The sequence below is a fragment of the Vagococcus hydrophili genome (assembly GCF_011304195.1).
GTDB lineage: Bacteria > Bacillota > Bacilli > Lactobacillales > Vagococcaceae > Vagococcus > Vagococcus hydrophili.
In genome coordinates, this window is sequence record NZ_CP049887.1 from 1,670,019 (window position 1) to 1,785,361 (window position 115,343).

The 115,343-nt window shown below is 33.3% G+C and carries 101 protein-coding genes, 1 pseudogene and 1 other annotated feature (2 of these 103 cut by a window edge); of the genes and pseudogenes, 89 read left to right on the forward strand and 13 right to left on the reverse strand.

Translation table 11 applies throughout. The features are described 5' to 3' along the window. The 5 genes from G7082_RS08370 to G7082_RS08385 form a co-directional block, all read left to right on the forward strand. Nucleotides 1-518 carry the 3' portion of a DUF4391 domain-containing protein gene (locus G7082_RS08370; protein WP_238842630.1) on the forward strand. 106 nt of this gene lie to the left of the window's left edge, so 518 of the gene's 624 nt are visible here — the last part of the coding sequence; the start codon falls outside the window, past its left edge; the stop codon is at nucleotides 516-518. 35 nt (nucleotides 519-553) lie between these two features. Continuing rightward, entirely contained in the window at nucleotides 554-1,192 is a 639-nt protein-coding gene (locus G7082_RS15230; RefSeq protein ID WP_420825007.1) for a DNA methyltransferase, read from the forward strand. Next, nucleotides 1,189-2,382 carry a DNA methyltransferase gene (locus G7082_RS08375; protein WP_420825008.1) on the forward strand — a complete coding sequence of 398 codons (1,194 nt, stop codon included), beginning with the start codon at nucleotides 1,189-1,191 and terminating at the stop codon, nucleotides 2,380-2,382. Before G7082_RS15230 ends, G7082_RS08375 begins: the two co-directional genes overlap by 4 nt. Before the next feature lie 20 nt (nucleotides 2,383-2,402). Further along, the gene (locus tag G7082_RS08380) at nucleotides 2,403-5,393 is read left to right on the forward strand and encodes a restriction endonuclease (protein WP_166034656.1); all 2,991 of its coding nucleotides are present in this window, start codon (nucleotides 2,403-2,405) and stop codon (nucleotides 5,391-5,393) included. Between the two features lie 331 nt (nucleotides 5,394-5,724). Beyond that, a complete protein-coding gene (locus G7082_RS08385) occupies nucleotides 5,725-8,154 on the forward strand; it encodes an AAA family ATPase (RefSeq protein WP_166034657.1) in 2,430 nt (809 codons plus the stop codon). Nucleotides 8,155-8,655: 501 nt separating this feature from the next. On the opposite strand, the gene tnpC is transcribed toward G7082_RS08385, so the two are convergent. From tnpC to G7082_RS08400, 3 genes are all read right to left on the reverse strand, one after another. Next, nucleotides 8,656-10,158 (reverse strand): IS66 family transposase, encoded by a 1,503-nt coding sequence (tnpC, locus tag G7082_RS08390; RefSeq protein WP_166033530.1) that lies wholly within the window; start codon nucleotides 10,156-10,158, stop codon nucleotides 8,656-8,658. A 91-nt stretch (nucleotides 10,159-10,249) separates the two neighbouring features. Continuing rightward, nucleotides 10,250-10,606 carry an IS66 family insertion sequence element accessory protein TnpB gene (gene tnpB, locus G7082_RS08395; RefSeq protein ID WP_166033529.1) on the reverse strand — a complete coding sequence of 119 codons (357 nt, stop codon included), beginning with the start codon at nucleotides 10,604-10,606 and terminating at the stop codon, nucleotides 10,250-10,252. Further along, entirely contained in the window at nucleotides 10,596-10,787 is a 192-nt protein-coding gene (locus G7082_RS08400) for a hypothetical protein (protein WP_166033528.1), read from the reverse strand. The genes tnpB and G7082_RS08400 overlap by 11 nt, the downstream gene beginning before the upstream one ends. Nucleotides 10,788-10,896: 109 nt before the next feature. Here G7082_RS08400 and G7082_RS08405 point away from each other — a divergent pair, with 109 nt between their 5' ends. From G7082_RS08405 to G7082_RS08485, 18 genes are all read left to right on the forward strand, one after another. Further along, nucleotides 10,897-11,526, forward strand: coding sequence for a helix-turn-helix domain-containing protein (locus G7082_RS08405; RefSeq protein WP_238842631.1), 630 nt, complete (start codon nucleotides 10,897-10,899; stop codon nucleotides 11,524-11,526). Continuing rightward, nucleotides 11,523-11,768, forward strand: coding sequence for a hypothetical protein (locus G7082_RS15040; RefSeq protein ID WP_238842632.1), 246 nt, complete (start codon nucleotides 11,523-11,525; stop codon nucleotides 11,766-11,768). Before G7082_RS08405 ends, G7082_RS15040 begins: the two co-directional genes overlap by 4 nt. A gap of 116 nt (nucleotides 11,769-11,884) precedes the next feature. Then, on the forward strand, nucleotides 11,885-12,046 hold the full coding sequence (locus tag G7082_RS08410) for a hypothetical protein (RefSeq protein WP_166034658.1): 162 nt from the start codon (nucleotides 11,885-11,887) through the stop codon (nucleotides 12,044-12,046). 147 nt (nucleotides 12,047-12,193) lie between these two features. After that, on the forward strand, nucleotides 12,194-14,590 hold the full coding sequence (locus G7082_RS08415; RefSeq protein ID WP_166034659.1) for a glycoside hydrolase: 2,397 nt from the start codon (nucleotides 12,194-12,196) through the stop codon (nucleotides 14,588-14,590). Nucleotides 14,591-14,810: 220 nt separating this feature from the next. Then, nucleotides 14,811-16,079 carry a RidA family protein gene (locus G7082_RS08420; protein WP_166034660.1) on the forward strand — a complete coding sequence of 423 codons (1,269 nt, stop codon included), beginning with the start codon at nucleotides 14,811-14,813 and terminating at the stop codon, nucleotides 16,077-16,079. Between the two features lie 199 nt (nucleotides 16,080-16,278). Beyond that, on the forward strand, nucleotides 16,279-17,505 hold the full coding sequence (locus G7082_RS08425; RefSeq protein WP_166034661.1) for a PASTA domain-containing protein: 1,227 nt from the start codon (nucleotides 16,279-16,281) through the stop codon (nucleotides 17,503-17,505). Between the two features lie 27 nt (nucleotides 17,506-17,532). Beyond that, on the forward strand, nucleotides 17,533-19,728 hold the full coding sequence (locus G7082_RS08430) for a transglycosylase domain-containing protein (protein ID WP_166034662.1): 2,196 nt from the start codon (nucleotides 17,533-17,535) through the stop codon (nucleotides 19,726-19,728). Nucleotides 19,729-19,762: 34 nt separating this feature from the next. Next, nucleotides 19,763-20,530 (forward strand): hypothetical protein, encoded by a 768-nt coding sequence (locus G7082_RS08435; RefSeq protein WP_166034663.1) that lies wholly within the window; start codon nucleotides 19,763-19,765, stop codon nucleotides 20,528-20,530. 270 nt (nucleotides 20,531-20,800) lie between these two features. Beyond that, nucleotides 20,801-21,553 (forward strand): helix-turn-helix domain-containing protein, encoded by a 753-nt coding sequence (locus tag G7082_RS08440; RefSeq protein ID WP_166034664.1) that lies wholly within the window; start codon nucleotides 20,801-20,803, stop codon nucleotides 21,551-21,553. 547 nt (nucleotides 21,554-22,100) lie between these two features. Then, a complete protein-coding gene (locus tag G7082_RS08445; RefSeq protein ID WP_166034665.1) occupies nucleotides 22,101-22,805 on the forward strand; it encodes a hypothetical protein in 705 nt (234 codons plus the stop codon). Nucleotides 22,806-22,833: 28 nt separating this feature from the next. Then, nucleotides 22,834-22,992, forward strand: coding sequence for a hypothetical protein (locus G7082_RS08450; protein WP_166034666.1), 159 nt, complete (start codon nucleotides 22,834-22,836; stop codon nucleotides 22,990-22,992). After that, complete coding sequence (locus G7082_RS08455; RefSeq protein ID WP_166034667.1) at nucleotides 22,985-23,725, forward strand: hypothetical protein; 741 nt, start codon at nucleotides 22,985-22,987, stop codon at nucleotides 23,723-23,725. Before G7082_RS08450 ends, G7082_RS08455 begins: the two co-directional genes overlap by 8 nt. A gap of 52 nt (nucleotides 23,726-23,777) precedes the next feature. Beyond that, entirely contained in the window at nucleotides 23,778-24,707 is a 930-nt protein-coding gene (locus G7082_RS08460; RefSeq protein ID WP_166034668.1) for a helix-turn-helix transcriptional regulator, read from the forward strand. 92 nt (nucleotides 24,708-24,799) lie between these two features. Beyond that, the gene (locus G7082_RS08465) at nucleotides 24,800-25,732 is read left to right on the forward strand and encodes an alpha/beta fold hydrolase (RefSeq protein ID WP_166034669.1); all 933 of its coding nucleotides are present in this window, start codon (nucleotides 24,800-24,802) and stop codon (nucleotides 25,730-25,732) included. Beyond that, a complete protein-coding gene (locus G7082_RS08470) occupies nucleotides 25,729-26,286 on the forward strand; it encodes a YdeI/OmpD-associated family protein (protein ID WP_166034670.1) in 558 nt (185 codons plus the stop codon). Before G7082_RS08465 ends, G7082_RS08470 begins: the two co-directional genes overlap by 4 nt. A 213-nt stretch (nucleotides 26,287-26,499) precedes the next feature. Further along, nucleotides 26,500-28,332, forward strand: coding sequence for a glucose PTS transporter subunit IIA (locus G7082_RS08475; RefSeq protein ID WP_166034671.1), 1,833 nt, complete (start codon nucleotides 26,500-26,502; stop codon nucleotides 28,330-28,332). 18 nt (nucleotides 28,333-28,350) lie between these two features. Further along, nucleotides 28,351-29,067, forward strand: coding sequence for a glucosamine-6-phosphate deaminase (locus G7082_RS08480; protein WP_166034672.1), 717 nt, complete (start codon nucleotides 28,351-28,353; stop codon nucleotides 29,065-29,067). Nucleotides 29,068-29,088: 21 nt separating this feature from the next. After that, nucleotides 29,089-29,937 (forward strand): PRD domain-containing protein, encoded by an 849-nt coding sequence (locus G7082_RS08485; RefSeq protein ID WP_166034673.1) that lies wholly within the window; start codon nucleotides 29,089-29,091, stop codon nucleotides 29,935-29,937. A gap of 107 nt (nucleotides 29,938-30,044) precedes the next feature. Here G7082_RS08485 and G7082_RS08490 read toward each other — a convergent pair whose 3' ends face one another. Beyond that, nucleotides 30,045-31,853 (reverse strand): alpha/beta fold hydrolase, encoded by a 1,809-nt coding sequence (locus G7082_RS08490; RefSeq protein WP_166034674.1) that lies wholly within the window; start codon nucleotides 31,851-31,853, stop codon nucleotides 30,045-30,047. A 57-nt stretch (nucleotides 31,854-31,910) separates the two neighbouring features. Then, the gene (locus tag G7082_RS08495) at nucleotides 31,911-32,495 is read right to left on the reverse strand and encodes a TetR/AcrR family transcriptional regulator (protein WP_166034675.1); all 585 of its coding nucleotides are present in this window, start codon (nucleotides 32,493-32,495) and stop codon (nucleotides 31,911-31,913) included. Nucleotides 32,496-32,673: 178 nt separating this feature from the next. Between G7082_RS08495 and G7082_RS08500 the strand changes: the two genes are divergently transcribed. From G7082_RS08500 to G7082_RS08555, 12 genes are all read left to right on the forward strand, one after another. After that, a complete protein-coding gene (locus G7082_RS08500; protein ID WP_238842633.1) occupies nucleotides 32,674-33,498 on the forward strand; it encodes a DUF4767 domain-containing protein in 825 nt (274 codons plus the stop codon). A gap of 98 nt (nucleotides 33,499-33,596) precedes the next feature. Then, nucleotides 33,597-34,304: a 23S rRNA pseudouridine(2604) synthase RluF gene (gene rluF, locus G7082_RS08505; protein WP_166034676.1), complete on the forward strand. Its 708-nt coding sequence runs from the start codon at nucleotides 33,597-33,599 to the stop codon at nucleotides 34,302-34,304. Between the two features lie 162 nt (nucleotides 34,305-34,466). Continuing rightward, nucleotides 34,467-35,009 (forward strand): sigma-70 family RNA polymerase sigma factor, encoded by a 543-nt coding sequence (locus G7082_RS08510; RefSeq protein ID WP_166034677.1) that lies wholly within the window; start codon nucleotides 34,467-34,469, stop codon nucleotides 35,007-35,009. Beyond that, a complete protein-coding gene (locus G7082_RS08515) occupies nucleotides 34,993-36,387 on the forward strand; it encodes a hypothetical protein (RefSeq protein ID WP_166034678.1) in 1,395 nt (464 codons plus the stop codon). The genes G7082_RS08510 and G7082_RS08515 overlap by 17 nt, the downstream gene beginning before the upstream one ends. 128 nt (nucleotides 36,388-36,515) lie before the next feature. Then, complete coding sequence (locus G7082_RS08520) at nucleotides 36,516-38,270, forward strand: sensor histidine kinase (protein WP_166034679.1); 1,755 nt, start codon at nucleotides 36,516-36,518, stop codon at nucleotides 38,268-38,270. A 2-nt stretch (nucleotides 38,271-38,272) separates the two neighbouring features. Continuing rightward, nucleotides 38,273-38,995, forward strand: coding sequence for a LytR/AlgR family response regulator transcription factor (locus tag G7082_RS08525; protein ID WP_166034680.1), 723 nt, complete (start codon nucleotides 38,273-38,275; stop codon nucleotides 38,993-38,995). Between the two features lie 125 nt (nucleotides 38,996-39,120). Further along, nucleotides 39,121-39,549 (forward strand): antiholin-like murein hydrolase modulator LrgA, encoded by a 429-nt coding sequence (lrgA, locus tag G7082_RS08530; protein ID WP_166034681.1) that lies wholly within the window; start codon nucleotides 39,121-39,123, stop codon nucleotides 39,547-39,549. A gap of 1 nt (nucleotide 39,550) precedes the next feature. Then, entirely contained in the window at nucleotides 39,551-40,234 is a 684-nt protein-coding gene (gene lrgB, locus G7082_RS08535; RefSeq protein WP_166034682.1) for an antiholin-like protein LrgB, read from the forward strand. A 65-nt stretch (nucleotides 40,235-40,299) separates the two neighbouring features. Further along, nucleotides 40,300-40,535: a binding site (T-box leader), on the forward strand. Between the two features lie 519 nt (nucleotides 40,536-41,054). Continuing rightward, nucleotides 41,055-42,332 (forward strand): group II intron reverse transcriptase/maturase, encoded by a 1,278-nt coding sequence (gene ltrA, locus G7082_RS08540; protein WP_166033354.1) that lies wholly within the window; start codon nucleotides 41,055-41,057, stop codon nucleotides 42,330-42,332. A gap of 113 nt (nucleotides 42,333-42,445) precedes the next feature. Next, nucleotides 42,446-43,096: an amino acid ABC transporter permease gene (locus G7082_RS08545; protein ID WP_166034683.1), complete on the forward strand. Its 651-nt coding sequence runs from the start codon at nucleotides 42,446-42,448 to the stop codon at nucleotides 43,094-43,096. A gap of 11 nt (nucleotides 43,097-43,107) precedes the next feature. After that, entirely contained in the window at nucleotides 43,108-43,749 is a 642-nt protein-coding gene (locus G7082_RS08550) for an amino acid ABC transporter ATP-binding protein (RefSeq protein ID WP_166034684.1), read from the forward strand. Then, nucleotides 43,733-44,551, forward strand: coding sequence for an amino acid ABC transporter substrate-binding protein (locus G7082_RS08555; protein ID WP_202983086.1), 819 nt, complete (start codon nucleotides 43,733-43,735; stop codon nucleotides 44,549-44,551). Before G7082_RS08550 ends, G7082_RS08555 begins: the two co-directional genes overlap by 17 nt. A 31-nt stretch (nucleotides 44,552-44,582) precedes the next feature. Here G7082_RS08555 and G7082_RS08560 read toward each other — a convergent pair whose 3' ends face one another. After that, the gene (locus tag G7082_RS08560; protein WP_202983087.1) at nucleotides 44,583-45,488 is read right to left on the reverse strand and encodes a PocR ligand-binding domain-containing protein; all 906 of its coding nucleotides are present in this window, start codon (nucleotides 45,486-45,488) and stop codon (nucleotides 44,583-44,585) included. A 162-nt stretch (nucleotides 45,489-45,650) separates the two neighbouring features. Between G7082_RS08560 and G7082_RS08565 the strand changes: the two genes are divergently transcribed. Beyond that, nucleotides 45,651-46,817: an iron-containing alcohol dehydrogenase gene (locus G7082_RS08565; RefSeq protein WP_166034686.1), complete on the forward strand. Its 1,167-nt coding sequence runs from the start codon at nucleotides 45,651-45,653 to the stop codon at nucleotides 46,815-46,817. Nucleotides 46,818-47,415: 598 nt separating this feature from the next. Here G7082_RS08565 and G7082_RS08570 read toward each other — a convergent pair. Beyond that, entirely contained in the window at nucleotides 47,416-49,179 is a 1,764-nt protein-coding gene (locus G7082_RS08570) for an ABC transporter ATP-binding protein (protein WP_166034687.1), read from the reverse strand. A 1-nt stretch (nucleotide 49,180) separates the two neighbouring features. Further along, nucleotides 49,181-50,911 (reverse strand): ABC transporter ATP-binding protein, encoded by a 1,731-nt coding sequence (locus G7082_RS08575; RefSeq protein WP_166034688.1) that lies wholly within the window; start codon nucleotides 50,909-50,911, stop codon nucleotides 49,181-49,183. Nucleotides 50,912-51,035: 124 nt separating this feature from the next. On the opposite strand from G7082_RS08575, the gene G7082_RS08580 reads away from it, so the two are divergent. Together G7082_RS08580 and G7082_RS08585 are read left to right on the forward strand one after the other, a co-directional pair. Then, entirely contained in the window at nucleotides 51,036-51,794 is a 759-nt protein-coding gene (locus tag G7082_RS08580; RefSeq protein ID WP_166034689.1) for a MerR family DNA-binding transcriptional regulator, read from the forward strand. A gap of 146 nt (nucleotides 51,795-51,940) precedes the next feature. Further along, nucleotides 51,941-52,531, forward strand: a complete 591-nt coding sequence (locus G7082_RS08585; RefSeq protein ID WP_166034690.1) for a hypothetical protein — start codon at nucleotides 51,941-51,943, stop codon at nucleotides 52,529-52,531. A gap of 97 nt (nucleotides 52,532-52,628) precedes the next feature. Here the strand turns inward: G7082_RS08585 and G7082_RS08590 are convergent, their stop codons facing one another. Beyond that, complete coding sequence (locus tag G7082_RS08590; RefSeq protein ID WP_166034691.1) at nucleotides 52,629-53,366, reverse strand: C39 family peptidase; 738 nt, start codon at nucleotides 53,364-53,366, stop codon at nucleotides 52,629-52,631. A 155-nt stretch (nucleotides 53,367-53,521) separates the two neighbouring features. On the opposite strand from G7082_RS08590, the gene G7082_RS08595 reads away from it, so the two are divergent. The 10 genes from G7082_RS08595 (at nucleotide 53,522) to G7082_RS08640 (ending at nucleotide 68,084) form a co-directional block, all read left to right on the forward strand. After that, a complete protein-coding gene (locus tag G7082_RS08595) occupies nucleotides 53,522-54,304 on the forward strand; it encodes an AAC(3) family N-acetyltransferase (RefSeq protein WP_238842634.1) in 783 nt (260 codons plus the stop codon). A 320-nt stretch (nucleotides 54,305-54,624) separates the two neighbouring features. Beyond that, a complete protein-coding gene (locus G7082_RS08600) occupies nucleotides 54,625-57,105 on the forward strand; it encodes a SpaA isopeptide-forming pilin-related protein (RefSeq protein ID WP_166034692.1) in 2,481 nt (826 codons plus the stop codon). Beyond that, on the forward strand, nucleotides 57,102-58,157 hold the full coding sequence (locus tag G7082_RS08605) for a prealbumin-like fold domain-containing protein (protein WP_166036051.1): 1,056 nt from the start codon (nucleotides 57,102-57,104) through the stop codon (nucleotides 58,155-58,157). Before G7082_RS08600 ends, G7082_RS08605 begins: the two co-directional genes overlap by 4 nt. After that, entirely contained in the window at nucleotides 58,150-59,700 is a 1,551-nt protein-coding gene (locus G7082_RS08610; RefSeq protein WP_166034693.1) for a SpaH/EbpB family LPXTG-anchored major pilin, read from the forward strand. Before G7082_RS08605 ends, G7082_RS08610 begins: the two co-directional genes overlap by 8 nt. A 67-nt stretch (nucleotides 59,701-59,767) precedes the next feature. Further along, nucleotides 59,768-60,937 carry a class C sortase gene (locus G7082_RS08615; protein ID WP_166034694.1) on the forward strand — a complete coding sequence of 390 codons (1,170 nt, stop codon included), beginning with the start codon at nucleotides 59,768-59,770 and terminating at the stop codon, nucleotides 60,935-60,937. Then, the gene (locus G7082_RS08620; RefSeq protein ID WP_166034695.1) at nucleotides 60,934-62,085 is read left to right on the forward strand and encodes a class C sortase; all 1,152 of its coding nucleotides are present in this window, start codon (nucleotides 60,934-60,936) and stop codon (nucleotides 62,083-62,085) included. Before G7082_RS08615 ends, G7082_RS08620 begins: the two co-directional genes overlap by 4 nt. A 234-nt stretch (nucleotides 62,086-62,319) precedes the next feature. Then, complete coding sequence (locus G7082_RS08625) at nucleotides 62,320-63,768, forward strand: HTH domain-containing protein (protein WP_166034696.1); 1,449 nt, start codon at nucleotides 62,320-62,322, stop codon at nucleotides 63,766-63,768. A 134-nt stretch (nucleotides 63,769-63,902) separates the two neighbouring features. Beyond that, a complete protein-coding gene (locus G7082_RS08630; protein WP_166034697.1) occupies nucleotides 63,903-66,149 on the forward strand; it encodes an excinuclease ABC subunit UvrA in 2,247 nt (748 codons plus the stop codon). After that, a complete protein-coding gene (locus G7082_RS08635; protein WP_166034698.1) occupies nucleotides 66,150-67,106 on the forward strand; it encodes a serine hydrolase domain-containing protein in 957 nt (318 codons plus the stop codon). A gap of 81 nt (nucleotides 67,107-67,187) precedes the next feature. Further along, on the forward strand, nucleotides 67,188-68,084 hold the full coding sequence (locus G7082_RS08640; RefSeq protein ID WP_166034699.1) for an AraC family transcriptional regulator: 897 nt from the start codon (nucleotides 67,188-67,190) through the stop codon (nucleotides 68,082-68,084). Nucleotides 68,085-68,166: 82 nt separating this feature from the next. On the opposite strand, the gene G7082_RS08645 is transcribed toward G7082_RS08640, so the two are convergent. Beyond that, nucleotides 68,167-70,707, reverse strand: a complete 2,541-nt coding sequence (locus G7082_RS08645) for a phosphatidylglycerol lysyltransferase domain-containing protein (protein WP_166034700.1) — start codon at nucleotides 70,705-70,707, stop codon at nucleotides 68,167-68,169. 237 nt (nucleotides 70,708-70,944) lie between these two features. On the opposite strand from G7082_RS08645, the gene G7082_RS08650 reads away from it, so the two are divergent. From G7082_RS08650 to G7082_RS08660, 3 genes are all read left to right on the forward strand, one after another. Continuing rightward, complete coding sequence (locus tag G7082_RS08650) at nucleotides 70,945-71,763, forward strand: GNAT family N-acetyltransferase (protein ID WP_166034701.1); 819 nt, start codon at nucleotides 70,945-70,947, stop codon at nucleotides 71,761-71,763. 270 nt (nucleotides 71,764-72,033) lie between these two features. Continuing rightward, nucleotides 72,034-74,682, forward strand: a complete 2,649-nt coding sequence (locus G7082_RS08655; RefSeq protein ID WP_166034702.1) for a cation-translocating P-type ATPase — start codon at nucleotides 72,034-72,036, stop codon at nucleotides 74,680-74,682. A gap of 254 nt (nucleotides 74,683-74,936) precedes the next feature. Beyond that, complete coding sequence (locus G7082_RS08660) at nucleotides 74,937-76,643, forward strand: acyltransferase family protein (RefSeq protein WP_166034703.1); 1,707 nt, start codon at nucleotides 74,937-74,939, stop codon at nucleotides 76,641-76,643. A gap of 52 nt (nucleotides 76,644-76,695) precedes the next feature. On the opposite strand, the gene G7082_RS08665 is transcribed toward G7082_RS08660, so the two are convergent. After that, nucleotides 76,696-78,087 carry a sensor histidine kinase gene (locus G7082_RS08665; protein ID WP_166034704.1) on the reverse strand — a complete coding sequence of 464 codons (1,392 nt, stop codon included), beginning with the start codon at nucleotides 78,085-78,087 and terminating at the stop codon, nucleotides 76,696-76,698. Next, a complete protein-coding gene (locus G7082_RS08670; protein WP_166034705.1) occupies nucleotides 78,084-78,752 on the reverse strand; it encodes a response regulator transcription factor in 669 nt (222 codons plus the stop codon). The genes G7082_RS08665 and G7082_RS08670 overlap by 4 nt, the downstream gene beginning before the upstream one ends. 160 nt (nucleotides 78,753-78,912) lie before the next feature. On the opposite strand from G7082_RS08670, the gene G7082_RS08675 reads away from it, so the two are divergent. The 32 genes and pseudogenes from G7082_RS08675 (at nucleotide 78,913) to G7082_RS08835 (ending at nucleotide 108,877) form a co-directional block, all read left to right on the forward strand. Continuing rightward, nucleotides 78,913-79,572, forward strand: a complete 660-nt coding sequence (locus G7082_RS08675; protein ID WP_166034706.1) for an ABC transporter ATP-binding protein — start codon at nucleotides 78,913-78,915, stop codon at nucleotides 79,570-79,572. An 89-nt stretch (nucleotides 79,573-79,661) separates the two neighbouring features. Further along, the gene (locus G7082_RS08680; RefSeq protein WP_166034707.1) at nucleotides 79,662-80,858 is read left to right on the forward strand and encodes an ABC transporter permease; all 1,197 of its coding nucleotides are present in this window, start codon (nucleotides 79,662-79,664) and stop codon (nucleotides 80,856-80,858) included. Between the two features lie 18 nt (nucleotides 80,859-80,876). Continuing rightward, nucleotides 80,877-82,379: a hypothetical protein gene (locus G7082_RS08685; RefSeq protein WP_166034708.1), complete on the forward strand. Its 1,503-nt coding sequence runs from the start codon at nucleotides 80,877-80,879 to the stop codon at nucleotides 82,377-82,379. Between the two features lie 215 nt (nucleotides 82,380-82,594). Further along, nucleotides 82,595-82,987, forward strand: a complete 393-nt coding sequence (locus G7082_RS08690) for a RidA family protein (RefSeq protein WP_166034709.1) — start codon at nucleotides 82,595-82,597, stop codon at nucleotides 82,985-82,987. 127 nt (nucleotides 82,988-83,114) lie between these two features. Further along, on the forward strand, nucleotides 83,115-83,630 hold the full coding sequence (locus G7082_RS08695; RefSeq protein ID WP_166034710.1) for an RNA polymerase sigma factor: 516 nt from the start codon (nucleotides 83,115-83,117) through the stop codon (nucleotides 83,628-83,630). After that, a complete protein-coding gene (locus tag G7082_RS08700) occupies nucleotides 83,631-85,031 on the forward strand; it encodes a hypothetical protein (RefSeq protein ID WP_166034711.1) in 1,401 nt (466 codons plus the stop codon). A gap of 21 nt (nucleotides 85,032-85,052) precedes the next feature. Next, complete coding sequence (locus G7082_RS08705) at nucleotides 85,053-85,235, forward strand: hypothetical protein (protein ID WP_166034712.1); 183 nt, start codon at nucleotides 85,053-85,055, stop codon at nucleotides 85,233-85,235. A gap of 165 nt (nucleotides 85,236-85,400) precedes the next feature. Beyond that, a complete protein-coding gene (locus G7082_RS08710; RefSeq protein WP_166034713.1) occupies nucleotides 85,401-86,675 on the forward strand; it encodes an MFS transporter in 1,275 nt (424 codons plus the stop codon). Between the two features lie 26 nt (nucleotides 86,676-86,701). Next, nucleotides 86,702-88,135, forward strand: coding sequence for a glycoside hydrolase family 32 protein (locus tag G7082_RS08715; RefSeq protein WP_166034714.1), 1,434 nt, complete (start codon nucleotides 86,702-86,704; stop codon nucleotides 88,133-88,135). Between the two features lie 104 nt (nucleotides 88,136-88,239). Next, a complete protein-coding gene (locus tag G7082_RS08720) occupies nucleotides 88,240-89,226 on the forward strand; it encodes a LacI family DNA-binding transcriptional regulator (RefSeq protein WP_166034715.1) in 987 nt (328 codons plus the stop codon). A gap of 145 nt (nucleotides 89,227-89,371) precedes the next feature. Further along, nucleotides 89,372-90,232: a metallophosphoesterase gene (locus G7082_RS08725; RefSeq protein WP_166034716.1), complete on the forward strand. Its 861-nt coding sequence runs from the start codon at nucleotides 89,372-89,374 to the stop codon at nucleotides 90,230-90,232. A gap of 12 nt (nucleotides 90,233-90,244) precedes the next feature. Beyond that, the gene (locus tag G7082_RS08730; protein WP_166034717.1) at nucleotides 90,245-90,895 is read left to right on the forward strand and encodes a response regulator transcription factor; all 651 of its coding nucleotides are present in this window, start codon (nucleotides 90,245-90,247) and stop codon (nucleotides 90,893-90,895) included. Beyond that, entirely contained in the window at nucleotides 90,888-92,267 is a 1,380-nt protein-coding gene (locus tag G7082_RS08735; RefSeq protein WP_166034718.1) for a sensor histidine kinase, read from the forward strand. The genes G7082_RS08730 and G7082_RS08735 overlap by 8 nt, the downstream gene beginning before the upstream one ends. Nucleotides 92,268-92,347: 80 nt before the next feature. Next, complete coding sequence (locus G7082_RS08740) at nucleotides 92,348-92,488, forward strand: 2-thiouracil desulfurase family protein (protein ID WP_166034719.1); 141 nt, start codon at nucleotides 92,348-92,350, stop codon at nucleotides 92,486-92,488. A 146-nt stretch (nucleotides 92,489-92,634) separates the two neighbouring features. Further along, nucleotides 92,635-93,219, forward strand: a pseudogene (locus G7082_RS15045) (NAD-dependent epimerase/dehydratase family protein). A gap of 10 nt (nucleotides 93,220-93,229) precedes the next feature. Continuing rightward, nucleotides 93,230-93,397, forward strand: a complete 168-nt coding sequence (locus G7082_RS08755; RefSeq protein WP_166034722.1) for a hypothetical protein — start codon at nucleotides 93,230-93,232, stop codon at nucleotides 93,395-93,397. Nucleotides 93,398-93,573: 176 nt separating this feature from the next. Further along, on the forward strand, nucleotides 93,574-94,260 hold the full coding sequence (locus tag G7082_RS08760) for an alpha/beta fold hydrolase (protein ID WP_166034723.1): 687 nt from the start codon (nucleotides 93,574-93,576) through the stop codon (nucleotides 94,258-94,260). A 306-nt stretch (nucleotides 94,261-94,566) separates the two neighbouring features. Then, nucleotides 94,567-94,947: a GrdX family protein gene (locus tag G7082_RS08765; protein ID WP_166034724.1), complete on the forward strand. Its 381-nt coding sequence runs from the start codon at nucleotides 94,567-94,569 to the stop codon at nucleotides 94,945-94,947. Nucleotides 94,948-95,047: 100 nt separating this feature from the next. Then, nucleotides 95,048-96,334 carry a glycine/sarcosine/betaine reductase component B subunit gene (locus G7082_RS08770; RefSeq protein WP_166034725.1) on the forward strand — a complete coding sequence of 429 codons (1,287 nt, stop codon included), beginning with the start codon at nucleotides 95,048-95,050 and terminating at the stop codon, nucleotides 96,332-96,334. A 26-nt stretch (nucleotides 96,335-96,360) separates the two neighbouring features. Continuing rightward, nucleotides 96,361-96,828, forward strand: a complete 468-nt coding sequence (grdA, locus tag G7082_RS08775) for a glycine/sarcosine/betaine reductase complex selenoprotein A (protein ID WP_166034726.1) — start codon at nucleotides 96,361-96,363, stop codon at nucleotides 96,826-96,828. Between the two features lie 201 nt (nucleotides 96,829-97,029). Beyond that, entirely contained in the window at nucleotides 97,030-98,331 is a 1,302-nt protein-coding gene (grdB, locus tag G7082_RS08780; RefSeq protein ID WP_166034727.1) for a glycine reductase complex selenoprotein B, read from the forward strand. A gap of 31 nt (nucleotides 98,332-98,362) precedes the next feature. After that, nucleotides 98,363-99,325: an NAD(P)/FAD-dependent oxidoreductase gene (locus G7082_RS08785; RefSeq protein WP_166034728.1), complete on the forward strand. Its 963-nt coding sequence runs from the start codon at nucleotides 98,363-98,365 to the stop codon at nucleotides 99,323-99,325. Nucleotides 99,326-99,343: 18 nt separating this feature from the next. Continuing rightward, on the forward strand, nucleotides 99,344-99,667 hold the full coding sequence (gene trxA, locus G7082_RS08790; RefSeq protein WP_166034729.1) for a thioredoxin TrxA: 324 nt from the start codon (nucleotides 99,344-99,346) through the stop codon (nucleotides 99,665-99,667). A gap of 15 nt (nucleotides 99,668-99,682) precedes the next feature. Continuing rightward, nucleotides 99,683-100,150 carry a glycine/sarcosine/betaine reductase complex selenoprotein A gene (gene grdA / locus G7082_RS08795; protein ID WP_166034726.1) on the forward strand — a complete coding sequence of 156 codons (468 nt, stop codon included), beginning with the start codon at nucleotides 99,683-99,685 and terminating at the stop codon, nucleotides 100,148-100,150. Nucleotides 100,151-100,511: 361 nt separating this feature from the next. Next, nucleotides 100,512-102,044: a glycine/sarcosine/betaine reductase complex component C subunit beta gene (grdC, locus tag G7082_RS08800; protein WP_166034730.1), complete on the forward strand. Its 1,533-nt coding sequence runs from the start codon at nucleotides 100,512-100,514 to the stop codon at nucleotides 102,042-102,044. Between the two features lie 11 nt (nucleotides 102,045-102,055). Next, nucleotides 102,056-103,213, forward strand: coding sequence for a glycine/sarcosine/betaine reductase complex component C subunit alpha (gene grdD / locus G7082_RS08805; RefSeq protein WP_166034731.1), 1,158 nt, complete (start codon nucleotides 102,056-102,058; stop codon nucleotides 103,211-103,213). Nucleotides 103,214-103,359: 146 nt separating this feature from the next. Next, the gene (locus tag G7082_RS08810) at nucleotides 103,360-103,860 is read left to right on the forward strand and encodes an RNA polymerase sigma factor (RefSeq protein WP_166034732.1); all 501 of its coding nucleotides are present in this window, start codon (nucleotides 103,360-103,362) and stop codon (nucleotides 103,858-103,860) included. Further along, nucleotides 103,844-104,770: a sigma factor regulator N-terminal domain-containing protein gene (locus G7082_RS08815; RefSeq protein ID WP_166034733.1), complete on the forward strand. Its 927-nt coding sequence runs from the start codon at nucleotides 103,844-103,846 to the stop codon at nucleotides 104,768-104,770. Before G7082_RS08810 ends, G7082_RS08815 begins: the two co-directional genes overlap by 17 nt. Nucleotides 104,771-105,136: 366 nt before the next feature. Beyond that, on the forward strand, nucleotides 105,137-106,894 hold the full coding sequence (locus tag G7082_RS08820; RefSeq protein WP_166034734.1) for a flavocytochrome c: 1,758 nt from the start codon (nucleotides 105,137-105,139) through the stop codon (nucleotides 106,892-106,894). An 85-nt stretch (nucleotides 106,895-106,979) separates the two neighbouring features. After that, nucleotides 106,980-107,300 carry a DsrE/DsrF/TusD sulfur relay family protein gene (locus tag G7082_RS08825; protein ID WP_166034735.1) on the forward strand — a complete coding sequence of 107 codons (321 nt, stop codon included), beginning with the start codon at nucleotides 106,980-106,982 and terminating at the stop codon, nucleotides 107,298-107,300. Between the two features lie 84 nt (nucleotides 107,301-107,384). Beyond that, on the forward strand, nucleotides 107,385-107,846 hold the full coding sequence (locus tag G7082_RS08830; protein WP_166034736.1) for a phage tail protein: 462 nt from the start codon (nucleotides 107,385-107,387) through the stop codon (nucleotides 107,844-107,846). Between the two features lie 314 nt (nucleotides 107,847-108,160). Beyond that, nucleotides 108,161-108,877 (forward strand): YebC/PmpR family DNA-binding transcriptional regulator, encoded by a 717-nt coding sequence (locus tag G7082_RS08835; protein WP_166034737.1) that lies wholly within the window; start codon nucleotides 108,161-108,163, stop codon nucleotides 108,875-108,877. Nucleotides 108,878-108,926: 49 nt separating this feature from the next. On the opposite strand, the gene G7082_RS08840 is transcribed toward G7082_RS08835, so the two are convergent. Continuing rightward, nucleotides 108,927-109,871: a sugar-binding transcriptional regulator gene (locus tag G7082_RS08840; RefSeq protein WP_166034738.1), complete on the reverse strand. Its 945-nt coding sequence runs from the start codon at nucleotides 109,869-109,871 to the stop codon at nucleotides 108,927-108,929. A gap of 159 nt (nucleotides 109,872-110,030) precedes the next feature. Between G7082_RS08840 and G7082_RS08845 the strand changes: the two genes are divergently transcribed. The 6 genes in view from G7082_RS08845 to citF are tightly spaced (at most 18 nt apart) and all read left to right on the forward strand, a layout consistent with a single transcriptional unit that may run on beyond the window. Beyond that, the gene (locus G7082_RS08845; RefSeq protein ID WP_166034739.1) at nucleotides 110,031-111,188 is read left to right on the forward strand and encodes an NAD(P)-dependent malic enzyme; all 1,158 of its coding nucleotides are present in this window, start codon (nucleotides 110,031-110,033) and stop codon (nucleotides 111,186-111,188) included. Between the two features lie 18 nt (nucleotides 111,189-111,206). Then, on the forward strand, nucleotides 111,207-112,511 hold the full coding sequence (locus G7082_RS08850) for a 2-hydroxycarboxylate transporter family protein (protein WP_166034740.1): 1,305 nt from the start codon (nucleotides 111,207-111,209) through the stop codon (nucleotides 112,509-112,511). 15 nt (nucleotides 112,512-112,526) lie between these two features. After that, nucleotides 112,527-113,537, forward strand: coding sequence for a [citrate (pro-3S)-lyase] ligase (gene citC / locus G7082_RS08855; RefSeq protein ID WP_166034741.1), 1,011 nt, complete (start codon nucleotides 112,527-112,529; stop codon nucleotides 113,535-113,537). A 13-nt stretch (nucleotides 113,538-113,550) separates the two neighbouring features. Further along, entirely contained in the window at nucleotides 113,551-113,844 is a 294-nt protein-coding gene (citD, locus tag G7082_RS08860) for a citrate lyase acyl carrier protein (RefSeq protein WP_166034742.1), read from the forward strand. A gap of 11 nt (nucleotides 113,845-113,855) precedes the next feature. Then, complete coding sequence (citE, locus tag G7082_RS08865; protein ID WP_166036052.1) at nucleotides 113,856-114,758, forward strand: citrate (pro-3S)-lyase subunit beta; 903 nt, start codon at nucleotides 113,856-113,858, stop codon at nucleotides 114,756-114,758. After that, on the forward strand, nucleotides 114,751-115,343 hold the 5' portion of the coding sequence (gene citF, locus G7082_RS08870; RefSeq protein WP_420825009.1) for a citrate lyase subunit alpha. The gene runs 946 nt beyond the window's last position; 593 of the gene's 1,539 nt are visible here — the first part of the coding sequence; it begins with the start codon at nucleotides 114,751-114,753; the stop codon falls past the right edge of the window. Before citE ends, citF begins: the two co-directional genes overlap by 8 nt.

Below are 115,343 nucleotides of genomic sequence, written 5' to 3' on the forward strand. Positions count from 1 at the left end.
ATAAGGTTCTCTACCAAGAAATTCAATTTCTTTATGTGGAAATGAAGGATAAAGGTGAATCGAATAAAATCTATAAAATATTGACACATTTAATTCCATATCCATTAGTAATTCTTTTTGAGGAATCAGACTGCTTTACTATCTATACTGGTCGTTTTGAAAGAAATTCAGAAGATTTCTTGAAGTTAGTAAATATATATCCATCACCAGTTTATCAAAAAAGAGATCTTGAGAACGTCTTGCAACAACTTACTTTGATTGACTTACCAAGACAGAACTTTAAGACGTTTTATGACGGACTACGTAATGAGATTATTTCAGCAACAGCTAAGTTACAATATGATGAAAATATTGGTAGTATCACTGCTGAAGAGAAAGACCAGCTGGATAATTTGAAAAAACAAATTGAGGATTTGCGAAATTCAATCAAAAAGGAAAATCAGTTGAATCGTAAGATTGATATGCAGATGAAGTTGAAAAACTTGAAAGATGAACTTTCAAGTAAGCTAAATCAATAAATACGTTTGAAAAGCTAAGAAAGGAACATCAATCTATGATGAAAGAAAGAAATAACCAACTATTAGAAGAAGTGTCTTCTAGTTCGCTTAATATCACTGAACAAAATATTGAAAAAATGAAGGATTTATTTCCTGAAGTTCTAACTGAGGAGAAAATTGACTTTGATAAGTTACGTTTGGTTCTTGGAGATGAAGTTGAGACAGAATCAGAACGTTATAGTTTTAATTGGAATGGTAAAAAAAAGACCATCCAACTGGCACAACAACCAACAGTTGCAACGCTTAAGCCGAATAAATCAAAATCAAAGAATTGGGATGAAACTAAAAATCTTTATATTGAAGGAGATAACTTAGAAGTCTTAAAGATTTTACAGAAATCATATGCAAATAAAGTAAAACTTATATATTTGGATCCACCTTACAACACTGGAAGTGATTTTGTATATAAGGACAGTTTTTCTGATTCACTTGATAATTACTTAGAGTCTACTGGTCAGTCGAATGAGGCAGGAAAAAAACTTGCAACGAATTTGGAAACCAGTGGACGGTATCATACGGATTGGTTGAATATGATGTATCCGAGATTAAAGTTAGCTCGTAACTTATTGACTAAAGATGGAGTAATTTTTATTAGTATTGATGATAACGAACAGGGAAACTTAAGAAAAATTTGATTACTCAAATTGCTCATAAGGCTCGTGCGTCTGTTTCTAATGACAAAATTATTAGTCAAAATCATAATTTTATTTTACTTTACGCCAAAAATATTGATGTTGTATTTAATAAACGTTCTGAAGTTGGATTAGACCCAGTGCTAGAGGGATTTAGTAATCCAGATGCTGATTCTCGTGGAGACTGGAAGGGTACTCCAGTGGACGGACCAGGTGGTGCTAAGAAAGGAAACCCGTACTATGAATTTATGGGAGTTGAGGGATATTTTAGATACTCTAAGGAAACAATGCAAAAATTATATGATGATGGATTGATTGTTAGGACAAAGAATGGTTTACAACGTAAATATTTCTTAACGGATGCTATAAAATCTCGGAAAACGGATACAAGCTGGTGGGAAAATGGTGGCTATACTACTAATGCAACAAGAGAGTTGAATGGCTTGATGGGTGAGAAAACATTTGACACTCCGAAACCAGTTGAATTGATTGAAAGAATGTTAAAACTTTTTACTAATAATGATAAAAAAGCGATAGTGCTTGATTTTTTCTCTGGATCTGGAACTGTTGCTGAGGCTGTGATGAAAATAAATAAAGAAGATGCAGGTTTTAGGAAATATATACTTGTTCAACTGCCAGAAGTAATTGCTGAAAAGACAGATGCTTTTAATGCAGGATATAGAAAAATTCCTGAAATCGCTGAAGAACGTATTCGTCGGGCTGGAGACAAGATAATAGACAAAAATCCTGATTTAACAGGGGAGCTTGATATTGGATTTAAAGTTTTTGAACTAGAAAGATCAAATCTCAAAAAGTGGAATTCTGACCCTGAGGATTTGGTGACTATGTTTGATTCAATTCAAGACAATCTTGAAGCGGGTTCAACTGAAGACGATTTAGTTTTTGAAATTATGTTGAAGCAAGGGTTAGAGTTGACATTGCCAATTGAAAAAATCATAGTTGGTGATGCTAATATCTATAAAATTGCATATGGTTCGTTGTTTATTGTTTTAGGTAAAAATATTACAAGTAATGCTTCTAAAAAAATTGTTGAGTTCATAAAAAATGAAGCACTGGAAGACGTTGCAATAGTGTTACAAGATACTGGCTTTATAAGTGACAGTGAGAAGTTGAATTCCATTGAGATTTTGAATACAGGTGGAGTGGATTATAACGATATTTTAAGTATTTAAAATAAAGGAGATAAAGGCACTTGAAAATACAATTTGACACGCTTGATTATCAGACAGATGCCGTTAATAGCGCTGTTCGGATGTTTGAAGGTCAAACGATAAAAGAATCGAATTTTACAATTACGAAGGACAGTCCACAAGGAACTTTGTTTTCCAGTGATGGTATCGGAGTTGGTAATCGTGTGATTATTAATGAAGAACAGATGTTGAAAAACATCAATAAAACACAGATTCTCAATGGAATTGTTCCTAGTGATGTTTTATTTGGGAACAATAGTTCCTTTCCTCAGTTCAATATTGAGATGGAAACCGGAACTGGTAAAACCTTTGTTTACTTAAAAACCATTCTAGAGTTGAACAAACAATATGGATTTATAAAATTTGTTATTGTTGTGCCGAGTATTGCAATTAAGGAAGGTGTACTTAAGACTTATCAAATCACAAAGGATTATTTTAAGAACCAGTACAATGGTGTGATTTATGACCTGTTTATGTTCGATAGTAGTAAACTTGATCGAGTACATTCATTTGCATCAGCTAATACTATTGACATTATGGTTACGACAATTCAGTCTTTCAATAAGGATACGAACGTCATCAATCGAGAAAATGACCAACTTTCTGGTGCACGCCCTATCGACTTGATTGCCGAAACGCGACCAATTGTTATTATAGATGAACCACAATCAGTTGATAATACGGATTTGGCAAAAGCTGCGCTATCAAGCCTTAATCCGTCTGCTGGATTCCGTTATTCAGCAACCCATCGTGATATTACTTATCCGAAGATTTATCAACTGGATGCGGTGGAAGCGTATGACAATCAATTGGTTAAACAAATTGAAGTAGCCGGCATTGAAATGGGTGAAGACGGCAACCGTGCACATTTGAAATTGATTGAGGTGAAAACAGGTAAGAATGGAATTAGTGCCAGAATTGAAGTTTACAAAAAGACCCGTAGTGATGCGGATAAAATGATTATTACTTTCAAAGCTGGTGATGACATGTTTACAAAGACCAAACTTCAAGTTTATGATGAAGTGGGGTTTATTCAAGATATTGATGCTACACCTGGTTTTGAGTCAGTTACATTTTCGGGTAACCCAGAAAAGATAACTCTTGAATCAGCTACCTTGGAAGATGAAGCAATGAAGCGTGCTCAAATTGCTAAGACTATTGAAGAACACTTGAACAAAGAGTTGCAATTCAAAAAGGCGAAACACCGGATAAAAGTTTTGAGCTTATTTTTCCTAGATAAGGTTGAAAACTATCGTATTTATGATGAGGATGGCAATTCTAATCTTGGACGCTATGCGAGTATTTTTGAAGAAGAATATGAGCGTCTGATAAATTTGTCGAAATACAAAGAATTGAATGATGTAAATGTACCGATTTGCGAAGTGCATGATGGATATTTCTCAGTTGATAAAAAAGGAAAATTGAAAAATACCAAAGGTGATACACAAGCTGATGAATCAACATATGAAATGATTATGAAGAACAAGGAAGGTCTACTAACTTTTTATGATGAAGAAAAAAATAATACAGCAAAAGCAAATAAAATTCGCTTTATTTTCTCTCATTCTGCCTTGAAGGAAGGGTGGGACAATCCAAACGTCTTCCAAATTGCAACATTGATTGAAACGAAAGATACGATTACCAAACGACAGAAGATTGGTCGTGGGTTGCGTATTGCAGTTAACGAAGATGGAGAACGTGTACCTGGATTTACAGTAAACACATTGACAGTTATGGCTAATGAAAGTTATAAAGATTTTGCTGAAGGACTGCAAAAAGAATACGAAAAAGATGGTGTTAGTTTTGGGGTATTCAATAAAGACAGTTTTGCAACCATCATTGTTAAGTACGATGAAGTGACTGAAGAAATGGAAATTCTTGGTAAAGAAAAGTCTGAGCAACTATTCAATTACTTTAAAGATGAAGGATATATTGGAACTTTAGGACGGGCAACTGATAAGTTAAAACAAGCGATTACCGATCAGGAAATTGAGGTGCCAGAAGAATTTAATGAAGTGGTAGTTCAAATTTTGGACGTCGCTAAGTCTAAGGTTAAGAGCCTTGATATCAAGGATATTAAGGATAAAGTTGAAGTCAAAGTTGTAAAAGAAGCTTTGGCTGATGACTTCTTGGAACTTTGGAACAAAATCAAGTATAAGACGACTTATAAAATTGATTTCGACTCAGACAAGTTAATTGAATTCGCGACTAACGGTAACGAGTCATTTGACAGTGTTAATTCTATCCAAACTCGGAAGGGAACTTACCTTTACAAGAAAGGAATGGTTGAAATGAGTCAGGCGGGTGTTAAGGCTGGTGAATCTAATGAAAGTAGTGTACGAGCAACAACGAATGGTGCATACAAGTTACCAGATATTATTACTTTCTTGCAGAATGAAACAAGTTTAACTCGTAAGACAATAGTTGCAATTTTACAATCAGTCGATAATCTGGACAGCTTTAAGACTAATCCATTGTCATATATGAACCAGGCTTCGAAAATTATTAACGCAATTAAGAATCAACTTATTGTAGATGGGATTGAGTATACTCGTATAGATGATGAGTATGAACAGATATTGTTTAGCACAGAAACTTTGAATGCCTACCTAGGCGAGAAAGGTAATTCAGTGAAAGTTGATGAGAATAAACATAAAACCGTTTATGACTACGTTGTAACTGATTCAAGTATTGAAAAAGAATTTGCCCGAAAAGCTGAGATGGATGATAATGTTAAGTTCTATATCAAGCTACCAGATTGGTTCAAGATTCGTACACCGCTCGGTCCTTATAATCCAGACTGGGCATTGCTGTATGAAGAAGAAAATGAGCAGCATCTTTACTTTATAGTTGAAACAAAAGGAGACGTGAACTTTGAACAGTTGCGTCCTCATGAACGAGCAAAAATTATTGCGGGTGAGAAACATTTTAAAGCGGTTGATACTGATATTAGATTTAAACGGGTAAAAGATGAATCAGAGATTAGAAGCTAGATCATATGATCTTTATACCGCTTTTAAGAATAAAATAGGAAGTAGTACAAGATGTTTTACATCTATGATAGAACGTACAAGATAGACTTAATACTATGTTATTATTTCTCTAATTGAATATTCAAATACAAATCAAAGTAATCATATACTATAATGAGTGTATGATTACTTTTTTGGAGGAACGATAATGAATAAAGATATAACTAGATTAAAAATTTAAGCAAATAACTTGCCAAACTATGAGTTGTTAATTCTTATTTGTAGAAATCGAGTTGGATGCTAACTGAGTTGTTATTGTTTAAAAACTATTGCGATGTGAGGAGTAAAATAAATGATTGAAGAAATTGTAGGATTAAGAATAAAGGATTCCATTTTTATAGAAGAAACAGATTTAAATTTTTTTACGAAAAAAGAACAACAAGTGGTACGATCTTCGTTAATTTTTGGACGAAATGGTTCTGGTAAGAGTACAATTACTAGGGCAATCAACAAAGTGAAAACAGGGGAAGGTAGTGCAGAAATATCAAAGTTAATTGGCTTAGATAGTTCTAATGAAGGGTTGATCAGTGAATCAATTTTTGTATTTAATGAAGAATTTATAGATAAGAATATAAAGCTGTCAAATGATGGTTTAGATACAATAGTTATTTTTGGTGAGGAGAATAAGATAGATGAAATTCTAAGAGAGACTGAGAAATTAAAAAAAGAAGGATTAGTGAAATTAGAAAATTATGAAAAATTAAAAAATGATTATACAAAATCTCCAGATCATATTTTAGATAATATTCAACAAAAATTGAAAGGAAAAGGTAGTTGGGCCAGTAGAGATAGTCAAATAAAAGAAATGAAGATTGACTCACAAGTAAAAAAGTTAGAAACATATAAAAAATTTATCAATTTAGAACCCAATAGTAGTAGAGATGACTTAATATTATCTTTTGATCGAAAAAAAAAAAATTATTTTGATATTAAAGAAGATTTTCAAAAAATTGATCAGGTAGTTAATCCTATAAAAATTAATCTAGATAATCTAAAACTGATGAATTTATTGTGTGAGCAGTTAGAGGAACCTAAAATTAGTAAAAGAGAAATATTTTTATTGAAGCTTTTAGAGAATGCAAATAGAGGAGAAGATCATTTAAGAGATATAGAAAATTATTTTAGTTCTGATAAAAAAGAAGTAATATGTTTATATTGTACGCAATCAGTTGATAGTGAATTAAAAAAGGATTTAGTTGAAAGTGTTAAAAATATTTTATCAGAGTTGGTAGATAGACATAAAGATGAATTAGAAAAGCAGATAATTGGAGAAGTAAAAATAGATTTTGATGAATATGACAAATTAGATACTAGATTGTTAGAAGAAAGTAAAGCAAATATGTGTGCTCTGAATGAACAGTTAGAAAAGATAAACAATTTAATCAAAAAAAAAATTAAACACCCTTACACACCAGTACTTGAAGATGTACCAGATTACTTGGGCAAGTTAAATAAGTTAAATGAAAGTTTAAATAGTTTAGAAAAAGAAAGAATACAATATAATCAAAGTAGAACTCAAATAGATAAATATAAAGAGGAATTATTTGAAATAAATAATAAAATTGCCCACTATGATATTATAGAACTATATAAGAAGTACGAAGAGCAATTATATTTAAAAGAAGAAAATGAGAAAAATTATTTTAGATTGTATAGATTAATATTACGAGTAGGAAAGCAAAAGCAAAAATTAAATTTGTTAAAAGCGAATACGACTATAGCGATGGAGCAAATTAATAGAGGATTGAAATACATATTTTTTTCAGAAAATCGATTGTTAGTAGAGCATATCAATGGTAAATATTATCTTATCTCGAGAGGTAATAGAGTGTCTCCAGATAAAGTTTCTATTGGTGAAAGAAATGCAATTGCTATATGTTATTATTTTGCGGAAATTTTACGTAATAAGGAACAGAAAAATGGTTATAAAGATGAGTACTTTTTAGTATTAGATGATCCTATATCAAGCTTGGATGTGGGAAATCGGATTGGTATCCAATCTTATTTGAGATATATGTTAAAAAGGTTTATTATGGGAAATAAAAACACAAGAGCTTTAATACTTACTCATGATAGGCAAGTTTATTTTGATTTAACGAAGGTATTAGATGAAATTATGAAAACTTGTAGTAAAGACGGAGAAAAAAGTAAACTTAATAAATTTGAATTAATAGATAATAAATTGAAGTTAGGTGCTTTAAAAGATGGATATACTGATTTATTAGAAGAAGTATATGATTTTGCTGCTGTTAAGAAAGAAAAAAGTGGGAAATTAACAGAAGAAGAAAAAGAAGAACTAACAAAAGAAGAAGAAATAAAAAGTCAAGGTATTGGTAATACAATGAGAAAGTTATTGGAGGCATTTGGTACTTTTACATATAAAGAAGGGATAACGGGTCTTACTGAAAATCAAGAAATATTATCTAAAATAGATACTAACCTTCAAGATTACTTTGAAAATTTAGTATATCGATTAGTACTAAATGGAGATAGTCACAGTCAAGACAATATAAAATCAAATAATTATAATCTATTTCAATATATAACTGTTGATGAAAAGAGAAAAACGTCTAAGGATATACTAGTTATTTTGTATTTATTGAATGATTTACATGTGCTTTCTCATTTAAAGAGTAAAAAAGATGTTAAAAAAAACATTTTGGTATGGAAAAAAGAAATAGAAGAAAGGAATTTAAAGTATACAATTCAAAAATTAAACTAGATAAATGATCTGTATAGAACTTTAACAGATGAACTTGCCTTAAACGAATCGCAACATTATTAAAATATTAAAAGTTAAATTAATCGTTGATGTGTTTAAGGTAGTCTGTTTATAAGATTTATGTTTCTTTAAGATAATGATTTTACTTGTACTAGATTATACCCAATGTTTAATTATTAGAAGTTATATACTGTATCGCGTTGGTAGATTAAATTATATCAGCATATTTTTATTCAATTATTTTATGGTTATTAAGAACTAAGTACTAATAACCTCATCAACTTACGATACGCACAGCCAATAATAATTCTAAAAAAATCTCATTAACTTATGATACGGAGTGTTAACTCACAAGTATAGTTAAGTATTTTTTTCAATTGAATATTCAAATACACATATAAGTAAACATATACTATAATGAGTGTATGGTAAGCGGGAAGTAATCGAGTATATGCCAAATAAGGCGTCACTCTGTCATAATATGACAAGTGGCTCCTTATTTTATCGACACGTAGCTTGAATCTGTTCTGACCAAGGTAAATAAACCTCAAGTGCTTTAGAATTTGAACTATCTTCTAAATTAGGAAGATGCTTAAACAAATATTCTAAATACTTCACAGGAACTAAGTTATTAGCTTTAGCCGTTTCGATGATAGAATAAGCGATTCCGTTAGCTGTTGCTCCCCGTTCACTCGCAGAAAAATGCCAATTTTTTCTGCCAATCGTTGTTGGGCGAATACTTCGCTCAGCTAAATTATTTGATAAGGCACATCGACCATCCTCCAGAAAATTCATCAAACCAGCCTTCATATTAAGCGCATAGTTAACCGCTTTTCCTAATTTCGAACCTGGAAGAGCTCTGAAAGAAGCGATCCATTGCCAGAATTCATCAAGAATGGGTTGGCTTTTTGCCAACCGTAAATCATATCTTTCTTGATGGCTTAATCCCTTCATTTCTTTTTCAATATGAAAGAGTTGATCGCAATAGGTAACTCCTTGGCTTGCCGGAGTATCTTTAGAAGAGGAATCTTTCGCTTCAAAGAATTTTCTTCGGACGTGAGCCCAACAATTAACTAACGTCGTATTCTCAATCGATTTGTAAGCCGAGTAGCCGTCACAATGCAAATAGCCTGAGAATTCGGCTAAAAATTGTTGAGCGACACTACTTTTACGACTCAGGTCATGATGATATAAAATAATTGGATACTCTGCTTGTTCGATGGTTCGAAAGAGCCAAAAGTAAGACTTTTCTTTTTCACTTGATAAAACATTATAGTAAGTTTCATCCGCATGGATGAGCTCTTCTTTGACTAGTTTCTTTTTGAGCTCCTCCCAAATAGGTGTTAACCATTTTTCACATGAGGTGATGAACCAGTTTGCTTGTGTTCTACGTGGCACTCGTAATCCATAAGATTCCCACTCCTTTTCTTGTCGATAAAAAGGCAAACTCATTTCTATTTTTTGATGAAATAAGTGAGCTAAGATAGAGGCAGACGCCAAACTATGAGTGATTGGTTGTTTAGGAACAACGGCTTTTTTTATGGCATCAGCTCCATCTTTTTTACAATTAGGGCATTCGTAGGCATGTTGGTAGTACACATTTTTATACATCTTTGCAGGAACAAAAATAACTTCTTCACGGATTTTAGATTTACCAATATCTTTTAAATCAGAACAACACCAATCACAGGTGCAGTCTTCTCCTTCAAGCTGACAATGAACTTCTTTTATAGGTAAATCTTTTGTGAGGGCTGCTTTGTAGCCTTTTTTCTTTTTCCGCTGATAGTTAATTTCCTCAAAGACGGTTTTTTCTTCAGTTGTCTCTGCTAGATTAAAAGACGAGTCCTCTTCAAATAAATCTAATTGCCCATTAGGGTCAATTGATTTTTCAGATGAACGTCCATACAATTTATTTAAAAGAAATTGATTCTGTTCTCTTAGAAGTTTAAGTTCATTAGTTAAAGCTTCGTTTTGTTTTAACAATCGTTCTTCAAACTCGGTCAAAAGTAACACCTCCATTCACACATGATATGATAGCTAATTCTATCAATAATACGACGAAAAACCGTCTATAATTTTCATTATAAACGGCTAATTAAGAAACAAATCCAGTTTTAGCTTTTAATATCTTTTTTCTTTGTTCGATGGATAAACCTTCTAATAACCAACGGAGTTGTTGTTGCGTTAATTCTTTGACTTCTTCTTGTTTTCTAGGCCATTGTAATTTTCCATTTTCAAACCGTTTATACAGGAGAATAAAACCATCCCCTTGCCAGTAAAGTGCTTTGAACCGGTCTGAACGATTGCCACAAAATAGAAATAAGGCATCCGAATAAACATCTAACTCATATTGATTCATGATAATTGAAGCCAGACCATCAATCCCACGTCTTAAGTCTGTCTTACCACAAACAATATAAATAGTTTGTATCTTCGTATAATCAAGAACCATGATTGAACTCTTTCAATGCAGCGTTAAGAATATAGTTATTACATCCATTGTAAATCGTAATATCCATATTATCTCGTTTGACTCGTAAAGCAATTTTTTGCGTGGTTTGATTGGGTGTAGGGGCACTTTTAGGCGGTGTCGGTTGTAAAGAAACGGGAACAATTTCTTGTTTGTCTATCATTGAAAAACCTCCTCGTTATTTGTATCTTAAGAATAACCGAGGAGGTTAGATGTGACTATATACTTGGTTACTTCCCGCTTACAGATAAACACATGACGAGGTGATTATATTGGATTACACAGTAGATATTCAAAAAGCGTTAATGTATATTGAAGAGAATTTGTATCAGGAGATTTCTTTAGAAAGTCTTTCTAAAGAAGTTGGATTATCCAAATTTCATTTTCAAAGAGTCTTTAAAAAGCAATTGAATTGTGGTGTGTACAAATATATTCAAAAAAGACGTATCTCTAATGCGTCATTACTTTTATTAAATAGTAATTTAAAAATCATTGATATTGCTTTGATTAGCGGTTTTTCTTCCCAAGAAGCTTTTTCTAGAACATTTAAGCTTCATTACCAATTACCTCCTCGTCAGTACAGAGTCCAGTTTAAAAAACTATTTAGGAGGGAACTTGAGATGGATGAATTAAAGATTAAGGGTTGGCTTGTTTCTGGTAGTAATTTTGATAAATATGATGTGACTATGGATCATACTATTTTTCACAGTGGGACTAAATCAGTGAAGCTAAGTCGAAAAGAGAGTTTATATACTGAAGATTTTATAACAGTTATGCAGCAGGTGAACGCTAAAAATTATGTTAACAAGAGAATTAGATTTAGTGGTTATTTTAAAACCAATGAGGTTGATGGTTGGGGAGGTCTTTGGGTTAGAATTGATGGAAACAGTTTGAGCAATTGAAATTTGATAATATGCAAAATAGACCGATTGTGGGAACAAACGACTGGAATTATTATTCATCTGTTTTAGATGTTAGTGAAGAAGCAGAAGTACTAAACATTGGTTTTTTATTGCAAGGTGAGGGAGAACTGTGGGCAGATGATTTTTGTTTAGAAATTGTTTCTAATGATGTAGAAACAACTGATTTTGACAGTGCAGAATCTCATCCTGATAAACCACAAAACCTTTCGTTTATGGAATAAGTAAGACTGATAAAAATAGTTCAATTGATGATTTGGTAGGTATTTTTATGCGGAAACCAATGGATTAAATAATGAACTTTTACAATACACAAGAAATCAATTGGAGGAACGCATCTATGACTGAAAAAGAAGAAGTTAAAAAAATTGTGGATAAGTATAATCAAAGTATTATGCAGTTATTAGAAAATGGAACTATTCAAGAAGCAAAAACAGTTTTTAAACATGTAGCTGACGAATCCAATCGGAAACAGCGAGAATTAGTAGGATTAGAAGATTAGCTATTTGTTAGATTGTTAAAGAACTTATTATAGAAACAGATTTTTTATTGCCAAATTTTATTCTCGTCACTTCGATGTCACACGATATGGTTAGACTCTTCTTAGTAATAAAAGAAGAGCCTTTTTTGGCTGATTGGAAATATTGAAATGAGAAGAAGAAAAAAAGAAAGTTTTAAAAAAGAAATAGTGATGATCATAGTGAGCTGTGTCATCCTTGTTAGTATTGTTGTTGGAATTATGGTTTTACCTAAACTACTTTTTAATAATAAAAGTGGTACAAAGAAAAACTACAGAGACAGCAAAAAGATAACAGAAAAAATGTTAAAGGATAATGAAAAATATGGTTCTAAGAACATCGAAATAAAAGTTGATCCTGAAACCTTAAGTTTAGAGTTAAAAGATGCAGATAAAAAAGTTGATTTACCAGGGACATTTAATGAAAAAGTTGAAAACTTAAAAGAAGATAAAAATACTAAAAGTTGGACGTATCCTGAAAAAGGGGTGGATGTTGTTGTTGAAAATCAGAAAGAATATGTGGATGTTTCATTCAAATCGAATAAAGGAGGCTCTTCAAAATTAAACTGGCCAAAACTTGAGGGTGAGCATTACTATCTACCAATTGGAGAAGGGAAAAGTATACCGTCTAATGATAATCTTTGGAAACAGTATTTTGAAGAAAATAACGAATTAGATTTAAATGAATCTTTTTCAATGTCTTTTGTTTCAGTGGTTCAAAATAATAGTTCAGCCGTCATTGTTATGGAAAATAATTTTGATAAGCAATTAATTAATAAAAATAGTAAAGAACAGAATTTGTCATTTGAAGTTGAATCTAGTTTTAATCAATTTAATCGAAAAAAGCCGCTTAAATTTCGTATCTATTTGGCAGATAATAACCCAGTTTCAGCGGCCAAATTATATCAAACAGATAGAATTAAAGAAGATAAATTTATGACATTATCTGAAAAAGCAGCAGACAATAAAAATATTGAAAAGTTATACGGAGCGCCACATATCTATTTTTGGCAAAATAGAATTTTAACGGATAAAGATGTTAATTGGCAAAAAATGACTGAAGGAAACGATCAATTATTTACACATATTGGTGATTTATTAGAAAAACATTATGAAGATGGGCGTAGTGAATTTGATCAAGCAATAGTGGCTTTAAAGAATAATGAAGCTTATAAATATGAAAAAAATACTATTCTTACAGGTATTAACACAGTTCTTGTCTATCCAGATTTTTATGATAAGGCACTATTCAAAAAACTAGATGCGGAAAAAGTCTCATTCTTAGAGAAAGATAAAAATGAGTTGCCTACTGAAAAAAGAATTGGCATTAATAAACTGATTTTAAAAGATTTTTTAGGAGATTCTGTTGGCTCAATTGAGAGTTGGGGGCAAACGACAACGACGGATGTTATTAAGGATATGAAAAAATCTGGAATCGAAAACGCTTGGATTGGACTATCAAATTGGAATCAAGGTTTGATTAATCCATCATTTGTGAAGGAAGCCGTAGATTCAAATTATTTGATAGGGCCATATGATTCGTACCAATCCATTCATTCGAATCCGTCAATTGATTGGAACACTGCAGGCTTTAGAAATAACGAAGAGGTTTATAATTCTAAAACGATTGTGAAACCGAATGGAGAATATATTTCTGGATTTCTTGGTAAAGGACGAAAAGTCAACCAAACTCTTATTAAAGATGAAGCAGAGTACCGTTTAGATAAAGTTTTAACAAAAGATGTCCCTTTTAATACGTGGTTTGTCGATACAGATGCAGCTGGCGAAATCTATAATGATTATAGTTCAGAGCATCAAACAGGGATTCAACAAGACGTTGATGCAAGAATTGAACGAACCCAATTATGGAATGGTAAGGGATTAGTCGTCGGGACGGAAACAGGTAATGATTATTTTAACAAAGGGATGGTATTTGCCCACGGACTTGAAACGCCAGTGATTGCATGGATCGATGAAGACATGCGAAAAAATAAAGAAAGTGAATACTACGTAGGCGGATATGCTTCTATGAATGATACTATTCCGGGGAGATATTCAAAACAAGTGCCTATAAAGGATGAATATAAAAAATTGTATCTTAATCCAGCCTATAATATTCCATTGTATAAATTGGTTTATAATCAATCTGTGATAACGACACATCATTGGGAATGGGATAGTTATAAAATTAAAGATGAAGTTGAGAATAGAAGGCTAACGGAATACTTATACAATGTACCACCTTTAATTCATTTAGATAGCAACACGTGGGATGAAAGAAAAAGTGATATTGTAAAAAATGTTGAAACTTGGAGTCAATTTCAAAAAGAAGCACTACTTAATGAAATGACTGAATTTGACTATTTATCAGAAAATAAGTTAATTCAAAAAACGAGTTATGGAGATAATATTTCAGTGATTGTTAATTATTCTGATGAAAAATTCAAAAAAGACGATATTGAATTAGCTCCTCAAACTGGTCTTATTGAAATGAATGGGAAAGAATATCTGATTAATGGTAAAAAATAATCGAAAGATGTAGAGACACTAAGTTGTTTCTACATTTTTTTTATTTAAAACCCACCAATCCAACAAAAAATTTACAAGCCTTTAAGTGTTTAAAATAACGAATATTACTCATTGTGATAGTCTCATGATAAAGAGATGATAGCGCTTTACTAAAAGGCGATTTTAGATTAAAATTTTTTTTAAGTTCTTAAAAAATATAACATAAAAAGGGGAATTACCTATGAGTCAAGACAACGTCGTTTTAGCAAGAAATACAGAAAAAGCACCAGTGAGTGATAGTCAATCACAAACAGTTGCCTTCTCACATTATAATAACTTTTCAGCTCAATTACCGATTAATCCAGAAACAGGCGAACTTGTCGAAGGTGGCATTAAAGAGCAAACGGAACAATGTTTAAGAAATATCGCAGCGATTACTTCAAGCATTGATCATGATTTAACAGACATCATCCGACTATCTATTTTTGTAAAAGATATTAAAGTTATGGCTGTTGTAGATCGCGTGATGAAAGAATTTTTCCCTACTTACCTACCAACACGTACAGTTGTAGCAGTAGCTGATTTACCATTAAATGCGATGATCCAAGTAGAAGCATTACTTTCTAATGGAGAAGGAACGATTCCAAATGCACCACAAGCAGGAGATCTAATTAAATTAACGAACGCAACAAGTAATGCACCGATTGACGGCTTATCAACACAAACAGTAGCTTTTTCACATTACAATAATATTAGCGCACAATTACCAATTGATCCTAAAACAGGTCGTTTAGTTGTTGGCTGCGTTAAAGCACAAACAAGACAAGCATTAAAAAATATTAAATCAATTTTAGAAAGCATCGATGTTCCTTTTGATGACATTGTTAAAACAACTGTGTTCCTTAAGGATTTATCTGATCTTGAAGCAGTTAATAGAGCCTACGCAACATTTTTCCCAGATTCTGGTATCGCCAGAGCAGTTAACTACTTACCAGCAAGAACAGTCGTTGAAGTAGCTGATTTACCAATGGGAGCTGCTGTCCAAATTGAAGCGGTTGTTTCTCACGGTGACGGTACACCACCACAAGCTATTGAAGATCGTCACGGCTTAATTATTGAAGCAAACAACACTGAGAAAGCACCGATTGATAGTTTATCAACACAAACAGTTGCCTTTTCACATTACAATAATATTTCTGCACAATTACCTGTAGACGCGGCAACGGGAGCGCTTGTTTCAGGTGGCATCAAAGAACAAACGGCGCAATGTTTAACTCACATTCAAACAATTATTGAAAGTGTGGATCATTCAATGGCTGACATGGTTAAACTGAATGTATACATGACTGATTTATCAATGATGGCTGAGATGGACGCGGCGTATAAAGGATTCTTCCCAGAAGGTACACCAGCTCGTCGGGTTGTGGGCGTATCTCGCTTACCACAAGGCGCGTTAATTCAAATCGATGCGATTGCTGGCAATGCAGAAGGTACACCACCGGTTAAATAATTTATTAGTAAATCCATAGCTCAACGGCAATTAGTGTCGTTGAGCTTTTTGTATGTTCTTTATTAAATTGAGTAGAATCAAATAACAGAAATTTTCAAAACTGATTCCCAAGTTTAATAGAAACTCGTGTATACTTAATAATAGGATTAATTAGAAATGATATAAAATACGAGTAAATAGATTATCAGAGGTTATAAAAATGAAAAGTAAAAAAACTAAAAAGAGCAGAAGAAAAACCAGTCGAGGACAAAAGATTGTTTACATCATTTATCTAGTAATTGCTTTTGTGAGTTGTTTTTTCTTCTTTAAATCATATCAATACATTAGTAACATTCCAAAAGCCAATAATATGACCCAAGAAGAAATCTATGATTTAACGAGGATTAATGAATCAGATATTAAATTGGTGCGGGCATTGAAAAATAATGCCTTTGATTCGTGGCTTTATGAAGCCAATAGTGACAAGGTGAAACAGTTACAAAAAACGGAAGCCACTGTATCGAGTATTACTGAAGGCAAGGTGAAAGTTTCAGAGGTTGATCAAACTATCACCGACTTGAAAAAAGAGGTTGATATTATTAATGAGTCTGATATTGAGGAATTATATGTTCTATACTATAAACAAGTGTTACCGAAACAGTATGAAAAAGCAGAGACTGATTTTCAAAAAATGACTGCCGAGAACCCCGAAGAGCATTATAAGGAAATTTTTTCTTTATTAGATTTACTAAATAAAATATACAATCAAAAGGGAATGCTAGCTGTCACAACCGAGGATAGTTTTAGAAAATCTACTACCTTGTTAGAAGAAATCGATAAAAATTTTCAAGAAGTCAATCAGATTAAATCACTGGTGGTGAGCTACGAGATATTAGAAGAGCCCATATCGACCCCTGAGACAAGACTCGGAATGGAACTGGATAAATATGTGCTTAAGACGAATGATTACTTACAAGCCAATCTAATGGTGACAGAGTTCGAACGCAAATATAGTGAGCTTCAGGATAATTTAGCGACCAATAAACAGCTCATCAAAAAGTCAGTTGAGATACCTGATTTGGTAGGACTGACCGTTGAGCAAGCACAAAGGGAACTTAGTAAGGCGAAGTTGAATTCTACGATTTATGGATATACCAATAAATTATATAAAAATGGTGACATTGTTCCTGAAAGTAAGCGAGGTATTGAAACCTGGGATGATGATAAGCAGGCGAAAATTACGAGTCAAGAACCTTCTCGATTTGATTATGAGTACATTATCCAAGGTTCTACTATTAAGGTAATCGTGGAAAACAAACCAACTGAGAAGCCAAAAGAAACAATAACGTCAAGTAGTTCGTCAACATCTGATACATCAACAAGCCAGTCGGATAGTACCGATACAACAACTAGTACGACCACAAGTAGCGACGAAAATAAAAATTAAAATCTAGAAAGGAAAAGGAATTCTCCAATGGTTAGTAAGAAAAAAATCAAGAAGAAACGTAAAAAAGTTAATAAACGACGCCATTTAATCTGGAATATTCTAGGAATGGTGGCTCTGTTGCTGGTATTAACCGCGTCAATTGGCGGGTATGTTATCAGTAAACGATATAGCCCGTATAGTTCTCTTCTTGAAATTCAAGATATCAATCAAAAAATTACTCAGTCTTTTGTCATCTTGGATAAAAATGATCAACCTTTAGATGAAAATACAGTGGTGGTTAAGTTTGATCCAATCCAACATGAACCTAAGTGGAATGTGGATCAACTTTATTTAGATACACTGATTGCCGTTGAAGATAATTCTTTCTACACAAGAAAAACAAAAGGTTATTCTATTAAGGGAACAATGGGTGCTGTGGTTTCTCAGGTGAAAAGGAAGTTAGGAAAAGATGTGGTCTCAAGAGGTGGTTCGACCATTGAGCAACAGTTAGTTAAAATCATGGTCTTTGGGACAAATAATAAAAACACTGTGTCAGATAAAATCGTTCAACTAATTGATGCCAGAAAGCTTGCGACAAAATACGATCGAGATGATATTTTGAAAGCTTACCTGAATGAATTACGTTTGACACCAAACACGGTGGGAGTGAAAGCCGCATCCATTGAGTTATTCGGAAATGATATGTCAAAAATAGATTCCAAAGACCCAGCCCAAGTGGTTCAAGTGGCCTTTATGGCAGGACTTGGACAATCTCCATCGGTATATATTCAAGACTTTAATAAGAGTGGGAAAGCACGCACACGGACTATTTTGTCGATTATGAAAGAGAACAGCCTGATTAGCGAGGACGTGTATCAAAAATCCCTTAAACTGGTGAATAGTGACAAAGAAGAGTTTACGTTAAAAAGTTATAAGCAAAAAGGCACACCAAAAGAATATCAAGCCTATGTAGCGAAGGTGAAAGATGAGCTCAGTCAATTAAACTTACCTAAAAATACAACGATTACAGTTAAAACCTATGCTGATGGCAACCAATTAAAAGAATTACATAAGATAGCAACAGGTTCTTATCCACAAGATGAGCGCCTTCCTAATGGTTATTTTGAACATAAGGAAAGTGTCACAGGAATTTCGGCAATTGATACGAAAACGGGTCATATTGTAGGCTTAGCAACTAATTCAGATAATCCCTTAATTCCTTATACAGCAACTAGATCATCTGGTTCGACCATCAAACCATTACTAGATTACGCCCCAGCTGTGGAGTATGCAGGTCTGACACCTGATACGATTCAAAATGGCTCTTCTTTTACGATTGGGGATTGGAAAGTGAAAAATTATGGTGATCAGAATTTTGGAAACATAAGAGCGTCCTATGCTCTAGGTTTATCTATCAATACGGCGGCTGTAGAAGCTTTCCAAATGACCAATGATCAACAAAAAAATAGTATGATGGAGCCTTTTGGAATTAATACATACAATGAAAATGGTGCTAGTTACCGACCTGAACAGGCGATTAATTACCCAACGAATGTTTTAGCCTTGTCGTCTGCCTTTAGCGCCTTTGGGAATGATGGAGTGAGAGTTGAACCAACCACTATTAAAAGCATTCAAACTGATTCTGGACCCATTAAACTATCCGAAGCTGAAAGTAAACGAGCCATGAGCTCTTCTACTGCAAAAACGATGGTGAGTATGTTGAAAGAAGTAACTGGTGCAAATGGCTCTGAACCTTACGGGGGGCCTAAATACACAGGATTTGATCAAGAGACCTACGTCATGAAATCAGGTTTAAGTAATTTTGAAAGTTCTGTTCCAAATAGTAGTAATAAATCACCAGATGCCCTACTTGCTATGGCGTCACCTGAGTTGTCGATTGCCACATGGATTGGCAGTCCAACCTATGTAGACGCAACTTTCGCGCCGACAAGTTACCCTCATGATACAGCGAACCAAGCCAGGGTTTACTTAATGAATAGTACCTTTAAAGTCATGATGGAAGGTAGAGAACCGAAAAAATTCAAGTTTGGAAAAGAGAAATTAGTCAGAGATACAAAAAGTAGTGATATTATTCCAGAATTAGATAAGATATCCAGTGAAAATCTAGAGGATATAACAATTAAAAACAAAGAGATCGATAAAAAAGAATCAGAGAAGTATGACTCCATGGAAAAAGAATACATGAAAACAATTGATAAACTTAATCGAACTTATCGGGAGTGATAGTATTATAAAAAGAAGAGAGGGTGTTATTTGGATGAGTAATAAGCAAGCAATTAACTCATTACTAGCTACTTTAGTGCTTTTGTTGGTTACAGCGTGTGGAAATAATAAAAGTGATGAAAATAAATCAATTTCAAGTAGTTCTAATGTAGTAAGTCAAATGACGACAACTACTAAAAATAATGAAGAAACAAATTCAACTAGTATTTCACCCACTGAAACAACAACTGAGAGTTCTAGTTCAAAAATACAACAAAGAAAGTATAGTTTTGAAGAGCAGAAGTCAATCTCTAAGGAGTTTATTAATTGGGCAAGTGAGAGAGCTAAAATAGGTGGAATGGCTGTTAATGGTGCTTATTTTACTCATGGAGCAAGTGGTAGAGGTGATTGGTATGCGATTGTTCCTGATAATAACTATGTTTTGATCCAGAGACAAGACCCATCTATGGAAATTTCAAAAGATACTTATTTAGCAAATTCAATTGGTGGAGTGGTATTTTATTATTCAAAATATGGAACTACGGGACTGAGTGATGAAATAAATGATAGAGAAAATAATCCAAGTACAGCAACAGGGTTTAGTCAGGTTGCTGATTTAGATAAACCGATTGTGAAATACATGTTAGCAGATAATGGAGTCGTGTATGAGTATAGTAGTAAAGGTTCTTTTAGCGATGGATTTTATGTAACGGATGATGACGGTGATTTTGATTATTGGCCTGGAGAGCAACGACCGTTTATTATTTCAGAAGATCAAGATGCCCAAAGTAAGTTACAATCTATACTTGAGAAATATAATTAAGATGGAATAGTATTTTAAGTATGAGTCTAACGATACAGTTGTCGTTGGGCTTTTTTATTTATTAAAATTATATCTTCAATAAATAAAGAATTTATTATCTCTTAAAATGTTATCGTTTATATTAATGTAAAATAATTATTACATATGAACTCTATAAGTATTTAAAAGTCATAGCATCGTATTGTAGAAAAGCTGAAATGATAAGGATTCTACATATCATAGGTAGAGATTCCGATTTTTCTAAGGTACTCTAAAAAAGGGAGGGATAACATGACTGTTGGAGAGAAAATTTCAAAACGTCGAAAAGAGTTTAACTGGACTCAGAGAGAATTATCAGAGAAGTTAAAGGTATCTGATAAAACAATATCAAGTTGGGAAAGGAGTAGAACATATCCAGATATTGATATGTTGATTCAGTTAAGTGATACATTAAATTTCTCCTTAGATGAATTATTGAGGGAGGATTACAAGATGGTCAAAGAAATTGACGAAGCGATTAAAGAAAAAGAATTATTCAAAAAAATTAGGAGACTGATAATAATTAGTTGCATTTTTATCCTATTGTTTTTAGTTTTGAATAGTGTATGGTTGGGATGGCGAAATTATCGTGATGGACTACGTTACAAAGTAGCTTGGGAAGAAGATGTGATTTTAGACGAGAAATTGTATGGAGGAATTCATTCTAGTTATCATAAAGAAGCGAATGGATTACAAGTAGGATTGAAATCCTATTCTACTAAAGAAAGTACGAACTATCTTCATTTTGATACGTTCCCGTTATCTGTGGTCGTACAAAATGATAAATCAAAAACATTAGATATAGAGACAGATAAAAAATTTGTTTTTTTTGATGGAAAGGGACATAAGGTTTCATTTGATCAAGAATTAAGTCCAATGAGTGGCAAAAATAAGGATCAAGATATGTCAAAAGATGAACAGATATTGTTTATGAAAGAAAATCAGGGAGATATAAAAAAATTTATGAGTGCTGGTTTACCTATCTATGAGGAACTTAATAAATAATATGGAGATTAACCTTAAGTCCATTGGTGAGATAATGCTGATGGACTTTTTATTTATTTTTAAATAACAGCTGCTACTAAATTGAAAAGTGTAAATAATCAAGTATGATAATTGCCAATCGCTACATATATAGGAAATTCAATTTATGTAGATGTAACTTATGTACCGATTAGTTAGAGCTTCTAGTCATAGATAAATTTTAGTTCTTTTAACTAAAAAATGAGTGTGATAAACTTTTTTTATTTTTGCACTATAATATTCTTTTAAATGAGAAGAGATGGGGTGTGTTGGAAGTATTAAAGTACTTAAAGCTATTTCTGATTATGATGGCTTATTGTGAAAACGTCTTGAGTTTCATCAAGGCTTTTTTAATATGGTTAGATTTTATTTTTAGTTTATCGATTGTAATAAAAATAATGTATAATAATTGATGTATATAATTCTTAAATATACATATTGAGTTGTTTTAAAACGTTTGCGAATTAAAATGTTTTTTTGTGAATGGAGGTATCATTCCTAGATTAATGAGAAAAGAGGTTATAAAAAAATGAAAGAAGAGATGTATGTACTAAAATATTGTTCGAAAAGAACATCCATAATAATAAGCTCTATTTTGATACCGCTATTTATTTTTTTTATTGGAAGAATCGGCGTTTCTTTTGTAAGTTTTTGTTTATTGGTATTAGGATTATTTTGTGGTGGACTTATATTTTTAAACGTTGTTATTTCTAGAAAAGAGTATCATTACTTAGTTGATAGAAAAAATCAGGTACTGTTTATTGATGGTGGGCTTAGGCAAAATAAAAAAATTCCTTTTTCTGAAATGAAGGGAATTGCTTTGGGTAAAAAAATAGTTAAGAACACTCCCCATTACTACTTGCAAATTATCGTAAGTCCTTCTTACTGGAATAAATTTAATCAGGAAAAAGAGCAAAAAGCGATGGATAATTTAGATTATTATGAGGAGATGTATCTGACCTGGGGTGAAATTCATCAAACGGAAAAAGAATTGGAAGATTTAGTTTTGTATATCGTGGAAAGTGGTATCGAACGAGTGGTTTTTAAACCGGATAGGATTGATAATAAGTATCCTGGTAAAGTAAAGAAAGATTATTATTCAAGAATGGATCAAACGGAGAGTCCAATTGTAGTGAGACGAAGAAGACGAGAAATAGTTAGTTATATATTCATGTTCATCTTCTTTATTCTATTTGTATGGTCTATTTGGTTAAAAATAGTTGATGCTAGATAAGGATAATAATAAAAAGGAAGGCTTTAGTATGACAGGAAATCTATTTAATGCAACGTTTGAAGAAAGTACTAGATTAGTAAAAAAAGAAGTAATAACTGAGGGCGAAATGAAGAGGGGAGATATCTCTTCTATGAGTTTTTGGAAGAGATTTTCAGCTTTTTTATTGAGTAGCTTTTTTATTGAGTAGCTTTGTTTTTGGGATACTTTTATATGAATTTGGAATACTTATGCCTATCGCTGTTTTAGAATCTAAAGAATCAGAAATACTTTCATTCCAAAGTCTTCAAATTATTGGAGAACTTGGACGCTACTTAAAACTTATCTTCCTCACTTTTTATTATTTATTTTTTATAATAGGATTTATTAATCTGTTTCCAAGAAAAAATTATGCTAAAAGAATCCTTTTTGGCGGTGGATATATTTTTATTTTTCTGATAACGGTATTAATAAGTGTATTACCGTTTATTACTGGTTTATCAATTGATGGTACAGGCTATCTTGGTATGTTTATTCAGTTACTAATAGGTATCGCATTAATCATTAGATCGGTAAAAAGGGAGAGTCAAAAATGTAAAGCGATACTTTATGATGAAAAAAAGAGTAAAGCAAAGAAACGAGGGACTATGATGACTATACTTACAAAGTATGGTGGTATCCTTATTCTATTTTCCATAGCTAATCGTTACTTTTTCCACATTGGTAGTGACTTTTCCAATAACCCAGGTCTTTTTGGATTGTTATATGGTTGGGCTATCATAATATTATTAGGAGCTATTTCAATTGGACTATCCATTGGTTTTGGGAGTGCCATAGAAACGTACTATTTTGTAAAATATGCTGATGACTATTACAAACTCTTTAAACCAACCGATGAATTTTGGTACGGTAAGAGAAAAGCTAAGAAGAAGTCTGCCTCTTAAAAGATGAAATTTTATGCTAGAATATTAAAAAACTACTTCTAAGGAGATCAAGATGAAGATAGAACGAATGTTAACAATCATTGTGATGCTACTAAACAGAAATCGTGTTACAGCAAATGAACTAGCTGAAAAATTTGAAGTCTCTGTTCGGACAATTTACCGGGACATTGAAACAATCAATCTAGCAGGAATTCCGATTATCTCCCACTCTGGAAATAATGGTGGTTTCAGCATTTATGAAAATTATAAACTCAATCATCAAGTCCTAACGCTTAATAACTTGTCCTCCCTTCTGTCTGTCCTAAAAGATATTAACATGACAGTTGAGGATATTGAATTAGAATCATCCATAGAAAAATTGCAAAATATTGTTCCTGAAAATAAGCTAGATGAATTAAAACTACAGTCAGAACAAATCATCATCGACTTACACCCTTATGGTGATTCTCCTAAGCAAAAGGAGCTAGTAAAAACAATCCGACAAGCTATTACACAAACCAGGTTACTGAAAATTGATTATAGAAATTATGATAGTGAGGTGAGTACACGCCAAATTGAACCTATGTCGTTAATCTTTAAAAACTATACGTGGTATTTATTTGCGTATTGTCGATTAAAGGAAGATTTTAGATTATTTAGAGTATCTCGTATTAAGGACTGCAAAATAGAAGGGCAAACATTTGAACGACAAGACACATCCTATCATGAAGTGACTGCACAAGAATTTGAACAATCTCAGATGATAACCATGGTCTTAAAAGTTGCCCCCACTATGAAGTCTCGTGTGGAGGATATCTTTAATCAAGAAGATATCGAAGTGTTAGAAACAGGTGAGTTTCTGATTACAGCCACGTTTCCTGATAGAGACTGGTTATTTTCTCTGATATTTAGTTTTGGAGAACAAATTGAGGTCTTAGAACCAAAAAAACTACGTGAAACTGTAGCGAGTAGATTAAAACTAATGGCTGATAAATATAATTAAATTTGTTTCTCAAAGCTGACAGACTGTTGTCAAAGGCCCATGATAAGATTGTTTTTGTAAGACACTTTTATATTAACTAGGGGGAAAATTAAATGACAAACACTATTAAATTACCAAAACCAACACTTATTTCAGTAAACGATGTGACGTTAGAAGTTTTTGAATCAGGACAAGAAAATAAAGGGAATCCTATTATATTATGCCATGGTTGGCCAGAACATGCATTTTCTTGGAGATATCAAGTAGAGCCATTAGTTAAAGCGGGTTATCATGTGATTGTTCCAAATCAACGTGGGTATGGCAATTCAACGTGTCCAGAAGAAGTGACAAAATATGATATAGAGCATTTAACAGGTGATTTGGTTGCGTTACTAGATCATTATGAGTATGAAAAAGCAATCTTTATGGGACATGATTGGGGAGCAAGCGTGGTTTGGAGTATGAGTTTACTACATCCAGAGCGCGTCGACAAGATGATCAATTTATGTTTACCGTATCAAGTGCGTGGAGAAAAGCCTTGGATTGAGTTTATGGAGGAATTCTTAGGAGAAGACTACTACTTTGTCCACTTTAATAAACAACCAGGTGTGGCAGATAAGATATTAGATGAGAATGCGGTGCAATTCATGCAAAATTTATATCGAAAAAACGTACCAGCTCAAGCTCCTGGTGAGGGAATGGAAATGATTAATCTAGCGAAATCATCAGTCGCATTAGGTGAGGCTGTTATGAGTGATGAGGATCTATCTGTTTATATTTCAGGCTTCCAGAAAAACGGGTTTACACCTAGTATTAATTGGTACAGAAATTTAGATCGTAACTGGCACTTGTTAGGTGAAGTTTCACCAATTGTTGAGCAAAAAACATTAATGGTTTATGGTGAAAAAGATGTCATCCCACCACTGCCAAATATTAAAGATTTTGTACCTAATATTGATGTTAAGAGTCTTGATGCAGGTCACTGGGTTCAAGAAGAAAGACCAGAAGAGCTCAACGAAATGATTTTAAACTGGCTAGGAAAATGAGTAACATCCTCTATTTTAGAAATCAAGAAGAATTTATTGAGTGGTTAGAGATGAATCATCAAACAACGACTGAGATTTGGTTGGGCTTCTTTAAGAAAAAAGCGAAAAAAGAAGGACTTACTTGGTCTGAATCAGTTGATTGTGCCTTAATGTTTGGTTGGATTGACGGAATCCGAAAGACGGTGGATGAGGATAGTTATAAAATTCGCTTTACGCCGCGGAAAGCAAACAGTGTTTGGAGTAAAGTAAATATTCAAAAGGTTGAAAAGCTAATTGAATTGAATCAAATGAAACCGGAAGGATTAACAGTTTTTAATCAAAGAAAAGACCAAACAGGTTATTCAGCCGTGAGTCGAAATGTTGAATTGAGTAAGGAATACGAAGCGTTGATCAGACAAAATTCAAGCGCTTGGGAATTTTTTAATCAATTACCAGCTTCTTATAAGAGAGATTCGATTTGGTGGGTGATGACTGCTAAAAGGGAAGAAACGCAGTTAAGAAGATTGAATCGATTAATTGATGCGTGGGAGAATGGTGAGATGTTAAGACCGTAGAAAGTTGTCTAAGTAAAATTTTTTGTATAACGTAAAAAACGTAGGTAATTATACAGAAAGTTATTGACATCGTTTTCATAAGCTGTTAGTATGAAAATACAGCAAACATACAGTAGGATTCGTTACGGGTAATGCCGGCAATGCCTGAAGAAAGTGTATTTAGTACGCACTTTCTTCAGGCATTTTTTATTGGATGAGAAGAGGAGGCGTATCATGAACAATCAAGAGTTAGCTAAAAAAATATTAAAAGAAGTGGGTGGAGAAACTAATATTTATAGCTTTACCAATTGTGTGACTCGACTAAGGTTTCAGATTAAAGACAAGAAAAAAGTGAACCAGCAAGCTCTAAATGACATTGAAGGAGTTTTAGGAACTCAATTTCAAAACGATCAATTTCAAGTCATTTTAGGAGGTAAGGTCGTTAATGTTAGTAATGAGCTAAATGAATTAGTTCATTTGTCATCCGATGAGAAAGAGGTTTCTCAAGAGAAAAAAAGTGTATTATCTCATGTATTAAATACACTTTCTTCAATATTAACACCAGCATTACCACCAGTTATCGCAGGAGGGTTACTAAAAGGTTTCATTTTTATGTTTTTATCATTGGGATGGGTAGCAGGAGACTCTGATTCTATCATCTTTTTTAATGCTTTATCAGACGCTATGTTTTACTTTTTCCCATTTTTACTAGCAGTTAGTTCAGCTAAAATATTTAAAACCAATGAGTACTTAGCGTTAACTTTAGCAGGATTATTGATGTACCCATTTGCGATTACAGACGGTCAAGAAATTATCTCACTATTCGGGATGATACCTGTCGTTGTCGTTAACTATAGTTCATCTGTTTTACCAATTATCTTTTCTGTATGGTTACTAAAATATGTTAAAAATTTCTTTGATAAAGTCATATCAGAAATGGTTAATATGATTTTTTCACCGCTCTTATCTTTATTAGTGGTAGGTCCAATTGCAATGGCTCTTTTAGCTCCATTAGGATTTTATATTGGTGAATATCTAGCAATGGGTGTTAAGTGGTTAATTGATTTCTCACCTTGGCTTGCCGGTTTTATTGTAGGAGGAACAAGGCCAATTCTTGTATTAGGTGGTATGCACCATGCGATGAACCCAATCATGCAACAGGAAATATCAAGTTTTAACTCTTCTCAAATGATAGCGATGGTTTTAATGAGTACGTTTGCCCAAGCAACAGCAGCCTTGGTTGTCTATGTAAAATCAAAAGATATGAAAGAAAAACAAGTGGCATTATCAGCTGTTATTCCAGGCTTTTTGGGAATTACTGAGCCAGCTATTTATGGTGTCTTAGCAAGATATAAAGGAGCTATGATTGCCGCGTGTGCTGGTGGTGGTATTGGCGCAGCTGTAAGCACTATGCTAGGAGGAAAGGGTTATGCCTTTGTTATGCCTGGTATTATATCAATTCCAGCATTTATGGGTGAAGGATTTACAGGGATTTTAATTGGAATAGTGACAACCATTTCTGTAACAGCTATCTTAACGTTTGTTTTAATGAATCGCTTTAATGAAAAAGCAGAAAGTGAATCTGTCAAAAAAGATGAGTTAAATCAAGTTGATTTGAATATCGCATCACCAGCGATAGGAGAAATTGTTCCTTTGAATCAGATTTCAGATGTTACTTTTTCTAAACAAGTACTAGGTAAAACAGTGGGTATCTCAGCACAAGAAGAAACGCTTTATGCACCATTAGATGCAGTAGTAAAAGCTGTTTTTCCAACGAATCATGCGATTGGTCTGGAATTAGAAGGTGGAATCGAGTTGTTGATTCATGTAGGTATTGATACGGTTGGATTAGAAGGAAAAGGCTTTGAAGTGAAAGTAAAACAAGGCGATAGTATCACAAAAGGAACGCCTATACTATCTTTTAGTAAAGAAATAATAAAATCAGAAGGATTGAGTGATACGATTATTTTGGTAATTACCAACACAGAAAATTTTAGTTCTGTGGAGGCTATTGTTGAAGAAGGTTCAGTAGATTTGGAAAAAGATTTATTTAAAATAAAAAAATAAAAACGAGGAGACAATAATATGAAATTAATTATAACAAAAGATGTTCAAGAGATGAATGAAGTGGGCGCACAACAGTTACTAGGAGCGATGCATACGCAATATCGAACCAATATTGCTATTACAGCAGGATCAACGCCAAAAGGTGTTTACGAGATTATGACACCATTGGTAAAAAATAAAACATACTTTGATAATGTTCACTACTATAATTTTGACGAAATACCTTTTAAAGGGGAAGAGGGTTACGGGGTAACTATGACTAATCTGAATAAATTGTATTTCGATCCAGCAGCCATTAACAAAGAAAAAATACATGTGCTAGATGACACTAATTATGATGGTTATGATGACATAATTGCAAATGATGGAGGATTAGATTTTGTATTATTAGGTGTGGGTGCTGATGGACATTATTGTGGTAACTTACCAAATACCACAAAATTTGGTGATTTAACAAGTCGAGTAACTGAAGATGCCAGACCAGATATGGTTGATATCCTGTTAAGTGAAGTCGGTGGAGTGGAAGAAAAACGTCCTGATTTTTATGTTACAATGGGTCCAAAGAGTATTATGCAAATCAAAAAACTAGTGATGATCGCAAATGGAAAAAGCAAAGCAGAGGTTGTTAAAAAATTAGTAGAAGGTATCGTAACGGAAGAGTTTCCTGTTACGCTGTTGACAACACATCCTGATTTTACTCTAATTGTGGATGAGGAGGCAGCTTCACTGCTGTAATCTTTTACGGGAGGAAGTTATATGCATGTAAAGCAACGACTAAACAATAATGTGGTGCTTGTGGAGAATAGCTCTGACAAATCTGTCATGATTGTTATGGGAAAAGGTGTGGGTTATAAAGCGTATCCTGGTGACACGGTAAGTAGTGATTTAGTGGATAAAACTTTTATTTTAAAGGACAATGTTGACAATGAGCTTGCTAAAATTTCAGCACTTATTCAGGAAATTCCTATGGTGTTTATCGAAATTAGTAATGATGTCATTAAGATTGCTGAGAGTGAATTTGAGACAGAATTTGGTTTATCTATGCTGATTTCTTTAGCAGATCATATTTATTCAGCTATTGATCGAAAAAACAAAAATATTCAAATGGTGACACCTCTACATTGGGATATTAAGCAATTATATCCTACTGAAGTTAGGTTAGGAGAAAAGGCTGTACAGCTAATCAATCAAAAACTAGAGATAGATTTAGATGAAACAGAAGCAACAGCCATCGCGATGCATTTTATTAGTAATGTAAAAAATTATGAATCGATGCAACAAGCGATGAACTTTACAAAAGTTATTTCGGATATACTCTCGATTATCCAATATCATTTTCAAATAAAGATAGATCAAAGTTCACTGAGCTTCTCACGTCTAGTGACACATCTTCAATATTTTCTCATTAGACAAGTTAAGGAAATAGGTATGGAAGCCATGACAGACGATATGATGAAATTAGTTCTTCAACAATATCCAGAGTCCTTTCAATGCTCCGATAAAATTCTTAACTATTTAAGTGAGAATCAAAAAGTAAAACCTTCTCTAGAAGAAGAAATCTATTTGACCATACATATTGAACGTGTACGTCAAAGTGAATTATAAATAAATATTGAGTTGTTAGAAAAAACTATCTAAGAAATGTATATTATATTGTTAACAGTTAATTTATAGGAGATTCCTAAATTGTTGGAATCTCCTATTTTTCTATTTTAAAGCCTATCAGTGATAGTTTTAGCTGTTTCTTTAGGATGACTTAAAGGAAAATGATGTCCAAAGGGGAAAGTATGCTTGATATTAAAGTTATTAGGTTGTTCGTATGCTTTATCTTTTGCTCCCCAGATACTTGTAATTGAGTTACTATCTAATTGCTTAAAGTTCATTTGAGATAAGGCTTTATTCATGAGTAAATTGGTATTTAAAATTCTTGGAGAACTAAAGCTTTGTTTTAATTTCTTAAAGTAATTATCAGATATTTCTTCTTGAGAAAATAATCCTTGTTTAATAAAATACTGCTTTAGTTGTTCAGAACTAACTGATTTTAACAAAAGTTTACTCAGCCAAATTGGTTGGGTATTTTTTTTATTTATAACAGGTGGCTGGAGCAAAATAAGTTGTTGATCATCTGATAAAATATGTTGTTCCATACTTTCTATTAAAAGGGCTGCTCCAAAAGAATGTCCAACGTAAGTCACTTGGTTTTTAGACTCGTGTTGAATCATTCGAACCACCTCTAAAAAGGGAGCGAGAACATTATTGCTTTTCTGAAAAGGTGAACGTCCAAATCCAGGTAAATCAACTATCCAAACAGGTCGATTTGTTTGATTGTTTAACTCAAGTCCTAAAGGAAATAAATCACTTCCTTCGCTGAATAGACCATGAATTAACACAAGTGTTTTTCCTTCTCCTTTCAGTTGATAAAGAGTTGTTTGATTAAGTGTTGTCCTGATAAAAGGTTCGATATCCTCTTTTCCAAAAGTCAACGTGTGATCAATATCAGCAACAACAAGTGGTAATGAATCAGTAACAGATAAATCATCGATTAAAAATTCAGGATAATCATGTTTAAGCGATTGATTATCAAATTGTTTATCTGTCATAAAATTCAAACCGGATTTAGGAATTCCAGTTATTTGACTACCTCCAAACGTCATGAATGTTTTTAGAAGAGGCATTGGTACTGTAATTTTTGGCGTCTTCATGTTCATTGATTGAGAGACTAGTGACATTAATACTGGTAAATTTAAATCTTTATTTTTATCTTGAACTAAAGTATAAGTGGCATTTTGTTTAGGCTGATCTAGCAAATTTTGAATAACAAAATTAGAAAAAACATCTTTATGTATAACTGGTAATCGATAATTCTTACCACCAGGAATTACGGGTAAAAGTCCCTGTCTGATAATATCCATAAATAAACCAAATCCAGCGAGTTGTTCTGTTTGACCTGTTTGTTTTGTGCCGATAACGGTAGGTGGATTAATAACAGTTAGTGGAAAGCCTTCTTGTAAAGCAACCTGACGCATCAAAATATCTGCTTGAAATTTCATCTGTTCATAAAAAGAATCACTGGCTAATAAGGGATGGATTTCATCAAAAACATCATAGTCTGACCAATCTTTTGGGTCATCATTAAAAGGGCTCATGTACCCAACAATATGAATTAGTTGCTTTAATCCATTAGTTTTATGGATTTCTGTAGCCAATTCAGCAACGTGTTTTGCTCCATTTAGGAAAGCTGTTTTAGCCTCTTCTTTTGACAAAGAGATGTCCATTGGTCCTCCGCAGTGAATCATCGAATCACAGGATAAAGCTATTTTTTTATCTGTCTCATTTAAACCTAAATTAGGTAAAGTTAAATCTCCCGTAATTAATTGAATCCTTGAATCATTCAGCCTTTTTAAATGAAGAGCTCTGTCTTTATTTCTAACGAGTAGCGTTAACTTGATATTTTTACTAGTCAGTTGAGTCACAATTTCACTTCCAATAAATCCCGTAGCGCCGATAATTAAAACGTTCATAAGTTATTCTCCTTTTGTAGTACTGAATAGTACTAATTTAGTTTAAAAAAATTACTCTTATTTGAGTAATTTAAATAGTTGTTTAGCTGTTGTTGTGATAATACGGTTATCTTTTTTCATTTCTGCGAGAAACAAAGCCCCTTCTAAATTGGTAATAAATAGCTGAGCGATCTCTGTCTGATTGATATTGGGGTTAAATTCTTTTTTTTCGATTCCTTCCTGAATAAGGCGCTCGCAAACAAAGGTTAAACTAGAAAAAAATTGGGCAATTTTTTCTTTGATAATCGTTGCATCGTTCGGTGCTTGAATGGCTAAAGTGATAAAAGGACATCCTCCTTGGTAGTCACGTTTTTCTACGCCACTAGAAAGACTATCTAAAAAAAGTAAGGTTCTTTCTTCCACAGATAGAGAAATCTGAGAAAGTGCCACTTCAAGGTTCTTTTGATACGTATCAATCCAAAAATCGATCACAGCAACTAAGAGTTCATCCTTGTTAGAAAAATGATAGTAAACATTTGATTTTGAGACATTGCTGACACGGACAATTTCATCCATACTGGTATAAACAAAGCCTTTTTCAAAAAATAGTTTAGCAGCCGTTTCAACAACATGCTCTTTATTAAGTTTTTTATGAGTTGTCATATTAGAACTATATAGTACTAAAAAATAAAAAGCAATTATTTTATCTTTATTAAATATTTCTAGCTTATGTATCAATGTTTCTCAGATATAAATAATTTATTAAAGAGAGTCAAAAGTAGCTAATAAATCTATAAATAAGGTACAATATACATAGAAAAATTATACGAAGGAGAAAACAATGAAAAAAAGAATGGTGAAAATCGTGTCTATAGGTGTCTTAAGTTTATTGTTAGTCTCATGTGGTAAAAATAAAAGTTTTGATCAGTCCATGCAAAAAACAAAAGAAGCTATTATTGAGGAGAAATTTGAGCAAGCAGAAGCATTCGTGGAGATGGCCTTAGAGAGTAAACCAAAAGACCCAACTGCTAAAAATTATCAAAGCCAAATTAAATTTTACAATGAAGCCATGGTTTTCAAAAAGAAAAAGGAAATCAACAATACAATGGTTAAACTAGATAACGTGATTGAAATCAAAGATGGTTCAGAAAAAATGGTGGAGTACGCTAAAAAAGAAAAAGCAGAAGTGTCTTCTCAAAAAGAAGACCCAAAAAAAGAGGAAGTCAAAGAAACAAAAGATAAAGCATTATGGAATGACACTAAGAGAAATAGTTTGCGTGATTTCATGGCTAACTTTAGTGTGACCATGGATCAAAGTTATAAAGAATATAGCCAAACAAATGATGTTGATTTATATGGTGTTGGTTTACCAAGTGCTGTTCTTAGTGGTAATTGGACCATGGCGATTAATAATCAGCCGGTTTCGATTGTGTGGTCTGAAACTGGAGAGGGAACAGCAACTCATCAATTAGTAGCCGTTTATTCAGATGCAGACACACAACCTTACTTAAAAAAACATGTTTATTTCTTTATGATAGAAAATGAGATACCTAAAGTTTATGTGACCCAACAAAATCAAGGAAACGAAGAAAACTATCTTCATTTTAATCTTACTGAAAATGCGGAATTAAAAAATGGGTTTAGCAGTATTGTTAATGGAAAATAGTTTATAATTTTAAGCAAACTTTTACTTGTTTTACCTTCCAAATAACGTATAGTAGAGAAAGAAGAAATGACTAACAAGAGATAAAGGAAGTGAGTAACATGCGTTTAAATAAATTTATCAGTGAAGCAGGTAAGGCCTCAAGACGAGGTGCGGACAAATTGATTGAAGAAGGCCGTGTAAAAGTTAATGGAAAAAAGGCTAAGATTGGTAGCCAAGTAAATCCCGGAGACGAAGTTTATGTGGATGGTAATCAGCTTTACGTTGCCCGAGATAATGTGTACATCGCTTTAAATAAGCCAGTTGGTATCACAAGTACGACTGAAAAAGGGGTTAAGGGGAATATTGTTGATTTGGTGAACCATTCAACACGAGTGTTCCACATCGGGCGGTTAGATAAGGATTCAGAAGGTCTGATTTTACTAACAAATGATGGGGATATTGTGAATGAAATTTTGCGTTCAGAAAATGAACATGAGAAAGAATATGTGGTTTCTGTAGATAGACCCATTAATGCAGAGTTTATTAAAGGTATGTCAGAAGGTGTTCATATTTTAGGGACAAAAACATTACCTTGTAAAGTGGAACAATTATCAAAATATGATTTCAATATCACCTTAACTCAAGGTTTAAATCGTCAAATTAGACGGATGTGTGAGGAGCTTGGTTATCAAGTTTGTCGCTTGCAAAGATTACGTATTATGAGTATTGAACTAGGAACGTTACCTGTTGGACAATGGCGCTACTTATCTAAGAAGGAAAAAGCTCGCCTGTTCAGAGAATTAGATTACGAAGAAAAAGAATGGTAGAAATATAAGAATAACCTCTTAAAAGTTGGATGAAAATCTGATTTTTAAGAGGTTTTTTTTTGGATAAATTATAAAATAGAAAGAAAGCATGTCACATTTTTTTCCTTTGAAACGTTATATATTATGAAGAGGCAATTAAGATGAAAGGAGAGAAAAAAGGCGATGAAAAAAATAAAGTCTAACCGTCATTTTTTTGAATATTTGTATGAAACCTATGAACAACGAATTTTTTATCAAGCGTACTCAGTATTAAATCAAAAGGAACAGGCAGAAGATATTACTCAAGATGTTTTTGAGCAGTTATATCAAGAAAAAGAGAAACTACAACGTTTAGATGAAGAACACTTGAAAAAGTTAATAATAACCATTACAAAAAATAAAGCCATTGATTTGTATCGGAAGAACACGTCACAGATTAAATACATAGAAGATTATAAAGAAAATAATCGTGGACAAATACCAGATAATAATGTTGTTGATCGTTTGGAAGAACTTGTTTCAGAAGCTGAATTTCAAGAGATTACAAGAGAACTTAAAGAGCCATATTTACAAGTTTTTATGTATCGAATTTTTTATGGTTTATCAACAAAAGAAGTGGCACAGATTATGTCTCAAAAAGATGCGACGATTCGTAAACAATTTGAGCGAGGGAAAAAAATTGTGAAAAATATATTAGGAGGTAGTGACTATGAAAAAGTTCAATGATGAAGCAGATAAAGAGATGAAAGTCGCAGAGAAACTTGTTCAAGAAGAATTTGATAAAGACAATCCAAAAATTGAATTTTCAAAAGATTATGAAGCAAGAAAAAAACAATTTTTAGCTGGAATATCAGAAGAACCAACTAAGAAGAAAATGACTAAGAAAAAATTATGGCTAGTTGCTGCAGCACTCCTGTTTTTAGTACCAGCGACAGTTTACACAGCAAATGAAGTCTACCAATTCTTAACAAAGAAGACGAATTACGAGTTAGATGTTTCTCTTAATCAAGAAAAAAATTATACCCATGACAAATCTTATAAGCTTAAGTTAGATTATCTACCAGAAAACATGGAAAAATATGAACATGGGGATAAATACAGCTACAAAGATCATTTAAATGAAGGTGGACTCAGTTTTGAATTGCTTCAAATAACGAATCAAGCAGAGTTTAAGGAGCTTTATACAAAGGATTACCAAGAAACAAAAATAGGAGAACATCAAGTTGTTATCATTGAACGTGAGAAATTAAATAAAGATGCTGCGTTTGATTTTGATACAATAGTTTATCTGCTTTTTGAAAAAGAAGGCTATATTTTAAAAACTTATGTGGGAAATGATGTGAATGAGGCGGAGTGGAAAAAAGTTTTAGAAAATATCGCTTTAGAAGAAACGACTAAAAAAGAGGCAACACCCTTCCAAGAAGCTCCTAAAAAAGATCAAAAAGAAGAAGTAATAAAGAAAATAGATTTAGGATTCTTACCGGAAAATAGCAAACAGATTCATTCTGTGGGTGAGAAAGTAAAAATAAATACAAATGGACTCTTTAATTTTACAATCAACAAAGTCGAGGTTTTAGATGATTTAAGTCAGTTAGAGGAAAATAACTTTCGTTTAAACCATGAAGAGTTACTAGAGAAAGGTATCCTGAATATTGATAATAAACTCCCTACAATCAGTCAAAAAATCATCAAAGAAGGAAACGGTCGCACGACTGTAGATGAGGAGATAGGGCAGAAAGAAAATCAAGTCAAGTTTGTTTATATAACAGCTACTTTAGAAAATCTAGCCGATTCAACTATCGAAAATTTATTCTTACAAAATGAACCTTATCTCCTTAATAAAGGTAGTAAGGGATGGGTGATGGATGAGGAACAAGTTGATTTTACTTCTTACTCAGGTGAAGTGGATTATTTGGATAGTCACGGAGTAGAGAATCTTTTTTATAACATACCAATAATTGATGGTAAAGAAAAAAGAGAAATTCATTTTGGTTATTTTATGGATGAAGATCAGTTGGACAAAATGTTTTTACCACTTTTTGAATATCGTGGAATTGATAATTTAGGAGCGAAAGATATTACTTGGATAGATATCAGACAGTGAGAAGGATAAATGAAAAAATAGAACTCGATGGGTGAGTTCTATTTTTTGTTGTTTGTACAATAATAAAAATTTTTTATATCTTTTACAAAATAGTGTTACAATAATAAAAAAAGTGAGAGGTGAGATAGATGATTGAGTTATTTATTATGATGATGGAACGGGTTGGATTAATCATATTACTAGCCTACTTATTAGTGAATTTAGATGATTTTAAAACGTTATTGTTTAAGAGAGAGATGTATCAATCTAAAATTAAGTTGATCGTCTTTTTTTGTGTTTTTGCCATCATCTCAAATTTAACAGGTATTGAAATATCAGGAGATAAAATTATGCAGAGCAACGTCTTAACCCATATTTCAAATGAAGCAGCAATTGCCAACACAAGAACATTAGCTATCAGTGTCTCTGGATTAGTTGGAGGACCGGTTGTTGGTGTGATGGTTGGATTTGTTGCAGGTATTCACCGAGCCTTTCAGGGGACAGGCATAACAGGTTTATTTTACATTCCATCTTCTATTTTAATTGGTATATTGTCAGGGCTTTTTGGACAGCTTTTAACCAAGAAAAACTTGTTTCCAAATCCTTTTCATTCGGGATTAGTTAGTGCATTAATGGAAATGATTCAAATGCTATTTGTCTTATTTTTCACAGGGTCATTGGCAGAAGGATTCGCTTTAGTTAAATTGATTTCCATACCAATGGTGTTATTAAATAGTGTCGGGACTTTTATTTTTATGTCTATTTTAAATAGTACTTTAAATCAAGTCGAAGAAGCAAAAGCGATTCAAACCCATGATGTTTTAGAATTAGCTGCGAAAACCTTACCTTATTTTAGGAAAGGTTTAGAGCCTGGTACTAGTCAAGATGTGGCTAAAATTATTCAGCATTATACGAAAGTCAGTGCGATTAGTATTACGGATAATTCCAAAATTTTAGCTCATGTGGGTGCAGGAAGTGATCATCATATTCCTGAAAAAGATGTGATCACAGAGCTATCAAAAGAGGTTCTTCAGACGGGGAAAATAGCGATAGCCTACAATAAAACAAGTGTGGGTTGTACAGAAAAAACCTGTCCCTTATCAGCTGCTATAGTGATTCCTTTAATGAATAAAGAAAATATTGCAGGAACTTTGAAGTTATATTTTACGGATTCAAGAGATTTAACTGAATTGATGAAATCCTTAGCAGAAGGATTAGGCACAATTTTTTCTTCTCAAATCGAATTAGGGGAAGCAGAAATTCAAACCCAATTATTAAAAGAAGCAGAAATAAAATCCCTTCAATCTCAAGTTAATCCGCATTTTTTCTTCAATTCAATCAATACTATTTCAGCCTTGATGAGAAAAGACAGTGAAAAAGCACGAGAGTTATTGTTACAATTGAGCCAATATTTTAGAAGTAATCTAAAAGGTGCAGCTGAAACCTTGGTTCCATTAGAACAAGAGTTAGCTCAAGTGGATGCTTATTTAATTTTAGAGCAGACACGGTTTCCAGATAAATACGAGGTGACGTTTGATATTCAGCCAGAAACATTAAATGTTAGCATACCGCCATTTGCCTTACAAATATTAATAGAGAATGCTATTAAGCATGCGTTTGATAAGAGAAAACAGAACAATCAAATCCAAGTTTCAATTTATACGGATGCTGAGAAACTAAAAATTGATGTAAGGGATAACGGTACAGGAATTACGGATGAAAGAATCTTGCAAATTGGTCAAGGTGTATTGCATTCGGAAGTAGGTTCAGGGACAGCGCTGTACAATTTAGTTCGGCGAATTGATAGTTTATTTGGTGAAAAAGGAAAATTTGATGTGTATTCACGACCAGAAGGCGGTAGTCAATTTTTAATTAGCATACCCATTATTAGAGAGGAGTTTTAAACATGCATGTATTAATTGTGGATGATGAACCATTAGCAAGAGAGGAACTGTCCTATCTTGTAGAGCAACATAAACAAGTAAAAACAATTGCTACAGCAGAGTCAGTAGATGAAGCAATGTCACAAATAATGGATGAGAAACCAGATGTTATCTTCTTAGATATTCAGTTAATGGGGGAAACAGGTTTTGACTTGGCAGAAAAATTAGTCAAGTTAAAAAAATCTCCTTATCTCATATTTGCCACGGCGTTTAATCATTATGGTGTAGAAGCCTTTTCCGTGAATGCTAGAGATTATATTTTGAAACCTTTTGAAGAGAAAAAAATCCTTTTGGCACTAGATAAAGCTGTGGGAGAATTAGATTCTAAAGAGCCAGAGAGCAGTGTCCAACAGACCGTTGATGCTATACCAGTTTATGTAGAAGACCGAATTTTTCTGATTGACCCAGCAGAAATTTACGCCGTTTCTGTAGAGGGAAGAATTTTAACAATTGTGACTAAGGATAAACAATATGAAATGACAGGGACCTTGAATCATCTCAGCGGTAAATTACCTAGTCAATTATTCTTTAAAACACATCGGAGTTTCATGATAAATTTAACCAAAATAAAAGAAATCCAACCTTGGTTTAACCACACACTACAAGTCACTTTATTAAATGATTTAAAGGTACCAATTAGCCGTTCTTACATGAAAAATTTTAAAGAAAAAATAGGACTTGATTAGTAGATGTTTGTGATGTTTTCAGAATTGTAAGTGGTGTCATGATTTTTGCAAGTCATGAATAAAAGGTAAAAAAAGATCATTCTCATTGTATACTAAGCCCATAAAACAATGTAGGAGTGAGAATGATGGATAAGAAAAAAATGTATGGTTTTTTAGAACAAGCTTTTGTTTACGCTTTAATATTACTAATCTCAAACGGAATTGCGAGTATTTCGCCTATACCATTACCACCTTCATTGATTGGTTTGGTCTTACTTTTTACAGCGTTGTGTTTAAAGATTGTTAAATTAGAACAAGTCGAAGGTTTGGGAAATAGCTTTTCAAAAATTATTTCATTTCTTTTTGTTCCATCAGGTATTTCTTTAATCAATTCATTAGATATTATGGCAAAATATGGATTTCAAATTATGACACTAATCATCGTCGGCATCTTGGTTTTATTTGTAACAATTGCTTTCTCAAGTTCTTTATTACTAAAAATGAGAGAATCATTTTCAAGTAGTAAAGTAGTTAAGACCAATCAAACACTAAATCAAGCAAAAGAGGTGCGTTAAAATGACCCCATATATTGGAATTATGATTACACTAGTTGCTTTTGGTATTGGTTCTTGGTTGTTTAAATGGAGCAAAGGATTCTTTTTATTCACACCGTTATTTGTTGGAATGGTTCTAGGGATTGTTATTTTAAAAGTGACAGGTATTAGCTATGAAGAGTATAATACGGGTGGAAAAATGATTAGTTTCTTTCTAGATCCAGCAACTGTTGCTTTTGCAATCCCTCTTTATAAAAAAAGAGATGTATTAAAAAAATATGCTTTGGAAATTATTATGTCATTAACAATTGGTACGTCTGTCGCTCTTTTTGTAACGATTGTAGTCGGTAAATTAATGGGTGTCTATCAAGAAATTATTTTAGCTATTTTACCCCAAGCAGCAACAACAGCGATTGCGGTTCCTATTTCAAAATCAATTGGTGGTCTGCAAAGTATCACTGCTTTTGCTGTTATTTTTACAGCAGTCTTAATTTACGCATTAGGAAAAAATCTAATTAAACTCTTCAATATAAAAAATCCGATTTCAAGAGGCTTAGCTTTAGGGGCATCAGGGCATGCATTGGGTGTTTCAGTTGGTCTTGAATTAGGTGAAACAGAAGCTGCAATGGCAAGCTTATCTGTCGTTGTTGTTGGCTTAGTAACTGTTGTTCTTGTCCCAGTCTTCGCTGCGATGATGAGCATGTAAATAAATTTATTATTTGACACACGTAAAAATTCATGGTAAATTACTTTTCAATATCACACATAAATAAAAAAGCAGATAGAGAAAGAGTAACTTATTCGCGTCTTTTAGAGAGTCTTCGGTTGGTGAAAGAAGATAGACAACAGTAGGTGAACACATCTCTTAGCTAATTTCCTGAAATGATGAAGAGTAGGGGAGTTCGGATTCACCCGTTACCGTGACGCAGTTGTTAGACTGTTTGAGGATCTATTGATTTAGATTAAAGTAAGGTGGAACCACGAAACTTAAAGTTATCGTCCTTTTGGCATATGCCAGAGGGGCTTTTTTTGTTCGCCCAGCATGGGCGAACTCTAACGGGTGAAAGTCCCTAACACGACCTAATAGTGGTAAGTGTATAGCCGAAAGCAAGGGTGTCCATGGTGACGTGGAATCTGAAGGAAGCTCTAGGTAAAACTCTGGTCTGACGAATAGAAATCACATAGGAGGCTACATACGAGGATAAAACTGCAAAAGAAGTTAAAGTCCGATAACTATTGAAATAATCGTATGGAGTATATGTGGCAGATAGATGGAGTGAAAGAGTTCGCACCTTAACTGGGGAGGTCTCATCATCTTATCCCAAAATCTTATGGCAACATAAGGCTGAGATATGAGAAGTCAGCAGAAGCCGTAGTAGTGAAGACGGTTAGTGAAAGTTAACTAGAGCGAAGGGCTGAACAATTTTAATGTTATCAAAAATTAATCACTGGAAGAGGAAATAGACTACTGACGAAAAGTTTTAAAGTAGATACCGACTTTACAGAATTGAAAGGAAATAACAACTATGTACACAGAAACAGTTTTAGAACAAATCGTGGATAGAAAGAATCTGAATCAAGCATTTAAGCAAGTCAGACGAAATAAAGGTGCCGAAGGTGTGGATGGTATGACTATTGAAGAAACGGCGAGTTATATAACGTCTAATAGAAAAGAAATAGTCACCCAAATCAGAAACAGAAAGTATAAACCATCCCCCGTTTTAAGAGTAGAAATACCGAAGCCAACTGGTGGTGTCCGACTTTTAGGTATACCAACAGTAAAAGATCGTGTGATACAGCAAGCTATATCTCAAGTGATTTCCCCCAAGTTTGATAAGGAGTTCAGTCCATATAGCTATGGATTTAGGCCTAACAAACAAGCTGAAATGGCCATCCAACAATCGTTGGATTACTTTAACGAAGGCTATGAATGGGTTGTAGATATTGATTTGGAGAGATTCTTTGATACTGTGAATCATGATAGATTAATGAATTTAATCTCACGAGTGATAAAAGATGGTGATGTCATTTCTCTGATTAGAAAATTTTTAGTTAGTGGTGTACAAGTCAACGGACAAGTTAAGCCAACGGATATAGGTACACCACAGGGCGGTAATTTATCTCCTCTACTAAGTAATATTATGTTAAATGAATTGGATAAAGAACTTGAAGCAAGACAGCTTCATTTTGTCAGATATGCAGATGACTGTTTAATTATGGTGAAAAGTGAAATGTCAGCGAGAAGAGTCATGCGCTCAGTAACAAAATTTATCGAAGAGAAATTAGGACTAATTGTGAACGTCACAAAATCCAAAATAATTAAAGCTGGAGACTCAGAGTTGAAGTATTTAGGTTTTTCTTTTTATAAAGGAAAGGATGGCTATCAAGCTAGACCACATCAAGCATCAGTTGAAAGCTTTAAGTTTAAATTAAAAAGGCTGACACGTAAAAATTGGAGTGTCAGTATCGAGGATAAAATTAAACGATTGAATCAAGTGATATTAGGTTGGATTAACTATTTTAAGATTGGAAAAATGAAGAAAAATCTATCGAAGATAGAATCTCATCTACGTTTCCGAGTGAGAATGTGTTTATGGAAACAATGGAAAACCGCTCAAAATAGAAGAAAGAATTTAATAAAACTAGGTATGGATAAATATACTGCTTATAAATACAGTCATACAAGTAAAGGCGTAGTGAGGATAGCTTATTCATGGGTCATGACTACCACGATGACAAATAAGAGAGTAGCCGAATTAGGACTAATCTCTTGTGTAGAACATTATAGTAAAGTACATAGTTAATTTAAAATTGAACCGCCGTATACGGATCCGTACGTACGGTGGTGTGAGAGGACGAATAATCAAACATGGTTATTCTCCTACTCGATGTACCAAAAATTAGGAGGAATGTAGAAATGGAACTTATCGTTAAAATTTTACCGGCACTACTAGAAGGAACCAAGACGACAATTTTTGTCTTTATTATGACAGTTTTATTATCATTACCCTTAGGCGGGTTACTAGGCTTAATTTATACCCGAACACAAATAAAAGTGATGAGATGGGTAGTTGGTTTTTATATATGGGTAATCAGAGGAACACCTTTACTACTACAACTTTTAATCGTTTTCTTTGGTTTTCCATTAATTGGTGTCACCCTTCAAAGTAGAATGTTGGCAGTCTTAGTTGCCTTTGTTTTAAATTATACCGCTTATTTTACTGAGATATTTAGAGGAGGTATTGAAGCTGTTCCGCAAGGGCAATATGAAGCGGCTCAAGTATTAGGGTTAAGCAAGTGGCAAGCAGAACAAAAGGTTATTATTCCTCAAGTGATGAAAATTATTTTTCCTTCATTGGGAAATGAAGTGGTTACCTTAGTGAAGGATACCTCGCTTATTTATGCGCTGGGGCTAAGCGAAGTCATGAAGGCTGGTCGAATTGCGATGCAGCGTGAAGCCAGTATTGTTCCCATGATTGTAGTGGGTGTGATTTATTTGATTCTAACAGGAACAGTGATTCTTAGCATGAAGTGGTTAGAGAAAAGAAAAATATTTCAAGTAGAGTAGGAGTGAGATAAATGATTGAGATAATCAATTTTAGTAAGCAATTTGAGAATAAAGATATTTTTAAGGATTTATCCTTAGAGATAGAGGAAGGAACTATTTTGGCTTTAGTTGGTCCGTCGGGTGTAGGCAAGACGACTCTTTTGCGAAGTTTAGCGGGTCTTGAAAGCCTCGATTCTGGTGAGTTGAAAATAAGTAATCAAAATCTAGCACTAGATAAAAATACAGGAGAAATCGGCATGGTATTTCAAGATTTCCAATTGTTTCCAAATTTATCAGTGTTGGATAATCTGATGTTAGCACCTATGTTGGTAAAAAAAGAAACAAAAGAAATTGTAGAAAAAGAGGCTCTTACTTGGTTAACACGGTTTAACTTAGTCGAAGCCAAACATAAATACCCATCTAAATTATCGGGAGGTCAGAAACAGCGAATTGCGATTATTCGGGCTTTATTAATGAAACCTAAAATACTATGTTATGACGAACCAACTAGTGCGCTAGATCCTTTATTAGTGGACAGTATTGCTGACATGATTTTAGAGATGAAACAAGAGAACATTACACAGATTGTAGTGACTCATGATCTCATATTTGCTAAAAAAATAGCTGATCAAGTATTAGAAATAGGAGGGTATAACAATGAGAAGAATGATTAAATTAGCAGGAATAAGTCTAATCACCTTGAGTGTTTTAGTCGGATGTGGTCAATCATCAAAAGAAAAGAATAGCCAGTGGGATAAAATCCAAAAAAATAAAGAATTAGTTATAGGAATTGATGATACTTTTGTTCCTATGGGATTTAGAGATGAAAAAGAGCAACTAGTGGGATTTGATATTGACTTGGCAAAAGAAGTCACTAAAGAAATGGGACTAAAGGCTAAGTTTCAACCAATTGATTGGACCCTAAAAGAAACGGAACTAGAAAATGGAACGATTGATGTGATTTGGAATGGTTATACGGTGACAGATGCTAGAAAGAATAAAGTTGATTTTACTAAGGATTATTTAGTCAATGAGCAAGTTTTGGTCACACGTAAGGAAAGTAAAATTAGTAAATTTTCCGATATGAAGGATAAAACACTAGGAGCTCAAGAAGGTTCTAGTGGGTATGAAGCATTTGAAAATAAACCTGACATCCTAAAAGATATCGTGAAGGATCAAGATGCGATTGTTTTTCCAACTTTTACAGAAGCATTTATGGATTTAGAGGCGAAGCGAATCGATGGCTTGTTAATTGATAAAGTGTTTGCTGAGTATTATTTATCAAAACAAAATAATAGCCAAGAATTCCAACTGGTTAAAGGAAAATATGATAATGAGAATTTTGCGATTGGTGTGAAAAAAGGAGAAGTGACTTTACGAGATGAATTAAATAAAGGTTTAGATAAAGCTTATGCAGATGGATTGTCCCAAAAAGTGAGTCAAAAATGGTTTGGAGAGAACCGAGTGATAAAATAAAATGTTGAGGAGAGTAAAAAGTGCCTTCTCCTCAACATTCTATAGTTGTTTTTTTATATTTAAGTGGCGATATTCCTTCAAATTTTTTAAAACTTCTAATAAAGTAACTGGTATCTAAAAAACCAAGGGAATCACTAATTTCAGTTATATTTTTATCAGTGTGTTGTAATAAATCTTTAGCCCATTCGATTTTAAGACGTGGATAAAATTTATTAAAAGGCTCACCAAATTCTTTTTTTAGTAAACGACTTAAATAACTAAGACTAATGTGATTGATTTCTGACAACTGATTTAAGGTATACATGATCTGCTTGTTTTCAAAGAGTAAATCAATAATTGGCTGTAGTTTATGCTCTTTTGTTTGATAGGAATGAATTAAATTTTCTTTAACAACTAAGTGATTGTCTTTAGAAACAACAGAATAATCACTCTTAGTTATTTCCGTTAATAAGTAATGGGAAAGGATAGATAGCATATTTGCTGATTTTGTTAATTCAATTAAATCTAAATTGGGAATTTTTTCATAGTCAGTTAGATAGTCTTCTAAATACTGATTAACTTCATTAAGAGTTAGAAGTTGCTCTAAATCACTATTAGAAGTGTCTAGCTTTACTTGCCCAGCCATAATAGCACCTAAATACTGTTCGTTCATAATAATGGGAATGGCCGTATCCACCAAATTAAAGTGGCAACGATAAATAAAAGGTTCGCCTTGTCTGACAGCTTCAATAGCTCCTCTAGCATCACATTTTTCGCAATATTTTGCTAAGTCAGGGTTAGAACGCAGCTTTGAACAAAAGGGTTGAATGTTACTGTGTTTGCCAACGGGTTGTCCTTTATAGTCAACTAAAATAATCGCTAACTTGGTAACATCAGCAATCGAGTCTTGTAATTTTTCCCATTCTTTCATATTAATGAGTTCATCTATTTTTAACATTCCTATCATCCTTTCCTTAAAAAGCAAATAAAGACTATTTTACAAATGAGTACTACCTTAATGTGAAATATATCACGTTTAAAATCCAATGTAAATAGTTGAGAGAAGTTTTAAACTATAGATAGAAGTAAATGATCAATAAAAAGTAAAGGATGATAGATAATGAAAGAGAATTACGATTTTATGATGCCTAGCGTTAACTTTTTTGGTCCTGGTGTCATTAACAAAATAGGTGACCGTGCAGAGATGTTGAATATGAAAAAAGTTCTGATCGTAACTGATAGTTTCTTGAAAAATATGGAAAATGGACCAGTTAAACAAACAGAAGCTAGTTTAAAAAATACTGGTGTGGATTACGTTATTTTTGATGAAGTTGAACCGAATCCTAAATTACGTAATGTTAAATCTGGTGTGGCTTTTTATAATGCGAATAATTGTGATAGCATCATTTCAGTTGGTGGGGGTTCAGCTCATGATTGTGCTAAAGGAATTGGAATTGCCCTAACAAATGGTGAAGATGTGACTAAATTAGCAGGGATTGAAACACTAAGCAATCCATTACCTCCACTTATGGCGGTGAATACAACTGCCGGAACAGCTTCAGAAATTACTCGTCATGCGGTGTTAACCAATGAAGAAACTCATTTAAAATTTGTGGTTGTGTCTTGGCGTAATGTGCCACTAGTGTCATTCAATGACCCATTGTTGATGTTAGATGTGCCAACTAAATTAACAGCGGCTACTGGTATGGATGCTTTATGTCACTGTGTGGAATCTTATGTATCTGAAAATAGCAACCCAATTACAGATGCTCAAGCGATTCAAGGAATTAAACTAATTGGTGAGAACTTACGTCGTGCTGTAGCCAATGGTCATGATATTGAAGCGAGAACTAACATGGCTTACGCCTCACTTTTAGCAGGAATGGCTTTTAATAATGCTGATTTAGGTTACGTTCATGCCATGGCTCACCAATTAGGTGGACAATATGATGCCCCACATGGTGTGTGTTGCGCGGTTTTAATGCCAACTGTTGAGAGATGGAACATGATTTCTAATCCTGAAAGATTTAAAGATATTGCCGTTTTATTAGGTGAAAATGTGGATGGTCTATCTAAAATGGAAGCAGCGGAAAGAGGAATTAAAGCTTTAGAACGTATTTCTGAGGATGTTGGTATTCCAACTAACATTAAATCGATTGGTGCGAAAGAGGAAGATTTTGAATTAATGGCAGAAAATGCCTTAAGAGATGGCAACGCCTTTTCAAATCCTCGTAAAGGTAGTAAAGAGGATGTTGTTGAATTATTTAGACAAGCTTATGAAGCTTAATTAATATAGATGAAAAAATCACAAAAACGAGATTTAGGTTTTTGTGATTTTTTATGCAATAGTTGAGTGATGTATTTGGAGTTAAGCCCCTTTTTCATCACTCTATGTAGTCTGGGTTCAAAAGGCAACTCCCGCGACAGCTTCAAAAATAAAAATTAATCGAAAAGTGCCTCGCTTATTTTTTATTTCCTCCAGCTGCTTGGAGTTAGGCACCTTTTTCACCACTCTATGTAGTCTGGGTTCAAAAGGCAACTCCTGCGACAGCTTCAAAAATAAAAATTAATCAAAAAGTGCAACGATTATTTTTTATTTCTTCCAGCAGCTTGGAGTTAAACGCCTTTTTCATCACTCTACGTAGTCCGGGTTCAAAAGGCAACTCCTACGACAGCTTCAAAAATAAAAATTAATCGAAAAGTGCCTCGATTATTTTTTATTTCCTCCAGCTGCTTGGAGTTAGGCGCCTTTTTCATCACTCTATGTAGTCCGGGTTCAAAAGGCAACTCCTACGACAGCTTCAAAAATAAAAATTAATCAAAAAGTGCAACGATTATTTTTTATTTCCTCCAGCTGCTTGGAGTTGAGCGACTTTTTCACCACGCTATTCCTTAAACTGACTTTGATGCAACGTGGCATACAGACCTTCTTGTTTAAGTAGTTCTTGATGTGTTCCTTGCTCGATGATATTTCCAGCTTCCATAACGAGAATTAAATCCGCTTTTTCAATCGTGGATAGTCTATGAGCGATGACAAAACTAGTTCTGCCTCGTGTAACAGTGCTCATTGCTTTTTGAATTTCCACTTCTGTTCGAGTATCTACACTAGAAGTCGCTTCATCTAAAATTACAACAGGAGGATTGGCTAAAATAACCCGAGCAATGGTTAGAAGTTGTTGCTGACCTTGAGATAAGGAACCATTTTCACTAGAAATAATAGTGTCATAGCCATTTGGGAGAGTTCTGATAAAGTGATCACACTGCGCAATTTTAGCAGCTTTGATAATATCTTCGCGGTTAGCGTCTTTCTTTCCATAAGCAATATTATCGGCTACAGACCCTTCAAATAACCAAGTATTTTGGAGAACCATGCCAAATTTTGAGCGCAATTCTTTTCTAGTGAGTGTTGTGATATCTTGACCATCATAAGAGATAACACCACCATTAATTTCATAGAAACGCATTAATAAATTAATCAGCGTTGTTTTCCCAGCACCAGTAGGACCAACGATCGCCACCATTTTTTGAGGATTTGCCGTAAAACTAACGTTGTTCATTAATAAATGATCAGTAGTATAACCAAATTTAATGTGATCAAAAGTAATTTTTCCTTGAGAATTTTTAATTGTCACGGGATCTTGAGTATCAGGAACTTCCTCTGGTTGATCAAGAATGTAAGTCACTCTATCTAAAGAAGCCATCGCACTTTGAAGCGCATTAATCACATAAGAAAAATTAGTGATGGGTTCAGAAATTTGATTAACATATTGTAAATAAGCTTGAATTAAACCAATTGTTAATGTCCCTTGAATAACCATTCCAGCACCCAAAATGGCACTAATAATAAAAGCAAGTTGATTTAAAAAACGAATTGCCGGATAAATAGCAAAATCAAAAAACTGAGAATTTAGAAAGGCTTTTTTATGTTGTTGATTGGTCTCATCAATTTGTTTTGCTGTTTCTTGTTGCTGGTTGAATGTTTTAATCTCTAAATTACCTGAGAAAAATTCTTCAACTTTATTGTTTAATTGTCCTAAAACTTCTTGATTGGTATCAGCTAAACGTTTATTTTTATTTGCTACCCAAGAAGTCACCACAGATGAAACAATAATTAAGACTAAAACAACACCAGTTAATTTGATATCGATGTAAAGTAGCATCCCGATACCTAAAACAATCGTTACGACAGATGAGAAAAATTGATTGATTCCTGTCAATAAAACTTCTGCAATTCGGTTAATATCGTTTGTGGTACGACTTAAAATATCCCCAACTTGATGAGTATCAAAGAATGACATCGGTAGTTTTTTGAATTTTAGAGTAATTTCTTTTCTAAGACGTAAGGTAACTTTTTCGCTTAAAGAGGCCATCATTCTTTCTTGAATAAAAGAAAAACAAGCGCTAATCATAGCGATAATAATGAGAAGAAGCACAGGGCGTAAAATTAAGCCTTGGATACTATCAAAAGACAAGGGTGTGCCATTTTGTTTAATCATTTTTAATAAATCATCAATTGCAATCCCCATAATAAAGGGCATCATGGTTATCAGTGTGTTACTAACTAAGCTACATAGAGCCAGTAGAATAAAATACGTTCTCTCCGGTTTAATGAGTCTGAAAAAACGACTCATACTTGATTTTTGTGACATCTTATTCAACTCCTTCCAAAGAAATACCTTGAGAAATGGCAAATTCTTGGTATGTCTGATTATTTTTTAAGAGAAAATCATGTGTCCCTTGCCCAACGATTCTTCCCTCATCTAGGACAATGATTTGATCAGCATCTTGAATAGTACTTAATCTCTGAGCGATAATTAAAAAGGTACTATCTGGCATTTCTGTTTTTAAAGCACGTCTCAAATTAGCGTCTGTCTGATAATCAAGAGCTGAAAAACTATCATCAAAAACATACAAATCAGCCTTTTTTATCAAAGCACGAGCGATACTTAATCGTTGCTTTTGACCACCAGAGAAATTCGTTCCACCTTGAGAAACAGGCGCTTGAAGTTTATGTGGTTGATTTGAAATGAAGGTTTCTGCTTGAGCGATTTTAACTGCTTGTTGAATTTCTTTTGCAGTAGCAGTAGGGTTCCCCATTAAAATATTACTCTCAATAGTGCCATTAAAGAGAAAGGCTTTTTGAGGAACATAGCTTATAGTTTTGCGTAAGTCGTGTTGACTCCAAGTATTAAATGAGTGGCTATGAATGGAAATATCCCCACTATTAATGGTTGATAATTTTAGTAGTAGTTTAGCAATCGTGCTTTTTCCAGAACCAGTCCCACCCACAATAGCAGTTGTGTGTCCTTTTAAAATATCAAAACTAATTCCTTCTAATACAGGTTCAGCACCTTTATAAGCAAAAGAGACATTATCAAATTTGACTAAAACCTCACTAGTGTTGGCTTCACAGACAGCTGTTTTTTCTTCAGAAATTTCTGGTGTAGTTGTTAGAACCGCTTCAATTCTATTTAAAGAGGCAACTGCTCGAGGTAATGTAACAACAACCATTGCCGCTAAAATCAAGTAACCTAATGTTTGAATAGAATATTCAACAACTGCTGTAACAACACCAATTTGTAAATTTCCCTGCCCCACTAACAAACTTCCCATCCAAATAATTAAGGCAAAAACAATCCCCATAATCAGATAAGCAATCGGCGTTAAGAAAGCAAAAATTTTATTAACAGCAACCATACTAGAAGCGTAATCAGAAAATCGTTGGTTGTTTTTTTCTTCTTCTAACTCTTGATTATCAAAGGCTCGAATGATATTAATGCCATTAAAAAATTCTCGCAGTTTAACCATCATACGGTCCAATTTTTCTTGAATTTTACTAGATAAAGGCAATCCTTTTTTTAGTAATAAAAAAACTGCTACTAAGTAAATTACAACTGACGTAAGAGGAATTAAAGCCAACTTAGGTGAGTTAATAAAAGTCATGATAACAGCGAATAGGCAAATAATTGGAGCAGGTAAGATTAATTGTAAGACCATCATAAATTCTCGTTGGACATTGGTAACGTCATTCATCATTCGCGTTAAGAGACTAGATACGCCAAATTTTTCCATATCTTGTATGGATAGCTCTTGTGTTTTTTGATAAAAATCGTGGCGAACTTGATAACCGTAAGTAGCAGCTAATTCTGCAGAAAGATAGCTTCCCCAGATAGCAGAAAGGCTACCTAAAAGTGCAACTAGCAGCATTTGCCCACCAATTTTTATGACTAAGGATTGATTGCCAGAAGTAATCCCCACATCAATCAATCGACCGATTAAAAAAGGGACTGCTAAGGTTCCAATAGTTTGGAGAGTTAGGGCAAGTAATGTTAGAAAGCTAAGTTTCTTATTTTTTCTAATAAATTGTTTTAAGTAAGTCATTTTTCTCCTCATTTCCAGGTACTTAAAATTTAGGTAAAGTACCAGCGAAAATCATTCTATACCTTAAAGCTACTTGAAGGTCAATAGTAAGAAAGTTATACTATGAAAAAAGGGGGAGAGTGTAATGAATGAACCAACCTTATCGATAGGTGAGATTGCCAAATTGTTTGATATCCCAGCTTCAACGATACGTTATTGGGAAGATAAGGAAATTTTTGCTTCAAGACGCAACGATGACAATGATTACCGAACCTTTAATATGCAATCGATGATTGAACTTTTAGACGTTATTTTTTATCGTAATTTAAATGTTCCTATTCATAAAATGAAGCATTTTAACAAACACAGTCCAGAAACAATTTATCGTATTTTGCAAGATACAGGAGAAGAAGTTGAACAGGAATTAAAAACTCTTCAACACAAATTAGCGGGCATTAAACATCGTAAAGAACAACTGGAAGAGTTATTTGCCTTAAAAAATAGAGGCTATCAGGTTGAAACGTTTGAAATCGAGAAAATTGTTTCAGTGGATATGTCTAACAAAGAGGATATTCAAGTTCAATTAGAATTTTTAAGTAATTTTGTGTTGTATCGTGCTGAAGGAGTTGATGAAAAAACTCAAATGGGGATTAGTGTCCCTAAGGATTATGACCGTCAAAAGGAAATTTTGTGGGAGAAACCTTCTTCTAATCGAAAATATATAACATGTCTCATCGAGTGTGATGCTGAAGATTTGGAAAAAAATAATTTAGAAGAACATATACAAAAAGTGAGCAAACAGGGATATCAAGTAAAACAAGTTATTTCGACCTATTTAGCAACAGCGTCAGACGAATATGACATTGCGGTCGATTACTACAAAGGGTGGATAGAAGTTGAATAAGTTTAGTTTGTTGACGTTTCTATTACTCGTTTTTTAGAAATTCGTTATCAATTATAATAAAATGCTGAGTTTGAAACATAAAATTTTGGAATACCAATAAAAAAGCATATAATAACGATAGAATTGGATAAAAAGGGGAAATAATCATGTTTGTAACGAAAAAAAAGTATCGTAGTTTAGAGATGATGAAAGAAAAAGACAAATCAGATTACTTAGGTATTATGGGTGAGATGAGGCAAGAAGCTAAAAAAGATAGAGTTTCATTGGAAGCCGAACGTGTTGGTATAGACGCAATTAATCAATTGAATGAAGACTTGGATAAAAAAGATTATAGTATCATTGGTGTAGAAATAAACAGATTCAGAGTCCCTGTAGCGGTTGTTTCAAGTAGAGATCATCAACCAGCAAATATTATGTTATATAGTTTAAGAAATGATACTTATCAAGGAATAGATAATCAACCTAAGTTAGTTATTTCATTTAATGCATCAGATAGAGAACTAGTGATTGAAGATGTCCTACCTATTGAAGAAGAAACTAAGAGTGGAAATGGTTCAATTCTTGTTACCTATTTAATTAAGGAAGCAAGAAGATACCAATGCCAGATGATTAAAGGAACGATAAAAGCAACGTGTAAAGAAGAGTTTGAAAAGATTGCTGAATTTTATGAAAAAAATGGTTTTTCAGTTGTTTATGGTGAAAAAAAAGGTGAATTTGATATTGAGTTAATATTATAACAATAAAAAAATGAAGCAGAGTCATATTTTTTAAAATAGGTAAATGAAAAGAACTTAAACTAAAAGCTTGTTAGCTTGTCATAGTTTAAGTTCTTTTTTATTTTTTATACATTGTCCAAAAATTAACGACCTCAGTTGCGAGTTCTTTTTCTTTGAAACCTGTTTGCGAGTGATTTTTTTTGTCTGAATCATTTGGATCATTTACCCAGTAAACTTTCTTTTCAGGATCATAACCAGATAGGACCATAATGTGACCAACTTCCGTAAATTTTCCTGGTTTGACAGAAACAATAATTGGATGTTTTTGTGCTAAATGTTCTTTCACAGAATCAAAATCAGTACTGAGGTTTTCAAATTGATAATTATTTGCTAAAGAAAAATCTTCAAAAATATTCCAAGAAGTTCCTTGATTTTCGATAAAATATCGATTGCCAGACCATTCTAAGATAGATAATGGTGTTTTATCAGTATTTTCTAAATAAGAAGAAATCATAGCAAGTGAAGCAATAGCGCAGCCATTAATCTTTAAATTATTTAACTCAGGATCGCCACCTTCAACTCCGTAGAACTGATTTTGCCAGTTTTTATCTGTTTGTAAAATCAAAGGAATTGGTAGATGCTGAGAAAATGTTTGCTTTTCAATTTGTTGATTGACTTGTTCTTGGTAACTGATTGTTTCTTTTTTCTTTGGTATGCTTTTTTTAGTTGCTGCTGCTTGTTGTTTGGCTTCATTTTTTTTCTGTGTGGTGATCACTTTGTTCATATAAATTCCAAAAGATCCAAACACAAGAGCTAAAATAGAAGCTGTTAATAAAAGTGCTGCTTTATTCTTCACGTAGCGACCCCTTCCTATATAGTTATTCTATTTTTTATATTGAATGAATGCAAGAGGTAAAGTAGAAATTAAGAATTTTTTTGGTTATTTAATAGAAAGAATAGCAAAAAAATGATAACAATGGTTATAATGTAATCAAAAAAGGGGAAAATCACGTGATTATAACAAAAGAAATTTTAATGAATGCGTTAAAAGAATTAGGAGTAGAAGAAGAACAGCATATCATGGTTCATACATCTCTAAGTAGTTTTGGTTCGCTAATTTCGGGTGGCACTCAAACAGTTATTGAATCTTTATTGGATTCTGTTGGAAAAAAAGGAACGATTATGATGCCAACTCAAAGTTGGAAAAATTTAGATCCAGAAACTGGTGTTCATGGTGAAGTTACTAAAGACGAAGCTAAAATAATCCGTGAGACATGGCCTGCTTATAATAAAAAGATAACTCCCACAAATACAATGGGAAGTGTGGCTGAAATGTTTCGATCTTATCCTGGAACAAATCGAAGTAATCATCCATCAAGGTCGGTGGCTGCTAATGGTTTCTATAGTCAATATTTTACAAGTAATCATGATTTATCTGATATTTTTGGTCTAACCTCTCCTTTACAAAAACTATATGAAAAAAATGGTTATGTGTTATTAATAGGTGTTGGCTATGATAAGAATACATCGATTCATCTAGCAGATGAGCTGGCAAAGTATCCATCGAAGCATACAGAAAGACATTATAGTGCTGTAGAGGAAAACGGTGTGAGAGTTTGGCAAAGGTACGAGACCTTGTTTGTTGACGGGGAAGATTTTGAGAAAATTGGTGAAGCATTTGAAAAACAATTTCTAGTTAAGAATGTTACGCTAGGTGAAGCAGTTATAAGATTAATGCCTCAAAGAGAATTGGTAGATTTTTCTGTTAAGTGGATAGAAGAGAATAGGGAATAAAGAAAAAGCAATCTGGAACTTATTAAAGTTTTAGATTGCTTTTTTATTTATACCGCATTAAAAATAAAATAAAAAAATCACAATATAGTTATTCAGATACGAACTATTTTTTTGAAAGTATATACTGATAGGGTTTGTCTTGTGAATAAAAATACTTTTATTTTTTTTTACGGACAAACAAGAAAAAGCTGAAAAAAATAAAATAGGATTTTCAGTAAACTTACCTTATCTCTATTAAATGCTTTTTTAAAAGTTTTATGAACATTTAGAGATCTTACTTGCAAGTTAAAAAAAACAAAGGAAGGAGAGGAGGAAATAAGTTGAAAAAGAACCCTAAGAACTCAAGGTATTTTGTGTGGCTCATTTCATTATTGGTATTCTTTTTTGTCGGAGAATTTGCCACAGAGGTATCAGCTAAAGAGTTAGTACAGACCGGGACAGTTGATAGTTTTGAAATTACGCCTAGAGAATACTGGCTTGGAGAAAAAGGGATTTTAAATGTAAAATTTTCTGAGAAGCCAGATAATAAAATTGTAGAAGGTGATACATTAACAATTAATGCTCCTGAAAATATGGATTTCACGTTATTTACAATAGACAATCCATTGATATTATCTGAAGGTGGAATTGTGTATGGAACAGCTATAACAGATACAAATCGAACTAAGTTAATCATTACTTTCAATAATCAGATAACCAATTATTCAGGATTTAAAGGAGAGTTAAATCTAACGATTAGTGCCGGTCTGATAGATGCACCTGAACCAAATATAGTTTATAAAAAAGTTTATGAAACTAATCTTGGAACTAATTTAGATAAGAAGTCATATACAATAAAAAGACAAATTACAATAGGTTCTAGTCCTTTTTTTTATAAACCTAATGGAGATGTTGCTCAAAATGCTCCCGAGTATGTCAGTTGGGATTTAATTTTTAATAGAAGTAAAGTAATTCCTGTATCAGGAATAAAAGTGACGGATAGCATTCATCCAGGACAAGTATTTGTACTAAATGATTTTTCGAAACCAGTCAGTATTGAAAATATAAATAATAATTATTTTTTTATATATATTTCTAAAGGTAATGAGGGACCGTTTGCTAAGCGAGTAACACTTAAGGAATTTGTAGAACAAGATTATGGAACTGTTAAGTTTTTAAGTGACTCAGAGTTTGAAATTTACGCCAATCAATCTAGCTTAATCAATCAACAGATAACAGTAAGATACAAAACAAAAATTACAGCCGAAGGTAAATATCAAAAATATTTTTATAATGATGCTATATCAGAGTTTAAAGAACCTAATACTGGAAAAGATACTGTAAAAAAAGACTTAGAAAAAGTTGCTGAAAACGTGACTAATAATGCTACTATTGCCCCCGAAAAAGGTATTTTAAGAATTATGAAATTAGCTAAAGATGGTGAAAAAGCGAAACCATTATCAAATGTAACTTTCAAATTATTTAATGAGGACGGGACTCCGGTTGATTTTACAGGCGATATGTTACTCAAAACAGACAGTTCTGGTAAAGCTGATACACCTATATTGAAATCAGGTAGCTACTATGTAACAGAGATTAATGCACCAGATTTTGTCAATTTTGATAAAAATAAAAAATATCATTTTAAAATTTCTGATAATGATAAAGAAGGTATCATTTTGGTTATTAGTAATGATGTAAAAAAAATTGATATTCCAGTCAAAAAAATATGGAAAGATAATAAACAAGAACATCCAGTGATAACATTCAATTTATTAGCAGATGGCCAAATTATAGATACCATAAAATTGGAAACAGGTACATTGAACCATGTATTTAAAGACTTACCAGTTGCTGATTTGAGTGGTAAAAATATAGTTTATACTATTAATGAAGTGATATTACCAGGATATTCAGCAGAAATTACAGGAAATCCTGAACAAGGATTCACTGTAACTAATGCTCCCAAAGCTGAATTCACTGCTGATAAAAAAGCCGACAAAAAACTGTTAAAACCAGGTGACACATTTACTTATACGATTTCAGTCAAAAATACAGTTCCTGGTAGTACATTGAAAAATGTCGTTGTAGAAGATACGATGCCTGAGGGAATTGAATTTGTCGGTGATTTAAAATTAAATGGAGCACCAATTGGTACAGCAAATGGTAATTCGATTAAAGTGACTATTCCTGAGATTAAAGGAAACGATACAGCTCAAATTACATTTACAGCAAAAGCGAGTGATACAGCTAAGGAAGGAGAGGTTACAAACATTGCGACTGTAACTGATCCAAATGATCCAGACAAACCAAAGAAACCAGAAGAAAAAGTTGAAATTTTCCGTGAGGTGGATTTACGTTTAATCAAAACAGATATGGAAGGGAAAACTGTTTTGAAGGATGCCTTATTTGAGTTATACCAAGTAGTTGATGGAAAAGAAAAATTATTAACCAGTCTTTCTAGTGATATGAACGGCCGAATAAATTTTGAAAAATTAAAATCAGGTACTTATATTATTAAAGAAAAAGCGGCACCAAATGGTTATCAATTATTGGATAAACCAATTCAATTAACCATTGATAAACTAGGTGAATTGAAATTAAGTGGAGAACTATCAGAAATGGTATCACTCATTAAAAAGGATAAAACCTTTGAATTAACAGTCAAGAACAAAGCAGAAGAAGTACCAGGAGGACAATTACCTCAAACTGGTGGTAGTGGTCATCTAGGTACGATTATCACAGCGAGTATTTTCATGTTATTTGCTCTAGGTCTTGCGGGATATTATGTGTACCGCAGTCGAAAGGGGTGGAAATCATGAAACGAATCATTTTATGGTTAGGTGCTTTATTACTAACATTAACACTCCCTAGCGCGGTTGTACAAGCAACGGGATTAGAGGAATTAAATGATGTAACAGTTCATTTGAAACATCAAAGTTTAACAGAAGCAGGAACGACATTTTCTGTTTATGGACTAACGAGTGATCAATACGAAGAGGCTTTAAAGAAAAACGTTGAGAAATCTGTTGATAGTACGAAACAATGGTTGAGTGAAAAAGGAATCGTAAAAGATCGAGAAGTATGGGTGAGTTCATCAAATGAAGCTATATTTAATGTATCAAAATATGATCTAAATCATGTTTTAAAATACTATGTGATTTTACAAAATCAACCAGAGTTGAGTAGTAATTCTACAGATATAACCTATGAAGCTATGCCTAGTTTTATTTCACTGGATAACGTTGTGAATGGTGAGTTATTGATTGAAACAAAACCAATTAATGTTGAAACAAGCATTTACTTTTTTAAATATAGTGCTGGAACAATGCAACGACCTTTAGAGGGCGCAGAATTTGCTTTTTATCGTCTGACATCAACGAATAAAAAGGAATACTTGACGCAAATAAATCCAGTGAAGTGGGAAGAGGTAAATTCAAGTAAAGCATTAAAATTAACATCAAATAAGCTTGGTTTAGTCGAAATATCTAATTTATCTTTACCACAAGGAACGTATTACTTTGAAGAAACAAAGGCTCCAACTGGCTTTTCTATCACAGAAAACGCTAAAAAAGTTCCAGTTGTCGTTTCTGAAAGTGTCGCAAAAGAAAAACAAGTGACTGTGAACCAAGAAACACTGAATAAAAAACAAGCTGGACAACTTCCCAAAAACGTACTGGATAATGCGAGCCCGAAAGTCTTTAACAATCCAGTTTCTGAGAAACCATCAGAACCAGTTACAATTAGTAATGAACCACCTAGAAAAGGATTTTTACCTCAAACTGGGGAAAGTTTAGTAACATTCACTAGTTTGGGATTAATAATGATGATTGTCGCATTCGGTTTAATGAAAAGGAGAAAAGAAAATGAATAAGAAATTAGGAAAATTATTATCACTTTTAGTTTTAATCTTTCCACTATTAGCAAGTTTAACAAGTGTTACAGAGGTAAGTGCTGCTGAGGCAGACGCGGTTTCTGTTAACTTACACAAGCGTGTTTTTGAAAAAGGTGCTTCAGGAGAAAACCCTTATCCAAAACAAAATACTGGGGAAGAGATGGCTGACTTTGGTGGAACACCACTGAATGACGTGACTTTCGAAGTTTATGATGTTTCAGCTAAATTTATTGAATTATCAGGAGCTAATTCTGCAGAAGATGCAACTACTAAAATCGTTGCTGATGCAAAAGCTTCAAACTATGCACCAGATTATGCAACAAAATTAGATTCACAAAAAACAGCGGGTGAAGGTGTTGCAACTTTTGCTAACTTACCAATCAAAAAAGACGGTAAATTTGCGACTTACTTATTTGTAGAAACAAACTCACCAGCAAACATTAAAGAAAAAGCAGCACCAATTGTTTTAACAATGCCAGTTTACAAAGGTGACACTAATGTAATCAACACAAATATCCACGTGTACCCTAAAAATGAAAAAGAAGCAATGTTAGAAAAAGATTTAACAGAAGAAGCTAAAAAGAAATTAGCATTAACAATTAATGGCGATACAATTTATAACGTTGAAAAAGGTGTTCCATTTGCTTACGGAATCTCAGCTTTATTACCATGGAACATTGCTGATAAAGATTTCTACCGTGTGATTGATACACCAAATGAAGGTATGAAAGTTTTAGTTGATACAGTAGTTGTTGAAGGTTTAGAAAAAGATAAAGATTTCACTATTAAAGCAGATACAACTGGTCGTGGATTTATTTTAGAATTTAATACTAAATCGGATAAAGTAAAAGCTTTAGCAGGTAAAAGAGCTAAAATTTCATACGATGCTGTATTAACAGAAGATGCAAAAATTGATACTGGTCTTAACAATGAGGCTAAAGTTGAAATTGGAACAAACGTTAAACCAGGTGAACCAGGAACTCCAGGCGAGCCAGGAGAACCAGAAAAACCAACAGATCCTCCAGTAGTTGGACCAAAAGTTTACACTGGTGGTAAAAAATTCAAAAAAGTTGATGATAAAACAAGTGCTGAATTAGCAGGAGCTAAATTCAACTTAGTTAAATTAGACGCTGAAGGTAACATTACTTCTTATGCTACTTACACAAATGGAAAATACACTTGGAATGCGGAAAAAGACGCTGCAACTGCCTTTGAATCAGATGCTAAAGGTGAATTCCAAGTAACAGGTTTAGAGTATTCTGAAAAATTACCAGCTGGAACTTCATACGCAGTAGTGGAGATTGAAGCACCTACAGGATATGCAGTATTAGATAAACCAGTTAAATTTGATGTAATTAAAGATCAATTTGATACAGAAGTATTATCAGTTAAAAATATTAAAAAAGGTTTATTACCATCAACAGGTGGTAACGGAATCTATGCATTCTTAGCAGTAGGGACTGTATTAATGGCTGGAGCATTTGTTTGGTTCCGTCGTACGAGAGTATCAGCAGAAGTTTAAAGATTGAAAAAAAGAGGGTGACCAACTGTCATCCTCTTATTTTTACTAAGTAAGAAGGGGAGACAAGATGAAATCAACACAGCAAGTTATTTTACTAAAATTACTCATTACTTTTACATTTGTCACAGGTGCGTTGATCTTTTTGTATCCTTTTGTGGCAAATGTAATTAATACCCAAATAGATAAACAACGGATTGAAGCCTTTCAAGAAGAAGCGCTTAAAGATGAAAAAAAGCAACAAAAGAAAAAAGAACTCAGAGAAAAAGAATTAAAAGCTAATCCCCAACTTGGCATGAAAATAGATCAAGATTTATTTGATGAGGTAGAAGAAAGTAGTCATTTGAGTAAGAAAGAAGTAAAGGAACATTTGATTGGTTCGATTAGTATTCCTAAAATAAATAGTCAACTGCCGATTTTTGATGTTACTAATGCGTCGTTTTTACAAGAAGGGATCACGCTATTACCTGGAGCTAGCTATCCAAGTGGTGGGAAAAGTACGCATTCTGTTTTGACCGGTCACACAGGCTTGCCGAACAAAAAATTATTTACCGATTTAAAAGTGTTAGTGAAAGGTGATATTATTTATCTCCATGTATTAGGTGAAACAATTGGTTATGAAGTCGATCAGATCAAAACTGTTTTACCTAATCAACTGGATGATTTAAAAGTTGAAAAAGGAAAAGATTTGCTGACTTTAGTTACGTGTACTCCTTATATGATTAATACGCACCGTTTATTGGTTCGTGGACATCGTGTGCCTGTGGATTTAAAACAAGTTAAGAATGATGAAAAAGAAGTGGTTATTAAAAATCAATCATGGTTAGTTTTTTACGTGATATTGATTCTTTTACTTTTAGCATTGATTGTCTTTGTTTCGATTAGACAGTATCAAAGTTATCAAGCAGCTAAAAAAGGATATCGATTGAGTATAAAATTAACGTATGAAGAAGTGAATCAAAGTGGTTTAACATTTCTTTTAATGGATCATACGAAAAAACATCCAGTCCTAAAAAATGGCAAAGAACAATCAGTTAAAACCAATACAAAAGGAACATTGAGATTAGGCAAACTAAGAGGAAATACTTATTGGTTAATTCAACAAAACACGGAAAAACAACCTGTAGTTATTAAGTGTTTTGTAAAAAATTATAAACAACCTTATTTTGAAACCAAGCTTTTACGAGGAACAGAAAAAGGTTGGAAGATTGTAACGAAGGAAGCGAAAATGAATAAATGAAAAAAACGATGATTCAAAAAATAATTTTAATAAGTATCTTTCTAATAGGTGGCTTAATTTTTACGTATCCTTTTTATAGTAATGGGATTAATTACTTAATTGATCAACAACGCTTAAAAGCACTTCATCAGAAAACTGAAAAAGAGTATGCTGAAAAAGAAACTGAGATGAAACAAGTTAACGATAAAATAAAAGTGAATGGATTAGTTATTAATCACGACCCCTTTGATGCGAGTCAAGTAGATAAAGGCAGTTTAGATTTAGAAAAACATCTAATTGGTTCAATCAGTATTCCAAAAATCAATATTAGTATTCCCCTATACGATACATTAACCAATCAAGTGTTAGAAAATGGAGCAGGTATACTGCAAGGTAGTTCCATGCCAACAGGCGGTGTGGGAACACATTCGGTTATTTCTGCTCACCGCGGTTTGGCAGAGCGTCTCCTTTTTAGAAATTTAGATAAGCTTCAAAAAGGAGATGTCTTCTTAGTAGAATCCTCAGGTAAACTTTTAGCTTATGAAGTATTTAAAGTTCAAACAGTTAAACCAGAAGAAACAGATTTTATTAAGTTAGATCCAAAGGAAGATATAATTTCACTGTTAACATGTACCCCTTACATGATAAATAGTCACCGATTGATCGTAACTGGTAAGCGAACAGAAGTTACAAAAGAAATGAAAAATGAAATAAAGAATAGTCAGAAAAAACAAGACTGGCAACAATGGCTAATCTTAGGTGGCATTATACTAGGAATTTTATTCATCTTGTATTTATTTTACCGAGTGATTAGAAGTTACTTAATCAGTCAAAACAGGTATTCCTTTACTTTTTATGTCCGAAATGAAGAAAAGACAGCAATCGAAGGACAAGAATTTATTATTTACCGAAAAGGTAGTAATCAAATTCTTAAAAGAAATGACGAGTTCTTAGTTCCTACTAGTCAAATTAACGGCCGAGTAGTGATTAAAGATCTACCGGGTGGTTTATATACTCTAGCAGTTAGGGAAAATCCTAGAAGTGTTCTTGGACAATTTGGAGTAAAAAAAATAAAAGATAAACGAATGATGTGGCTAAAGACGGAGAATAATTTAGCAGATGTGAAAAATAAGAATCGACGGGTTTGGCTTACATTAAAAAATGATTAAAACTACATATCTATAAGCAAATAATGAACAAAGAAACATTTGCTTATAGTATGTTTTTTGTGTGTAGAAAAATGAAAATAAAAAGACAGAATTATGAAAAAACAAGTTTTAAATAAACCGTTTTCAACCGTGTTTGTTTAGTAGTGAGTCAAAAAATAATTACAAATAAAAATAACTTGGTATAATTTTTTTATAGTAGTGATAAAAAAACTAATGATAAAGAAGGTGTCGTTTATGTTTCCAATACTTGACGTTTCTTCCCAAAGATTAATTAAAATACTTACAGTTTTATTACATACGGATAATTGGATAACAATCAGAGAAATTTCTAAGCAGTTATCCGTTTCTGAAAAAACAATTCATGACGATTTGAAATATATTCAAGGAAATTTAAGTTCAATGATTGAAATTGAATCATCATTTCCCTATGGTATTCAAGCTTCAAAAATGACATCCAACGTTTTTTTAGAAATTCAATCAGAGATTTTACTTAATTCAATATCGATTAAATTTATCTTGATCTTATTGGAAACACCTGATAAGGATTTAAATTACTATAGTGATGAATTACATATTAGTCGTTCCACATTGTATCGTTACTTGCCTACTCTGACGACTTATTTTGAAGAATACGGATTAACAATAAAAAAAAATAGTGGTAAATATAATATAACTGCTAATAATGAATACTTGTTTAGACGTTTTTTTACAACTTTTTTGTACGAAATATATGGATATAATACAAAATTTATTATTCCAGAAGATCTTAGTGACATATTATGTTTGAGATTAAAAAATATGTACTCTCAAAATGGGGAAGAAATTTCCGATTTACAAACGGAGTATTATTCTCTTTTTTACTATCTATCCCTAATACGAGAAAGTAAAAATCATAAAATCGATTATTCTAATAATTTTAGTGGTAAAAATAGCTTATTTTCAACAGAAGAACAAAGTTATTTTGAATCGAATTATCCCCAACTATCCTCAAACATTTTAATGAATATTGAATCTAATATCTACATTCATCGCCATTCGATGTTCGATAGTACAGATACCTTATTTATTAAAGAGGTATCACGTTTTTTAGATAAAATATATAGTACATTCCATATTAAACATCATGAATTTGAAAAAGAGATGCTTATCGATTTTTTAGTAGATTTATGCATTAATATTAAATATTTAAAAATTCCCTATCATTTTTTTAGTGACCGTTTTTCTTTATTTTCAAATCAAATTAAAAAAAGTAATAGTATGGTTTATAAATTATTAGTAACGTCTATTCATGATTTAGGAAATTCTACGGGACTTGATTTCAGTTTATATGAAGGTCATTTAATCTATCTAATCGTAGTGAGTTTACCAGCTATGTTACAAACTCAGTTTAATCAACCAATTTTAATTGTTAGTAATTATTCAGTTGAGCATAGTCAATTTTTACTTAGAATGCTTCAAGGTCAACTCAATATGGATCCAATTTATTTTGAGCATGTGGTTTGTATTCAAGAAAGAAACATAAGTAATTATGATGTCTCTGAGTTTCAATTAATTTTAACTAATGTTGAACTAAAGATAGATCACCCTCACTGTGTATTAATTAGTGATTTTCCAAAAGCAAAGAGTATTCGAGAAATAAAGAGAATTCTTTATGATAATAGAGATAATGAGAAAGAAGAATAAACTATTAGAAACACGTTAAAATTACTGATGGATTAGTAATTTTAACGTGTTTTTTAACACAGCAACAATTGCAAAGTTTTTTCATCTCTTCTAGCGTAAGATAGGTTGTATCAGAAGAGACAGGAGGATCTGGTATGGAAAAGATAAACATAAAAAATGCCTATTTGAACAATTTAAAAAATATTAATCTTGGTATCACTAAAAATCAATTCACAGTCATCACAGGGATTAGTGGGTCAGGAAAATCGAGTTTAGCCTTTCATTTGATTTTTGAAGAAGGACGCAAGAGATATCTCCAATCTTTAGGTATTGGCGTTGATTTGGGAGAAGGTCAGTTTGAAGAAATTTCTGGTCTAAGCCCAACAATTGCAGTGAAACAAAATATGATTAAACAAAGCAATCCAAGATCAACTGTGGGAACAAAAACAGGCCTATTAAACGCTCTTAATTTGTTATATGCCAATGAGTCCAAAACAAAAGAGAGAGAACCAAGTAGATTATCTGCAGGTGATTATTCCTATCTTTCCCCATCTGGTATGTGTTTTTCTTGTGGTGGTTCAGGAAAGAAGTATGCTATCAATTTAGAATCAGTCATAACAGATAGTCAAACGACAGTTAGACAAGTTTTTGAAAGAATTGGGGCAACAAAAGGTTATCTGAACCTAATGGACCGAAAATACGGTGAGTTATTTGACCAATCATTTTTGGATTTAAATGAAGATGACAAAAGTGATTTTACATATGGCGTTTTTGATCCTGTAAGTGGAAAAACAAGTTATTGTATAGAACGAATTTTACAAAATAGGCAACAAAAGAAGGAAGAAATATCTAACTTATATTATGAAGAAAAGTGTACTGGTTGTGATGGTTTTAGAATAAGCCGGGAAGCTATGGAAACTTTTATCGATGGAAAACATTTAGGTGAGCTTGCTGAAATGTCACTTAATCAACTCTATCAATTTTTAGAAAAAGTCAAGGATGTTTCTGAGTTAGGGAAGAGCTTAATTCATGAAATGAATACCAAAATTAGAAAATTGCTTCAAATTAAATTAGGTCATTTAAGCTTATATCGAGAAATGAGAACCTTAAGTGGTGGAGAATTACAACGTATTTTTCTTTATGGACATCTAGAATCGAACTTAAATGGGTTAATTTATGTATTTGACGAACCAACAAGCGGACTTCACGAATCGGAGAAAGAAATGATTATCTCATCGCTAAAAAATTTAAGTGAACAAGGAAATACAGTGCTTGTTGTTTCTCATGATCATGTCGTAATAAAAGAAGCAGATGAATTAATTGAAATTGGTCCAAAAGCTGGGAGTGAAGGTGGAAATGTTGTGTTTAAGGGAACTGCAAAAGAATACCAACAATTACCTTACACATCAGCAAACTGTGATTTAACTCAAATTATCTCTCCAATTAAATCAGAAGCTATCGAAATCATCAGAATTAATAAGGCAGTAAGCCATAATCTAAAGAACGTTTCAGTGGATATACCTTTAAATCGATTAGTGAGTGTGATTGGGGTTTCTGGAAGTGGCAAGAGTTCGTTAATATCAGACACATTAGTACCGAGATTAAAAACGCAGTTAAAAGATAAAAATCCTTCAAAAATAAAAAATGTTGTTGAAGTTAATCAAGCACCGATTGGTCGAAAATCTAATTCAACACCAGCTTCTTATTTAGGTATCTGGGATAAAATAAGAGAATTATATGCTAGTCAGGAAATGTCTAAGACAAAAGAATTGAAAGCAGGTCATTTTTCTTTTAACTCAAAAGGCGCTTGTCCGACTTGTAAAGGAACGGGAGTAGAAACAATTTCTTTAGGTATGGATGTCAGTTTTGAAAAAATATGTCCAACATGTTTAGGGAAACGATTTAACAAAGAAACCCTAGAAGTAACCTATCTTGGTAATGATATCCATGATTGTTTAAATTTGAGTGTGAGTGAAGCTTGTCATTTTTTAGAAGGAAGCGGGCTAAATCTTAAACCGCTAGTCACATTAGAAAAAATAGGGATGGGCTATTTAAAATTAGGACAACCAACTTCTTCTTTAAGTGGTGGAGAAGCGCAACGGCTTAAGTTAGTGAAAGAAATTGGAAAAAGTAGGCAAGGTGAGACACTCTACGTGTTAGATGAACCTTCGACAGGGTTAAGTACGTATGACATCTCGAAATTGCTGTACTTAATTAATGAATTACTAACTTTAGGGCATTCTGTCATTGTCATTGAACATCAAATCGATGTGATTAAGGCTAGTCATTGGTTGATTGAGATGGGAAGCGGTGCTGGAGAACTTGGTGGAGAGCTAATTGCAGAAGGAACGGTTGAAGAAATAAAGAATAATCCGAAATCACTGACTGGAGGGTATTTATAAATGAAGAAACCTTGTTTTACGAAAGAACAAATTGAGACGTTAGAGCAAATGATTAGAAGTCAGTATTCTAATATTCAAGGATTAAAGGTGACAAAAAACAATCAAGAAGTTTTCATGAAAAGCTTTAATCAAGTTGAGGAAGGTGAAAAATACAATATTGCCTCAGTGACTAAGAGTATTTTGTCTTTACTAATCGGAATAGCGATTGACCAAAAGTTGATTAAGGGTGTGGATGAACCTGTGATGAGTTTTTTCCCTGAGTATGACTTTAGGGATGATAACCTCCTTCGAGACAAGATTACGATTAGGGACTTATTGACAATGACCACGCCGTTTCCTTTTCCAAGTATGCAGGAATCTTTTTCAAGAATGTGTCGTCAGGAAGATTGGATTAAATATGGTTTAGAGATGATGGGAAGAGGAGATTTAAAGGGCGGGTTTAAGTACTCTACAATTGGTTCTCACATTCTATCAGCTGTCTTAACCAAAGTTACTAAAATGAGTGCAAGAGAATTTGCTAATCTATACTTATTTACGCCTCTTAAAATTAAACCGATTCCTTTTTATTCAATGACCTATGATGAGGAGCATTTATTTGGTAAGAAAGTTCAAGGATGGGTCATGGATCCAAGTGGCATATCTGCTGGTGGTTGGGGATTAACTTTGAGCATTGATGAAATGACTAAAATTGGACAGCTATACTTAAATGACGGTGTTTGGAATCATCAACAAGTGGTTAGTTCTAAGTGGTTGGAAGAATCCAGACAAGTGAATGCCAATCACTATGGCTATATGTGGTGGCTAGGTGAAAGTGATGAAGTCATGGCAATTGGTTCAGGAGGTAGTTTAATTTATGTTCATCTCAAAGAAAAAATTGTGATAGCCATTGCATCGACGATTATTTTAAAACCAAGAGATCGAAAAGAACTACTGCAAGAAATAGTTAGTTGTCTGTAGCTTAAATATCTGTTAAAGACATCAAGATGTGTTCTGATAAGGTATAATCTTAGTAAAGTAGTAAAAAGGAGATTATTAGAGATGAAAAATACTTATGAATCAGACTATTGGCACCGTATTTATCATTTACAAGATTATATAGAATCACATCCAACAGAACATTTTACGGCGGAAGAATTGGTTAAGGAATCTGGTTTTTCAAAGTATCATTTTCATCGTATTTTTAAAGCAATGACGCATGAATCTTTATACCAATTTATTACGCGAACAAAGATGGAATGGGCACAAGGATTACTGAAACATCGTCAGGATTTATCGATTACAGCGATTTCTTTTGAACTAGGTTTCAGTGATTCGGCTGTCTTTTCAAGAAGCTTTAAAACGTATTACGGGATGTCACCAAAAGAGTTTCGTGATGGACAGTCTACTGAGTATCTTGAAGTTCAAAAAAAGAAAAGAAGAATAGTACCCCAAAAAAGCAATATAAACGTTGAGTGTGAAATTAAAAAGATAGATAGATTAAAGGTTCTTTATCAAAGAAAAATAGGTGCCTACCATGAATTGGATGGTTATGAAAAAATATTGGGAGACATATTTAATTACGCAATGACTCATCAGATGTTAGATACTAAACAATCAAAGCCATTAGCTATTTACCATAGTAATCCAGAGATAGGTTTGGAAGAAAATCAACGAACAAGTATTGGGATGATAGTGAAAGAAGATATCACAGAGAACGGCGTATCTGATTTTGGGATTTTAACAATTGATTCAGGATTATTTGCTATCTTTACTTTTAAAATTAAGCAAAATCAGTATAGAGAAGCTTGGGATTATGTTTACGGCTATTGGCTACCTAAAAGTGGGTTTGTTCCAAGAAATAATTTTCCATTTGAAGTGTATTTAAACAATCCGATGGAAGATAGTCGAAATGAACATCATGTGGCTATTTATGTGCCAGTTGAAAAAATGAACTAAGAATGATAATCATAAAAAATAAGAGAAGGAGATGAACTTGATATAAGTCATCTTCTTCTCTTATTTGTGAAGTTACTTGGAGTTAAACGTCTTTTTCATCAGCCTTTTTTTTCGGATGAATGGTACGGTAACTTTGTGCTAAAGCTTGCGAGACAAGTAGTCGTCTTGGATAAACTAAGTATCTCGGTTGCCAATTTGGTTTGAATTTATTTTTATAGTTTCTAAGTCCTTTAAATGAATAAAGGCTAGATGAATTATGATAAATACTTGTTGTAACGGTACTTAACAAGCTATTTGATTTTTCAAAAGTACTAGATAAAGGAGCCATGCCTAAATTAAAGACTGTATAGTCATTGTCTTTTGCCCAAAGGATGAGATTTAAATAAAGTAAGTCCATCATTTGAATAGTGTCGTGTTCTTTCCAGCGGATTAAATCCACAGAAATTTTTCCTTCTACATACGCAGGCATCATAGAAGCAAAAGCGATGACCTGACCTTCTTTATCACGGATTGTGGCTACATCTTGTTTCAGTAAGTATTCAGAATTAAAGTCCCCAAGAGAAAAACTCATCTCTTTACGGTCTCCCAACCATTCATCAGAAACAGGCTTTAACTCAGCGATTAATTCATCAGATGAAGCTTCAATTTGGAAGGATAATTCTTCTTGCTCTTGCTTGTTTAGTAGTTGTCTAAAGACTTTTCCTTTGTTACCAGACGTTTTAAAAACAGTGACATCCATTTCGCCTTCTTCACCTAAGTTAAAGAGGGTGTAGTTAAGTTCAGTATAGATATGAATGTTATCAGTCGTTGTTTGATAGAAAACAATTTCTTTACCAATACTTGTGGCATAATCATGAACGTCTTTGATAAATGGAAAGAAGTTTTCACTATTACCCACAGGATCACCTAAAACTAAAACGTAATATGATTTTTCTTGATAGATAAGCCCTGTTTCTAATTCTTTATTGACTAGAACTTTATTAGAAGGTAAAAAGCCTAGATTAGCTAAGTTACTACCTGAATAGGTTTCTAAAATTTCTTCAAAATCTACTCGTTCACCACTCATGTTTTCTTGATGTGTTTGTAGTTCAAAGGTGTACTTATGACGTAAACGGTAACGATTGAAAAGAACATAGCCAAACCAAAGCAGAGAAATAGCTAAGGGATAGAGATAGACTTCTTTAAGAATATTTAAACCATAATAATCAGCAGTATAATAGGTTGTCTGCATAATAAAAGCCATGAGCAATAAAGTAATCAACCAAATCACTTTTTCACGGCGGAAACGAACCGTGACATAACTCGTAAAACTTTTACGAGAAAGGAATAAAACAAGTCCAAAAATGACTGAACAGATAATCCCTTCAATAATAAGTAAGGTATTGAATAAGAATAATTGGCAAACTAGAATAGTGCTTAAAAGAATAATGAGATTTCTAAAGGCTTCTCTTGAACCATATAGAATGCCTAAATAGTTTGGAATCATATAAATAGTAGCCAGTGTATAGAGAACACAGCCAAATAGTAAGTAATTATTAGGTTCTTCAACAGCAATATAGAAAAGACCAAACACAGAATCTTGTAAGAAGAAGAGCGTACCGATAGAGAACAGAACGACTATTAGCCAGCGACTAAGGGTTTGAACTCTTTTCTTTGTAATATCCACAAAAATTGTACCGAATTCTTTTGTAAAGATAACCATGTTATTATCAGTGCTAAATTTATCTTTGATAATTAGTTGCATCTCACTGATAGATAAAATCAAGCCTAAAAAGAAAGGTAAAATATAATAAGCTAAACGGTAAAAAACAAGTGCAAGTAACACAGGTCCTTCTTTAATATCAAATTGATGAGTCATGCCAAGTAAAAAGATGACATCAAAAGCACCTAATCCACCTGGAACCATACTGATTAAACCAGCAATGGTAGCAATAATAAAGACACTTTCCATTGCCCAAAAGGAGACGTTAACACCGACAAATTTTAAGGCTAAATGCATGACAATTCCTACAAATAAATAGTCCATTACTGAGACACACGTATACTTTAAACTAAGAAATCGATCGGTATCAACAGGTGGTTTGACGATAGTGACAAGTAGAAAAATAGGAAGTAACGCAGCTAAGATAAACAGCCCTATTTTTAAAATTGGTTTTTGTTCAAGTAAATAAGAAGCTGAAAAAACATTTCCCACAACGAGAATCGACAGAACACCAATTCCTGTAATCATTGATAAGAGTAAAAGTGAGATACTTTTCTTTAAATGACTCTTTTGGTTTTCGGTAGAGGTATAAGATTGAAAATAATTATAGCGAATCGTAGAACCGATGATCCCTCCAAATCCAATTAATGTATTTAAAGAATTAATAATCCAACTCATTTTAATTGTTTTTAAAATGGGTACCTTTAATTTTTGTGACCTCACTAGAACTAAGTCATAAAGACTTAAAATCCAAATCCCAAGCAAACTGACTGAAATTAAGACGACAATTGAAGTGATTGATCTGTTTTGGATGATATTATAGACATCCTTAAAGTTAATTGACGAAAGTTCTGATTTTAATTTCCAAAAAGAAATTAGAAAGATGGAAAAGGCGACAAAAAACTTAAGAAACTTCTTCATTGATAACAGCTCCTTTATTTTTTATGTTTATATATCAATCATAACAGTCAATCAATTACAGGTAAATAAAAATCAATTTATTTAAGTTGTGTTCATAAAAAATAACATTTCAAATTTTTAGAATGAGAGTTTAATAAGAAAAAAAGTGATTCAGTTTTCTAATTTGAACTTAAGAAGTGACACATGTTAGAATTCGACTTTGTAAGAAAAAAATAGAAATGAAAGAAGGGGTTATCAATGATTAAATCATACAAACAAGTCTCGGCTGAAGAAAGAACACAGGTTTGGAATGAAAGTTTTTCTGGCTATCAAACATCAATGAATATGACGGAGGAACAATTAGATAATCGTTTAAAGCATTTACAGCTTTGTGAAGACTCTTCTTTTATTATCTACGAAGATAATAAGCCAGCAGGGATCACGCTTTACGGAGACAAAATAATCAATAATCAAAAAATAGCTTGGGTCGGTGGTTTAGCTGTTCATCCTGATTTTAGAAAAAATGGAATCGGTGTTTCTCTACTTAATCAAGTAGAAGAAATAGCAAAAAAATCAGATGTAGAGACTATTACCTTAGAAGTAATCACTGAAAATATGGGTGCTTTAAAACTTTATGAGAAAAATGGCTATGAAGCTAAAAGAAAAGTTTCCGTTCTTGAAGGAGAACTACCGGCAGGAAATGATGATCGTTTAATGTTCGATAGAATTCAAACAGTTCAAGATGATGATCATATCACGATTCCTTGGCAAAATAGAAAACAACATGGACATCAAGTCTTTTTGATTAACACTAAAGAACAAGGAACTGTTGGGGAAATGGTGTGTGACTTTGATGAAGAAAATGACACTTTAATTATTTATCAATTGTCACTACTTGAAACCAAACGATTACAAGAAGTTTTAGTAGCCTTAAAACAAAAATTTGGAGCTAAAAAATTTAAAGCATTGAATTTATTAGCTGATTCTTATGAAGTTGGTTTACTGAAAGATTATGGATTTGAAGTGACGATGGAAAGATTTCAAATGGAAAAAGATTTATTAAAACAATCGTCTTAGTAGAATATATTTTCAGAAATTTTCAAACAAAGAGGTTGCGGATTTTGTGAATATTTGATATTATAACTTTACAATAATTTAACCTCTTAGGGGAGTAACCAGTAGCTAAACGAATTAGGTAGCTGCGCTAATGTCAACAGTAAGTTAACAGAAATGTTTTCTGGTATTAGATGAAATGGTGAGACTTAAGACAAGTATTTACTTGTCTTAAGTCTCTTTTTTGTTTTTCATGGGTACTCCTGATAAGAAAAGAAAGGGTAGGGATCTTGATTGGAAAAGAAAATATATCAAGTCGGTATTGAAGATGTCATAAAAGAAGTTAATTCCTCAAAAGAAGGATTAACAGGAAGTGAGGCAAAAACTCGCTTAGAAAAAAACGGCTACAATCAATTAAAAGAAGCACCTAAAAAGACAAGCTTTGCTTTATTTTTAGAAACATTTAAAGATGCAATGGTGATTGTTTTATTAATTGTCGCTATCATTCAAATGGCGATGGGCTCTTACATTGAGTCACTTGTTATTTTTGCGGTTCTTTTAATGAACTCAGTAGTCAGCGTGATTCAAACAAAAAAAGCAGAAGGTTCACTTGATGCTTTAAAGAGTCTATCAGCGCCTGATGCGAAAGTCATTCGTGAAGGAAAAGAAATGAGCATCCCTGCAAAAGAAGTGGTTGTAGGCGACGTGGTTATTTTAGAAGCAGGTGATTATGTTCCTGCTGACGGTCGCTTACTTGATGCGGGTTCTTTAAAAGTGGATGAGGGTATGCTAACTGGTGAATCTGTTCCAGCTGAAAAAACGCTAGACGTTATTTCAGAAGTTGTTCCAATTGGAGATCGTAGTAACATGGTCTTTAGTGGCACAATCGTAACATATGGTCGAGGTCTGTTTCTTGTTACAGCTATAGGAAATGACACTGAAATTGGAGAGGTAGCAACGTTACTTGAAAGTACAGTTGATCAAAAAACACCATTACAGCGTGGTTTAGATAGTTTTAGTAAAAAACTTAGTTTAGCTATCTTAGTTTTATCATTAGTTATTTTAGGTGTTCAAGTCGCTAGAATTATGATAAATGGTGGTTCTGGTGACATGACGGCTGATTTATTAAATGCCTTTATGTTTGCTGTGGCTGTGGCTGTAGCCGCCATTCCAGAAGCATTACAATCAATTGTGACGATTGTTTTATCTATCGGAACCAAACAAATGGCAAGTCAAAATGCCATCATTCGTAAACTTCCCGCAGTAGAAACTTTGGGTTCGACAAGTGTGGTATGTACGGATAAAACAGGAACACTGACACAAAATAAAATGACAATTGTTGATTTTTACTTACCAATCGAGCAGTCTAAAGAGGAATTATCTGATGTAAGTAAATGGAGCCATTCGTTTAAGAAATTAATGGAAATCAGCTTACTGGCTAATGATGCAACGATTAATGAAGATAATCAAAAATTAGGTGATCCAACAGAAATTGCCTTTCTGGATTATAGCGATACGTTAAATCATTCATATCGTGAGGTAAGACAAAATCATCCTCGTTTACAAGAACTACCATTTGATTCTGATCGAAAATTAATGTCGACACTACATTTAATTGATGGTGAACATTTACTATTAACAAAAGGTGGACCAGATGTTCTTTTAGGTCGTAGCTCGAAAATTTTATTAGATAATGAAGTTGTCCCATTAACAGAAGATATTCTAGCTAAGATTCAAGAACAGAATGAAGCCTTCTCAAATCGTGCCTTACGCGTCTTGGCGTTTGCATACAAACCTTTAGAAAATCGTGAATTAGCTTTAGAAGATGAAGATGATTTAATTTTCGTTGGTCTAATGGCAATGATTGATCCACCGAGAGACACGGTAACTCAAGCTGTAACGGACGCTAAAAGCGCTGGAATTAAAACAGTGATGATTACAGGAGATCACAAGACAACAGCTGTAGCAATTGCTCGTGAGATTGGTATCTTCGAAACAGATGATTTAGCATTAACAGGCACAGAATTAGATGCGTTAACAGAAGATGAATTAATGGAGCGTTTAGAAAGAATTTCAGTTTATGCTCGTGTGTCGCCAGAAAATAAAATCCGAATTGTCAAAGCTTGGCAAGCAAAAGGTCATGTGTCAGCAATGACAGGAGACGGTGTGAATGACGCACCAGCCTTAAAACAAGCCGACATCGGAATTGCCATGGGTACAGGAACAGACGTAGCTAAAGATGCGGCTGCCATGATTTTAACAGACGATAACTTTGCTTCAATTATTAGTGCTGTAAAAGTGGGGCGCAATGTCTTTGATAATATTAAAAAAGCGATTGCTTATCTATTTGCAGGTAACTTAGGAGCAATCATTGCGATTCTGTTTGCTCTAGTTATGGATTGGGCAAACCCATTTACAGCCTTACAATTACTATTTATTAACTTAGTCAATGATTCATTACCAGCGATTGCTCTAGGGATGGAAAAAGCTGAACCAACGATTATGAAACGCTCACCAAGAAATCCAAATGCAGGTATTTTCACTGGAAAAACATTAACATCGGTAACGTATCGTGGAATTATTATTGCTGTAGCTGTGATTTTTGCACAGTGGTTAGGTATGAGAGAATCAGCTGAGTTAGGTGTGGCAATGGCCTTCTCAACATTAATTTGGAGCCGTACCCTGCAAACATTCCCAGCAAGATCTAATAGTGAAACAGCCATTAAAGCAGGATTTTTCTCTAACAAAACGGTCTTAGTTTCTGTAGCAGTGTGTTCTGTGCTTTACGGAGTAACATTGATTCCTGGAATAAGACAAGTCTTCTCATTACCAGCTTCATTCTCATTAAATGATATTGCGATGTCAATTGGTTTAGCCATTGTAGCAACTCTTTTAATGGAAGTAACTAAATTAGTATTAGGTGCTGTTCAAAAAAATAAATAATCAATCAATCTGTTACGTAGTACCTTAATTAGGTTTACGTGACAGGTTTTTTTTATCGAATAAAAATGAACGGTTAAATTATTTAAAAAAAGAGCATAATACTTTGGTTTAGCTGATAAACAAGTTAAAATTAAGGGGTTAAGGGAGAACTATTTTCAAAAATACAACCCTTTTTTGTGGTTGACTTTTTACCTAAAAATGTGGATTATGTATCGTAGAGGATTAGTTAGGGTTTATTTAGAAAGGAAATGCATTTGAAAAAATATTATCACGGTTTGGACGGATTGCGAACGATTGCAATTATTGGAGTGGTTCTCTATCATTTATTACCCAATGTTTTTAAAGGTGGGTTTTTAGGAGTACCATTATTCTTCTCAATTTCAGGATTTTTAATCACAGCACCTCTAATAGAAGAAAAGAAAAAGTCGGAACATATTAATTATAAAAAATTTTATTTAAAAAGAATTAAACGAATTTATCCTTCTATGGTAATCATGCTAGTGGTTGTTGGATTAATAGCACTTATTGTTGAGAAGGATCAAGGGTACTGGATGGAGGCGATTAGTTCTCTTTTAGGAGTTAATAATTTATGGCAACTAAACAATCAAGTGTCCTATTTTGAACAGTTTAAAGACTTAAATTTGTTGAAACATTTATGGTCTTTATCTGTAGAATTACAGTTTTACCTTATTATGCCGTTGATTGTTGGAAAATTTGTTAACAAGAAGAATGGTGTGAACCGATTAAGAGAATTTTTGGTTATCATGACGTTATTATCTTGGTTGATAATGATGACAGTCTTTTTGTTTAAAGGAAATTCAACAGTTTATTACCTATTTACAGCGAGATTTTTCTCCTTTAGTATGGGCTCAATTGTGAGTATTTTATATTTTAATCATAATCTAAAACGTAATTTTAACCATAGTTTAGTGACGATTGGCTTAATGCTGATTGCTCTATTCGTTATTTCGGATTATAAGCCGTCTACGTATTTAGTTGGCATGTTTGCATTTAGTTTACTAGGAGCCTTTACTATTTGGTCAGTGGTATCTAATGATAAGATTGATCAATTATTTTCTAATAAATTTTTTCAGTTTATTGGATTAAGAAGCTATGATATCTTTTTATGGTATTATCCAGTCTTAGCTTTGTATCAAAAATATGTCAAATGGGATGGAAGTTTACCAACGTTTCATATAACCGTACAACTTTTAATTATTTTAGCTTTAAGTAATTTCTCTTATTATCTTTCTCAGTATATTGTAGGTAAGAGAGAAAAGAAAAACACATTACAATTAGTAATCGCTGTGGAGTGTTTATTCTTAGTGGGAATCACGGTGACAGCGGGGACGATGATTTTAAACCATCAGAAAGAAACAAAAATAGAAGTAGCAACAAGTTCGTCTAGTAGTGAAATTTCCAAGAATATTACTAAAGAACCTGAGCAAAAAAAAGCAACCGAGACAACAACTAAACCAGAACCTAAAAAAGAAGTAAATAGTATTCTTTTTTTAGGTGATTCTGTCATGCTTGGAGCGGAAGAAAAAATTAAAGAAACCTTTAATGGCAAACAGTTAGAAGTTAAAGCGCGTGTTGGAAAACAACCTTATGAAATCTTAACCGATCTAGAAGAAACAGATTTGACTCAGTATGAAATGGTTGTTATTGGTGTTGGAAATAATGGATTAGTACGAAAAAATGAATTTGACCAAATTGTTAATGAACTTGAAAATAAACGAATTATTTTTGTAACAACGGCTGTCGAGATGCCTTGGAAAGTACCAAGTAATAATATCTTAAAAGAGTACGATAAAAATAATAAGAATATTGAATTGTTTGATTGGGATACTTATGTAGCCCAGCATCCTAATGAAGGACTGTTAGAAGAAGATGGCATTCATTTAACGCTTAGAGGACAAGAAGAGTATACGCGATTACTTAAAGAAGTGATTGAGAAATAGTAAAAAAGATTCTAAAGATAAGATGAACATCTATCTTTAGAATCTTTTTTAGTTATAAATTAATTTTAAAAACCATTCCTGTATTTTCTCTGTTCGGAGTAAAACTAATCTCATACTGATAAAAATCAGCAAGTTGTTTAACAAAAAACAACCCAAGTCCAGAACCACCATCGTTTCTATTTCTTGCAAAATCAGGTCGGTAGAAGGGGTCAAATATTTTCATTAAAATATCTTCTTCTAGTGGTATACAGTTATTCTCAATGGTTATCATTTTTTGTTGATAGGTAATCTTAATTTGACTTTGATCGAAGGAGTATCGATAAGCATTATTAATAATATTAGATAAAATTCGGGTTAAATCTTCTGGATTTACTAAAACTGAATCCTCAGAAATGTTGAGTAGAAAGTCTTTTTTACCTTGGTTGGGTAGTAATTTATTTGCTTCGATAAGTGGTGAAATTAAATCTTTCAGATTAACTTTTTCCAATGATTTTTTTTTATTAACACTCTCGGTCAGTTTATAAACTGAGGTGATTTCTGAAATAAGTTTGGTTTGCTGATTCAGTAATTCTTGGCATTTTTTTAAGTAGGTTTCATGATCTTGATACTTTCCGATATTTAAGCTCATACCTTCAACTAACCCAGACATAATCGCAACAGGTGTTTTTAATTCATGAGCAGCACTCTGAACAAAATAAGCTTTATTTTTCTCAGCTTCTTTTCTTTTATCCACTTCTTTTTCTAAAGAATGAATGGCTTCTTTTAGTGTGTCATTTAAATGAGTAATATCATTTGCTAAGTCAGATATTTCATCTTTTCCACTAATATGACAGGTGACATCTTGTTCAAAATCAACCATTTTTCGCGTGTTCTCTGAGACTAAACGGATTCTCTTGGTAGATAACTTTGAATAAATAAGAGCAGCGATCATTCCTAAAAGAAGAGAGATACCTATTATGTACGGAGCCAAATCTAGAAGAACACGTTTAGCGTCTGAGATGGGTTGTGAGTAAATCTCAGTGACTAAGGTGTACTCTGTGCCTTCTTTATCCTTAAATGATTTTCTTTGAATAATTAGTCCTGGAAAAGTTGTTATTAGCTCTTTTGATGAGGGTTCCTTAGTTAATTCTTCAGTGTTTTTTTGATCATCAAATATGAAAAAAGTACTTGTATTAGGGAAAGATTCCGAGAGCAAGTTTCCATTTTTGTCCAGCAATTTATAAGCATAATTAAAATCTAAAGAAGAATCAATGATGTGTTTAATCTCATCGAAGGATTTCTTTTCAAAAGAACTAATTAATTCTTCTGTTTTACTGGTTGCTTCTTTTTTTAGTTTGTTCTCATAATAACTAGGCATCCACAGATAGAGGGTTAATAGAGTGACAAGAGAAACAAGACTGATGATGCCGGTGGTATAGAAGAAATTTTTCATCCATATTTTCATTTTGAAACCTCTAATTTATAACCAATACCAGTGACTGTCTGAATAGTAACTTCAGGCAGTTTTTTGCGAATGTTTTTAAAATGATTATCTAGTAATCGGTTATCCAAGTTATCTTCATATCCCCAAACATTATAAATTATTTGTCCACGAGGAATAACTGTATTCGGACGCTTAGTTAAACAAGCTAAAATTTCAAACTCTTTTTTTGTTAACTCAACTAATTGATCATTATACGTGACTTGATAATCTTCATAAGAGATATCTAAGTCGCCTAATAATTTGTCAGAATTTATTTGATTATCAGGTCTAGAACGTCGTAACACAGCTTCGATTCGTTTAACTAAAATAGAAGGGGAAAAAGGTTTAGTGATGTAGTCATCAATGTGTTGATTGAAACTAGCTAATTGTGTGTACTCATCATCTAGGGCAGTCATCATGATAATGGGGACACTGCTTGTTGTACGAATATTTTTCAAAACATCTAACCCGCTAATTTTAGGAAGCATAATATCTAGTAAAATTAAGTCAAAATTTTGCTCATTAAATACAACTAAACCTTCCTCGCCATTAATCGCAGTAGTTACTTTAAAGTTAGCATCCATTAAAAATTCTGAAACAATCTCACTTAACATCTCTTCATCTTCTATTAATAAAATATGTGTCATAACGATTCACCTCTCATGGTTTATTATCTTTATTGTAACAAAAAAATAAGATAATAATTTTGAACTATCAAAAAAACAGAAAAAAAACAGATGGAACATACATGATACAGAGATGTATTTCGTATGATAGAACTATCAACAAATTGAGAGGACGAGAGACATGCTTGAAATAAAAAATATTACCAAAATTTATAATCCTAAACACGCTCAACCTTTAAAAGCATTGAAAGGAATTAATTTAACTTTCAATGCGGGTGAATTTATTTGTATTTTAGGAAAATCAGGATCAGGAAAATCAACATTACTTAATATTTTAGCAGGATTTGATCAGCCAAGTTCTGGTGAAGTTTTATTAAATGGGAAAGACATTTCAAAATTTTCAGGAATAGAGATGGCGGATTACCGAAAAGATAAGATTGGCTTTGTTTTTCAGGATTTCCAATTATTGGATCATTTAAGTGTCTTTGAAAATGTCAAAATCGGCTTAGCTATGGAAGCGAGTATCACGAAGGAAAAGAAAGATGAATTAGTTAATGATATTTTGTACAAGGTGGGGCTAACCAAACATGCTGATCACAAACCTTCAGAGTTATCTGGTGGTCAAAAACAACGTGTTTCAATCGCTAGAGCGTTAGTGAAACAACCAGATATTTTGATTGCTGACGAACCCACAGGCGCACTTGATAGTGAAACTTCTGTGGAGATTATGAATTTATTGAAACAGATATCTCAATCTGGAAAACTCGTCATTGTTGTGACTCACGATGAAGAATATGCTCACATGGCAACAGAAATTGTGACACTTGTTGATGGGATGTAATTAAAATAGAGCATACTGAAAATCTACCCACAGTGATAGATGAGACAACGCTTAAATCACTCTCACATAAACGATCCTTCGAAAAGAAAATGATTTTCAAATTAACCGCTCAAAAAATGCGGGAAAATCGTTGGCGATATTTATTAGTTAGTATCGGTTTAATTATTGGAATTGCTTCTTTATCTATTGCTTTTGGACTAAATAACGGTTTGAAATCTTACGTTAATTACATTAATACTAAAATTGTTGATGAGAAAAAGATTGTTATTGGTAAAAATGAAGAAATAACATCAGATGATATTTTTAAATTAAAGCAGAATAAAAATGTTATTTTAGCACAAGATGAGTACACGATGACGGCTAAAGATGCAAAATCTACTGAGTTGGGTAAAGATTCCGAGTTTAATGTGAAATCGGTAGTACCTAAAGAATATCAAGATAAGTTTGCGAAACCGAGCGTAACAGAAGGTAAACTTCCAGAAGATGGGAAGAAAGAAATTATTTTACCGATGAGCATGGCGAAAAAATTAGCTAAAGATAAATCGCCAAATTCTTTAATAGGGCAAACAGTCAACTTAAAATTTTTAGCTAAAGACGAGGTCAATCAGTACCCATCAAGATGGGATAATCAAGAGTTTAAAGTGACCGGTATTACTGAAAAAGCTTTAGTAGGGGAAGATTTCGCTTATATACCTTATGATACCCATAAAGATATCGTGAAACGTTCGCGCTTTTTAGGCAAAGAAGCAGATATTCCAACTGATAATATGAGTGTTTACGTAAAAAATAAGGAAGCCGTAGAATCAGTTTATGATGCGTTTAAAAAGGATTATAAAGTAACTAGACCCTCAGATGTTTTGAAAGAATTAACCAACGTCTTTAAAAATTTAAATACAATCGTGTTAATCGCTGCCATCTTAATTTTAATTATTTCAGCGATTATGATTGGGATTATTCTATTTATTAGTGTCTTAGAGAGACGGCGAGAAATTGGCTTGTTTATCTCAGTTGGTGCAACCAAAAAGGATATTAAAAAATTATTCTTATCAGAAGCTTTATTTATTGGAACACTGGCCTCTGTGTCAGGTGTTGCTCTTTCAGTTGTTCTGAAATTTTTAATTAATCCATTAGTTATTAAAATGATGAACTATCCAGTATTTGAACCAAGTATTATTACATGTAGTGCAGCGATTATTTTTGGTGTAGTTGTCAGTGTTCTAGCAAGTTTCATTCCAGCAACTAAAGCAGCTAACTTGTTACCAATTGATTTACTTAGAAGAAATTAGAAAAGAGGAAAAATAAAAATGAAGAAAAAATTAATCGTAATGACCCTTTCAGCAGTCATCTTAGGAAATATGGCGGCGTGTCAGGCAAAAAATAAAAAGGAAGAAACAAAGACGAGCCAAACAGAACAAGTCGCAACGGATAATAAAGAAACAGGTCAGCAAATGCCAACGTTATCTAAAAAAGAAATCGTGGCTTTAATGCCTGAGGTTGCTAAAAAAGCTAAAAAAATAATGGTGGATAATGGAGAAAAAATTCATCCTTCATTTAATATGAAAGACAAACAAATCTTGATTGTTAGTAACATTGCTAAAACGGCTTATTTAGTTAATAGTCAGGATGAGAAATTTGGAAAGAAAGATGAAGCTGTCGAGTATTCAACAGATACTATTATAGATAAACAAATTATGACAGGTGCTTTTGGTGAAACTGAATTTAATGGCAAAAAAACTTACTTTTATAATATAGATAATCAAATGGGACTGATTCAGAGTCAAGAGAAAGAAGAACAGAGTAACGAGATTGTAAGAACTGTTCTTCATGAAGGCATCCATATGTATTTACAACCAGTTATTGAGAAAGGTGAAAAAGTAGCTTCATTAGAGAGTGCAGGAACAGAAGCTAAACGTGCTTTGTCATACCCAATACCTATTGAGGATCGAATTAATCGAGCACAGCAAGCTTACTTTTACCGAGAAGCCTTGAAAGCAAAATCAGAGGAAGAGAAAATTAGTTTGATCAAGAAAGGTAATTTTTATTACAAAAAATTCACTGACTCTAATCCTGATAATGCTAAAAAAGAAGTATTTGATCGTATTGAGGGACAACCAACTTACTCGGAAGCTAGAGGACTTGCAACTGTGACTGGAAAAAACACAGACGATAAAACCTTGAATGATGAAACAATTAAAAATATTTTGAAAGATTACCGAGTAAGTGATGAGATGCTACAAATGGGAATGGAAGACATGGAATATTATTCAGTTGGTTCACTTGCTTACGGGAATATTCAAGTTTTAAATCAAATGAAAGAAGTTCAAGAAACGAATCAAAATCCTGTTCAGCACCTGTATGAAAAGTATGGTGTTGAAGAAAATAAAGGTAATGAAGAATTGACTAAAGGAATCAAAACCCAATTCGAAGAACAAAATGAGCAATTAAAACAACAAATTGATGGTGTCGATAAAAAAGTTAAAGATGCTGAATATACGAAAATAAAAGTTAATCTACCTGAAAAAATTGATGGATTTGAATTACACACTAATTCTGTAAATTATAAATTCCAAGAAAAAGAAGGAACGATTGAAACAATTTCTCAAGAATTAAAACTGGGAGAAAATCGTTTGAAACTGACACAATCCGAATTAATTAAGACAACTGAAAATGGAAAAGAAGTTTACTATTTAATGGTTCCTAAAAAAGATGTTGAGATTAAAGGAGATAAAGTTAGTATTCAATCAAAAGACATTCAAGTCTTTGATCAAAACTTTAAGAAAAATGGCGAGATGCTAGAGTTAAATTAATATCAAAAGATAAGTCTAGTCGATTGATTAGACTTATTTTTGATTATTTGTTAAGCTGATAATTCAAAGCGAAGGAGGGAAGTAATCAATGAAAAAAAGAGCATTAAACTATTTGCCTTTAGGCATTGGTTATCAAACTGCTATTTTCTTCTAAAATAGTCTAACTTATGAGTGGTAACCTAGAAGTTAGACTATGAAAGAATAGAGGGAAAAAGATGAATCAAATTATCAGAAAAAATCCAACAACTTTAGCAGCTCCAGTAGGAGAGTATAGCCATGTCACTGTTATCCCTAAAAATAGTACCTTGTATACTTTTTCAGGGCAGATTGGTATTGATCAAGAAAACAGGATTCCTGAGAGCCATACAAAACAAGTAGAGAATACCTTTAAGAATATTAAAAAGGCACTTGAATCAGAAGGTCTAACGGAACAAAATATTATTAAAGTTAATATTTGGTCAGTAGATGAAATCGATTGGGATCATTTTTATATTGTCTGGAGTGAGATGTTTCCAGTGAATCCTTCCATGACGATTGCTTATATATCAGCACTTGGATTACCTGAGATAAAAATTGAAATCGAAATACTTGCAGCAAAAGTAGATTGATGACAAAATAAATTAAATATCAAGAGAGACTAATCAAAAAAAGATTGGTCTCTTTTTTTGATAAAGTGTCCCAAATGATAAAGTTGAAACGTTATAAAGAGTATAAGGCGATGAAAGGGTGTGGCCTATGAGGAAAAAGCGGCAATTCTTTGAACGAATTTATCAAGAATATGAGCAAAAAATTTATCATGTGGCATATTCTATTTTAAATAATGAAGAGCAAGCTGAAGATACAACACAAGATGTTTTTGAGGAACTGTTTAAAAATTTAGATAAACTTATTGAATTTGATTCATTAGATTTAAAAAAATATATTTTAAGAGTTTCAAAAAATAAAGCGATTGATTTGTACCGAAAAAATAAATCTCAAATTAATTATCTGAAAGATATAAAAGAACGAAGCACAAAGGATTTTTCAGAGTCAAATGTGGAAGAAAAGTTAGAAGAATTAGTAACGAAAGATAAATATGCAGAAGTTGTCAAACTATTATCAAAAAAATCAGTCAAATCATTTATTTATGTTGTTTACTATGGGTTAACGCCTAAAGAAGCTAGTTTGATTTTAAATGAGAAAGAAGAAACAGTAAGAAAGAGAGTTCAGAGAGCGACCAATAAAATAAAAGAAGTTATGGAGGTAACATAAATGAAAGAATTTGAGCAATTAGTAATAGAGGAATTTGCAGAAAAATTATCTTTAGAAGATTTTGATAATTATGAAGGTGTTCATACGTTTTCATTAACTTATCAAAAGAAAAGAAAAAAATTACAAAAAAAAATTAATAAACAAGGTCATTTAACAGAGTGGTCAACCAATAAATTAGCAGCTGCTGCAGTATTTATGATTATCGTGCCAACAACTGCATACGGAGCAAAAACTTTTTATGAGTGGTATGTAAATAAAAATAATCATGAACTAACGATTAGTTTAAAAAATGAAGACGAGAAAAAATCAGCTAAAAAGTATTATCAATTAGCATTAGGTGATGTTCCAAAAGAGATGGAACTAGAAGGGAATCATTTAAATTTTAAAAATCAACAATCAAAGGAAGGTGTGATATTTAACCTATGGCGTATTCGTAAGGATGTTAGTTTTCAAGAACTCTCTACTGAATCATACGAAGAAAAAAGTATTTCAGGCCATAAAAGTATGATTGTTAAAAAAGTAGAGGACGAGTTAGATAGCTTTAATCGAACAGTTTATATGGTTTTTGAGAAAGAACATATTTTAGTTGAAGCAAGTGTGGCAAAAAATATGTCCGATGAAGCGCTCCTTAAAATCTTAGAAAAAGTGAGTTTAAAAGAAGTAGAGAAAGAGAAAAGTGACTATATCTTTGATGAAAAAGATTTTGAAAAACGTTTTGCTGATTATTTTGACTCAAAAGAAGAGAAAATAAAAGGACTACCTAAAAATAGTGATAATTTATATCAAGCCGATGAATCAATAAATTATAAAGTACAGGATAAACATATTTCTTTTGATTTAAATAGTGTGGAAGTTTTAGATAATATCAATGCAGTCTCTGATAAACAAGGTTTTAATCAAGAATCTCTGAATCATGTAAAATCACTAGAAATGTTAGATGACAAAGGTCAGTTGAAAAAATTTAAACAAAAAGAATATCAATCAGGTGATGGTATCAATGAAGTCAATAAAGTTGTTGCTGAAAGGGAAGTTCAGCCAAAATTTGTTTACTTAAGTGGGACAGTAAAAAATCTATCTAATAAAAAAATAACAGATTTATATATGACAGGAACTGTGGCGTATCTTGAAGAAAAAAATCAACAATTTAATTATATTGATGATAAAAATAAAATGTATTTACCACAATCACAAACGCTAAATATTGATTACTTTAATGCTGGAAATAAAGGGAAAAACGATTTTATAACTTTAGAACCTAATGAAACAGTGACCTATCAATTTGGATTTTTTGTTGACGAAGATAAATTAGATAAGATGTTTCTGCCAATCGTTCCTTTTGATAAAGATCACGATATGATGAATTTGGACGACAATAGAATTTGGATGGATATCAGACAGTAAAAATTTAAGGAGAGGATCAGCATGAAATCAATTATGTCTTTCATAAAAGAAAATGATGATTATGTTCTAGTGGTCATGATCTGCTTAACAACTTTTTTCATGATTTCAGTAGATAAAGATTTACTTATTATTTTAGTCTTTCTAAGTATCATACTATTCCCAATCATCTTTTTATGGAGTTTGGTGAAATTTATTAACAAATGATCAAGAGAAAGTTTAAGTATGAGGGTGACTTTTTAGTTCATCCTCTATTCTGTTATATTTATACTAACCGGTTGACATATAAAGATTAATCCTTTATACTCTTTTTAAAGAAAACGTTTACCTATTTGTGTCAATCGGTTATCATAAAGAGCAGGAGGAATCATAATGTCGAAATTTAAACAGTCTTTAAAAAATTCATCGTACTTACAAAGCTCATTAACCTTATTTTTATTTTTTGCTTCATGGGGGATTTGGTGGTCATTCTTTCAATTATGGTTAACATCTGAAACAAATGGTTTGGGATTAAGTGGAAGCGCTGTTGGTAAAGTGTTTTCAGTCAATTCTTTAGTGACCTTAATTTTAATGTTCATCTACGGTACTTTACAAGATAAACTTGTGATAAAAAGACACCTGTTGATCTTTACTTCATGTGTCTCAAGTTTAGTAGGCCCTTTCTTTATTTATATTTATGGTCCGCTTCTGAAAAACAATTTCACAGTTGGTTTAGGAGTGGGAGCTCTGTTCTTATCTGCAGGTTACTTATCGGCTGTAGGAATCTTTGAAGCTGTCTCTGAAAGATTTAGTCGCCTTTTTGATTTTGAGTATGGACAAGCTAGAGCTTGGGGCTCATTGGGTTATGCGGTTGTAGCATTAGTGGCAGGGTTCCTATTTGTTAAAAATCCAGCTCTTAACTTTTGGGCGGGTTCATTTTTTGGAATATTACTCTTACTAAATTTATTATTTTGGAAACCTAAAAAAGAACGAGAAGAAAATGAAACATTGGCAAATGAAGAAGCAGAAGCAAGTGTACCAAGCATTAAAGAAATGTTATCTTTACTTAAATCATCTCATTTATGGGCAATTATTATATTCATTATGTTTACTTGGACTTTCTATAATGTTTTTGACCAACAAATGTTTCCGGGTTTTTATACAAGCTTATTTTCAACAGCAGCTTTAGGAGAAAAAACCTATGGCACGCTAAACGCGGTTCAAGTTTTCTGTGAAGCATTGATGCTAGGCATCGTTCCAATGATTATGAAAAAAATTGGTGTAAGAAATACCTTATTAACTGGTGTTGCTTTAATGGCAATTAGAATTGGTTTGTGTGGTTTTGCGTCAACTCCAATGCTTGTTTCAGGGATTAAGATGCTACATGCCATTGAAGTTCCTATGTTTATTTTACCCATGTTTCGTTATTTCACGTTGCATTTTGATATTAAATTATCAGCAACGTTATATATGATTGGTTTTCAAATTGCAGCTCAAATTGGTCAGGTAATTTTATCTACTCCTTTAGGAATACTTAGAGATAACGTGGGCTACTCAACCACATTTAAAATTATCTCAGGGATTGTTATTTTGGCGGCTGGATATGCGTTTGTCATTTTGAAGAAGGATGATGAAGACGTTCAAGGTGATCCATTTATCCGTAGTTAATAAAAAAAAGAAAGTGAGCGATAATTATGTTAAAAAAACCCGTAAAATTAACCGATGAAAGATATAGATTAGGTTACCATGTTTCAGCAAGTCAAGGATGGATTAATGATCCAAATGGTTTTTGCTATTTCAACGGCTACTACCATATTTTTTTCCAGCATCATCCTTATAGCTCAGAATGGGGTCCCATGCATTGGGGACATGCTAGAAGTAAAGACTTAGTTCATTGGGAGGAATTACCAATTGCCTTAACGCCTGGTGATATTGAAGACAAGGACGGTTGTTTCTCAGGAAGTGCCATTGTAAAAGACGATGTGATGTATCTATTTTATACAGGTCATCACTATTACGGAGACAATGATCCGGATCATTTTTGGCAAAATCAAAACATGGCTTATAGTAAAGATGGTATTCACTTTACGAAATATGAAAACAATCCGATAATTGAAAAAGAACCAGAAGACAATACGCATCATTTTAGAGATCCTAAAGTATGGCTATATGAAGATAAGTATTACATGATTTTAGGAAGCCAAGGGAAAGATGGTTTAGGCCGTGGTATTATCTATACCTCTTCGGATTTGATTAATTGGGATTATGAAGGTGACATGTCTAAAGCAAGTAGTTTAGCAGATGAGGGGTTTATGTGGGAATGCCCAGACTTCTTTCATTTAGATAGAAAAGAAGTGTTGTTATTATCTCCTCAAGGAATGGAGGAGAGTGGAAAAAACTATTTAAATCTTTTTCAAACAGGCTATTTTGTTGGTCAACATGATTATTTGACGAATACGTTCCATCGTGAGGAGTTCACTGAATTAGATAGAGGTCATGATTTTTATGCAACTCAAACAACAGAAGTACCTGATGGACGCCGAATTGTTTTTGGGTGGATGGCGATGTGGGAAAGTGATATGCCTGAAAAAGTTGATGGCTGGGCTGGAGCGTTGACTCTTCCAAGAGAATTAAGGTTAAAAGATAATCATCTATATATGAGTCCAGTTAAAGAGTTAGAAAAGTTGAGAACAGATCAGGGACAAGATCATCATATTAATAAAAAAGGTGAAGTGATCCTTGCTGAATCTGTGTCGTCTACTGAAATTTTAATCGAGGTTGATTTAAGAAATACAGAGAATCAAGAAATGACTTTTGCTTTAAAAGATAAAGAAAATGAATCGATCTTAAGTTTAACCTATTCTCAAAATAATCAGGAATTAATTTTAAACCGAGAAGATGTTTCTGATCCACGTTTTGGTATGATTCAAGAAGCTGAAGAATTATCACTGCGAGTGTTTATTGATAAAAGTTCGGTGGAAATTTTTATCAATGAAGGAGAAGTAGTATTTACAGAACGATTTTATGCTGAAGAGGCACCAAATTTCACGATTGAAACAACTAAACAAACTGAAGTTGAGAGTACTGTTTACAAGTTAAATCACTCAGCGATCACTTACTTAAGTTAATTAAAAAGGTCACGCCTGACAAAAAGTGGTTAGTCAGAGGGTGATCTTTTGTGTTATTCTATGGTTAATGGGAATTAGCTGAGTGAATGAAAGAGGGAAAACAGATGCGTCCAAAGTTAGAAGATGTTGCCAAAGAAGCCAATGTATCTAAGACGACAGTTTCACGAGTTTTGAATAATCGTGGCTATTTGAGTCAAGAAACAATAAAAAAAGTGAATGAAGCGATTAAAAAATTAAATTATCAGCCTAACGTAGTAGCCAGACAATTGTTTAATAAAAAGACAAATATTATTGGTTTAATTTTTCCGACCGTTGCGAATCCTTTTTTTGGTGAATTAATTGAAGCCTTAGAGCAAAAACTTTATGCAGCAGGTTACAAGGTACTAATCGGAAGTTCCATGAATAATCCTCAAAAAGAAGCAGATTTTTTGAATCAATTATTATCAGAACAAGTTGATGGTTTGATTGTAGGAACCCATAATCAAGGCATACAAGAGTATCGTTCTGAAAATTTACCGGTTGTTTCTATTGATCGGGTTATGAATAAAGATATACCTGTAATTGAGTCGGATAATTATGCTGGTGGAGTGTTAGCAACGAAGCGTTTAATTGAATCTGGTGCTAAAAATATCTTACATACTAACGGACCAATAAAACTCGAAACCCCTGCTAAGAGGAGACGAGAAGCTTACGAAGATACAATGAGAGAATTTGGTTTAGAACCTCAAACGATTGTTTTGGATTTTAATATCTCATACCTTGAAAAGCGAGAAATTTTTGAAAAGATGTTTACAGATTATCCAGAGGTGGAAGGGATTTTTGCATCCAATGATATTGATGCTGCCTTGATACTACAGGTAGCAAAAAAATTAGGTAAGAATGTTCCAAAAGATTTATTAGTTGTAGGTTATGATGGAACGAAGATGACGAGAAGTATTCTGCCAGAATTAACAACGATTGTTCAACCAATCAATGAAATAGCGGAAACCGCTATTCAAGTGTTACAACAAAGAATTAATAAAGAGATGACTGAAGATGAATATATTTTACCAGTGAGCTTGTATAAAGGCGAAACTGGAAGTTTTGAATAGAGTATGACGAAATTTGTCATACTCTATTTTTTTAGGTAAATTAAAATAAGAATTTCTTTTGATTTACCTAAGAAAAATGTCACACCCTTGTCACAGGAGCGCCGTATACTAATTTTTAATAACTGAAATTCGGAGGAAAAAAATAATGAAAAAAAAGCGTTTATTAAAAATAAGTGGGTGGGTTATCCTATTATTAGTTGGTATACTGGGATGTTTAATTTTTTATACCGTAAAAATCGAACCTTATCAAATTAGATTAAAAGAATATGTATCCATTAAAAATAAGCAATCTAAAACAGAAATAAAAGTGGTTCAATTTTCAGATGTTCACATTAAAGAAGATTATACCTACCAAAACTTGGCAAAAGTGGTTGATAAAATCAATGAACAAAAACCAGATTTTGTCATTTTTTCAGGTGACTTATATGATAATTATTCCATTTATAATGATGATCAAAACATCATTCGTGAGTTAGGTCGAATAAAAGCAACTTACGGTAAAGTTGCCATTTGGGGTAATCGAGATTATGGTGGTGGTGCAGGCAGAAATTATCCTGGAATCATGCAAGCAGCTGATTTTATGTTATTATCAAATCAAACAGAACGCTTTACTTTAGAAAATGGAAAAACAATTTCCTTTACAGGAATTGATGATATGTTGTTAGGATCTCCTGATACAAGCGTGGGAGTAAATAGTATGGAAGCTGTTTATAGTATCTTTTTAACTCACGAGCCTGATTATTTAAAGGATTACCGAGTTGAAGGCTTTGATATTATTTTGGCAGGTCATAGTCACGGAGGACAAATCAAAGTTCCTTTCTTTCCTTCAATTAATGAAACTGGCTTAACTTTTCATGCGCATTCTAAAGAATATAGCAGTGGTTTTTATGATTTTGAAAAAAAAGGCGATAAAAAATTATATGTTAATTCAGGCGTTGGAACCACACATATTTCTGCAAGATTTGGAGTTGTACCTGAAATAACATTATTTAGAATAGTCATTTAAGGAAGTGAAAAAATGGAAATTTTATTAGCTGAAGATGATTTACAAATGAAAAAAATTATCAAAATTTATTTAGAAAAAGAAGGTTATGTAGTCACCACCGTATCAAACGGAGTTGAAGCAATGGATATCTTGGTCAAAAAAGAATTTGATTTAATTATTTTGGATTGGATGATGCCTAAAAAAGATGGCGTGACGGTATGTAAAGAAATCAGACAAATTAATTTACCAATTAAAATCTTAATGGTAACAGCTAAAAATTCTTCTGTGGATGAGTTACGTGGTTTGGTTGCAGGAGCGGATGATTATATTACTAAACCATTTGATATGGCTATTTTATTAGTTAAAATTAAGAAGATGATCAAATCAGAATATGTACTAACCGTTAATAATCTTAGTTTAAATCCTACGACCAGAGAAGTTAAAGACTCAGGAGTTTGTATTGATTTGACTAAAAGAGAGTATGATCTGCTGAGTTATTTTATGTGCAATCTTAATATTGTGCTAACCCGGGAACAATTACTAGATAATGTTTGGGGGATGAATTATGAAGGTGATACTCGAACGGTGGACACTCATGTGAAGAGATTACGAAAAAAAATCGGGGAGCAGTTTATTATGACTAAAATTGGTGTGGGTTACGTTATGGAGAGCTCTCATGAATAAATTATCCAGAAAATTTATGATAGGCATCATCTTTATCTTAACCACAACAGCTTTAGTAGCTATTTTAATCAATAAAAACTATGTGGCTAAGTATTACGTATCGCAAAAGAAAGATGAGTTAAGGCGTGTCTCTGAGCAATTTATGACAGAAATGAAAGAAACTAACTTTGAAATAGCTAGTAAAAAATTAGAGGAAGAAGAAAAAATTACCATTGTCAAAGCTTATAAAAAGCAAACGAATGACGAAGTGAACAATGACTTAAGGGAGTCTTTTAAAAAGAAAGGCATTGGTTTCAAAAAATTATGGTTATGGGGTCAAGATTATGAACAGGTGATGGTTGGAAATGAGCGAATTAATTTATATGAGCAAGAAAAGCTGAATTATAGCTTGCTGGTTGATTATCGGTCTAATGAAGAAGAACTATACGCCATTGGAATGATTGTCCCCAATATTACAGATTCTTTTTATATTATTAATACTTTCTTTGCTATTATTATCTCGATTACAATTATTATTTCACTTATTTTTATTGCAATTTTAGTTAGAAAGATTGTAAAACCATTGAATCAAATAGAGTTATTCGCAGTGAATATGGGGGACGGTAAGTATACTCCATTAAAGATTGAAACAAAGGATGAACTTGAGGAAGTCGCTAATACATTAAATAGAATGGGAGAGGACATTCTATCTTATCAAGCCGAATTAACCAACAAAAATCAACAAATGGAAGACTTGCTTAACAATGTAGCCCATGATTTGAAAACCCCAGTTTCTTTAATTAAACTCTATTCAGAAGGAATTAAAGATGAGCTAGATGATGGGACGTTTTTAGAGACGATTATTGAACAAAGTAACAACATGAGCCTCATGATTGAAGAATTACTTCTAATTTCAAAAATTGATAAAGAAAAGCTTATTTTTACTGAATTTAATCTATCTGAGATGGTACATAAAAATCTAAATGAGTATCAAACCTTAATGAAAGAAAGACAAATTAAACTATGTAGTCATGTTGAACCTGACATTATGTTCACAAGTCATTTAGTCTGGTTGAATTCAATTTTTTCCAATTTAATATCTAATGGGATAAAATATACATCACAAGATAAATTAAAGGTGACATTAGAAAAAATAGATGAGGTGATATTTTTTGAAATATCGAATCAGTTTGATAATGAAGGCTTAGATTTAACGCAAATTTGGGAACCTTATTATGTTGGTGAGAAATCTAGAAGTAAGGAATTATCAGGAACAGGCTTAGGGTTATATCATGTGAAGAAGATGGTTGATAAATTAGATTTATTGATTGATGTAACAGTCATTGATCATGAAATTATCTTTAAATTAAGCATGAGAAATGAGGAGAGATAATGATCGGAATAAGTGCTTGTTTAGGTGGAATTCCTTGTATTAAATAATTAATTACTCTTGTTAAAGAGGGCAAAGCAGAGATGGTTTGTCCAAAAGTGTTAGCTAGCCTTCCAATCCCAAGAAATCTAGCTGAAATCATTGGTGGTAATGGTGAGGATGTTTGGTGTGGACGTGCCCGAGTGATTGAAAATACAGGTGCTGATTGCCACAGAGGTATATAAAGAAGGCGCTAAGAAAGCTTATTTGATTTTAAAAGAAAAAGGGATGACAGTTTATTCAGATGAAGAGTGGATTAAAGTATAAGCTGTTTTATTTTATGTTTAAAAGTTAACAATAGAGGTCTATTTATCTGGAAAGAAAGATAGCAATGAAAATTTTAATTACAGGAGCAAGTGGTAATATAGGTTTAAATATAACAGAGTATCTATTAAAAAATCATGAAGTTGTTGCAACTGATATCAATTTAGAGCCATTAACCAAAAAGTTTTTAAATTTTAATAATATAATAATACAAAAACTAGATATTACTGATCAAGAAAGTTGTCATCATTTAGTGAATGATAATTTTGATTGGGTTATTCATCTAGGTGGCATTCCTCATCCGGATAGTTCTTTTGAAGAGTTATTAGAGTTAAATATAAGAGGTACTTACAATATTTTAGACTCTTTAGTTGGAAATTAGTATACAAAAGTCGTAGTGGCATCAAGTGCTCAAGTTAATGAAGGACAGCCAGTTGACGTACAGACCAATGAAGAGATGTTAACGGCTCCCAAAAATTTATATGGTGTCTCTAAGACTTATGTGGAGCAGCTGAGTCATTATTATGTTCATCAAAAAGGCTTAACTATTTTTGCTTTAAGAATTGGCGCCTATGATGAGATTGAAAGGACTAAAACCAAACTAAACCAAACTAAACCGAAGAGATTTAAGTGCTTACCTCGATCCTGCTGATTTTAATCATATGATTGATTGTTTATTGAATTATACAGGTAATAAGAAATACGGGGTGTATAATTGTATTTCAGATAATACATATAAGCGTTTAGATATTACAAAGGCAAGAGAAGAATTAAGTTATCAGCCTAAGTTTGATGCGTTTAAATTATTTGGTTATGAATTTAAAGATTAACTTTTTACCTTATGTGACTTAGTCGAAACTTTAGTCATCCATTGGTTTTGTGTAGTCATATTGTATAATATCTTGCTTAATGGTTTTAATTTCAACTCCAAAACTTAAAAAATAAGTTGTTAAGATATTAAGATAGATATGAAGTTGTTTTTAAAGTGATAGGAGTGAGATGGAAAATGCCGTTTTTAATAAATAAAGGGGTGGAAATTCATTATTTAACCTCTAAAGGAAAAACAAACAAGCAATCACCACTTATTTTTATTCCTGGTATGTTAGGGAGTTGCGAGCAATATCAACAAGAGTTAGAAGTTTTCTTACCAAGACAATCGTTGTCTGTGAGTTTAAGAGGGTGTGGGCAAAGCGGTAAACCTAAAACAGGCTACTCATTTTTAGAGCATTGTTCCGATATAGAGTCAGTGATAAAGGAGAGAAAGTATAAATCAGTTTTTTTATTTGCTTATTCGAGGAGTGTGCCTTTCGCTCTTAATTTGGCCATTAGAAATCAAAAGTTAGTACGGGGATTAATTTTGTATGATTATCCAGCCAAATTTTCTGAACTAACAGATGAATGGGTAGCCAAAAATGAAGATAAGCATTTAAAAGCATTACAACAAGAACTAGGTAGTTGCGATTTAAGAGATGACTTAGGAAAAATAAATTGTCCTGTCCTGATTTTGGCTGGCGTAAAAAGTGATAGCCTTTTGCTAGAGACAGATAAAAAAGATTATATGAATAAATTAGCCAATTGTCAGATTGTAACTTTAAAGAATTCTGGACATGATATTGATATTAAAGATTATGACACATTAATTTTTGATATGAAGCAATTTATGGAAGAAATTGAAAAAGGAGAGTTTTATTAAAATTTGAGTTGAAAGTAGTTATTTTTTAAGAATATGAAAAGAATTTTTTAATAAAACTTTTTACTTACTAATTATTGTGATAACATGAGCATGTAAAGGTAAGCGGTTACAAAATAAAATTGCGAGGTGATTACAATGTGGACACATTTTACATGACAAAGAAAACATAACGAACACGGTTGTTCAATGGAACAATTAAATAAGACAAAACAGTCAGAGAAACAAGGTGACTTTTTGTGCATTTCTACGTAATGAAAGCATGAAAAGCCGATTTGTTTGTCTGACTATTTTTTTGGAGGTAAAGAGATGATTTTAGTAACCAACAACCCAAAGGTAAGTAAGGAGATTAAGGAAATCCCTGTTTGTTTTTTAGAAGTTGAGTATGGGGACGTTTTTAAAGAAGTTAGGCGACTTATTGTAGAAGACAAGATGATTCTACTAACACATCCTTTAAGCGGTAGTATCAAGCCAAACGAAACCTACTACAAATCAGTGGTTTTAAAACCAAGTTCGTCAGACTCAATAGATATAGAGAGTTTGGATTACATTGATCAGGGCATTGAAGTTTATCAGAAGTTTATGAAAAACAAAATGCGACCTAATTGGACACAAAAAGTGTTAGAAGATTTTGCTTTTGTGGATTATTACTTGATTAAAGATACCCTAACTCGAATTCCTAACCATTAATCAGTTAACTCCCACAATTGTGGTGGTCATAAATATGCTTGAAAGGAAGTGGCATTTTTTGTAGTTGTTGTAACCAAATAAATACTATAGAGGTGAGAGAATGAAGTTAGAACTAGGAAACATTAAGATTAACCAAGTTATCAAAAGTAATGAAAATAAAATAGCTGATCATACTCTTTATATTGATGAACAGGCTATCATTGATTTCGTTTTAGAGGATGATCGAATTAGTAAATGTACGATTGAAATCGCAAATCCTGGAGATAAAACTAGAATTACACCGGTGAAAGATGTGATTGAACCTAGATGTAAGGTGGACTCAAAAGCAGAAATTTTTCCAGGTGTGATTGGAAAGATGAGTGGCGTTGGTGAAGGTCGAACTCATGTCTTAAAAGGATGTGCAGTTATGACGGTTGGTAAAATTGTTGGCTTCCAAGAAGGAATTGTTGATATGACAGGTCCTGGGGCTGAACAGACACCGTTCTCAAAACTAATTAATATTTGTTTAGTGTTAGAACCTACAGAAGGGCTAGATCCTCACGTTTATGAAGAAGCAGCTAGATTTGCTGGTCTTAAAGTGGGAAGTTTCTTAGGTAAATTAGGTGAATCGATTGAACCTGATGAAATCACTACATATGAAACAAAACCATTATTAAAACAAATTGAAGAGTTCCCAGATTTACCAAAAGTAGGCTATGTTTACATGTTACAAACACAAGGTTTATTACATGATACCTATGTTTACGGAGCTGATGCAAAACACATTATTCCAACAATTCTTTATCCAACAGAAGTCATGGATGGAGCGATTTTAAGCGGAAACTGTGTGTCTGCCTGTGATAAAAACACAACCTATCATCATTTAAATAACCCAGTGATTCATGACTTATATAACCGTCATGGTAAAGATATTAACTTTATGGGCGTTATTATTACCAACGAAACCGTTTATTTAGCAGACAAAGTAAGATCTAGTGATTTTTCAGCTAAATTAGCCGAATATCTAGGCTTAGATGGGGTCATTATTACTCAAGAAGGTTTCGGAAATCCAGATACCGACTTAATTATGAACTGTAAGAAGATTGAAGAAAAACAAATTAAAACAGTGATTGTAACCGATGAATATGCTGGTCGTGATGGCGCAAGTCAATCATTGGCGGATGCTGATCCATTGGCGGACGCAGTAGTTACAGGTGGAAATGCCAATGAAGTTATTGTCTTACCTCCAATGGAAAAATTAATCGGTCAATTAGATTATGTGGATGTGATTGCGGGTGGGTTTGATGGTAGCTTACGTGAAGACGGAAGTATCGAAGTAGAGCTACAAGCCATCACAGGAGCAACGAATGAAATCGGATTTAACTTAACCTCAGCTAAAGGTTATTAAAAAAAAGAAAATAAGGAGGCAATCTTATGTCTTTAGATAATAAAAAGATTGTTGTCATTGGTGACCGAGACGGTATACCAGGCTTAGCAATCGAAACGTGTTTAGAAGGCACATCAACTGAAGTAATCTTTTCTTCAACTGAGTGTTTTGTCTGAACGGCAGCAGGTGCAATGGACTTAGAAAATCAACGTCGTGTCAAAGAAGCGGCTGAAAAATACGGAGCAGAAAATGTCGCCGTATTAATCGGTGCAGCAGAAGGTGAAGCAGCAGGACTTGCTGCAGAAACTGTGACAAACGGAGATCCAACATATGCCGGTCCATTAACCAATGAACAGCTAGGTTTAGCTGTCTACCATGTAGTCGAACCAGAATTCAAAGCATTCGTCGATGAAGCAGTTTACGAAGACCAAATCGGAATGATGGAAATGGTCTTAGACGTAGACGATATCATTGAAGAGGTGTCGAGCATTAGGAAAGAATATTCGAAGTACTAATTAAAGTAGTAAAAAAAGCGTTTAGCTCCAAGCAACTGGAGCGAATTATAAACAATCCACGATTTTCGGATTGATTATAATTTGTGAAGTTGTCGTAGGAGTTGCCTTTTGAACTCGGATTAAAAAAGTAGTGAAAAAATCGTTTTGCTCTGAGTAACTGGAGAAAAACTAGCAGTAGTAAGTTCTTAAAGGAGGAAAAAAATGGCTAAATATAGAGTAGTTCATTATATCAATCAATTCTATGCTGGAATTGGTGGAGAAGAAAAAGCAGATATTAAACCAAGCACAAAAGCTGAAATCGTTGGACCTGGAATTGCTTTTAAAGGTGCTTTAGGTGAAGACGTAGAAATCGTAGGAACAGTTATTTGTGGGGATAGTTATTTTAATGAAAATTTAGACTCAGCTTTAAAAGAAGTCATGGAAATGATCGCTTCATACAAACCGGATTTAGTAATTGCTGGACCTGGATTTAATGCGGGGCGTTACGGAATGGCTTGCGGGGCAGTTACTAAAGCAGTTATGGAAGAAATGAACATTCCAGCTGTAACAGGTCTTTATGAGGAAAATCCTGGAACTGATATGTACAAAAAAGATGCGTACATCGTTCAAGTAGGAAACAGTGCAGCAACTATGCGTAAAGCTGTTCCTGTTATTGCTAAATTAGCTCTTAAATTATTAAACAAAGAGATCGTTACTCCAGAAGTAGACGGCTACTTTGTTCGTGGACGTAAAAATTATGAAATGGCTGATCGTGGTTCAAAACGTGCTGTTAATATGCTCGTTAGTAAATTAAAAGGCGAAGATTTTGTGACAGAATACCCAATGCCAGAATTTGACAATGTGGAACCGGGGCAACCAGTGAAAGACATGAAACATGCCAAGATTGCTTTAGTAACATCTGGTGGTATTGTGCCTAAAGGAAATCCAGACCATATTGAATCAAGTAGTGCATCTAAATTTGGTAAATATGATATTTCAGGAGTCACGGACTTAACAGAAGCAACTTACGAAACAGCTCATGGTGGTTATGACCCAGTTTATGCCAATCAAAATGCGGATCGTGTCTTACCAGTGGACGTTTTACGTGAATTAGAAGAAACGGGAGAAATTGGCGAAATTTATCCTTATTTCTATACAACAGTTGGTAATGGAACATCTGTTGCGAATGCTAAAAAATACGCAGCTGAAATTGCCAAAGATTTGGTGAGAGATGGTGTAGATGCCGTTATATTAACATCCACCTGAGGTACCTGTACTCGTTGCGGTGCAACGATGGTTAAAGAGATTGAAAAAACTGGTATTCCAGTGGTTCATATTTGTACAGTCGTGCCAATTTCACTAACAGTTGGGGCAAATAGAATTGTTCCAGCAATTGCGATTCCTCACCCACTTGGTAACCCAAGCTTGGATGAAAAAGAAGAGAAAAAACTTCGTATGAAATTGGTTAAAAAAGCGCTAAGTGCGTTAGAAACACCAGTTGAAGATCAAACTGTTTTTGAATAAAAACAGTTTGTAAGTTGAAGGAGTGACTATTTTGGAAGAAATTTATGACGTAGTAATTATTGGTGGCGGGCCTTCTGGTTTAACAGCAGCGCTTTACAATGCGCGTGCCAGATTAAAAGTTCTGGTTTTAGAAAAAACCAAACTAGGTGGCCAAATTGCCTTAACTCATGAAATTGCTAACTTTCCAGGTTCTGTGGTGGGCCCTGATGAAAAAGAGCCTTCTGGTCCACAGTTGATTAAGAGAATGGCAGATCAAGCGACAACATATGGTGCTGAAATCTTAGTTGGAAAAGAAGTGACTTCCCTTGATTTAGAAGGGAAAGTGAAACGTGTTGTTTGTGCGGATGGAACAGCTTATGACACAAGAACGGTCATTTGTTCAAACGGAGCTACACCGAGACCAATTGGTTGTTCTGGTGAGAAAGAGCTTCAAGGTAAAGGCGTGTCATATTGTGCAACTTGTGATGGTGCTTTCTTTGAAGATTTAGAAGTTTATGTTGTAGGTGGTGGGAATTCGGCAGTAGAAGAAGCCGAATTCATCACAAGTTTTGCTAGAAAAGTAACGATTCTGCAAAATTTAAGCCATTTAACAGCGGATGAAATTGCGATTGAACAAGCGAAGAAAAATCCTAAAATCGAGTATAAATTTAACACGGTAATCGAAGAAATTCGAGGTGATGGTTTAGTGGAAGCGATGGTGATTAAGAACAATGAAACAGGTGAATTAACCACTATTGAAGCAGATGAAGATGATGGCACTTTTGGTATCTTTGTTTTTATCGGCTATATTCCTAAAACAGATCTTTATAAAGGGATTCTTGAATTAGATCCGTGGGGTTATATTAAAACCAAAGAAGATATGGCAACTTCCTTACCTGGTGTGTTTGCAGCAGGTGACATTAGACCTAAAACTTTGCGTCAAGTAATTACAGCAGCAGGAGATGGAGCGATTGCTGCTCACTCTGCTCAAAAATACGTTGAGGCAATGAATTAAGGAAAAGGAGACGAGTAAATGATTGAATTAACGGTAGATAATTTTGAAGAAGAAGTACTAAAAAAAGATAAACCAGTTCTTGTGGATTGGTGGGGTGAAACCTGTGAAAACTGTTTGGCTATTATGCCAGCAGTGGAAGAATTAGCTGCAACTTACGCTGATAATTTGTATTTCACTAAATTTAATACGTCTCAAAAGAAAGTTCGTCGTTTTTGTATTCAACATAAAATAATGGGATTACCTGTTATTTCCATTTATCAAAATGGTGAAAAAATTGCTGAAGTCGCAAAAGATGACTGTACGAAAGAAAATATCGAAGCGATGATTAAGAAATATATTTAAAAGGGAGGAAGACAGATGTCTTTAGATAATAAAAAGATTGTTGTCATTGGTGACCGAGACGGTATACCAGGCTTAGCAATCGAAACGTGTTTAGAAGGCACATCAACTGAAGTAATATTTTCTTCAACTGAGTGTTTTGTCTGAACGGCAGCAGGTGCAATGGACTTAGAAAATCAACGTCGTGTCAAAGAAGCGGCTGAAAAATACGGAGCAGAAAATGTCGCCGTATTAATCGGAGCAGCAGAAGGTGAAGCAGCAGGACTTGCTGCAGAAACTGTGACAAACGGAGATCCAACATATGCCGGTCCATTAACCAATGAACAGCTAGGTTTAGCTGTCTACCATGTAGTCGAACCAGAATTCAAAGCATTCGTCGATGAAGCAGTTTACGAAGACCAAATCGGAATGATGGAAATGGTCTTAGACGTAGACGATATCATTGAAGAGGTGTCGAGCATTAGGAAAGAATATTCGAAGTACTAATTAAAGTAGTGAAAAAATCGTTTTGCTCTGAGTAACTGGAGGAATTCATAAACAATCCATGGTTTTCGGATTGATTATGAATTGTGAAGTTACCGAAGGAGCAGATTTTTGAACTCGGATTAAATAGCGTGATGAAAAAAGCGGTTAGCTCCGAGTAACTGGAGGTAATCACAAACAATCCATGGGCTTCGGATTGATTGTGATTAGTGAAGTTACCGAAGGAGTTGCTTTTTGAATCCGGACTAACAAGAGTGATGAAAAAGTGTTTAGCTCCAAGCAATTGCAGTAAATGCCAGATAACAAAAACCAGACGAGACTGGCTTTAAGTCAGCCTCGTTCTTTCAAGGAAGGAGATTAAAGAATGAACTTTCCAGTTTTAAAAGGAAGTAGTTATGTTCTCGTTCATACACCAGACATGATTGAACACAACGGAACAACACAAACAACTGAAAAAATAACGAACCCTGATAGCGACTATTTAAAAACACTTTACGACAACATGAGAACGTATGACGAGGTCTTAAATTACGCACCAAATCAAACGTTTATTGGTAATATGAATTATTCTGAATTAAAAGAGATGGAACAACCTTGGGTAAATCAACCTGTTGAAGGGAAACGATTCAGTGATAAAGGTGAAATTATGCCTGAATTGGAATTTTACGGTTTAATGCAAATTTCTGATGTCTTTGAGTTGGTTCATTTGGAAGAGAGTTTTGCTGAGAAGGTTAAGACAGCTTTAAGTGAACATCAACTTTTTGAAGACGATGCAGCAAAAATTAAAGAGGGTCAAAAACGTGAGTGGCTGCAAGAACAACTGGATGAACATGAAGCAGAAGGTCTTTATTACAACCGTGAGTTAGTGGGTTGTGTGACTCGTGCTCATGAGATAGATGTTAACTTAAATGCTCATGTGATGCTTGAAAATTTAGCAGTTAAAGCCAGTGGTATTTTAGCCTTGAGACATTTACTAAATGAAAAAGGTATGGACCCAAGTGAGATTGATTACGTCATTGAATGTAGTGAAGAAGCTTGTGGTGACATGAATCAGCGTGGTGGCGGTAACTTTGCTAAGTCCATTGCTGAAATGTGTGGTTGTGTGAATGCGACAGGGAGTGATTTAAGAAGTTTCTGTGCGGCACCAACTCATGCCTTAATTTCTGCTGCCTCATTTGTCAAAGCAGAAACCTATAAAAATGTTGTCATTGTAGCTGGTGGAGCTGTGGCGAAACTTGGCATGAACGGTAAATCACATGTGGCCAAAGGTTTACCAATTTTAGAAGATGTACTAGGTGGATTTGCCGCTCTTATTAGTGAAAATGACGGCGTTCATCCAGTTCTTAGAACAGACTTTGTGGGTCGTCATACAGTGTCTAGTGGTTCAAGTCCACAAGCAGTTACTAGTGCATTAATTGCTGATCCATTATTGAAAGCTGGTTTAACAGTTAAAGATGTGGATGTGTATTCAGTTGAAATGCAAAATCCTGATATCACCAAGCCAGCTGGGGCAGGAGATGTGCCGCTTGCTAATTTGAAAATGATTGGTGCAATTGGTGTCTTGAAGAAACAAATGGAGAAAAAAGATTTGATGACCTTTGTTAATGAAAAATCAATTCCAGGTTGGGCACCAACTCAGGGGCATATTCCAAGTGGGATTCCTTATTTAGGATTTGCGATTGATGATTTAACGACTGGCGATAAAAATCGTGCCATGATTGTTGGTAAAGGGTCTCTGTTCTTAGGTCGAATGACCAATCTGTTTGACGGTGTCTCTATCATTATGGAGCGAAATACTGGTGAAGTCAGTGCAGATAATGGGTCAATCAAAGAAACAGTGAAGTCAGAAATGGCTGAAGTTTTGCGACATTTCGCTAAAAAATTATCAGAAGATTAGAGGTGAAGCAAGTGTCAAATTCAGTAAAAGAAGTAATGAGTGAAATATTAATTGAGATGGCTGAAAGTTTGGAGTCTAATCGTTATTATGATGATATTAAGATTGGTTTGACGATTGATGGTAGTGAGCACGGCTCGACTGTCATGGAAGAAGCTTTACACATCATTCAAAATCGAGCTAATTTTAAAATCGTTTTAATTGGAACTCACGTTGATTGGGTGACTGATTATGAGCATTATGTAACCGAATGTGAAGCTGACAATCATAAAAAAATGGAAGAGTTATTAAGTGAAGGAGTCATTCAAGGCTGTGTAACACTTCATTATACGTTTCCAATTGGTGTTTCAACGGTTGGGCGTGTGGTTGTACCGAGTACTGGAAAAGAAATGTACCTTGCTACAACAACTGGAACAACCAGTTCTAATCGAATTGAAGCCATGGTTAAAAATAGTATAAATGGTATCATAGCAGCGAAAACTTGTGGCATTCAACAGCCAACTGTTGGTATTTTAAATATTGATGGGGCTAATTCTGTTGAACGCGTGTTAAAAGAATTAAAAGAAAATGGCTATGACTTAACCTTTGCTAAAAGTCAGCGAGCAGATGGAACGATTACCATGAGAGGAAATGACCTCCTAATGGGAACCCCTGATGTGATGGTTTGTGATAGTTTAACTGGAAACCTGTTAATGAAGCTTTTTTCAGCCTATCAAACTGGAGGTAACTATGAAGCGGTTGGCTACGGTTATGGTCCAGGGATTGGTGATAGTGAGATTCAAAATGTTTGTATCATATCAAGAGCAAGTGGCGCCCCTGTTATTGCTAACGCTCTTCAATATGCCTATGAACTCGCTAAAGGTAACTTAAAAAAGATAAGTAAAAATGAATATGCTGAAGCTAAAAAAGCAAAACTATCAGAACTATGTAATGGCTTAAATCAAAAACAAAAAAACTCCTCACCAGAGGAAAGTGTCCCAGTTCCTGAAAAAGAAATCGTGACGAAAGAAATTTCAGGAATTGACGTTTTAGATTTAGATGATGCATTGCTTGTTTTGTGGAAAGAAAAGATATATGCAGAAAGTGGTATGGGATGTACGGGTCCAATTATTTTAGTGAATGAAAAAAATATTGATCAGGCAAAACAACTACTGGAAAAAGATTATTTGTAACTAATGAATGTATGAATGAAAATGAATGATAGCCTCTTTAGACTGGCGTCTTGAGAGGTTTTTTGGTGTGTTATCATAAAAGAATAAAACAAACTGTATACATTTCTAACGGTTCAAACGTTTATATATTAAAGGAGGTTAAATAGATGAGGAAAGGAGATAGCTTGGATCAGTTCTTACTTGATTTAGGGAATCAGTGTTATCGGTTATTGATTGCAAAAGGTGCTAGCCCTCATGAAGCGGAAGATGTTGTTCAAGAAGCTTATTATAAATTAATAAAGATAGTACCTGAACTAAAAGAATCACAAATAAAAGCTTGGTTCTTTCGAGTGGCGTTAAACCAATTTATTGATGAAAAAAGAAAGATTAAGAGACTAGTATTGGTTGAGCAAACTTTTTTTGATGATCACCCCAAAAAGATGGATGATTATCAAAGAATAGTTGATTTAGATCAAATTGAGTGTCAATTAGAATCTGTAAAACCTGAATATCAAGAAATTCTCATATTAAAATACTACTATGGATTATCCTACTTAGAAATCTCAGATATATTAGAAATTAAGCCAGATTCAGTTAAACAAAAACTAGCCAGAGCAAGAAAAAGTGCCATAAAAGAAAGGAATGATGGAGATGGAACCCAATTTTGAAAAGACGCTAAAAAAAGCTAAGTTGAAAAATACGCTACGAATTATTTTAATTACGATTGTAACCTTGCTAATCACGATACCATTATTTTATTCTTTGAGTAATAAAATTGTGGGTAAACAATCGGATAGATTAAATGATTTTTTATTTTTAAGAAATCGAATAGCTGAGCCTAATATCCAAATAGATTCACAAGTTTTATCTTATTCATCTGCTACAGGAGGGGAAATCGTTTCTAACAGATCAAAAGATATTTCAGGTTATGTAGTACCATGGGACACAATAAGAGCGACGTACTCATTATTTTCTTCAAACGTCGATCACAATGAATTGTTATCTGGGCTACATTGGACCGAAAAAAACACCTATTCGTATAATAAACAAACAAAACAAAAAGTAGCAGATTTTTATCATCCAGATGTGAATTATAGTGGTTATTTAAAAGAGATGCCGAATGATTTAAAATTAATGGATGAGAAAAAATCAGAAGTTACAGAGATGGCGATTTCCTTTGATAAACCAGTAAAATGGAAAGAGGTCAAAGCAGACATTCCCAAAGGAGTCACAGTGAAATGGCTATACATGGGATCTAATATACCTGACAAAAAGCCCATGGGACCACCAGGAATGGATAATTACGGATTTAGTCCAGACATGGAGCAGGAACAAGATTCTTTTGAAGGTTTTCTTGATGACTTAAAGCAATACGATGACCGAAAAACAGACGAAGAAATTCAAAAGATTTTAAAGAAATCAAAAGATAAATCACTTTCTGATACTGAAATTTTAGGTATTTTAGTGACCGGAGAAAATAAAGATTTAAAGAAAATGCAAAAATTTTCTCATTTACGAGCTGCCTCAGTTGGTGTCACAGTCGAGACAAACCCATACATCAAAGTTGAAAAAGAATAAACAGTTTATAGGATATATTATCTAAATATTAAAAGATAAATTAATAGAGTTATAATTTATAATGATTCTCATTTACAATACAAATTAAGTTCATATATAAAATTAGTATCTTAAATAGAACAAATAAAAGCAATTTTTATTTAAAAATGAAGAGTGGATTGATTGAATCCACTCTTTTTATAATACACAAATCAAATAAAACATGTTCGATAGAGATGTTTAATGACTTTTTTAGTATAAATGTTCACAATTTTTTAGAAGAATTCTTATTTACAAAGGTTATTTTTAGTTAAAACAAGCGATTGCTTTTGTGAAACTTATAACTTATAATAGCCGAGTTAACAAATTTAGGAGGAAGATTTTTTTATGAAAAAGATGTTACAAGGTTTATTTGTCGGTATTCTTTGTTTCTCACTAGTGGCTTGCTCGTCTGGTAGTTCAAAGGACGGTAAGTTTGAAGGTGAAGCAAAAGGCGCTAACGGTCTCATCAAAGTTGAAGTGACTGTTAAAAAGGACAAGATTGAAAACATTAAAGTCATTGAAAGTAGTGAAACTGATGGTGTTTCTGATTTGGCTTTAAAACAAATTCCTGATGCAATTATTAAAGATCAGGGGTTAGACGTGGACGCTGTGACAGGAGCTTCATCAACAAGTAAAGCAGTTGTTGATGCAGTTAAAAATGCTCTTGAAAAATCAAGTGTCGATATTGCGGCAATGTCGAAAGTGAAAGCTAACTTACCTAAAGCAAAAGAAGTTAGTAAAACAGATTATGATGTTGTAGTTATTGGTGGTGGTGGTGCTGGACTTTCAGCTGCTATTACTGCTGCAGAAAAAGGTAGCGAAGTTGTGTTACTAGAAAAATTACCAGTTCTTGGTGGAAACACAATGATTTCTGGTGGTGAAATGGCAGCTCCTAGTAACTGGTTACAAAAAGAACAAGGAATTAAAGACAGTAAAGACCAATTTTACGAAGATATTATCAAAGGTGGGGACGCTGAGAATGATCCTGAATTGGTTCGTGTTTTAGCAGATAATGCATTATCTGCAGCTGAATGGTTAAGAGATGACGTAAAAGTTGAATTTGAAGATTATTTACTATTCTTTGGTGGTCATTCAGTTAAAAGAAGTTTAGTTCCAAAAGATGCTTCAGGTGCCGAATTAGTTAAGAAATTAGAGAAAAAAGCAAAAGATAGCGGTGTGACATTGTTAACCAATGCAGACGCTAAAAAAATTACCGCAAAAGACGGTAAAGGTGACTTGAATCAAGTAGAAGCGAAAGTAAATGAAAAAGATATTACTTTCTCAGCTAAAAAGGGAATAGTTGTGGCTTCTGGTGGATTTGGTGCTAACTTAGAAATGCGTAAAAAATATAATAAAGACATGGATGAAAAAATCCTATCAACAACAAGTACAGGAAGTATGGGTGACGGAATTGTGATTGGTGAAGGCATTGGTGCTGGAACAACAGACATGGAATATATCCAAACATACCCAACGTGTGATCCTGAAACAGGTCGTTTATTATATGTAGGTGACGTTCGTATGGAAGGTTTATCAATCTTAGTTAACAAAGAAGGTAAACGTTTTGTGGAAGAACTAGAACGTCGTGATGTGATTTCAAAAGCTGTGACAAAACAATCTGATGGACATTCTTATATGTTCTGGGATCAAGCAGCTATGGATAAATCAAAAGTAGATAAAACGCATAAAAAAGAATACGAAAGCTTAATCAATCGTGGTCTTTTAGTAAAAGCTGATACAGTTGAAGAAGCAGCGAAACATTTTGAAATTGATGCCAAAGAACTACAAAAAACTGTAGATACTTACAATCGATATGCAAAAGATGGCAAAGATAAAGACTTCAACAAACGTGGTGAGTTAGTAGCCTTTGGTGAAGGTCCTTACTACATCATGAAATCAATTCCAGCCGTTCACCATACAATGGGTGGCTTAACAATTAATACAAAAGCACAGTTACTTGATGGTGATAAAAAAGTGATCCCTCATGTTTATGCAGCAGGAGAGGTAACTGGAGACGTACATGGTACTAACCGTTTAGGCTCTGATGCCATTGCTGATATTATTGTCTTTGGACGTATTGCTGGGGAAGAAGTAACAAAATAAATTATTTAGCATCCTTTACTTATTGAAAGTGAAGGGTGTTTTTATGTTAGACTGATAGTATATAAATTCACGAGGAGGAAAGAAGATGAAATTTGGGATTATTTTAGAAACGAAAGAACATGAGAAAGCGTGGAATGCCGTCCGTTTTTGTGTGACATCTTTAAAACAAGGTCACGAGGTAAAGTTATTCTTAATGGGTGAAGCAGTTGAAATTGAATCAATCAAAGATGAACAATACGATGTAGTGGATCAATTAGCTAAATTCACAGAGTTAAAAGGTGAATTATTAGCTTGTGGAACGTGCTTAATTTCACGTCATTTAGATAAGTCAACTGCTTGTCCAATTTCAACGATGATTGATTGTGTGGAGATGGTGGAGTGGGCAGATAAAGTCGTTACTTTCTAGATTAAAAAATACAAATCGTCTTTCTTGTTCTATGAAACAGACTTATATATAATGAGAGTCATCAAAAGAAAAGAGGAAACGAGTATGGCTTATCAAGTTGATTTTAAAGAAGTTTCAACAATCGGTTTAGAAAGTTCACCTGTCGCAGAAAAATTAGCAGGTTTAAGAGCGAATGAAGCAAGGTATTTTTGGAACAAATATAAACATGTCTTTGTGACAAAATCAGTATCAGATGAACCAGATACTTTAAAGTGGATTGAAACAATTTTACTTGAAAGAGACTTAACTTTTCCCTATAAAGCCCTTGAAGTATCAAGTTTTGAAGTTGAAGGCATAAAAATGGCTTATGTTTTCTATGAGAATGGCTTATCGATCAACGTCATGTATACGCTAGAAGATGGCGGTAAACGTGCTGTGGGCTTTAAGTTGTCAGATACAATGGAGATTCCTGTTGAATTTGAAGGGAAATTTAAATTTGCTCGTCAGAAATCAAAATTAGCTGGTGAAATAAGAGGTAGTTATTTCGTCATTAAAGGAAGTTATTAAAGATAGAAACAATAATTTTTAAAAAATCTCACTGATTGAGGTTGGCAAAAAATTATTGTTTTTTTAGAAAATAAAAAAATAGGGTATGTTCACCTAAAATGAAAAGAAATGATAAGGTTTTAATTTTTTATCTGTGCTTTTGATATGCCATTTTGGAATATCAAAAGTAAGGGGAATAAAAGAATAAATTCACTATATTTCATCATTTTTTTGATAAAAGACTATAAATTTTCTGATATTGCGAGTATAATGAAACAGGATATTTTGAAAAAAATAGGCAAATAAAAGAGAATATAAGAAAGTGAAGTGAAATTATGGGACGTAAATGGGCAAATATTGTCGCTAAGAAAACGGCTAAGGACGCTAACAACAGTAAAATTTATGCAAAATTCGGTATTGAGATTTATGCAGCAGCAAAATCAGGTGAACCTGATCCGCATTCTAACCAAAAATTACGTTTCGTTATTGAGCGTGCTAAAACTTATAATGTACCAAAACACATTATTGACCGTGCGATTGAAAAAGCGAAAGGTTCAGGAGATGAAACTTATTCTGAATTACGCTATGAAGGATTTGGTCCGAATGGTTCAATGGTCATCGTAGACACATTAACAAATAACGTTAACCGTACAGTAGCTGACGTACGTGCGGCATTTAATAAAAACGGTGGAAACATGGGCGTTTCTGGAGCTGTTGCTTATATGTTTGATAACACAGCTATCTTTGGTTTTGCAGGAACTGACGTGGATGATATTTTTGAATTCTTAATGGAAAAAGAAATTGATGTTCGTGACGTTTTTGAAGAAGAAGGTCAAATCATCGTTTATGGTGAATCAACTGATTTCCATGTGATTCAAGAAGCATTAAAAGAAAAAGGCATCGAAGAATTTTCAGTAGCGGAGATTCAAATGTTAGCTCAAAGTGAAGTTGAGTTAACTGGTGATGATTTAGCTCATTTCGAAAAAATGATTGATGTTTTAGACGAGTTAGAAGATGTACAAAGTATTTATCATAACGTTGAATTAGATTAGAAATGAGAAGCGATTAAGTCGGAGGAAACTGACTTAATCGCTTTTTTTACTATTCTTTTATTAATCCTAAAATCTTCCAAGCCGTTTTCTCATCTAAGAACAAATCGGTGAAAAAATGCCCTCTAAGAGCACCTAAACAGGCAACTGATTTAAACTTACTGTTACAAATACCAATTCGTTTATTAATGACGAAAACCTCTTTTAGTGTTAGTCCAAAAGTTTTATCCTCGCTGTTTATAAATTCACCTTGATCATTAAAAGGCCGACCGTATAAAAAACCAACACATTCATTCATATTAGGGAAAAGTAAATTTTTATGGTTATTCCAAGAGTCTACAGATTCTATCGAACTTGGTGTCCCAATACCAGAAATTAATATATCTGCGTGAGCAGCTGTTGATAATGTTTTAGCCATTAAAGGTTCAAGAGACATAAGTTCTCGAGCTGTGTCATTAATAATATAAAGAGGAATGCTTAGAGTAAGATAAGACGATTCATAACAATCAGCCGCTTTTTGTACAAGCCTTGTTGATCCAGCTAATGAATTGTACTTTCCGATTTCTCCAATGAACTGAGTAAAGACAAGATCTTCTCTTTGTGTCTTTTTAAATTGATCGATGACTTTAAAAACACTATCTCCCCAAGATAAAGCAACAATTTTAGATTGTTGGATAAAAGACTGTGTATAGTCAGCCACAAATTTTGAAAAGAATAAATCTTGATTAGAAACATCTTCTGTATCTTTTAAAATATAGACATTAGTTGTTGAAAAATATTTTTTAAAGATATTTTCTAAATCGTAATTTCTTGCATGTGGTGAGTTAATCGATATTGTAACAACTTGCTTTTCTTTAGCTTCTTCAATGTACTTCATAACTCTATAGCGACTTAAATCATATTTTTTAGCTAATTCACTAATATTAATATCATTTAAATAATAATCTTCACATAGTTTAACGAGTAATGACTCATTGTTTATTAAATCTTCATTCATAAAAAATTTCTCCTTAATCAAATCATAGCTAATCCCATTATATCAACATTTTAATAAAAAATCCTTTTTCATTTTTTAAAAATACTATATATTTTTTTAAAAATAAAAAAATAAACGCTTTTATTTTCAAAATGAAAATGTTATACTTTTTTTATCAAAATGAAAAAAGGAGAGATTGATTTGAATGATGTTTTTGAAATTCATAAAAAAAACATAGGTGTTTTAAGTTTAAAAACAACAGAAGAAGTTCACGACAATCAAGATTTGGCAAAAATGTACACACCAGGAGTTGCTGAATTGAGTTTAATGATTGAGAAAGATCATGATTTAGCAAGAGAATTGACAATCAGCGGAAAATTGGTAGCGGTTGTAACAGATGGAACTGCCGTTTTAGGATTGGGAAATGTTGGCGATCAAGCAGGACTTCCAATTGTAGAAGGAAAGTCATTACTGTATAAAACATTAGCAGACGTTGACGCGATTCCCTTAGCGATTAAACAAAAATCTGTGGATGAGATTGTGGATACGATTGCTAATTTAGAGCACAGTTTTGCAGGGATTCACTTAGAAGATATTTCAGCTCCTCAATGTTTTGAAATTGAAGAAAAACTTCAAGAAAGAGTTTCGATACCTGTTTATCATGATGATCAAGAAGGAACTGCAATTGTTGTTTTGGCTGGATTAATCAATGCGGCTAAACTGGCAAATAAGCCAATGTCAGAATTAAAAGTTTTAATTAACGGTGTTGGGGCATCAGGACTTGCTACAGCAGAACTGCTTTTTAAAGTCGGTGTCACTCATTTGACGCTAGTAGATAAACAAGGTGTACTTAAAGTTACTGACAAAACATTAAATAAATACCAACGTCAGCTTGTTGAAAAATTAGCAGAAAATAAAAATGTAACCACTTTATCGGAAGCAATCGTTGGACAAGATGCTTTCATTGGTTTATCTGATGGCAATGTGTTAACAGAAAAAATGGTAGAAAGTATGAGTTCATCAGCTATTGTCTTTGCATTAGCAAATCCGGTGCCAGAAATAGATCCAGAGCTTGCTAAAAAAGCAGGAGCAAAACTTATCGCAACAGGCTCATCTAAATATCCTAATCAAGTGAATAATATTTTAGCTTTTCCGGGATTATTTAAAGGATTACTTTTATCTAAGGCTAAGAAAGTTGATTTAGAGTTACAAATAGAAGTGGCTAATAGTTTAGCTGATTTGGTGACAGAACCAAGTACAGAGAAGTTTATTCCCAATGTTTTTGATTCAGGAGTTGTAGAAGCAGTGACTCAAGCTGTTTTAAACTATAAAAAATAAAAGATGAGGATGAATGAAATGGTTGAAAAGTTAAAAAAGTTTAAGATTGGTTTTATTCCATTACCACTATACGCAATTTTAGTGTTAGCGTATGTTGCAATGACGATCAGTGACATTGTTCCAGAGAAAGACATGTTAGTAGCTTTAGGTATTATGACTGTATTCGCTTATTTATTAGAAGAAATTGGTAAAAATATTCCCGTATTAAAAAATTTAGGTGGAAAAGTATTGGTTGTTACTTTCTTACCTGCGTTCTTAGTTTATAAAAACTGGTTACCACAAAGTACAGTTACAGTTGTTAGTGATTTTATGAACAATAATAACTTTTTAATGTTCTTTATCACGTTACTTGTGGTAGGAAGTATTGCTTCAATGAATCGCCACACATTAATCAAAGCAACATCTCGTATTTTAGTTATTTTGATTTTATGCGATGTGATTGGTTCCTTAGTTGGGACTGGTGTTGGGGTTATGTTAGGCATGTCAGCGTGGCAAGCATACTTTTTCGTTGTAGCACCTATTATGGCTGGTGGTGTTGGTGAGGGTGCGATGCCTTTATCTATTGGTTATGCCGCTATTATGTCTGGTATGAGTCAAAATGACATTTTTGGTAAAATTTTACCTTGTGTTATGTTAGGAAGTTTAGTTGCCGTATTATTAGCAGGAATTTTACGTAAAATTGGGGAAAAGAAACCTCACTTAACGGGTAATGGTAAACTGATTGATGGTGATGATGAAAAATTAGAAAATCTAAAAGCATCATCTGGAGCAATCAGTATTGATAAAACATTGATAGCAGGAGTCGTTGCGATTACGATTTATTTCCTAGCAGTTTATGTGGAACATTTAATTCATCAACTACTCGGTTTCTCTATTCCTTCTCCAGTTATTTTGTTAGTATCGTTAATGGGAGCAAAAATGTTAGGGTTTATTCCTAAAGACGTTGAAGAAGGTGGAGCCTCACTTTACGGATTCACTGTAAAAGGAATTACACCGCCACTTTTATTTGGTGTTGGGGTTGCTAAAACAGACTGGGAAGAATTAATTCAAGTTTTTAAAAGTCCAGCGATTATCGTGACAATCGTTGCAACTGTTTGTGCCATTGTTTTAACAGCATATATTGCAGCTAAGTTTTTAAAAATGTACCCAGTTGATACAGCAATTGCCGTTTCTTGTTGTAGTGGACAAGGTGGTACTGGCGCATTAGCTATCTTAGCCTCAGGTGACAGAATGGTCCTTATGCCATTTGCACAAGTAGCTGTTCGTTTAGGTGGAGCAATGACTGTTACTTTCGCCATATTCTTAATGGGATTATTATCGTAGAGAGGAAGAAAAATTATGTTTAATCAAGCGAACATCACAAGATTATTTTTAAGTAATAAAAAAACTTTATCAGATTGGAAAACATTGATGCTAGATTCTGGGATTGAACGTTTTTCAAATGAAGAGGTGATGTTGCTTGATTCAACGTATGGTATTTATGAGGAAGAAAGATTAGTTGCTACTGTTTCAATTAGTGGCTCATTGGTTAAATATATAGCCATCTTAGATGAATTTAGGCAAGAGGGTAGTGTATTTAATCGACTGGTTTCTCATGCTCTACAAGAATTAGCGAGTGAACAAGTTTTCCATGTGTTTGTCCTAACTAAACTTAAGTTTCAACAAAGTTTTGAATACTTAGGCTTTAAGTTGATAGCTGCCACTGATCAAGTTGCTTTTTTAGAGTATGGTATACCAACAATTGAGAATTTTCTAGAAAAAATACCTCAAAAAAATGTCACTAAAAAAGCAAGTATCGTTATGAATGCTAATCCTTTTACGAAAGGACATTATCATTTAATCGAAACAGCTGCGAATGAAAATGATTGGGTCTATGTGTTTGTTGTAGAAAAAGAGCAGGATGTTTTTTCTACAAAGGACCGTTTAGAAATGATTCGACAAGGAACAAAAAAATTAACGAATGTGACAGTTATTTTAGGTGGTGACTATATGATTAGTCCTTTTACCTTTCCAATGTACTTTTTAAGACAAAATGATGAAGCGACTAAAGTTCAGACAACATTAGATGCGACAATTTTTAAAGCAAGTATCGCTTCTTATTTAGGTATTTCTACGAGATATGTTGGAGAAGAACCTTTATCCCAAATGACTGAAACATATAATCAAGCATTAAAAGAAAATTTAGAACCCGAAATAGATGTAAAAATAATCCCTAGAATAATGACAGAAACAGGAAAGATTATCTCAGCAACCAATGTCAGAAAACATGTTGCTACTGGAGATTTATCAGCTATTCTTGAGTTTGTTCCAAAAACAACTTATGACTATTTAGTTAGATTAAAGAAGTAAAGGAGTTTAAAAAATGAAAATAGAAAATACAGCAGTTGCAGGAACTTTAGAATCTAGTGATGTTCAAATCATGATTTCTGAAGGTAAAGAAGGTATTACAATTGATTTAGAAAGCCAAGTATTAGAGCAGTTTGGTAGACAAATTAAACAAGTGATTTTAGATACTTTAACAGCATACGATATAACTGATGCTCAATTAAAGGTTGTAGATAAAGGTGCCTTAGATTGTGTGATTAAAGCAAGATTAACAGCGGCTATTCACAGATCTCTAGGTATCCAGCACAAAGAAACACCGTGGGAGGTTTAAAGTAAATGAAAATGAAAGAACGTTTAAGAAGAACAATGATGTTTGTTCCGGGAAATAATCCAGCTATGATTAAAGATGCAGGTATTTACGGGGCAGATTCAATTATGTTCGATTTAGAAGATGCGGTTGCTATGACTGAAAAAGATGCAGCTAGAATGTTAGTTTATCAAGCTATTCAAACAGTTGATTATGGTAATACTGAAGTAGTTGTAAGGATTAATGATTTACATTCTGAATTTGGTCGTGCTGATATTTTTGCCGTTGTTAAAGCTGGTGTAGATGTGATTCGTTTGCCAAAAACTGAGTATCCAGAAGATGTCATTGAAGTCGATGAGGTCATTCAAGAAGCGGAAGAACATTTTGGCATTCCAGTAGGAACAACTCTTATGATGGCTGCGATTGAGGGTGCGGCTGGTGTACTGAATGCTCCTGCGATTGCTAAAGCTTCTGATCGATTAATTGGTATTGCGATTGGTGCCGAAGATTATGTAACGAATATGAAAACAAAACGTTATCCAGATGGAAAAGAATTGTTCTTTGCTCGTAGTATGATTGTTCATGCAGCTCGTGCGGCAGGAATTTCCGCTTTTGATACGGTATATTCTAATGTTGATAATACAGAAGGATTCTTAAATGAAGTTAAATTGATTCATCAATTAGGTTTTGACGGAAAATCATGTATAAATCCTAGACAAATTCCATTAGTTAATAGCGTGTATCAACCAACAACAAAAGAAATAGAAAATGCGTTGAATGTGGTTGCTGCTATTGAAGAAGCAAAAGCAAAAGGTTCAGGCGTTATTTCATTAAATGGAAAAATGATTGATAAACCAATTGTAGAGAGAGCTGAGAGAGTCATTCGATTAGCAAAAGCGTCTAACTTAATGGATGAGGAGGGAAATATTTATGAGTAGAGAGCTACCCAAAGATATCTTAAAAAAATATGAAACAACCTTTAGTACTGTGGAGCTTCCTTCAGTTGAAGTGAATCGTGTGGCACCGAAAGTAACAACTGTCACAAATAAAATGGAAAAAGTTCTTCCTACTATCAAAGAAGCAGTTGAAAAAACAGGTTTAAAAGATGGTATGACGATTTCTTTCCATCATCATTTGAGAGAAGGAGACTTTGTTTTTAATCAAGTGATGGCTGTTATTAAAGAGATGGGAATTAAAGATTTAACCTTAGCACCAAGTTCTTTAACAAACGTTATGAATGAGATGGTTATTGAGTGTATTAAAGCAGGAATAGTTTCTCACATCACAAGTAGTGGAATGCGTGGCAGTTTAGGTGAGTTTATCTCACGTGGTGGTATGGAGAATCCAGTTATTTTACGTTCTCATGGGAATCGACCTCGTGCCATTGAATCAGGCGAAATTAAAATAGATGTTGCCTTTTTAGGTGTTCCAACAACTGATAATTATGGAAATGCGAATGCTGTTTACGGGAAATCTGTTTTTGGTTCTTTAGGCTATGCCAAAGTTGATGCACAGTACGCAGA

Bases quoted from the DNA above. Each gene is read 5' to 3' on its own strand.
- G7082_RS08635 (WP_166034698.1), top strand. From the start codon at position 66,150: ATGAAGAAACCTTGTTTTACGAAAGAACAAATTGAGACGTTAGAGCAA.
- grdC (WP_166034730.1), top strand. From the start codon at position 100,512: ATGAACTTTCCAGTTTTAAAAGGAAGTAGTTATGTTCTCGTTCATACA.
- G7082_RS08570 (WP_166034687.1), bottom strand. From the start codon at position 49,179: ATGTCACAAAAATCAAGTATGAGTCGTTTTTTCAGACTCATTAAACCG.
- G7082_RS08605 (WP_166036051.1), top strand. From the start codon at position 57,102: ATGAAACGAATCATTTTATGGTTAGGTGCTTTATTACTAACATTAACA.
- G7082_RS08720 (WP_166034715.1), top strand. From the start codon at position 88,240: ATGCGTCCAAAGTTAGAAGATGTTGCCAAAGAAGCCAATGTATCTAAG.
- G7082_RS08620 (WP_166034695.1), top strand. From the start codon at position 60,934: ATGAAAAAAACGATGATTCAAAAAATAATTTTAATAAGTATCTTTCTA.
- G7082_RS08515 (WP_166034678.1), top strand. From the start codon at position 34,993: ATGAAAAAGTTCAATGATGAAGCAGATAAAGAGATGAAAGTCGCAGAG.
- G7082_RS08495 (WP_166034675.1), bottom strand. From the start codon at position 32,495: ATGACAACTCATAAAAAACTTAATAAAGAGCATGTTGTTGAAACGGCT.
- G7082_RS08525 (WP_166034680.1), top strand. From the start codon at position 38,273: ATGCATGTATTAATTGTGGATGATGAACCATTAGCAAGAGAGGAACTG.
- G7082_RS08835 (WP_166034737.1), top strand. From the start codon at position 108,161: ATGGGACGTAAATGGGCAAATATTGTCGCTAAGAAAACGGCTAAGGAC.
- G7082_RS08630 (WP_166034697.1), top strand. From the start codon at position 63,903: ATGGAAAAGATAAACATAAAAAATGCCTATTTGAACAATTTAAAAAAT.
- rluF (WP_166034676.1), top strand. From the start codon at position 33,597: ATGCGTTTAAATAAATTTATCAGTGAAGCAGGTAAGGCCTCAAGACGA.
- G7082_RS08520 (WP_166034679.1), top strand. From the start codon at position 36,516: ATGATTGAGTTATTTATTATGATGATGGAACGGGTTGGATTAATCATA.
- G7082_RS08430 (WP_166034662.1), top strand. From the start codon at position 17,533: ATGGTTAGTAAGAAAAAAATCAAGAAGAAACGTAAAAAAGTTAATAAA.
- G7082_RS08545 (WP_166034683.1), top strand. From the start codon at position 42,446: ATGGAACTTATCGTTAAAATTTTACCGGCACTACTAGAAGGAACCAAG.
- citE (WP_166036052.1), top strand. From the start codon at position 113,856: ATGAAAGAACGTTTAAGAAGAACAATGATGTTTGTTCCGGGAAATAAT.
- G7082_RS08615 (WP_166034694.1), top strand. From the start codon at position 59,768: ATGAAATCAACACAGCAAGTTATTTTACTAAAATTACTCATTACTTTT.
- G7082_RS08715 (WP_166034714.1), top strand. From the start codon at position 86,702: ATGTTAAAAAAACCCGTAAAATTAACCGATGAAAGATATAGATTAGGT.
- G7082_RS08465 (WP_166034669.1), top strand. From the start codon at position 24,800: ATGACAAACACTATTAAATTACCAAAACCAACACTTATTTCAGTAAAC.
- G7082_RS08575 (WP_166034688.1), bottom strand. From the start codon at position 50,911: ATGACTTACTTAAAACAATTTATTAGAAAAAATAAGAAACTTAGCTTT.
- G7082_RS08445 (WP_166034665.1), top strand. From the start codon at position 22,101: ATGAAAGAAGAGATGTATGTACTAAAATATTGTTCGAAAAGAACATCC.
- G7082_RS08690 (WP_166034709.1), top strand. From the start codon at position 82,595: ATGAATCAAATTATCAGAAAAAATCCAACAACTTTAGCAGCTCCAGTA.
- G7082_RS08500 (WP_238842633.1), top strand. From the start codon at position 32,674: ATGAAAAAAAGAATGGTGAAAATCGTGTCTATAGGTGTCTTAAGTTTA.
- G7082_RS08610 (WP_166034693.1), top strand. From the start codon at position 58,150: ATGAATAAGAAATTAGGAAAATTATTATCACTTTTAGTTTTAATCTTT.
- G7082_RS08485 (WP_166034673.1), top strand. From the start codon at position 29,089: ATGCATGTAAAGCAACGACTAAACAATAATGTGGTGCTTGTGGAGAAT.
- G7082_RS08680 (WP_166034707.1), top strand. From the start codon at position 79,662: ATGATTTTCAAATTAACCGCTCAAAAAATGCGGGAAAATCGTTGGCGA.
- G7082_RS08565 (WP_166034686.1), top strand. From the start codon at position 45,651: ATGAAAGAGAATTACGATTTTATGATGCCTAGCGTTAACTTTTTTGGT.
- G7082_RS08740 (WP_166034719.1), top strand. From the start codon at position 92,348: ATGGTTTGTCCAAAAGTGTTAGCTAGCCTTCCAATCCCAAGAAATCTA.
- lrgB (WP_166034682.1), top strand. From the start codon at position 39,551: ATGACCCCATATATTGGAATTATGATTACACTAGTTGCTTTTGGTATT.
- G7082_RS08625 (WP_166034696.1), top strand. From the start codon at position 62,320: ATGTTTCCAATACTTGACGTTTCTTCCCAAAGATTAATTAAAATACTT.
- G7082_RS08425 (WP_166034661.1), top strand. From the start codon at position 16,279: ATGAAAAGTAAAAAAACTAAAAAGAGCAGAAGAAAAACCAGTCGAGGA.
- citD (WP_166034742.1), top strand. From the start codon at position 113,551: ATGAAAATAGAAAATACAGCAGTTGCAGGAACTTTAGAATCTAGTGAT.
- trxA (WP_166034729.1), top strand. From the start codon at position 99,344: ATGATTGAATTAACGGTAGATAATTTTGAAGAAGAAGTACTAAAAAAA.
- G7082_RS08645 (WP_166034700.1), bottom strand. From the start codon at position 70,707: ATGAAGAAGTTTCTTAAGTTTTTTGTCGCCTTTTCCATCTTTCTAATT.
- G7082_RS08475 (WP_166034671.1), top strand. From the start codon at position 26,500: ATGAACAATCAAGAGTTAGCTAAAAAAATATTAAAAGAAGTGGGTGGA.
- G7082_RS08470 (WP_166034670.1), top strand. From the start codon at position 25,729: ATGAGTAACATCCTCTATTTTAGAAATCAAGAAGAATTTATTGAGTGG.
- G7082_RS08385 (WP_166034657.1), top strand. From the start codon at position 5,725: ATGATTGAAGAAATTGTAGGATTAAGAATAAAGGATTCCATTTTTATA.
- G7082_RS08840 (WP_166034738.1), bottom strand. From the start codon at position 109,871: ATGAATGAAGATTTAATAAACAATGAGTCATTACTCGTTAAACTATGT.
- G7082_RS08760 (WP_166034723.1), top strand. From the start codon at position 93,574: ATGCCGTTTTTAATAAATAAAGGGGTGGAAATTCATTATTTAACCTCT.
- G7082_RS15230 (WP_420825007.1), top strand. From the start codon at position 554: ATGATGAAAGAAAGAAATAACCAACTATTAGAAGAAGTGTCTTCTAGT.
- lrgA (WP_166034681.1), top strand. From the start codon at position 39,121: ATGGATAAGAAAAAAATGTATGGTTTTTTAGAACAAGCTTTTGTTTAC.
- G7082_RS08685 (WP_166034708.1), top strand. From the start codon at position 80,877: ATGAAGAAAAAATTAATCGTAATGACCCTTTCAGCAGTCATCTTAGGA.
- G7082_RS08450 (WP_166034666.1), top strand. From the start codon at position 22,834: ATGACAGGAAATCTATTTAATGCAACGTTTGAAGAAAGTACTAGATTA.
- G7082_RS08675 (WP_166034706.1), top strand. From the start codon at position 78,913: ATGCTTGAAATAAAAAATATTACCAAAATTTATAATCCTAAACACGCT.
- G7082_RS08735 (WP_166034718.1), top strand. From the start codon at position 90,888: ATGAATAAATTATCCAGAAAATTTATGATAGGCATCATCTTTATCTTA.
- G7082_RS08710 (WP_166034713.1), top strand. From the start codon at position 85,401: ATGTCGAAATTTAAACAGTCTTTAAAAAATTCATCGTACTTACAAAGC.
- G7082_RS08830 (WP_166034736.1), top strand. From the start codon at position 107,385: ATGGCTTATCAAGTTGATTTTAAAGAAGTTTCAACAATCGGTTTAGAA.
- G7082_RS08705 (WP_166034712.1), top strand. From the start codon at position 85,053: ATGAAATCAATTATGTCTTTCATAAAAGAAAATGATGATTATGTTCTA.
- G7082_RS08850 (WP_166034740.1), top strand. From the start codon at position 111,207: ATGGTTGAAAAGTTAAAAAAGTTTAAGATTGGTTTTATTCCATTACCA.
- G7082_RS08825 (WP_166034735.1), top strand. From the start codon at position 106,980: ATGAAATTTGGGATTATTTTAGAAACGAAAGAACATGAGAAAGCGTGG.
- G7082_RS08695 (WP_166034710.1), top strand. From the start codon at position 83,115: ATGAGGAAAAAGCGGCAATTCTTTGAACGAATTTATCAAGAATATGAG.
- G7082_RS08400 (WP_166033528.1), bottom strand. From the start codon at position 10,787: ATGATAGACAAACAAGAAATTGTTCCCGTTTCTTTACAACCGACACCG.
- G7082_RS08770 (WP_166034725.1), top strand. From the start codon at position 95,048: ATGAAGTTAGAACTAGGAAACATTAAGATTAACCAAGTTATCAAAAGT.
- G7082_RS08440 (WP_166034664.1), top strand. From the start codon at position 20,801: ATGACTGTTGGAGAGAAAATTTCAAAACGTCGAAAAGAGTTTAACTGG.
- G7082_RS08725 (WP_166034716.1), top strand. From the start codon at position 89,372: ATGAAAAAAAAGCGTTTATTAAAAATAAGTGGGTGGGTTATCCTATTA.
- G7082_RS08480 (WP_166034672.1), top strand. From the start codon at position 28,351: ATGAAATTAATTATAACAAAAGATGTTCAAGAGATGAATGAAGTGGGC.
- G7082_RS08415 (WP_166034659.1), top strand. From the start codon at position 12,194: ATGAGAAGAAGAAAAAAAGAAAGTTTTAAAAAAGAAATAGTGATGATC.
- G7082_RS08650 (WP_166034701.1), top strand. From the start codon at position 70,945: ATGATTAAATCATACAAACAAGTCTCGGCTGAAGAAAGAACACAGGTT.
- G7082_RS08640 (WP_166034699.1), top strand. From the start codon at position 67,188: ATGAAAAATACTTATGAATCAGACTATTGGCACCGTATTTATCATTTA.
- G7082_RS08550 (WP_166034684.1), top strand. From the start codon at position 43,108: ATGATTGAGATAATCAATTTTAGTAAGCAATTTGAGAATAAAGATATT.
- G7082_RS08510 (WP_166034677.1), top strand. From the start codon at position 34,467: ATGAAAAAAATAAAGTCTAACCGTCATTTTTTTGAATATTTGTATGAA.
- G7082_RS08490 (WP_166034674.1), bottom strand. From the start codon at position 31,853: ATGAACGTTTTAATTATCGGCGCTACGGGATTTATTGGAAGTGAAATT.
- G7082_RS08560 (WP_202983087.1), bottom strand. From the start codon at position 45,488: ATGTTAAAAATAGATGAACTCATTAATATGAAAGAATGGGAAAAATTA.
- G7082_RS08810 (WP_166034732.1), top strand. From the start codon at position 103,360: ATGAGGAAAGGAGATAGCTTGGATCAGTTCTTACTTGATTTAGGGAAT.
- G7082_RS08410 (WP_166034658.1), top strand. From the start codon at position 11,885: ATGACTGAAAAAGAAGAAGTTAAAAAAATTGTGGATAAGTATAATCAA.
- G7082_RS08460 (WP_166034668.1), top strand. From the start codon at position 23,778: ATGAAGATAGAACGAATGTTAACAATCATTGTGATGCTACTAAACAGA.
- G7082_RS08730 (WP_166034717.1), top strand. From the start codon at position 90,245: ATGGAAATTTTATTAGCTGAAGATGATTTACAAATGAAAAAAATTATC.
- G7082_RS08845 (WP_166034739.1), top strand. From the start codon at position 110,031: ATGAAAAAAGGAGAGATTGATTTGAATGATGTTTTTGAAATTCATAAA.
- G7082_RS08555 (WP_202983086.1), top strand. From the start codon at position 43,733: ATGAGAAGAATGATTAAATTAGCAGGAATAAGTCTAATCACCTTGAGT.
- G7082_RS08765 (WP_166034724.1), top strand. From the start codon at position 94,567: ATGATTTTAGTAACCAACAACCCAAAGGTAAGTAAGGAGATTAAGGAA.
- G7082_RS08580 (WP_166034689.1), top strand. From the start codon at position 51,036: ATGAATGAACCAACCTTATCGATAGGTGAGATTGCCAAATTGTTTGAT.
- G7082_RS08435 (WP_166034663.1), top strand. From the start codon at position 19,763: ATGAGTAATAAGCAAGCAATTAACTCATTACTAGCTACTTTAGTGCTT.
- G7082_RS08665 (WP_166034704.1), bottom strand. From the start codon at position 78,087: ATGAAAATATGGATGAAAAATTTCTTCTATACCACCGGCATCATCAGT.
- citC (WP_166034741.1), top strand. From the start codon at position 112,527: ATGTTTAATCAAGCGAACATCACAAGATTATTTTTAAGTAATAAAAAA.
- G7082_RS08585 (WP_166034690.1), top strand. From the start codon at position 51,941: ATGTTTGTAACGAAAAAAAAGTATCGTAGTTTAGAGATGATGAAAGAA.
- G7082_RS08670 (WP_166034705.1), bottom strand. From the start codon at position 78,752: ATGACACATATTTTATTAATAGAAGATGAAGAGATGTTAAGTGAGATT.
- G7082_RS08700 (WP_166034711.1), top strand. From the start codon at position 83,631: ATGAAAGAATTTGAGCAATTAGTAATAGAGGAATTTGCAGAAAAATTA.
- G7082_RS08755 (WP_166034722.1), top strand. From the start codon at position 93,230: ATGATTGATTGTTTATTGAATTATACAGGTAATAAGAAATACGGGGTG.
- G7082_RS08815 (WP_166034733.1), top strand. From the start codon at position 103,844: ATGGAACCCAATTTTGAAAAGACGCTAAAAAAAGCTAAGTTGAAAAAT.
- ltrA (WP_166033354.1), top strand. From the start codon at position 41,055: ATGTACACAGAAACAGTTTTAGAACAAATCGTGGATAGAAAGAATCTG.
- tnpB (WP_166033529.1), bottom strand. From the start codon at position 10,606: ATGGTTCTTGATTATACGAAGATACAAACTATTTATATTGTTTGTGGT.
- G7082_RS08420 (WP_166034660.1), top strand. From the start codon at position 14,811: ATGAGTCAAGACAACGTCGTTTTAGCAAGAAATACAGAAAAAGCACCA.
- G7082_RS08820 (WP_166034734.1), top strand. From the start codon at position 105,137: ATGAAAAAGATGTTACAAGGTTTATTTGTCGGTATTCTTTGTTTCTCA.